Source organism: Collinsella sp. i05-0019-G5, assembly GCF_042851345.1.
Lineage (GTDB): Bacteria > Actinomycetota > Coriobacteriia > Coriobacteriales > Coriobacteriaceae > Collinsella.
The window spans coordinates 1,326,447-1,435,834 of record NZ_AP031421.1 but is presented as its reverse complement, the minus strand read 5'-3'; the positions used below and the strand labels follow the sequence as shown (position 1 = coordinate 1,435,834).

Annotated in this window: 113 protein-coding genes, 5 tRNA genes and 1 pseudogene (2 of these 119 cut by a window edge); 66 read left to right on the top strand and 53 right to left on the bottom strand. The window is 60.1% G+C overall.

Translation table 11 applies throughout. The features are described 5' to 3' along the window. From ACGHIZ_RS06620 to ACGHIZ_RS06500, 25 genes are all read left to right on the top strand, one after another. Positions 1 to 1,508 carry the 3' portion of an AAA family ATPase gene (locus tag ACGHIZ_RS06620; RefSeq protein WP_390446931.1) on the top strand. The gene continues 802 nt to the left of window position 1, outside the view, so the window shows 1,508 of its 2,310 coding nt (coding positions 803–2,310); its start codon lies beyond the left edge, outside the window; its stop codon occupies positions 1,506 to 1,508. A 275-nt stretch (positions 1,509 to 1,783) separates the two neighbouring features. After that, entirely contained in the window at positions 1,784 to 1,906 is a 123-nt protein-coding gene (locus tag ACGHIZ_RS06615; RefSeq protein WP_390446928.1) for a hypothetical protein, read from the top strand. Between the two features lie 35 nt (positions 1,907 to 1,941). After that, positions 1,942 to 2,355: a RusA family crossover junction endodeoxyribonuclease gene (locus ACGHIZ_RS06610; protein WP_390446926.1), complete on the top strand. Its 414-nt coding sequence runs from the start codon at positions 1,942 to 1,944 to the stop codon at positions 2,353 to 2,355. A gap of 19 nt (positions 2,356 to 2,374) precedes the next feature. After that, entirely contained in the window at positions 2,375 to 2,686 is a 312-nt protein-coding gene (locus ACGHIZ_RS06605) for an HNH endonuclease (RefSeq protein WP_117839878.1), read from the top strand. A gap of 273 nt (positions 2,687 to 2,959) precedes the next feature. Further along, positions 2,960 to 3,196 carry a hypothetical protein gene (locus ACGHIZ_RS06600; RefSeq protein ID WP_390446923.1) on the top strand — a complete coding sequence of 79 codons (237 nt, stop codon included), beginning with the start codon at positions 2,960 to 2,962 and terminating at the stop codon, positions 3,194 to 3,196. Next, positions 3,196 to 4,779, top strand: a complete 1,584-nt coding sequence (locus ACGHIZ_RS06595; protein WP_390446921.1) for a hypothetical protein — start codon at positions 3,196 to 3,198, stop codon at positions 4,777 to 4,779. The genes ACGHIZ_RS06600 and ACGHIZ_RS06595 overlap by 1 nt, the downstream gene beginning before the upstream one ends. Before the next feature lie 10 nt (positions 4,780 to 4,789). Continuing rightward, complete coding sequence (locus ACGHIZ_RS06590) at positions 4,790 to 6,115, top strand: phage portal protein (protein WP_390446918.1); 1,326 nt, start codon at positions 4,790 to 4,792, stop codon at positions 6,113 to 6,115. A 4-nt stretch (positions 6,116 to 6,119) separates the two neighbouring features. After that, the gene (locus ACGHIZ_RS06585; RefSeq protein ID WP_390446915.1) at positions 6,120 to 6,812 is read left to right on the top strand and encodes an HK97 family phage prohead protease; all 693 of its coding nucleotides are present in this window, start codon (positions 6,120 to 6,122) and stop codon (positions 6,810 to 6,812) included. A gap of 11 nt (positions 6,813 to 6,823) precedes the next feature. Further along, a complete protein-coding gene (locus ACGHIZ_RS06580) occupies positions 6,824 to 8,152 on the top strand; it encodes a phage major capsid protein (protein ID WP_390446912.1) in 1,329 nt (442 codons plus the stop codon). A gap of 29 nt (positions 8,153 to 8,181) precedes the next feature. Further along, entirely contained in the window at positions 8,182 to 8,712 is a 531-nt protein-coding gene (locus ACGHIZ_RS06575) for a hypothetical protein (RefSeq protein ID WP_390446910.1), read from the top strand. Further along, positions 8,709 to 9,071: a hypothetical protein gene (locus tag ACGHIZ_RS06570; RefSeq protein WP_390446906.1), complete on the top strand. Its 363-nt coding sequence runs from the start codon at positions 8,709 to 8,711 to the stop codon at positions 9,069 to 9,071. The genes ACGHIZ_RS06575 and ACGHIZ_RS06570 overlap by 4 nt, the downstream gene beginning before the upstream one ends. Next, positions 9,071 to 9,358 (top strand): HK97 gp10 family phage protein, encoded by a 288-nt coding sequence (locus tag ACGHIZ_RS06565; RefSeq protein WP_390446903.1) that lies wholly within the window; start codon positions 9,071 to 9,073, stop codon positions 9,356 to 9,358. Before ACGHIZ_RS06570 ends, ACGHIZ_RS06565 begins: the two co-directional genes overlap by 1 nt. Further along, positions 9,359 to 9,772, top strand: a complete 414-nt coding sequence (locus ACGHIZ_RS06560; RefSeq protein ID WP_390446900.1) for a hypothetical protein — start codon at positions 9,359 to 9,361, stop codon at positions 9,770 to 9,772. It abuts the gene before it with no gap. Between the two features lie 32 nt (positions 9,773 to 9,804). Then, positions 9,805 to 10,431: a hypothetical protein gene (locus tag ACGHIZ_RS06555; protein WP_390446897.1), complete on the top strand. Its 627-nt coding sequence runs from the start codon at positions 9,805 to 9,807 to the stop codon at positions 10,429 to 10,431. A 127-nt stretch (positions 10,432 to 10,558) separates the two neighbouring features. Then, positions 10,559 to 10,939, top strand: a complete 381-nt coding sequence (locus ACGHIZ_RS06550) for a hypothetical protein (RefSeq protein WP_390446894.1) — start codon at positions 10,559 to 10,561, stop codon at positions 10,937 to 10,939. 167 nt (positions 10,940 to 11,106) lie between these two features. Next, positions 11,107 to 11,298, top strand: a complete 192-nt coding sequence (locus ACGHIZ_RS06545; protein ID WP_390446891.1) for a hypothetical protein — start codon at positions 11,107 to 11,109, stop codon at positions 11,296 to 11,298. Positions 11,299 to 11,319: 21 nt separating this feature from the next. Beyond that, positions 11,320 to 12,009 (top strand): hypothetical protein, encoded by a 690-nt coding sequence (locus ACGHIZ_RS06540; RefSeq protein WP_390446888.1) that lies wholly within the window; start codon positions 11,320 to 11,322, stop codon positions 12,007 to 12,009. Beyond that, positions 12,006 to 14,717 (top strand): tape measure protein, encoded by a 2,712-nt coding sequence (locus tag ACGHIZ_RS06535; protein WP_390446885.1) that lies wholly within the window; start codon positions 12,006 to 12,008, stop codon positions 14,715 to 14,717. Before ACGHIZ_RS06540 ends, ACGHIZ_RS06535 begins: the two co-directional genes overlap by 4 nt. Further along, positions 14,718 to 15,512, top strand: a complete 795-nt coding sequence (locus tag ACGHIZ_RS06530; RefSeq protein ID WP_390446881.1) for a phage distal tail protein — start codon at positions 14,718 to 14,720, stop codon at positions 15,510 to 15,512. Between the two features lie 11 nt (positions 15,513 to 15,523). Beyond that, complete coding sequence (locus ACGHIZ_RS06525) at positions 15,524 to 18,841, top strand: phage tail spike protein (protein WP_390446878.1); 3,318 nt, start codon at positions 15,524 to 15,526, stop codon at positions 18,839 to 18,841. Between the two features lie 18 nt (positions 18,842 to 18,859). Then, positions 18,860 to 19,051, top strand: coding sequence for a hypothetical protein (locus ACGHIZ_RS06520; protein WP_390446875.1), 192 nt, complete (start codon positions 18,860 to 18,862; stop codon positions 19,049 to 19,051). After that, positions 19,038 to 19,412 carry a hypothetical protein gene (locus ACGHIZ_RS06515; protein ID WP_390446872.1) on the top strand — a complete coding sequence of 125 codons (375 nt, stop codon included), beginning with the start codon at positions 19,038 to 19,040 and terminating at the stop codon, positions 19,410 to 19,412. Before ACGHIZ_RS06520 ends, ACGHIZ_RS06515 begins: the two co-directional genes overlap by 14 nt. A 57-nt stretch (positions 19,413 to 19,469) precedes the next feature. Beyond that, a complete protein-coding gene (locus ACGHIZ_RS06510) occupies positions 19,470 to 20,264 on the top strand; it encodes a hypothetical protein (RefSeq protein ID WP_390446869.1) in 795 nt (264 codons plus the stop codon). A 15-nt stretch (positions 20,265 to 20,279) separates the two neighbouring features. Continuing rightward, positions 20,280 to 20,555: a hypothetical protein gene (locus ACGHIZ_RS06505; RefSeq protein WP_390446867.1), complete on the top strand. Its 276-nt coding sequence runs from the start codon at positions 20,280 to 20,282 to the stop codon at positions 20,553 to 20,555. A 519-nt stretch (positions 20,556 to 21,074) separates the two neighbouring features. Next, positions 21,075 to 21,311, top strand: a complete 237-nt coding sequence (locus tag ACGHIZ_RS06500; protein ID WP_390446864.1) for a hypothetical protein — start codon at positions 21,075 to 21,077, stop codon at positions 21,309 to 21,311. Between the two features lie 677 nt (positions 21,312 to 21,988). On the opposite strand, the gene ACGHIZ_RS06495 is transcribed toward ACGHIZ_RS06500, so the two are convergent. Together ACGHIZ_RS06495 and ACGHIZ_RS06490 are read right to left on the bottom strand one after the other, a co-directional pair. After that, positions 21,989 to 22,132: a hypothetical protein gene (locus ACGHIZ_RS06495; protein WP_390446862.1), complete on the bottom strand. Its 144-nt coding sequence runs from the start codon at positions 22,130 to 22,132 to the stop codon at positions 21,989 to 21,991. A gap of 841 nt (positions 22,133 to 22,973) precedes the next feature. Next, on the bottom strand, positions 22,974 to 23,840 hold the full coding sequence (locus ACGHIZ_RS06490) for a tyrosine-type recombinase/integrase (protein ID WP_390446860.1): 867 nt from the start codon (positions 23,838 to 23,840) through the stop codon (positions 22,974 to 22,976). 129 nt (positions 23,841 to 23,969) lie between these two features. On the opposite strand from ACGHIZ_RS06490, the gene ACGHIZ_RS06485 reads away from it, so the two are divergent. The 21 genes from ACGHIZ_RS06485 to hflX all read left to right on the top strand — a co-directional run bounded on the left by ACGHIZ_RS06485 (position 23,970) and on the right by hflX (position 48,268). Further along, positions 23,970 to 24,275 carry a hypothetical protein gene (locus ACGHIZ_RS06485; protein WP_390446857.1) on the top strand — a complete coding sequence of 102 codons (306 nt, stop codon included), beginning with the start codon at positions 23,970 to 23,972 and terminating at the stop codon, positions 24,273 to 24,275. 4 nt (positions 24,276 to 24,279) lie between these two features. Beyond that, positions 24,280 to 24,510, top strand: coding sequence for a hypothetical protein (locus tag ACGHIZ_RS06480; protein WP_390446854.1), 231 nt, complete (start codon positions 24,280 to 24,282; stop codon positions 24,508 to 24,510). Then, positions 24,497 to 25,636: an N-acetylmuramoyl-L-alanine amidase family protein gene (locus ACGHIZ_RS06475; protein WP_390446851.1), complete on the top strand. Its 1,140-nt coding sequence runs from the start codon at positions 24,497 to 24,499 to the stop codon at positions 25,634 to 25,636. The genes ACGHIZ_RS06480 and ACGHIZ_RS06475 overlap by 14 nt, the downstream gene beginning before the upstream one ends. Positions 25,637 to 25,965: 329 nt before the next feature. Continuing rightward, the gene (gene recO / locus ACGHIZ_RS06470; RefSeq protein ID WP_390446848.1) at positions 25,966 to 26,715 is read left to right on the top strand and encodes a DNA repair protein RecO; all 750 of its coding nucleotides are present in this window, start codon (positions 25,966 to 25,968) and stop codon (positions 26,713 to 26,715) included. A gap of 138 nt (positions 26,716 to 26,853) precedes the next feature. After that, complete coding sequence (gene rpsO / locus ACGHIZ_RS06465; protein WP_035138510.1) at positions 26,854 to 27,132, top strand: 30S ribosomal protein S15; 279 nt, start codon at positions 26,854 to 26,856, stop codon at positions 27,130 to 27,132. A 150-nt stretch (positions 27,133 to 27,282) separates the two neighbouring features. Continuing rightward, complete coding sequence (locus ACGHIZ_RS06460; RefSeq protein WP_117773517.1) at positions 27,283 to 29,529, top strand: polyribonucleotide nucleotidyltransferase; 2,247 nt, start codon at positions 27,283 to 27,285, stop codon at positions 29,527 to 29,529. Between the two features lie 640 nt (positions 29,530 to 30,169). After that, positions 30,170 to 31,840 (top strand): ribonuclease J, encoded by a 1,671-nt coding sequence (locus tag ACGHIZ_RS06455; protein ID WP_390446844.1) that lies wholly within the window; start codon positions 30,170 to 30,172, stop codon positions 31,838 to 31,840. A gap of 1 nt (position 31,841) precedes the next feature. Then, a complete protein-coding gene (locus tag ACGHIZ_RS06450) occupies positions 31,842 to 34,619 on the top strand; it encodes a DNA translocase FtsK 4TM domain-containing protein (RefSeq protein WP_390446841.1) in 2,778 nt (925 codons plus the stop codon). Continuing rightward, the gene (locus ACGHIZ_RS06445; protein WP_161144704.1) at positions 34,619 to 36,130 is read left to right on the top strand and encodes a RodZ family helix-turn-helix domain-containing protein; all 1,512 of its coding nucleotides are present in this window, start codon (positions 34,619 to 34,621) and stop codon (positions 36,128 to 36,130) included. Before ACGHIZ_RS06450 ends, ACGHIZ_RS06445 begins: the two co-directional genes overlap by 1 nt. A gap of 26 nt (positions 36,131 to 36,156) precedes the next feature. Continuing rightward, positions 36,157 to 36,654 carry a YajQ family cyclic di-GMP-binding protein gene (locus ACGHIZ_RS06440; RefSeq protein ID WP_006235971.1) on the top strand — a complete coding sequence of 166 codons (498 nt, stop codon included), beginning with the start codon at positions 36,157 to 36,159 and terminating at the stop codon, positions 36,652 to 36,654. A 27-nt stretch (positions 36,655 to 36,681) separates the two neighbouring features. Beyond that, positions 36,682 to 38,031 carry a 30S ribosomal protein S12 methylthiotransferase RimO gene (gene rimO, locus ACGHIZ_RS06435; protein WP_138112638.1) on the top strand — a complete coding sequence of 450 codons (1,350 nt, stop codon included), beginning with the start codon at positions 36,682 to 36,684 and terminating at the stop codon, positions 38,029 to 38,031. A 99-nt stretch (positions 38,032 to 38,130) separates the two neighbouring features. Next, positions 38,131 to 38,679: a CDP-diacylglycerol--glycerol-3-phosphate 3-phosphatidyltransferase gene (gene pgsA / locus ACGHIZ_RS06430; protein WP_229028279.1), complete on the top strand. Its 549-nt coding sequence runs from the start codon at positions 38,131 to 38,133 to the stop codon at positions 38,677 to 38,679. A gap of 12 nt (positions 38,680 to 38,691) precedes the next feature. Further along, positions 38,692 to 39,222: a CinA family protein gene (locus tag ACGHIZ_RS06425; protein ID WP_055309901.1), complete on the top strand. Its 531-nt coding sequence runs from the start codon at positions 38,692 to 38,694 to the stop codon at positions 39,220 to 39,222. Between the two features lie 257 nt (positions 39,223 to 39,479). Further along, positions 39,480 to 40,628: a recombinase RecA gene (recA, locus tag ACGHIZ_RS06420; RefSeq protein ID WP_022094695.1), complete on the top strand. Its 1,149-nt coding sequence runs from the start codon at positions 39,480 to 39,482 to the stop codon at positions 40,626 to 40,628. A gap of 11 nt (positions 40,629 to 40,639) precedes the next feature. Further along, positions 40,640 to 41,332 carry a regulatory protein RecX gene (locus tag ACGHIZ_RS06415; RefSeq protein WP_138112634.1) on the top strand — a complete coding sequence of 231 codons (693 nt, stop codon included), beginning with the start codon at positions 40,640 to 40,642 and terminating at the stop codon, positions 41,330 to 41,332. A 257-nt stretch (positions 41,333 to 41,589) separates the two neighbouring features. Next, positions 41,590 to 43,140, top strand: a complete 1,551-nt coding sequence (rny, locus tag ACGHIZ_RS06410; RefSeq protein ID WP_117770339.1) for a ribonuclease Y — start codon at positions 41,590 to 41,592, stop codon at positions 43,138 to 43,140. Position 43,141: 1 nt separating this feature from the next. Continuing rightward, positions 43,142 to 44,227 carry an ATP-binding protein gene (locus ACGHIZ_RS06405; RefSeq protein WP_138112632.1) on the top strand — a complete coding sequence of 362 codons (1,086 nt, stop codon included), beginning with the start codon at positions 43,142 to 43,144 and terminating at the stop codon, positions 44,225 to 44,227. Between the two features lie 74 nt (positions 44,228 to 44,301). Further along, positions 44,302 to 44,619, top strand: a complete 318-nt coding sequence (locus ACGHIZ_RS06400; protein WP_006235982.1) for a stage V sporulation protein S — start codon at positions 44,302 to 44,304, stop codon at positions 44,617 to 44,619. A gap of 51 nt (positions 44,620 to 44,670) precedes the next feature. Then, positions 44,671 to 46,041, top strand: a complete 1,371-nt coding sequence (miaB, locus tag ACGHIZ_RS06395; protein ID WP_055285164.1) for a tRNA (N6-isopentenyl adenosine(37)-C2)-methylthiotransferase MiaB — start codon at positions 44,671 to 44,673, stop codon at positions 46,039 to 46,041. Continuing rightward, entirely contained in the window at positions 46,041 to 46,979 is a 939-nt protein-coding gene (gene miaA / locus ACGHIZ_RS06390; RefSeq protein WP_390446833.1) for a tRNA (adenosine(37)-N6)-dimethylallyltransferase MiaA, read from the top strand. Before miaB ends, miaA begins: the two co-directional genes overlap by 1 nt. Continuing rightward, positions 46,979 to 48,268, top strand: a complete 1,290-nt coding sequence (gene hflX / locus ACGHIZ_RS06385; protein WP_390446830.1) for a GTPase HflX — start codon at positions 46,979 to 46,981, stop codon at positions 48,266 to 48,268. Before miaA ends, hflX begins: the two co-directional genes overlap by 1 nt. Here the strand turns inward: hflX and ACGHIZ_RS06380 are convergent. Both ACGHIZ_RS06380 and lexA read right to left on the bottom strand, forming a co-directional pair. Beyond that, positions 48,253 to 48,957, bottom strand: coding sequence for a heparan-alpha-glucosaminide N-acetyltransferase (locus tag ACGHIZ_RS06380; RefSeq protein ID WP_138112623.1), 705 nt, complete (start codon positions 48,955 to 48,957; stop codon positions 48,253 to 48,255). The genes hflX and ACGHIZ_RS06380 overlap by 16 nt on opposite strands. Then, a complete protein-coding gene (gene lexA / locus ACGHIZ_RS06375) occupies positions 48,957 to 49,601 on the bottom strand; it encodes a transcriptional repressor LexA (protein WP_138374200.1) in 645 nt (214 codons plus the stop codon). Before lexA ends, ACGHIZ_RS06380 begins: the two co-directional genes overlap by 1 nt. A gap of 163 nt (positions 49,602 to 49,764) precedes the next feature. Here lexA and ACGHIZ_RS06370 point away from each other — a divergent pair, with 163 nt between their 5' ends. The 3 genes from ACGHIZ_RS06370 to dut are packed head-to-tail and all read left to right on the top strand — an operon-like array spanning position 49,765 to position 51,157. Next, a complete protein-coding gene (locus ACGHIZ_RS06370; protein WP_161144708.1) occupies positions 49,765 to 50,214 on the top strand; it encodes a LysM peptidoglycan-binding domain-containing protein in 450 nt (149 codons plus the stop codon). Between the two features lie 51 nt (positions 50,215 to 50,265). Further along, a complete protein-coding gene (gene nrdR / locus ACGHIZ_RS06365; RefSeq protein ID WP_022093781.1) occupies positions 50,266 to 50,709 on the top strand; it encodes a transcriptional regulator NrdR in 444 nt (147 codons plus the stop codon). 4 nt (positions 50,710 to 50,713) lie between these two features. Further along, positions 50,714 to 51,157: a dUTP diphosphatase gene (dut, locus tag ACGHIZ_RS06360; RefSeq protein ID WP_138112619.1), complete on the top strand. Its 444-nt coding sequence runs from the start codon at positions 50,714 to 50,716 to the stop codon at positions 51,155 to 51,157. Positions 51,158 to 51,549: 392 nt separating this feature from the next. On the opposite strand, the gene ACGHIZ_RS06355 is transcribed toward dut, so the two are convergent. Next, a complete protein-coding gene (locus ACGHIZ_RS06355) occupies positions 51,550 to 52,851 on the bottom strand; it encodes a glycosyltransferase (RefSeq protein ID WP_390446825.1) in 1,302 nt (433 codons plus the stop codon). A gap of 117 nt (positions 52,852 to 52,968) precedes the next feature. Between ACGHIZ_RS06355 and ACGHIZ_RS06350 the strand changes: the two genes are divergently transcribed. Together ACGHIZ_RS06350 and ACGHIZ_RS06345 are read left to right on the top strand one after the other, a co-directional pair. After that, positions 52,969 to 53,907: an NAD(P)/FAD-dependent oxidoreductase gene (locus ACGHIZ_RS06350; RefSeq protein ID WP_138112617.1), complete on the top strand. Its 939-nt coding sequence runs from the start codon at positions 52,969 to 52,971 to the stop codon at positions 53,905 to 53,907. Between the two features lie 155 nt (positions 53,908 to 54,062). After that, the gene (locus tag ACGHIZ_RS06345; RefSeq protein WP_195625232.1) at positions 54,063 to 54,674 is read left to right on the top strand and encodes a DUF1836 domain-containing protein; all 612 of its coding nucleotides are present in this window, start codon (positions 54,063 to 54,065) and stop codon (positions 54,672 to 54,674) included. Between the two features lie 111 nt (positions 54,675 to 54,785). Here ACGHIZ_RS06345 and ACGHIZ_RS06340 read toward each other — a convergent pair whose 3' ends face one another. The 3 genes from ACGHIZ_RS06340 to ACGHIZ_RS06330 all read right to left on the bottom strand — a co-directional run bounded on the left by ACGHIZ_RS06340 (position 54,786) and on the right by ACGHIZ_RS06330 (position 56,551). After that, entirely contained in the window at positions 54,786 to 55,217 is a 432-nt protein-coding gene (locus tag ACGHIZ_RS06340) for a hypothetical protein (protein ID WP_390446822.1), read from the bottom strand. Between the two features lie 189 nt (positions 55,218 to 55,406). Further along, on the bottom strand, positions 55,407 to 56,180 hold the full coding sequence (gene istB, locus ACGHIZ_RS06335) for an IS21-like element helper ATPase IstB (RefSeq protein WP_390446819.1): 774 nt from the start codon (positions 56,178 to 56,180) through the stop codon (positions 55,407 to 55,409). Then, positions 56,180 to 56,551, bottom strand: a complete 372-nt coding sequence (locus tag ACGHIZ_RS06330) for a hypothetical protein (RefSeq protein WP_390446817.1) — start codon at positions 56,549 to 56,551, stop codon at positions 56,180 to 56,182. Before ACGHIZ_RS06330 ends, istB (ACGHIZ_RS06335) begins: the two co-directional genes overlap by 1 nt. A gap of 212 nt (positions 56,552 to 56,763) precedes the next feature. On the opposite strand from ACGHIZ_RS06330, the gene ACGHIZ_RS06325 reads away from it, so the two are divergent. Further along, a protein-coding gene (locus ACGHIZ_RS06325; RefSeq protein WP_390446814.1) for an IS3 family transposase occupies positions 56,764 to 57,905 on the top strand; the annotation gives its coding sequence in 2 pieces (ribosomal slippage) (positions 56,764 to 57,022 and positions 57,022 to 57,905; 1,143 coding nt in all). On the opposite strand, the gene ACGHIZ_RS06320 is transcribed toward ACGHIZ_RS06325, so the two are convergent. The 11 genes from ACGHIZ_RS06320 to ACGHIZ_RS06270 form a co-directional block, all read right to left on the bottom strand. Further along, the gene (locus ACGHIZ_RS06320) at positions 57,845 to 58,051 is read right to left on the bottom strand and encodes a hypothetical protein (RefSeq protein ID WP_390446811.1); all 207 of its coding nucleotides are present in this window, start codon (positions 58,049 to 58,051) and stop codon (positions 57,845 to 57,847) included. The genes ACGHIZ_RS06325 and ACGHIZ_RS06320 overlap by 61 nt on opposite strands. A gap of 220 nt (positions 58,052 to 58,271) precedes the next feature. After that, entirely contained in the window at positions 58,272 to 59,060 is a 789-nt protein-coding gene (gene istB, locus ACGHIZ_RS06315; RefSeq protein ID WP_390446808.1) for an IS21-like element helper ATPase IstB, read from the bottom strand. Beyond that, positions 59,057 to 60,295, bottom strand: coding sequence for an IS21 family transposase (istA, locus tag ACGHIZ_RS06310; protein WP_390446805.1), 1,239 nt, complete (start codon positions 60,293 to 60,295; stop codon positions 59,057 to 59,059). Before istA ends, istB (ACGHIZ_RS06315) begins: the two co-directional genes overlap by 4 nt. Before the next feature lie 143 nt (positions 60,296 to 60,438). Continuing rightward, complete coding sequence (locus ACGHIZ_RS06305) at positions 60,439 to 60,927, bottom strand: hypothetical protein (protein ID WP_390446802.1); 489 nt, start codon at positions 60,925 to 60,927, stop codon at positions 60,439 to 60,441. 132 nt (positions 60,928 to 61,059) lie between these two features. Next, entirely contained in the window at positions 61,060 to 61,680 is a 621-nt protein-coding gene (locus ACGHIZ_RS06300; RefSeq protein ID WP_390446799.1) for a transposase, read from the bottom strand. A gap of 205 nt (positions 61,681 to 61,885) precedes the next feature. Next, positions 61,886 to 62,752: a DegV family protein gene (locus ACGHIZ_RS06295; RefSeq protein WP_138112615.1), complete on the bottom strand. Its 867-nt coding sequence runs from the start codon at positions 62,750 to 62,752 to the stop codon at positions 61,886 to 61,888. Positions 62,753 to 62,916: 164 nt separating this feature from the next. Beyond that, entirely contained in the window at positions 62,917 to 64,029 is a 1,113-nt protein-coding gene (locus tag ACGHIZ_RS06290; protein ID WP_197032151.1) for an NlpC/P60 family protein, read from the bottom strand. 32 nt (positions 64,030 to 64,061) lie between these two features. Then, entirely contained in the window at positions 64,062 to 64,592 is a 531-nt protein-coding gene (locus ACGHIZ_RS06285; RefSeq protein WP_117773500.1) for an adenine phosphoribosyltransferase, read from the bottom strand. 40 nt (positions 64,593 to 64,632) lie between these two features. Next, positions 64,633 to 65,511, bottom strand: a complete 879-nt coding sequence (locus tag ACGHIZ_RS06280; RefSeq protein WP_117773499.1) for a MerR family transcriptional regulator — start codon at positions 65,509 to 65,511, stop codon at positions 64,633 to 64,635. Positions 65,512 to 65,514: 3 nt separating this feature from the next. Then, positions 65,515 to 65,949, bottom strand: a complete 435-nt coding sequence (locus tag ACGHIZ_RS06275; protein WP_192934514.1) for an FHA domain-containing protein — start codon at positions 65,947 to 65,949, stop codon at positions 65,515 to 65,517. Between the two features lie 66 nt (positions 65,950 to 66,015). Next, complete coding sequence (locus tag ACGHIZ_RS06270) at positions 66,016 to 66,720, bottom strand: CDP-alcohol phosphatidyltransferase family protein (RefSeq protein WP_089573364.1); 705 nt, start codon at positions 66,718 to 66,720, stop codon at positions 66,016 to 66,018. Positions 66,721 to 67,309: 589 nt separating this feature from the next. Here ACGHIZ_RS06270 and ACGHIZ_RS06265 point away from each other — a divergent pair. The 4 genes from ACGHIZ_RS06265 (at position 67,310) to ACGHIZ_RS06250 (ending at position 71,985) form a co-directional block, all read left to right on the top strand. Then, entirely contained in the window at positions 67,310 to 68,800 is a 1,491-nt protein-coding gene (locus ACGHIZ_RS06265; protein WP_390446794.1) for a tyrosine-type recombinase/integrase, read from the top strand. A 568-nt stretch (positions 68,801 to 69,368) separates the two neighbouring features. Continuing rightward, the gene (locus tag ACGHIZ_RS06260) at positions 69,369 to 69,512 is read left to right on the top strand and encodes a hypothetical protein (protein ID WP_161145545.1); all 144 of its coding nucleotides are present in this window, start codon (positions 69,369 to 69,371) and stop codon (positions 69,510 to 69,512) included. A 1,606-nt stretch (positions 69,513 to 71,118) separates the two neighbouring features. Then, positions 71,119 to 71,547 (top strand): hypothetical protein, encoded by a 429-nt coding sequence (locus tag ACGHIZ_RS06255; protein ID WP_138374235.1) that lies wholly within the window; start codon positions 71,119 to 71,121, stop codon positions 71,545 to 71,547. Between the two features lie 219 nt (positions 71,548 to 71,766). Beyond that, positions 71,767 to 71,985 carry a hypothetical protein gene (locus tag ACGHIZ_RS06250; RefSeq protein WP_347478462.1) on the top strand — a complete coding sequence of 73 codons (219 nt, stop codon included), beginning with the start codon at positions 71,767 to 71,769 and terminating at the stop codon, positions 71,983 to 71,985. Between the two features lie 12 nt (positions 71,986 to 71,997). Here ACGHIZ_RS06250 and ACGHIZ_RS06245 read toward each other — a convergent pair whose 3' ends face one another. Continuing rightward, entirely contained in the window at positions 71,998 to 72,237 is a 240-nt protein-coding gene (locus ACGHIZ_RS06245; RefSeq protein WP_195445469.1) for a hypothetical protein, read from the bottom strand. A 234-nt stretch (positions 72,238 to 72,471) separates the two neighbouring features. Next, a complete protein-coding gene (locus tag ACGHIZ_RS06240; protein WP_055287491.1) occupies positions 72,472 to 72,732 on the bottom strand; it encodes a hypothetical protein in 261 nt (86 codons plus the stop codon). Between the two features lie 131 nt (positions 72,733 to 72,863). On the opposite strand from ACGHIZ_RS06240, the gene ACGHIZ_RS06235 reads away from it, so the two are divergent. Next, positions 72,864 to 73,247: a hypothetical protein gene (locus tag ACGHIZ_RS06235; RefSeq protein WP_138374237.1), complete on the top strand. Its 384-nt coding sequence runs from the start codon at positions 72,864 to 72,866 to the stop codon at positions 73,245 to 73,247. A 485-nt stretch (positions 73,248 to 73,732) separates the two neighbouring features. Here ACGHIZ_RS06235 and ACGHIZ_RS06230 read toward each other — a convergent pair whose 3' ends face one another. Then, positions 73,733 to 74,170 carry a hypothetical protein gene (locus ACGHIZ_RS06230; protein ID WP_390446788.1) on the bottom strand — a complete coding sequence of 146 codons (438 nt, stop codon included), beginning with the start codon at positions 74,168 to 74,170 and terminating at the stop codon, positions 73,733 to 73,735. Between the two features lie 483 nt (positions 74,171 to 74,653). Between ACGHIZ_RS06230 and ACGHIZ_RS06225 the strand changes: the two genes are divergently transcribed. Beyond that, entirely contained in the window at positions 74,654 to 75,763 is a 1,110-nt protein-coding gene (locus ACGHIZ_RS06225; protein ID WP_390446785.1) for an IS110 family transposase, read from the top strand. A gap of 357 nt (positions 75,764 to 76,120) precedes the next feature. Here ACGHIZ_RS06225 and ACGHIZ_RS06220 read toward each other — a convergent pair whose 3' ends face one another. Continuing rightward, the gene (locus ACGHIZ_RS06220) at positions 76,121 to 76,276 is read right to left on the bottom strand and encodes a hypothetical protein (protein ID WP_347494161.1); all 156 of its coding nucleotides are present in this window, start codon (positions 76,274 to 76,276) and stop codon (positions 76,121 to 76,123) included. A 39-nt stretch (positions 76,277 to 76,315) separates the two neighbouring features. On the opposite strand from ACGHIZ_RS06220, the gene ACGHIZ_RS06215 reads away from it, so the two are divergent. Beyond that, complete coding sequence (locus tag ACGHIZ_RS06215) at positions 76,316 to 76,789, top strand: helix-turn-helix domain-containing protein (RefSeq protein WP_390446782.1); 474 nt, start codon at positions 76,316 to 76,318, stop codon at positions 76,787 to 76,789. A 4-nt stretch (positions 76,790 to 76,793) separates the two neighbouring features. Here the strand turns inward: ACGHIZ_RS06215 and ACGHIZ_RS06210 are convergent, their stop codons facing one another. From ACGHIZ_RS06210 to ACGHIZ_RS06190, 5 genes and pseudogenes are all read right to left on the bottom strand, one after another. After that, positions 76,794 to 77,162, bottom strand: a complete 369-nt coding sequence (locus tag ACGHIZ_RS06210) for an ATP-binding protein (RefSeq protein WP_390446779.1) — start codon at positions 77,160 to 77,162, stop codon at positions 76,794 to 76,796. Positions 77,163 to 77,185: 23 nt separating this feature from the next. Next, positions 77,186 to 77,422, bottom strand: a pseudogene (locus ACGHIZ_RS06205) (ATP-binding protein); the annotation flags it as partial. A gap of 139 nt (positions 77,423 to 77,561) precedes the next feature. Further along, positions 77,562 to 77,987, bottom strand: a complete 426-nt coding sequence (locus ACGHIZ_RS06200; RefSeq protein ID WP_390446776.1) for an ATP-binding protein — start codon at positions 77,985 to 77,987, stop codon at positions 77,562 to 77,564. A gap of 20 nt (positions 77,988 to 78,007) precedes the next feature. Next, positions 78,008 to 79,149, bottom strand: a protein-coding gene (locus tag ACGHIZ_RS06195; protein WP_390446773.1) for an IS3 family transposase whose coding sequence is annotated in 2 segments (ribosomal slippage) — positions 78,008 to 78,891 and positions 78,891 to 79,149 — 1,143 coding nt in all. Because the reading frame shifts where the segments join, the coding sequence is not laid out codon by codon here. After that, on the bottom strand, positions 79,146 to 79,442 hold the full coding sequence (locus ACGHIZ_RS06190) for a hypothetical protein (protein WP_390446771.1): 297 nt from the start codon (positions 79,440 to 79,442) through the stop codon (positions 79,146 to 79,148). Before ACGHIZ_RS06190 ends, ACGHIZ_RS06195 begins: the two co-directional genes overlap by 4 nt. A gap of 609 nt (positions 79,443 to 80,051) precedes the next feature. Here ACGHIZ_RS06190 and ACGHIZ_RS06185 point away from each other — a divergent pair. Then, entirely contained in the window at positions 80,052 to 80,453 is a 402-nt protein-coding gene (locus ACGHIZ_RS06185) for a hypothetical protein (RefSeq protein ID WP_390446768.1), read from the top strand. A 1,029-nt stretch (positions 80,454 to 81,482) separates the two neighbouring features. Here the strand turns inward: ACGHIZ_RS06185 and ACGHIZ_RS06180 are convergent. Next, complete coding sequence (locus ACGHIZ_RS06180) at positions 81,483 to 82,109, bottom strand: DUF1648 domain-containing protein (protein WP_390449888.1); 627 nt, start codon at positions 82,107 to 82,109, stop codon at positions 81,483 to 81,485. Between the two features lie 271 nt (positions 82,110 to 82,380). Here ACGHIZ_RS06180 and ACGHIZ_RS06175 point away from each other — a divergent pair, with 271 nt between their 5' ends. The 4 genes from ACGHIZ_RS06175 (at position 82,381) to ACGHIZ_RS06160 (ending at position 86,139) form a co-directional block, all read left to right on the top strand. Further along, complete coding sequence (locus ACGHIZ_RS06175) at positions 82,381 to 83,262, top strand: BspA family leucine-rich repeat surface protein (RefSeq protein WP_390446765.1); 882 nt, start codon at positions 82,381 to 82,383, stop codon at positions 83,260 to 83,262. A gap of 529 nt (positions 83,263 to 83,791) precedes the next feature. After that, positions 83,792 to 84,253, top strand: coding sequence for a DUF6273 domain-containing protein (locus ACGHIZ_RS06170; protein ID WP_195625315.1), 462 nt, complete (start codon positions 83,792 to 83,794; stop codon positions 84,251 to 84,253). Between the two features lie 374 nt (positions 84,254 to 84,627). After that, complete coding sequence (relB, locus tag ACGHIZ_RS06165; RefSeq protein WP_271741369.1) at positions 84,628 to 84,900, top strand: type II toxin-antitoxin system RelB family antitoxin; 273 nt, start codon at positions 84,628 to 84,630, stop codon at positions 84,898 to 84,900. 291 nt (positions 84,901 to 85,191) lie between these two features. Continuing rightward, complete coding sequence (locus tag ACGHIZ_RS06160) at positions 85,192 to 86,139, top strand: DUF6273 domain-containing protein (RefSeq protein WP_390446762.1); 948 nt, start codon at positions 85,192 to 85,194, stop codon at positions 86,137 to 86,139. A gap of 510 nt (positions 86,140 to 86,649) precedes the next feature. Here ACGHIZ_RS06160 and ACGHIZ_RS06155 read toward each other — a convergent pair. The 20 genes from ACGHIZ_RS06155 to ACGHIZ_RS06060 all read right to left on the bottom strand — a co-directional run bounded on the left by ACGHIZ_RS06155 (position 86,650) and on the right by ACGHIZ_RS06060 (position 104,038). Further along, a tRNA-Pro gene (locus ACGHIZ_RS06155) sits at positions 86,650 to 86,726 on the bottom strand. Positions 86,727 to 86,806: 80 nt separating this feature from the next. Continuing rightward, positions 86,807 to 87,997 (bottom strand): bifunctional phosphopantothenoylcysteine decarboxylase/phosphopantothenate--cysteine ligase CoaBC, encoded by a 1,191-nt coding sequence (gene coaBC, locus ACGHIZ_RS06150; RefSeq protein ID WP_390446759.1) that lies wholly within the window; start codon positions 87,995 to 87,997, stop codon positions 86,807 to 86,809. Positions 87,998 to 88,024: 27 nt separating this feature from the next. Then, on the bottom strand, positions 88,025 to 88,744 hold the full coding sequence (locus ACGHIZ_RS06145) for a hypothetical protein (protein ID WP_343007602.1): 720 nt from the start codon (positions 88,742 to 88,744) through the stop codon (positions 88,025 to 88,027). Beyond that, positions 88,741 to 89,550 carry a Nif3-like dinuclear metal center hexameric protein gene (locus ACGHIZ_RS06140; RefSeq protein WP_390446755.1) on the bottom strand — a complete coding sequence of 270 codons (810 nt, stop codon included), beginning with the start codon at positions 89,548 to 89,550 and terminating at the stop codon, positions 88,741 to 88,743. Before ACGHIZ_RS06140 ends, ACGHIZ_RS06145 begins: the two co-directional genes overlap by 4 nt. Further along, a complete protein-coding gene (locus ACGHIZ_RS06135; protein ID WP_390446752.1) occupies positions 89,547 to 90,725 on the bottom strand; it encodes a cysteine desulfurase family protein in 1,179 nt (392 codons plus the stop codon). Before ACGHIZ_RS06135 ends, ACGHIZ_RS06140 begins: the two co-directional genes overlap by 4 nt. Positions 90,726 to 90,731: 6 nt before the next feature. Beyond that, a complete protein-coding gene (gene rpe / locus ACGHIZ_RS06130; RefSeq protein ID WP_390446749.1) occupies positions 90,732 to 91,403 on the bottom strand; it encodes a ribulose-phosphate 3-epimerase in 672 nt (223 codons plus the stop codon). A gap of 18 nt (positions 91,404 to 91,421) precedes the next feature. Further along, positions 91,422 to 92,429, bottom strand: coding sequence for an NAD(P)H-dependent glycerol-3-phosphate dehydrogenase (locus ACGHIZ_RS06125; protein ID WP_390446746.1), 1,008 nt, complete (start codon positions 92,427 to 92,429; stop codon positions 91,422 to 91,424). 9 nt (positions 92,430 to 92,438) lie between these two features. Next, complete coding sequence (gene plsY / locus ACGHIZ_RS06120; RefSeq protein ID WP_390446743.1) at positions 92,439 to 93,122, bottom strand: glycerol-3-phosphate 1-O-acyltransferase PlsY; 684 nt, start codon at positions 93,120 to 93,122, stop codon at positions 92,439 to 92,441. Further along, on the bottom strand, positions 93,115 to 94,449 hold the full coding sequence (gene der / locus ACGHIZ_RS06115; RefSeq protein ID WP_390446740.1) for a ribosome biogenesis GTPase Der: 1,335 nt from the start codon (positions 94,447 to 94,449) through the stop codon (positions 93,115 to 93,117). Before der ends, plsY begins: the two co-directional genes overlap by 8 nt. Before the next feature lie 10 nt (positions 94,450 to 94,459). After that, on the bottom strand, positions 94,460 to 95,902 hold the full coding sequence (locus tag ACGHIZ_RS06110) for a DUF512 domain-containing protein (RefSeq protein WP_035138457.1): 1,443 nt from the start codon (positions 95,900 to 95,902) through the stop codon (positions 94,460 to 94,462). 2 nt (positions 95,903 to 95,904) lie between these two features. Next, positions 95,905 to 96,804, bottom strand: a complete 900-nt coding sequence (locus ACGHIZ_RS06105; RefSeq protein WP_390446737.1) for a 4-hydroxy-3-methylbut-2-enyl diphosphate reductase — start codon at positions 96,802 to 96,804, stop codon at positions 95,905 to 95,907. 2 nt (positions 96,805 to 96,806) lie between these two features. Further along, the gene (locus ACGHIZ_RS06100) at positions 96,807 to 97,535 is read right to left on the bottom strand and encodes a lysophospholipid acyltransferase family protein (protein ID WP_138374251.1); all 729 of its coding nucleotides are present in this window, start codon (positions 97,533 to 97,535) and stop codon (positions 96,807 to 96,809) included. 3 nt (positions 97,536 to 97,538) lie between these two features. After that, on the bottom strand, positions 97,539 to 98,225 hold the full coding sequence (gene cmk / locus ACGHIZ_RS06095; RefSeq protein ID WP_117769690.1) for a (d)CMP kinase: 687 nt from the start codon (positions 98,223 to 98,225) through the stop codon (positions 97,539 to 97,541). Between the two features lie 66 nt (positions 98,226 to 98,291). Beyond that, complete coding sequence (locus ACGHIZ_RS06090) at positions 98,292 to 99,266, bottom strand: pseudouridine synthase (protein WP_390446732.1); 975 nt, start codon at positions 99,264 to 99,266, stop codon at positions 98,292 to 98,294. Then, positions 99,253 to 99,972, bottom strand: coding sequence for an SMC-Scp complex subunit ScpB (scpB, locus tag ACGHIZ_RS06085; protein ID WP_390446729.1), 720 nt, complete (start codon positions 99,970 to 99,972; stop codon positions 99,253 to 99,255). Before scpB ends, ACGHIZ_RS06090 begins: the two co-directional genes overlap by 14 nt. Before the next feature lie 11 nt (positions 99,973 to 99,983). Beyond that, the gene (locus ACGHIZ_RS06080; RefSeq protein ID WP_390446726.1) at positions 99,984 to 100,796 is read right to left on the bottom strand and encodes a segregation and condensation protein A; all 813 of its coding nucleotides are present in this window, start codon (positions 100,794 to 100,796) and stop codon (positions 99,984 to 99,986) included. Between the two features lie 84 nt (positions 100,797 to 100,880). Next, positions 100,881 to 101,564 (bottom strand): site-2 protease family protein, encoded by a 684-nt coding sequence (locus ACGHIZ_RS06075; RefSeq protein WP_390446724.1) that lies wholly within the window; start codon positions 101,562 to 101,564, stop codon positions 100,881 to 100,883. 9 nt (positions 101,565 to 101,573) lie between these two features. Further along, positions 101,574 to 101,870, bottom strand: coding sequence for a hypothetical protein (locus tag ACGHIZ_RS06070; RefSeq protein ID WP_164473297.1), 297 nt, complete (start codon positions 101,868 to 101,870; stop codon positions 101,574 to 101,576). Beyond that, a complete protein-coding gene (locus tag ACGHIZ_RS06065; protein ID WP_390446721.1) occupies positions 101,857 to 103,890 on the bottom strand; it encodes an ABC-F family ATP-binding cassette domain-containing protein in 2,034 nt (677 codons plus the stop codon). The genes ACGHIZ_RS06070 and ACGHIZ_RS06065 overlap by 14 nt, the downstream gene beginning before the upstream one ends. A gap of 75 nt (positions 103,891 to 103,965) precedes the next feature. Further along, positions 103,966 to 104,038: transfer RNA gene (locus ACGHIZ_RS06060), tRNA-Ala, on the bottom strand. A gap of 625 nt (positions 104,039 to 104,663) precedes the next feature. Between ACGHIZ_RS06060 and ACGHIZ_RS06055 the strand changes: the two genes are divergently transcribed. Further along, positions 104,664 to 104,739, top strand: a tRNA-Ile gene (locus ACGHIZ_RS06055). A gap of 210 nt (positions 104,740 to 104,949) precedes the next feature. Here the strand turns inward: ACGHIZ_RS06055 and ACGHIZ_RS06050 are convergent. Then, positions 104,950 to 105,022 (bottom strand) — tRNA-Ala (locus ACGHIZ_RS06050). 694 nt (positions 105,023 to 105,716) lie between these two features. On the opposite strand from ACGHIZ_RS06050, the gene ACGHIZ_RS06045 reads away from it, so the two are divergent. Continuing rightward, positions 105,717 to 106,955 (top strand): IS110 family transposase, encoded by a 1,239-nt coding sequence (locus ACGHIZ_RS06045; RefSeq protein ID WP_390446719.1) that lies wholly within the window; start codon positions 105,717 to 105,719, stop codon positions 106,953 to 106,955. Between the two features lie 145 nt (positions 106,956 to 107,100). On the opposite strand, the gene ACGHIZ_RS06040 is transcribed toward ACGHIZ_RS06045, so the two are convergent. The 3 genes from ACGHIZ_RS06040 to ACGHIZ_RS06030 form a co-directional block, all read right to left on the bottom strand. Beyond that, entirely contained in the window at positions 107,101 to 108,198 is a 1,098-nt protein-coding gene (locus ACGHIZ_RS06040; RefSeq protein WP_390446716.1) for a hypothetical protein, read from the bottom strand. Between the two features lie 436 nt (positions 108,199 to 108,634). Further along, positions 108,635 to 108,709 (bottom strand) — tRNA-Val (locus tag ACGHIZ_RS06035). A 138-nt stretch (positions 108,710 to 108,847) separates the two neighbouring features. After that, positions 108,848 to 109,388, bottom strand: partial view of a DUF3825 domain-containing protein gene (locus ACGHIZ_RS06030; protein WP_390446713.1) — the 3' portion only. The gene runs 248 nt beyond the window's last position; the window shows 541 of its 789 coding nt (coding positions 249–789); its start codon lies beyond the right edge, outside the window; it ends in the stop codon at positions 108,848 to 108,850.

Here is a 109,388-nt window from a genome sequence, read left to right as displayed (position 1 = left end):
ACCGCGTCATGCGCCTGTACGACGTGTGCCGCAAGAACGGACTCGACCCCGACACCCAGAACAAGAACCCGAGCCGCCTGTCGAGGATGCCCGGCGCCATGCGCTCGGGCGAGCGGCAGTGCCTCGTGAGCGGGCCGTGCGGCAAGGCGTCGTGGTCCGAGTGGTGGGACTGGATGCAGGAGACGACCGACGACCTGCCCGACCCCGAGAACCTCGCAAACGAATGGGACGACATGCCAGAGTTGGCGCCGCCGCTCATCGACGGGGTTCTCCGCCAGGGACACAAGATGCTTTTGGCGGGCCCCTCCAAGGCGGGCAAGTCGTTCGCGCTCATCGAGCTGTGCGTGTCGCTCGCCGAGGGAAAGCCGTGGTTCGGCTGGGGGTGTGCGCAGGGCAGGGTGCTCTACGTTAATTTGGAGCTGGATTCCGCGAGCTGCCTGCACCGCTTCAAGGACGTGTACAAGGCGCTCGGCTTTGCGCCCGAGAACGTGGGGAACATCGACATCTGGAACCTGCGAGGGCGCTCCGTGCCGATGGACAAATTGGCCCCATCGCTCATCCGCCGGGCGCTCAAGACTCGCCCCATCGCCGTGGTGATCGACCCCATCTACAAGGTCATCACGGGCGACGAGAACAGCGCCGACCAGATGGCGGCGTTCTGCAACCAGTTCGACAAGGTCGCCCAGCAGGTCGGTTGCGCCGTCATATACTGCCACCACCATTCCAAGGGCCTGCAGGGACAGAAACGCTCCATGGACCGTGCGAGCGGCTCGGGCGTGTTCGCGCGAGACCCGGACGCGCTGCTGGACATGACGGCGCTCGAGCTGACGGACGAGTGCACCAAGGCACACTACGACTGGCGCAGGCAGCACGCTATCTGGGCGGCATTCGATAAGTTTTTGCCGGGATGGCGCTCGGATGAGAAGTTCGTCGGCATCGACTCGGCCGACGATTTGCAGAAGTGGGCGAACGAGCCGGCGAACGGCGCACCCATCGAGCTGCGCCGAGAGCTGGAATCCATCCACGAGAGCTTGCAGGAATCATCGCGCGGATGGGCGGCATGGCGCATCGAGGGGACGCTGCGTGAGTTCCGCAGCTTCAAGCCCAAGAACCTGTGGTTCGAGTACCCGGTGCACCTGCCCGATGAGACGGGCGCGTTGGCGGACCTGAAATGCGAGGGCGAGTACGACCCGAGAGCGAGCCGATCGAAGGGAAGGGAAACCAAAGCGAAGAACGACAAGACCGCACAACAGGTCAAAATCGAACTAATCCGCGAAGCCATGGAGCAGTGCGCCGAGGATGGGGTTGAGCCGACAAGAGTCAATGTGCTGGAGCGCATCGGTGAGGTTGAGTTTAGGGGCAAGCCCTTTGACATGAACGCGCTCATATACGCAACTAGCGAGAAGGCAAAGTGGAGCCCGTTCCGAGTTAAAAAGGACACCAACCTGCTCTATGACAAGAGCAATCAGGCGCTTGATTTTGACGGCGAAATCGACCTTTCGGAATAGGTTCTGAATTAACTAACCCACGGTAGTAAAGCCTTGAAATTACAGTTTTACTAGGTAGTAAAAATGGGGTGGTAAATCTATTACTACGTAATAGAGTGTTACCACCCTACACCCCAAGGGTTAAGTGTAGACACGTGCGTGCGGGCTAAAGCCGCGCCCGCACTCGTGCGCTGTGGCTGACGGTCTACACCCAACCCCCGCGGTGTAAACGGGAATTCCGCGTTTCGCCGCTTTTCAATTTTTTCGACAACTGAATCAAACGAGAGGGGTTCGCTATGAAATTCGACCCATGGACATTCGTCGGCTATCTGGTCGCGCTGGCGCTGGTCGCGCTCGGGCTGCTGCTCATCCTGTGGGGCTGCCTCGCGGTGATGGCACAAATCAGGGGGCTCTGCTGATGGCGGGCGGATGGTCGGCGTTTCTGGCCATGCCCGTGCCAACCGTCACGCACAACGACCTCGAGCCGTATCTGCGCAAGGGCAAGCCAAGCATCCGCAAGTCGGACGAACTGAAGGAGGCCGAGGACAGGATCATCGCGCGCATCATCGCCGCCGGCGTGCCCGATGAACCCTTGGCCGGCGCACTCAAGCTGACGGTCAGGTGGTGCTTCCACGTGGCAGGCAATCACAGCCAGGGCGAGCCGCACACCGTGAAGCCCGACACCAGCAACCTGCTGAAGACGCTCGAGGACTGCCTGACCAGATGCAAGGTGATCAGGGACGACTCGCTCATCTGCTCGCACGACCTGGCCAAGGGATGGTCGGACCCGCAGGGAATCTACGTCCGCGTCGAGTGCATCGGCTTCGATTCGGGGGACGGCACCGCGACCATAGGCACGAAGAGATGAGAGGGAAGGGATATCAGCAATGGGAGGAAACAGCGCGGGCCGCGTGCAGACGCGCAGGTTCCACAGGCTCAAGGCGGAGTTCTTCGCCAGGTGCCAGGCCGAGCGCCCGGTGTGCTGGCTCTGCGGACAGCCCATCGACTACTCGGCTGACCCCGGCACGACCGCCGACTCGCTGACGCTGGACCACCGCGTGCCCGTGAGCAAGCGGCCCGACCTGCAGGAAGACCCGGCGAACTTCGAGCCCGCGCACTTCGCGTGCAACTCGAGGCGAGGCAACGGCGAGCCGCCCGTGAGCCTTGGTGTGCTGAGCCGCAAGTGGACAGCGGACTGAGGGGGAGGGGCGGTAAGCGATCTACCTGCGGGTTTAGCGGACTACCATCCGCGTGTGCCTTCTTCCTCTCTCCCCGACATTCCGATTTGGAATAACCGCAGGTAGAGGGGTGTTTTTGATTGATGTTCGGGGAACATGCCCCGAAAAAGCCGGCGGACGAGGTGATTTTGGATGAAGTTGGATGAACTTAAAGGCTTCTCAGAGACGTTTGAAGATGCCGTTTTGCACGCGGACTGGCTGAGAGACCCATACGGAAATATCGCCCCGAAATTCGTGGCTACAGTCCGTCTGGGGCGGTCTTTAGCGCAAAAACTCGATAAGCTTGAGCAGCACGACTGGATAAACGCCGCCGACAAGCCCGACACGACCACCGTGAGCCAGTACCTGAAAGTCCTGGACGCGCTGAAGCTCAACCCGAGCTGCGACAAGTCCATCAAGGCCGAACCGCAGAAGAAGAAGTCGAGCTCGCTGGCGGCATTCACATCCGGGTTCAAGGTCGTGAACGGCTGATGGGCACGCTCTACGTCAAGGTAGACGAGAAGGGCTACGCCGAGCCGCGAATCTGGACCAAGCCGCTGCGCGAGCTCACACCGGAGACCTCGCTCGGCTTCGAGGTCATCGATTACGCCCGCGAGGTGCTCCACGTGGAGCTGCGCCCGTGGCAGAAGTGGCTGCTCATCCACGCGCTTGAGCTGAACGAGGACGGCAGCTACCGCTTCAAGAAGGTCATCGTCCTCGTCGCCCGACAGAACGGCAAGACGATGCTCGCCAGCGTGCTTTCCAGCTGGTGGCTGTTCGTCGATTCCCAGCGCCACCCCGAGCGCGTCCCGCCCGTGAAGTTCAAGATCGTCGGAACCGCCCAGAATCTCGACATCGCGCGCGAGCCCTGGTCGCAGGTTCGCCTGTGGTGCAACCCCGAGCCGCCGAGCGAGGCGGAGTCTGAAGTCGCCATAGCCGATTTGCAGGACGCGACCAACAAGGTCTCGGACACCAACGGCAAGGAGTACATCCAGGCGGCATCGCTGGCTCATTACGAGATCCGCGCCGCCAAGAACGCCCGCGGCAAGCCCGCCGCCCGCGTCCTCATGGACGAGCTGCGCGAGCAGGAGAACTGGGTCGCGTGGAATGCAACCTCGCAGACCACCAAGTCGTTTTGGAGCGGTCAGCTCTGGGGAATCTCCAACGCCGGCGACGCCAAGTCGGTCGTTCTCGCCGCCCAGCGCAAGGCCGCGCTCAAGGTGGTCGCCAGCTGGGAGAAGCTGGTCGAGAAGCGCGGCATGGATCCGTTCGAGTGGGCCGACAAGCACGACAACGCGATAGGCATCTTCGAGTGGTCGGGCCGTGACGGCTGCGAACTGGACAGCGACGAGGACCTCCTGCAGGCGAACCCCTCGTGCGGCTACGGCGGCATGACGCTCAAATCGCTCAAGTCAGACATCGACGGCATGACCGAGGCAGCCTTCCGCACCGAGGTCCTTTGCCAGTGGGTCACGGCCGACGTGACGCCTTACGTGGATGTCGAGACGTGGGAGTCGCTCACCGATAACGACAGCTGCATCCCCGAGGACGAGCGCGTCATGCTCGCCATCGACACCAGCGAGGACCGCAAGACGACTTACATCGCGGTAGCCGGCGCGAGGGGCGACGGCCTTGATCATGTCGAGGTCATCGCCCGCCGAGACGGCAACCTGTGGGTGCCGAAATATCTCAAGTCCGTGCAGGAGGCATGGGGCATCGACGAGGTCGCGCTTCAGTCGAAGGGATGCCCTGCGGGGGACTTCCGCGACACACTCGAGGAAGAAGGATGGACGGTCCATGCCATCGAGGGCAGCAAACTCGGCTCCGTAGCAGGCAGCTTCAAGGATGCGGTACTCGACGGGACCATCCGCCACACCGACCAGCCGGTTCTCACGCAGCAGCTCAAGTGCGCTGTCACGCGAAAGCTCGGCGAGGTCGATGTCTGGACGCGCAGGGCATCGCAGGGTCAGATCTCGGCGGTTGTCGCCGCGAGCGAGGCTCTCTGGGCGCTGCGCAACTGCGAGCGACCGAAGCCCAAGGCCAAGCCTTCGCCCTATCCGTTGACGATTATCTAGGAGCTGACACATGCGCTTTTCCGACCGCATCAGGGCGGCTTACGATGGCTTCACGGGCAAATCCGAGACTGCCGAGAATGCCGCCAAGCAGCCCGAGACCACCGCACAGCACGCTCTTCCGTACGCGCCGATGATTTCCCCAGGCTTGCTCGAGGACATCGCTTTCGGCGATTACGACCGCCGCGACCTGTGGGCCGCCGAGTACAACGTGCGCATGGTGGTCGACTTCGTGGCGAGCAAGATCGCGGCGCTGCCCTTCCACGCCTACCGCGTGAAGCCCAACGGCGACCGCGAGGAGGCCCCGAACTCGGAAATCGGCAAGCTCATCGCGGACCCGAGCTACGTGGCGAACGAGACGCGTTACCGCCTCATCCACTCGCTGGTGGTCGACATGATGCTCAACGACCAGTGGCTGATGCTGCTCACGATGGACGAGGACTACGACTACCGCCTGCGCCGTATTCCGTATGGCACTTATTCCGTGCAATATAACGCGCTCGCGGAGCCGACCGGCGTCCAGATTACGCTCCCCAACGGTCAGGTCAACTACGAGCTGCCGAACAAGAACGTCCTGCTGTCGCTCGGCTATCCCGGCGCGGTCGGCAACCCAAAGCCCATGTCCGGCGCTTTGGGGCCGCTGCTCACCGAGGCGCGTGAGCTGGCGAGCTACCGCCGCTTCATCGCCCAGAACGGCGGTCGAATTCCCGCCTATATCAAGCGACCCGCAGGCATGGAGTGGGCGAACGAGCAGGCGCGAAATGACTTCATCCAGGGCATGCGCGCCTACCGCAAGGGCGGCGGCAAGGACGGCGGCTGGCCCCTGCTCGAGGACGGCATGGAAATCGTCACGGTCGACGCATTCAAGCCGGTCGACATGGCCGACCTCGATGCACGCGACCGAATCGGCATCGCGGTGTGCAACGCATACCACATCTCGCCCGAGAACGTCGGCATCCGCACGGGCAACAAGTCAAGCGTGGAGGCCTACAAGGACCAGCTTTGGAATGTCGAGCTGTCCCCATACGTCGTGCAGCTCGAACAGCAGCTGAATCATGTCATCCCCAAGGCGGTCGGCGAGGAGGACGTCTTCATCCTCGCGAACATGGATGCGCAGCTGCGGGGTACCCCCAGCGAACAATACAAGGCGTTGAGCACGGCGACCGGTCGTCCGTTCATGTCCCTGAACGAGGGCCGACGCAAGCTCAACCTTCCCGCCAAGGATGACGGCGACGAGGTGATCGTCCCGCTCAACGTCACCCAAGGCGGTCAGCCGTCCCCGCAGGACGGCGGCAATACCCAGAACGCCCAGACGGGCGCGAGCCCGAACGGGAGGTAACAAGATGAGCAAGCTCGATTTCCTCAATTTTGAGGTAAAGGCCGTCCCCGAGGAGGAGGGCGTGTTCGAGGGCTACGCCTCCACGTGGGAGCGCGACCTTATCGACGACGAGATCACCAAGGGCGCATACGCCGAGACGCTTTCAGCCGACTACCCGGATGGCGGCGCGGGAATTCCGCTCTATTGGGGCCATAACTACGATTCGCCGCTCAACTGCATCGGCGAGTCCCTTTCCGCGTGCGAGGACGAGAAGGGCCTGAACGTCAAGTTCAAGTTCGACCTCGACACCGCCGAGGGCAAGAAGGCGTACGACCTGCTCAAGCGCGGCCTCGTGCACCAGATGTCGGTCGGCTTCCTCGCGCAGAAGACCGCCTGGGTCAAGGACGAGGGCGACCAGTGGTCGCACCGCCGCATCGAGAAGATCAAGCTCTTCGAGGTCTCCGTGGTACCCATCGCCTGCAACCAGCAGGCCGAGGTCACCGACGTCAAGAGCGGTCGCGCCATCTCCAAGGATAACGAGTCCCTCATCCAGCAGGCCGTCCAGTGCCTGCAGGACGTACTCAAGAATGTCGGCTCAGATGACGATTCCGATGAGGACGAGTCCAAGGAGACCGACGAGAAGGCTCATGCACTTGCCGAGCGCAAGTCTGAGATAGAGAAAATCGCCGAATACCTCGGCGGAGCAGTCACCGATTAGGAGGACAAAACATGCGCATTAAGGAGCGTATCGCCGCCGAGAAGAAGGCGGCACAGGACATCCTCGCCAAGGGCGAGGAGAACCTCACCGATGAGGAGTTCGAGCAGCTGAAGCAGCACGTCTCCGAGGCCAAGAAGCTCGAGGAGCGCGCCGCCCTGCTCAAGGACGGTGCCGAGATCCTCGACAACGCCGCCGAGGGCAAGAACCCCGAGCAGAAGAAGGAGGAGAACGCCGTGACCGCCAAGAGCATCGGCGAGCATTTCGCCAACGAGCTGAAGGCCAAGGGCCTCGACGTCGCCCAGGCGAAGACCATCAACTTTGAGACCTCCGAGTTCAACGTCAAGGCCAACACGGATGTCAACGCCACCGGCGGTGCTACCGGCGACAACGCCCCGTATCTGACCGAGCTTGACACTCCCGTGTTCGCCACTCGCCAGGACCTCCGCATCATCGACCTGTTCGCCAAGGGCACCATGGGCGGCCAGGTGCTGAAGTACCCGGTCTACGGCAAGCTCGAGGGCAAGCCCGGCGAGACCGACGAGGGCGCAGCTGCCGCCCACACCCACTTCCCCGACCCCACTTGGGAGAGCGATACCCTCCACACCATCACGGATATGTGGGAGCTCACCGATGACATGATCGACGACCTGCCCTATGTCGTGTCCGAGATCAACGACCACAACCAGTATGAGTTCGATCTGGTCAAGGAGACCGATATCTGGACGAGCGATGGCTCCGGCGTCAAGGTCAAGGGCCTTCTTGCGCGCATCCCCGAGGACTCCGTCATCGCCAACACCAGCACCGAGCCGCTCGAGGACCGAATCTTCTCGGCAATCACGATGATCAAGAAGAACGTCAACTTCGCCGCCGACGGTCTGGTCATCAGCCCCGAGGACTATAAGACCCTGCGCCTCAAGCGCGACAAGAACGGCCAGTACTACGGCGGTGGCTTCTTCCTGCCGCCCTACAACGGCACCGGCACCCTCGTCATCCAGCAGACCCCGTGGGGCCTGCCTACGGTCGTCACCCCGACCCAGGCGAAGGGCGATTGCGTGGTCGGCGCGTTCTTCCGTGGCGGCAAGGTCATCTCCCGCGGCACGCGCACGCTGAAGACCAGCGACTCCCACAAGGACAACTTCGAGACCGGCGTGACCGCCTTCCGCCTGAAGGAGCGCTGCACGCTTCAGGTCAAGTACCCGTACGCCTTCGTAAAGGTGTCCACGGACGAGACCAAGGTCGTCGCGCAGTCCGACGATTCCGGCATTGCGGTCCAGTCCGACGAGCCCGTGGCCGATACCGAGACCGCTAAGACCGCCAAGACCGTCAAGGCTGCGAAATAGCCTCGGCTGACTGATTGGAAGGGGGCATCATGACCGAATCTTTCCTCGGCGACCATACCGACTACAGCGGGCTCGATGCCCCCATGTTCAACGCCGCCGCCGTGAGTGCCGTCCGCGGCTACTGCGGGTGGCATATCGCGCCGTCGATGGAGCTGTCCGGCAAGGTCGGCTCCGCTGGCGGCAAGATCATCCGTATCCCCGCGCTCAACGTGACCGAGGTCACGAAGCTCGTGCTGGCAGACGGCACCGACCTTCTGGGCGGTGCCCAGTGGAACGCGGCGGGCCTTATCGAGCTTGCCGCGCCCGTTGAGCCGTGCCTGAGCGGCATCGAGTACACCGTCATTGCGGGATTTAACCCGGATGACGTGCCGGACCTCATCGCGGTCGCGCTCCAGGTCTCACGCCGGGCGGCGAGCGCCCCCGCTGGCACCGTGCGCTCCCAGAGCGTCAACGGCGCTTCGGTGAGCTACGCATTCAGCGGGTCCGGTGCGACTTCAATCCAGCTCATGCAGGACGAGCGCGAGATTCTTGATAGGTACAGGATTGCGAGGCTCCCATGAGCGGCTCGGATTTCGGTGATTTCGGTCGACCGCTCAAGCGCCTCCGCGCATCCCTTGCGGAAGACCCGTACAACCCCGCACGCACTGTACCGGATTGGGACGGCGAGGTCGATGAGCTCGCGTTCAACGGCTTCATCGCCACGGCATCCTCGGTCATGACGCCAGATGGCGCACGCGAGCAGGCGGTAACAGCCGTCACGCTCACGGTGGCTGACCCAACGGTCGACATCAGGCGCGGGGACCGAATCAAGGACGGCTTGCACGTCTACACGGTTGATGTCGTCCCGTCCGTCGATGCCAACCCGTTCACGGGCTGGCAGCCTACCCTCGAGGTCGGACTTCAGGAGGTGGAAGGCTGATGCCTGCTGCAGGCCAGACGAAAGTCAAGTTCAACGATAAGTTCTTCGATGACATCCTCCACAGCGCGGGCGTCGAGAACATGTGCCTGTCCAAGGCGCAGCAGGCGCTCGCCAACATCCGCGCGACCGCGCCCGTCGATACCGGCGCGTATCGCGATGGATTCCGCATCGAGGTCCACAAGTCGGCGCACCGAAACAGCTATCGCGTGGTCGGTCACGATTGGAAGACGATTTTGCTCGAATCCAAGGGCGGCTATCTCGCCCGAGCCCTGAAAGCGGTGAAGTAGATGCAGATGGTGGTTCCTCCCGATCTGGAGATGTTCCTTTGCGGGTATCTTCGCGCCGTCCTCGGCACGAAAATCGAGGTCGATAATCGCGAGCCGTCAGACTTCGACGGCGGCACGCCCTATTGCGTGGTGCGCGACGATGGGGGTCAGAAGACCGGACTCACCACCTTCGACCGCTCGGTCGGCATCTCCATCTATGCGGGGAACCGCCAGAGCACACTACAGGCCGGAGAGCTTGCCAGACGTGCCTTCGCCGCGCTCACGTCGCCGACCATCGCCTACGAGAAGGGGTCTCCCATCGCAGCGGTCATCGATGGCGGATGCAACGGCCCGTACCGCGTGACGGACCAGCACGATTCGAGCAAATGCTACATGACGGTCGAGTACTCGGTCGTCGGTGCAATTGAGGATTAAGGTTAGGGCTTTGCCCTGGAAAGGAGCCTGCAATGGCTAAAGACAAGCAGGGTAACGACCTCGCAAACGTAGGTGTGCCCATAACCGGTGCGATCTGCATCGTCCCGTACTCTGAGGACAACGTCATCACGCGCACCATGATCAGTAAGAAGAACGCCACACCTAAGCTGCCCGAGGTGTACGCCCGCAGCACCGCTGCTCTCGGTCTCATCGCCAATGACGGAGCGCCGCAGGACTCCACTGAGACCGGCGACCCCATCGAGTTCTGGCAGGGCGGTTACACGCTCAATGGTGACACCACTATCTACACCGCGTTCACCACCGCCGAGGACAACGACCTTACCCGCGAGCTCTGCTTCGGCGAGAAGCCCGATGCCGACGGCGTCATCGCCGTCGATACCTTCACGCCCGACACAAAGTGGATGGCCTACGAGGAGATCACCTACAAGAACGGCAACGTCGACCGCCGCGCCGGCGTCATCCAGGTGACCGCCAACGAGCCGGGTCAGGCCGAGCGCGGTTCCGTCCTCGGTCGCGCCGTCACCGTCAAGTGGGTGCGCGACGACCTTTACGAGGGCAAGGCCTACATCGAGGCTCACTGCACTCCCGCCGACGTCACTGCGACAGCCGCTGCTGCCGCCGCTGGCAAGAATTCCTAAGCGAAACACAGCTTTCCCTTCTCTCGTTGGGCATCGCGCTTCGGCGCGGTGCCCTTTTTTTATCGGGGGACCCCGGCCGAACAATGTCCATGTCGTAAGAGGCCATTCGAGAGAAGGGAAAGTCGAGATGGCTGAAGAGAAAGAGTTCGAGCCGACCGTCGAGGATTTCGAGAACTGGACCGAGGAGAAGGAGCAGGCCGAGTTCGAGCGCATCGCCAGCGCAAATGAGGTCAAGTACGTCATCGGCGACAACACGCTGTTCGTCCGCACGTCCGCCGGCAACGTCTACCGCCTGCCCATGTGCCCGAGCTATGCCGAGGTGTCCGCAATCCAGAACGGCACCGATGACGATGGCTTCGAGCACCTTTGCACGCTCATCGAGGACGGCAAGGGCGGCACCGATGCCGTCGAGCGCTTCAAGTCCGAGCCGCTCCAGACGATGGTCAAGATCCTCGAGGTCTTCGGCGAGAAGTTGGCTAAGGCCCAGGGAGCGACCCTGGGGGAATAGCCCGCTTCATCGCCGAGCTGAAGGAGCACGAGGACGCCGCGAGGGCAGATTTCGCGGCAAGGGGATGGAGCCTGCAGGCCGACCTCGGAAGCAGGCTCCGCTATGCGGATGCGATCGCGCTGTTCGGGGCGCTCTCCGGAGACCCCTCGACTTCGACTGGGGCGCACGTGGCCGGGCTTAAATACCCGACCAGCTTTGCCGACATGTTCATCGTGGCGGCGCTGACGCAGAACAAGTTCCCATCTCCCATCCCGACCGAGGAAGAGCAGTTCCGCGCTGCCTCCTTCAAGGCCTCTGGCGATGAAGCACAGAAGGCGGCAGAGAACATGGCGCCGCTGTTCGCTTCGCTTTACGAGTAACGAGATCGGGGGAGATCGCGCATGTCATCTGAGGTCGGTTCCGCACATATTTCGATTTTCCCCGTGATGACGGGCTTCCGCTCCAAGGTCAACAAAGAGGTAAAGTCGACCGGCGACGAAGCCAGCAATTCATTTAAAAGCGCATTCAGGAACGCAGGCGGTATTAGCGGTCGGCAGCTCGGCAAGCAGCTGAAGGAGTCCTTCGCCGCATCGTCCAAGGGGCTCGCCGACGATGCCCTCAAGGTCTTCACCGATGATGTCAAAGCCGCGACCAACGAGCTGAGCAAGGCCCGCATGAAGCAGGCAGATGATGCCGGGCGAGTCCGCGTGGCGGAGATGAGGCTGCAGGATGCCATCGCCAAGTACGGCGAGGGCTCCACGCAGGCGGTCGCCGCCGAGGAACGCCTGGCGTCCGCACGCCGAAAATCCGAGCAGAGCGCCGCCGCCGTCAAGGCCGCGACCGAGAAGCTGAATATCGCCAACGAGTCCGCCGCCAAGGCGCAGCAAGAGTTGGCCCAATATACGGATCAATCGTCCAATGCCTTCGCCCGCGCCGCCAAGAACTTCCTTGCCGGTGCCAAGTCGCTGGACGCAGGCAAGAGCTCCGCCACCGGTATGGCGGGCGCCTGGGTTCCCTCGTCCGCGCCGCATCCGGCATCGACATGTGGGGGCCTATTGCCGCCAGGGCGACAGCCGGTCTTGCCAAGGTGAAGGCATCAATCGCCGACTTCGCCAGCAGCGCCAAGAACAGGATGCAGATTGCCGCAGCCGAGATCGGAAACGCCATCTTGGACGGCCTTTCCCGCGCCGGCAGCAAGGTTCAGTCTGTCGTCGGCAATATCGCGTCCAGGCTACCGCAGCCGATTAAGAACGTCTGCTCGACCGCGCATACGTGGTTCTCCAATGTCGAGACCGCGGCGAAGTCAGTTTTCGACAAGTTGCCTGATTTCGCCAAGACTGGCATCGAGGGCGCGAAAAGCGCCGTCTCCGCCGGCATGTCCGCAGTCGGCAAAATCTGCTCTTCCGCAGCCAACGCATTTAAGAGTATCTCCATCGCTGTCGTCGGCGTGGGTGCCGGTGCCACCGTCATGCTTGGCAAGCTTGCCGTGACTGGCGGCTTTAATCGCGCCCTCAGCATCGAGGACGCACGCGCCAAGCTCAAGGGTCTCGGACACGATGCAGGCAGCATCGACGAAATCATGAACAACGCCCTGGCTTCGGTCAAAGGAACCGCCTACGGCCTGGGAGACGCGGCGACCACGGCATCCCAGCTCGTGGCATCAGGCGTCAAGCAGGGCGACCAGCTCACGAGCGTCCTCAAGACGGTCGGCGATTCCGCGCAGATCTCAGGTCGAGACTTCACGGAGATGGGCTCCATCTTCTCCAAGGTGGCTGCTTCAAATAAGCTCCAGGGCGAGCAGGTCAACCAGATTCTCGACTCGGGCATCCCCATCCTCCAGTTCCTCGCCAAGCACTACGGCATCACCGCCGAGGAAGCCCAGAAGATGGTGTCCTCCGGCAAGGTCGACTTCGAGAACTTCGCAGCCGCCATGCAGGAGAACCTTGGTGGCGCGGCACAGTCCGCCGGCACCACGTTCAAGGGCGCGATGGCTAACGTCAAGGCCGCGTTCAGCCGTCTTGGTGAGAAGGCCATGACCCCCGTCCTGAACGGCCTGCGCGACATCTTCAACGCCGCAATTCCGCTTGTGGACGCCGTCACGACCAAGCTGACCCCGGTATTCGAGCAGTGGGGAGACCTGGTCTCCAACACCATCGCGCCGATGGTCGTCGATGCCTTCGAGAAGATCACGTCCGTGCTCAACGGCGACAGCTTCTCGGGCTTTTCCAGCGGCATCATGGCGACAATCCCATTGGTCGGCTCCCTAGTCGCCGCCATGGGAGGCACCGGGCTTCTCGGCACCATCGGCGAGCTTCTCGTCAACATCCCCATGGTCGGCCCGGCCCTAAAAGGCCTCGTGGGGGATTCCGCGCTTCTCGGCAACGCGCTTAAGATGCTCGGAGGTCCCGTCGGTATCGTGCTGTCGCTCCTCGCCGGTCTGGTCATGATCAGCCCCCGGCTGCAGCAGGCGCTCGCGCAGGTCGCCGAGACGGTCGGCTCCGCGCTCATGGGCGCGGTGTCCACGCTCGCCCCTGTGCTTCAGGATATTTTCGACAAGTGCGCCAGCGCGGCATCTGAGATTTTTCCGGTGCTGGTCGAGTGCATGGGCCAGATTTTCGAGACCATCGGCACCGTGATCGCCCAGCTCGCCCCCGTGGCGGCCGAAATCCTACAGCCTTTGCTTGACTGCATCTCCCAGCTCATCGAGCCGCTGACCAGCATCCTGACGGTCATCCTACCTCCGCTCACGAGCCTGCTTGACGGTCTGATCATTTTGGTCGGCAGCGTCCTGTCGTTTGTCGGCCAGCTGGTCGCCGGAATCGAGTCGCTGCTGCTGCCCATCATCACGGCGGTCATTCAGGGCATCTCCGACCTGCTGACCAAGTGCAGCCCGTGGCTCGACCAGCTCGGCTCAACCTTTGAGACCGTCATGGACCTCATCGGCGACGCGCTCGAGGTGGTCGGTGCCGCGCTCAACCAATTCATGTCCGTTGCGGGCTTCGTAATCGAGCAGGTTGTTCAATTTTTGGTTGGAACGCTTGAGCCTGCCTTCGCGGCGATGGCCCCGTTTATCTCGGGAATCGTCTCGTCCGTCAATCAGGTGATCAGCTCGATTGCGCAAATCGTGCAGGGCATGGTCAATCTGGTCGCCGGGCTGATTTCCGGTAATTGGTCCCAGGTCTGGCAGAGCTGCCAGCAGATCGCCAGCGGCGCGGTCGGTGCGCTCGGCGGCATCCTGGGCGGAATCTACAACGCCGCGATGGCTGCGGTCTCGGGTGCCGGAACGTGGCTCTGGAATGCCGGCAGCCAGATCATCGCCGGTCTCTGGAACGGCATCTCGGGTGCCATCGGCGGCCTGTACAACAACATCAGGAATGCGCTCTCGGGCTTGGTCGACGAGGCGATGAGCGCACTCGGCATCCACTCGCCGTCGCGTGTCTTCCGCGACAAGGTCGGTAAGTTCATCCCGTCCGGCATCGGCGTCGGCATCAAACGTAACACCCCTGCGCTGCTCTCGGATGCCGACAAGATGACCGATGCCCTCGTGGACCGCGTGAGCGGCGCATCCGCGGCTGTTGACGTGGCTGCTGGTATGTCGCTCGCATCTGGCGCAAACGGCGCTCAGGGGGCAGCTGGTGGCTCTGGTGGGCTGTCTGTCGAGGACATTGTCTACGCAATCGTCACCGCGCTCGGCAAGATCGGTGCGCTCAAGCTCGATGTCGACCTCAAGACACTCGCCATGCTGCTCACACCGTCCATCGACTCGGAACTCGGCAAGCGTGCCGACATGGAGGTCTAAATGGCTGATTCTAGGCTGGGTATCTACTCGCGCAACAAGATGTTCGTCGATGACGGCACGGTCACCGTGAACGGCGTCAGACTCGGCGATATGGGCTGGTACCTGACCTCAGCGCCGGAGGTCGATGCTATCTCGTTCGATACATCCTACACGTCCGTCACCGGTGCCCATGGCTCCCGTGACCTTTCGCTGACGGACGGCAGCGGTCTGGCCTATGCCGGCAGGCGCACGGTGACGCTCCACCTGCGCACGGTCGGCACGTGGCAGGAGGCGGTCAAGTCCAAGGTCGCGCTCGGCTCCATCATGGGCCGCGATGCCCGTATCACGTGGAGGGCGCTTCCCGGCGATTTCGTCGGCAGGCTCGAATCGTCCAACCCCAGCGAGGTCTGGCAGGGCGGTGTTTTCGCCTATTACGAAATCGACCTGACGATGAGTGCCATGCCCATGCTGTACGGCAGGAAAACGGCGGTGAGCGGCACTAAATTGACCGTGAGCGGCAATTGCCGGGTGTTCCCGACATTCACCGTCAAGCTCAGGGCCGAGAAGAAGCTGAAGATCTCCCGCGCGGACGGCGTGTTCATCGAGGTCGATGCCGAGAGGAACTTTGCCGCCGGTGCCACCGCCGTCATCGAGACCTCGCCGACCAAATCGCGCGGCGCGTACATCAATGGCGTCTTGACCTGCCCGACACTCACATCGGATTTCTTCGACCTGCCAGTAGGGGACTCGACCATCACAGTGGTCGGTGCAAGCAGTATCACGACATCATTTGAGCCGCTCTGGCTCATCCCCTAGGAGACGGTCAGATGTCCAAGAGATTCATCCATTTCAACCGCTTCGGCGCGTACCTCGGCGAGCTCACGCCGATGCAGGCCACGCGCACGCGCAATGTCGACCAGTGCGGCGTGGACAAGGTCGAACTGGTCTTGTTGGACAACGGCGTCGACAAGTACGACCGCATCGTGTTCTGCGACTCCATGGGGCGCACGTGCGAATGGATCGTCATGTCCTCGCGCGAGTCGAGGGCGAAGAGCATACCTATCTGCACCGTCAACTGCTACGGCTCCATGCAGGAGCTATCGCGACACTTCATGCCGACGCTACGCCGCGGCTCCAAAGACACGCCCGCGCAGGCGATTGCAAAAGCGCTGGAAGGCACCAGATGGTCGGTAGGCCAGTGCGACGAGGGCAGCGGCGAATACAGCGTCTACCACCAGTCCTCGCTGGCTTCCGTCAAGGATATAGCCGAAGCCTACAAGATGGAGGTCGAACCGGTAATCCAGCTTTCAGCTGACGGTAACTCCATCGCCAAGCGCTCGGTCCGTCTGGTCAAGCGTCTCGGTCGTGCCAGCACTGCGCTTCGTCTCGACTACGGTAGCGGTCTGTCCGGTATCGACCGAGTGCTGTCCGCCGATGACGTGGTGACGCGCCTGTACTGCTACGGCAAGGGCGTGCAGACCACCGATGACGACGGCAACGAGACGGGCGGGTATTCGCGCAAAATCACCTTCGCTGACATTAATGGTGGCAAGGAATATATCCAAGATGATTCACTGCTCGAGGTCTGGGGCGTGCCCGGTCCCGACGGGTCGCTCATGCACACCGAGGGCATTTTCGAGGACGGAGACTGCGAAGACAAGGCGACACTTCTCGCCGAGGGCAGAGCGGCGCTAGCCGAGCGCTCAAAGCCCATCGTGAGCTACGAGGGCACGGTCGAGGCTCTCGGTCGCGCTGGATTCGATGCCAACGCCTGCGACCTCGGAGACAACCTCCAGATGGTCGATACGACATTTCCCAAGCCGCTGCGCCTGAGCGGTCGTGTGCTTGAGATTGTGGAAGACCTGCTCGGTGATGGCTCGCCGTCCAGCGTGAAGGTCGGTAACGTCATCGAGGGCATCGTCAAGCGCTCCGAACACGTTCAGCAGACTATCGACCGACTGACTAGCAGTGCCGGCAGCTGGGACAGCGCCGCCACGCTCGGCAGTGCCTACCTCAATGGGCTTATCGATGGCCTTAACAAGGTGATGAACGAGACCGGCGGCTATACCTATATCAAGCCCGGCAAGGGCCTGTTCGTCTACGATAAGCCGGAAGACGCCAATCCGACCATGTGCATCCAGATCGGCGGTGGCTACTTCCGCATCGCCGACGGCAAAAATTCTGACGGTACGTGGAACTTCCGCACGCTCGGCAACGGGCACGGTTTGGTGGCCGATGCGATCGTCTCAGGCACCATCAGCGCCAATCTCATCAAGGCCGGAACAATCCAGGATAAGTCGGGCAAGAACTACTGGAATCTCGATGCCAGCGAGTTCCACCTCGGCCCAGGAGCCAAGCTCGACGGCAAGGACATCGCTGTCGCCGATGCCGTCATCGCGTCTGTCGATGTCGAGTACGCGCAAGGTGTCTCGCGCACCGAAGCACCGAAAACCGGATGGCAGACCACGGCGCCGCAATGGGTTTCCGGCAAGTACATCTGGACGCGCACCAAGACCACCATGCAGTCCGGAGACATCGAATACAGCGAGCCCGTGTGCATCAGCGGCAGGGACGGCACCGACGGCGCGAAGGGTGACAAGGGCTCCACCGGCACCGGCGTGAAGGGCATCGTCGAACAGTACTACCTGTCTACGAGCTCCACGGCGCAGTCCGGCGGCAGCTGGTCGGAGGCTCAGCCCGCGTGGAGTAAGGGCAAGTACATCTGGACGAGGAGCAAGGTCACGTGGACGGACGGTTCGGTCACCTACACCGCGCCGTGCCTCGCCAAGGCCATCAACGGCTCCAACCAGATGGCTGGCAGCGCTATCGTTTCGCGCGTGAAGCTCTACGCCAAGAATCAATCGGACAGCGTGCCGCCGCTGAACATGCAGAATCCCGAGTTGGGATGGTCGGAGGAAATCCCGCAATGGTCGAACGGATACTTTATCTGGGAGATGGACCGCATCACCTACGGTGACGGCTCGGTCAATCATTCTTCGCCTGTCCTCGTGGCTGCATTGAACAAGGCGAACCAGAGCGCCTACGACCTCAACCAGTCCCTTAACGACCTCGACACCACGGTCAACGACCTCGCCACAGACGGCGTGGTCACCGAAGCGGAGAAGGCTGCGGTCAAGAAAATCCAGCAGACCATCGACAAGGAGAAGGATGAGCTGACAACGCAGTTCAACAGCCTGAAGTCCAACAAGTCGTTGAATCAATATTTTCTCGCCAACGTCCTAGCTCCATCGTACGATTCTGCTTTCGGTACGGGCGGCTCATATGGCTCGCTCAACACCGCCATCTCGGACGTGCTCAAATGCACTACGAAAGAGGCGCTGGACAGCGCCATGTCTACCTATAAGTCCTGCTACAACACGCACTCAAGTAACGTCAACACATATACCGCCGCAGCACGTCAGGCGCAGCATGCAATTGAGCAGCAGGATGCCAAGTCTATGGCGCAGGGTCTGCTCGACAACTACGACGATGATTTGGACCAGCTCAAGATTTTCAACCGTCTGACCAACAACGGCACCGAGCAGGGCATCTACATGCAGGACAACAAGCTGTACATGAACGCCAGCTACCTTGCCGCAGGCATCATTGCAGACGTGACCAACACGAACAGCTGGAACCTCAAGACCGGCTACTTTAAGACCACTCGCGGCACTATCGGTGGATTCACCATCGACAAGTACGACATCTCCAACAACAGGTTGTCGCTTCAGGATGACGGACCCCATTTTATCTATGACAGCAAAGACATTGGCTTTATCGGCAGCAACCATCTCACCAAATATCCGAATGTCTACGGACTTAACTTCAATCTGAAGGAGTCAGGCGGCTACATGTCTTGGGCTGCGTTGAAGAACGCAGACGATCCGTACTACGCAATGAAGCTGACGTATGCGAACAAGCCAAACATCGGTTTCACGGCGTATGCACTCAACGCCGGATGTGATCTGGACATGCACAATTGGTCGATTAAAAACATCGGCAACGGATGTACTAATACGCTTCGATTTTCCGTTATCACAAACGCTAACAAGGACGGAAGCTTCACATTCTCAAACGGATGCAGCATGAAGTTCGAGGGCGGTTTGCTTACGCACTTTGTATGGGCTGAGAACAACTATTCGTAGAAAAGAGAAGAGATTGAAATGAAAGACATGAAGTACGTAATTGAAACGGGTGTTCCTACGGCAGGGACTGGAGAGCCCGTTGAAATCCAGGGGACCAGCACGACTTTGGCGCGTGATGTCAAGCGCATCGATTCCAAAATGAATCTGCTGTTGAAAGCCCTTGGAGTAAGCACCGCAAGCCTGGAGGAAGATACCGATGAAGCTAACTAATGAGAAGATCGCGTCCATGTGCCGAGACCTCGACAACGGCGTGCTGGATAACGTCGGTATCGTGGGCTACACGGCGGCGCGAAACTACCGCACGTTGCATGATGTTGCTGAGCCATTTTTCTCTCAGCGCAACAAGCTGATTGTGGAATACGGCGATGAGCAGTATGACGATGACGGGAATATCAACGACTACGTGGTCGACCCCAAATCCCCCAAGTTCGCCGAGTTCGCCGCCAAGTATCAGGAGCTTGCCGACATCGAGTGCGAGGTCGAGATTCTTACCCTGCCAGAGGAAAAAGCAATTGACGCCATCAGCGGCACCCAGCTGCTCCAGCTCGATTGGATGTTCGAGCGAGACTAACCCGGCGGGGGACAGATGTCCGATTATTGACCACAGCTAGCAACTAAGGGGGTCAAGATGGCTCTAGACAACTTCCGCCGCATCACCATCGATGTGGACACGGCAAATGACTACATCCCGCCAGTGATGCTTTCCGGCGGCGATTCAAACGGTCGCACGCTTCTGGTCAAGCTGACAGACAACGGCAAGGCGGTCACGTCTGCCGCCGGCATCACGGCGAAGCTGGCGTACGCCGATGGGTGCGGCAACAGCGGCTACAAGACGATGACCTCGGTCAGCGGGTACGAGACCGCCGCCTGGGAGTGTGCGGCACCCGGCAGCGTGCTCAAGACGGATTCAGCGCATCTGTGTGTCCAGTTCTGGCAGGGCTCCGATGTGGTCTGCACGCGCGTCTTCCATGCTTCCGTTGACCGAAATCTCGTATCGCTCGAATCCGGCACGACCAGCGGCGATGCGGTCAAGGAGCTTTACGACACGATCGCGAACCTCAATCAGGTCATTAACCGCGCCAACGCATCAGCGAACAAGGCTGATTCGTCCGCCGCTTCGGCAGACGCCAACGCCGACGCCGCCAACAAGGCGGCAAGCGCAGCCACCGCCGCAGCCAAGCAGGCGAACGCCGCCGCAGCCGCGACCAAGCCCTACTACATGCAGGCCGCGGAGCCAGCGCGCGACAAGCGTGTCGACGGGATGCTCTGGATGCAGACCAACGAGGGCACGCACAAGATTACGTCGTTCAAGCGTTGGGACACTGGCCTGCCCGGCACGGCGCTGTGGCCCGGCGCCACGACATTCCCCTCCGATAGCACGTATCCCGACGAAAAAGGCGCTTGGACGCCGTTCACCATCTAAAGAAAGGACACCACAATGGCAAATCTCGTAACCTTCGCCAAGAAGCTCTGGAAGGACAAGGTCGGCGGCAATACCCCCATCACCGCCGCCGAACTGAACCGCATGGAGGGCGGTATTAACGACTGTGCCACCCAAATCAACAAGCTCGGGGATTCCGTATCCCTACACAGAACCGCTTTAATCAATGACAGAATCAGATTTGAGTGGAAGACAAAAGACGGCAACAATGGGCTACATGTTTATGTCGACAAAACGCTTGTCGCATTCATCCGACAGAATACTGGCCTATAGCATTCCGTATTCCAGACTTCCGACGGCATTGCAGCGGAAGTGGAACTTAATAGCCAAAATTTGCCAACCCTCGGTTTTCGATGCGGAGCAACCAGGATTACGGTGAACTTCTTAAATGACAGGATTCTCGTCTTTAACGAGACCGAGAGTAAACATGTCGCCGTATTTAAAAAGGACGAATAGCATTCCGTATCCCTGCTTTCCCATGACATGTCAAGAGAAAACGGTACGGTCAGCATCGCATTCAGCTCTGCCACCCGCGCGGTCGCTCTCGTAATGATGGATTCCAACGGCAAAGGGAGGGCGTGCCTATATTTCGTCTCGGGAATATCGAAATCCGCGATATTGCTCGCAGGGAACAGCAACGAGCCGTCATGGAGCGATGACGGGGCAACCATCACCCTCAATTCGACCGATTGGAACAACGTTACCGTTATTTCTGCTGGAGAGCCGACCATCTCGTTTGCTTAGTTTTCCGTATCCCCGTTTAAAACGTTTGCTACAAATGACAAAAGCAGCGTGACGCTGTCGTTTGAATCCGCCAACCATTCGACAGCGTTTCTGATTATCGACAATAACGGCAACCCGAGCGCCATTTTCCTGAATTGCATAACCTCGACGAGTGAGATTCTTGCAGGTCAGAGTCTTAACATCACATTCCAGAACAAAACGACGGCCGTGATAAAAACCCCAAACTGGTCTTTCGGAGTGGTCATGACGCCGATGGGCTATGACTGCTCCATTTCGGTTGCATAGCATTCCGTATCCAAGCTATATGCCACAGAAGTTACGGACATGGATAACCCACCGAATTGCATAATGTTTGCAACGACTGTCAACCCAAAAGGACTTCCCAGCGATTTTGGAAGCAATGCGGCGCTAGTTATACAGCAGAACCCCGGAGTGACATACTCTGCGCAGTTCGCCTTCTCGTTCGGTGGAAAAGTCGCGATGCGAATGCGACGCAACTCAACGAGTTGGGATAACTGGAAGTATCTAACACCGCAGTAGCATTCCGTATCCTCGATGGTCACAAAAGGTGACGCAGAGGTAATTCAGCTCAGTTGGGAAAACCTAGACGGAGAGAACTACCTTTGCGTCCGCGTCAACTACGTACTGGCTGTAAAAATCAAGGCGAACGTGTAAGAGCATTCCGTATCCCAGCGCCTGTCTATAAACATAAGCCAAGGCGAAAGCAAGATTTCGCTGAATGATTTGACAGAAACCGGACTATACACGGCCTTCAACCCAGATAACGCCCCGTCAGAGATCAAAGGCGCGTGGATAACCGTCATCAACGTCATCATAGCCAATAACGTTAAATACAGGTCACAGATTCTCTGGAGCAACAACGCATCCTACGGCATTTACCTGCGCAACTGCACAAACGGCTCATGGGATGATTGGGTGAAATCGTAGAGCGCGGGATGCTTCTATTTTGGCGCTGTAATATGCCAGATTACCTTTTCTTCCGCATCGTTATACAGGTAGATGCCATCCATCTGAACGCAGAGCGCATAGTCTGATGTCGCGGTTTGCACCGCGACCTGAATAGGCTGAGGTTTGGCGAGCGACATATTACCGCCGACTCTGGCACGTACCGCCTCATTGCAGATCGTTGTGCTTTGGGATACGGAATGCTATTCTACAAACCTGCATACATAGTTCTTCTTTTCGTTTGAATCCCAGATTCCGATGCCGCTCTTTTTGTCAAACCAGACAGACATCGGCGTGCCCGCAATCGAGAGCTGTAGCACTCCGTCATCGGCGGTGTACGAGACTCGGAAGACCGTTCCTTCCTGCGCGAACTGAACACGGGATACGGAATGCTACTTAGTCCACAGTGTTTTGATATTGCCTGTAGTTCCGTACTGTAATTGGATGCCTTTTGCTTTCGATATGATGACGTAAAGCGATTTGCCGTCCTTTAAACAGAATTGCATTTGGATATAAGTGTCCTCGCCTGACCCCCACGAGCCGTAGGTAATGGCGGTAACGTCTCCCCAGAAGCTCGGAACTTGGGATACGGAATACTACTTGGTGGTGTCAAAGCTACACGTGTAGTTCAGGTGCTCTGAAGAGTCCCAGATTCCAATGCCCTTATTCTTGTTGAACCACACATAAAAAGGTGTGCCCAGAACACCAATCTGTAATCCGCCGTCCTCAGTGTATGAGATGTTTAGCTTTGTGTCGGATTCAATGAAATTGATACGGGATACGGAATGCTATCTCGTCTTGACATAGGTGCCGATTCGTTCCTTCGTCACCTCGTCATACAAGACAATCTCGCTGGCATAGCAATTCAGCGACACGCATTGCCCAATACCGTTTTTGACGGTGATGATAATCTCTCTGCCACTGGTGAGACTGACCGTACACTCGGTTGTACTACCGTCCGAGTCGAGCTGGCATACGGAATCACCACTCCATAGCTGCCGTGTATGAATCGCTCGCCCTAGCAACGACCGTCCTGAAACTTTGCAGGTAGTGCGACATGGCGGTATTGACCGTGGAATGCCCCAACGCCACGGCTATGTCCTCGATGGCGGCACCATGCTCCAGCGATATGGTCGCCCAGCTGTGGCGCAGGCATGTCATCGGTACGTGGGGCAGGTCGAATCGCTTGCAGAACGCGCGGAACTTGCGGGCCACGGCGTTGGGGTCAAGCAGGCATAGGCGACCAGACCTGCGGGCACCTCGTATCGCTCGCAGGCGCTCAAGCGCGAATCGCGGCAGCTTGAGCTTACGGTCAGACAGCTTGGTCTTGCATCCCGTCTCCACGACCTCTCCGCCTACGACATGTAGTCCGCGCTGTACGTGAACCCATCCGCTACGCCAGTCCACATCCTCGATTCTCACGGCGCACGCCTCGCACCTGCGCAGCCCGAGCGCGGCACCGAGCAGGACTGCGGCCTCGAAGGGCTGTCCCACGATGGCCTTGAGCGTGGTGCGCTCCTGCTCGGCAGTGAGCGTCGGTCGGCGCACCGTGGGCTTTTTGGGCAACTCGACCCCTTGCGTCACGTCCCAGATTCGCAGCTGGTGGCGGCGCAATACCCAGCGGTATATCTGCCTAAAGGTCTTGTAGGCCTTTTCAGCCGCGCCGGGGAGCGTGAACGAATCGACCCAATCTTGAACCTCTTCAAAGCTGATCGTCTCAATCTCGCGCTTGCCCCACTGCGGCATCAGGTGGCAGCGGATGGCGCTACGGTAGCCCTCCAACGTGGTCGCCCGCAGACGCTTGCCCTTGTCGCTCATGTACTCGGTGACGGCATCGGAAAACAGCATTTTTGACAGTCCAATCTCTAAAAAATCCCAGACGTTTTGCATGGTAGCCCTCCGCATTTCGTCTGGGATTTTTGGCTTTAAAGCGCGGGGGACGGCGGCTTGATACTGCCGTGGAATGGAGGTGATGCGATGGACGCAGTAATCATCAACTCGGCCCTGTCGTGGTGCGTTGCCGCCCTTTTGGGGGCCGTTCTGGTGGCGCTGAAGCGGCTCTATAGCCTAATCCTTGCCAATCAGGAGGGCACTAAGACTCTGCTCCGCAGCAGGCTCTACGACATTCACGAGCGCACGGTCGAGAAGGGTTATTGCCCTGATGAGCGTAAACGCGAGACGGAACAGGTGTACACGGCGTACCACGCGCTCGGCGGCAACGGGGTTGGCACGAAGTACTACCAAGAAATCCTAAATGCGCCAGTGTGCGCGGAAAGGGGGTAGCCAGATGACTACCGAAGATATTGTTCGCAAGCTGACCAGCCGCAAGTTCTGGCTTTGCGCTGCCGCTTTCCTCGGCAGTGTGGCGGCTAGCATCGCAGGCATCACTACAAGTAACGAGACTGTAGCCATCATCGGCACGGTCTGTGGAGTGGTGAGTGCCGCGATCTATGCGGCAGCTGAGCAAGCGGTCGATGCAGCCCGCCTGAAGGCAGGTGGAGCGAATGACCGAGACTGAGACTGAGCCTAAGCGCAAGCTGCCGCTCCGTAGCGTCTTTGCCGTCATCCTCGCCCTTGTGGCAGCGCTTGCCGCTCCACTCAGCGCGGAAGCCTACCAGAGCCAAGATGCCTACGTGAGCAATGGACACGGCTACCTCAACGCCCAGTATCTTGTTATCCACGAGACGGCGAACCCCGGTGCATCCGCGTGGAATCATGTGCTGTATTGGCGCGGCAATGATACATATGCCGTCCATCATGTGATGGAACTTGACGGTTCCACCGTGTACAACACCGTGCCCGAGAACCGCTTGTGCTGGCACGTTGGCAATGGAAACTACGCCACGGTCGGCATCGAGCTGGCGCACGCCACCAATGCTTCTGACTTTTCCAAGCAGTGGAACGAAGCTGTGAAGTGGGCTGGCGATGAACTCCGCTCCCGTGGCTGGGATACGTCCCGCCTTTTGAGCCACTACGAGGCGGCTCAGCGCTGGGGCGGCTCCGATCATACCGACCCTAACGGATACTTCCGTCAGTACGGCAAGACGTGGTACGAGTTCAAGCAAGCGGTCGCTAGCTACTTGGGCAGCGGCTACATCGCGCCGACCGCGCCGACCGACGCCAACGGCGGCACGTATCAGCCCTCCACTTCTGCTACTCGCACGAGTTTCCCGAAGTCCACGGGTAAGAGCGTAAATATCCACTATGCCTTGCACAATCGCTACGGCGCGTGGAATGATGCCGTTACCAACTTCAATGACAGCAACTCCGAGGGCTTTGCTGGCATGCCTTACAGCTCCCACGACATGCTTATCGCATGGGTGGATAGCGGCACCCTTCGCTACCGTGTCCACACCAAGGAGAGTGGATGGCTCGACTGGGTGCAGACCGCCAACTACAACGATTTCGTAAATGGCATGGCAGGCATCTGGGGCCAGACGATTGACGGCGTGCAGATGTACTACATCACCCCGTCTGGCGAGTACAAGCAGGTCTACTACCGTGCTCAGGACGTTGCACACGCAAACTGGCACGATGAGGTCTGCGATGACGGCTCCACCTATGGCGGCGATGACTACGCTGGTATCTACGGTTACGCGCTTGATCGTCTCCAGTGCTACGTGTCTGACGGTACGCGCCGATGATGGGTTTGGTAATCGCCTTTATCCTCGGCTCCACCTTCGGTAGCCTGATGTTCTTCTTGGCGCTGTGCATCGTCGGTGCTTTCCGAGACGATTAAAATAAAGGCGCAATACAAACCTCGTTTGAGGTTATTAGCCCCCGTCTCCTATCACTGGGAAACGGGGGCTATTTTTGTCTACGGGTCTATCCGCGTCCTAACTCAGTCCATAAGTTCTGAAATATGCACTACTATGGAGACCTATGGAAACGTATAACTGCACTATGGAGCGCTATGGAGACCTATAGAACACTTATCTACTACTTCGCCGAGGACTAAGGACGCGCAGCGCGCATGGCAGGCTCCCGGACATATCGCACGAAGGTGCTCGTGCTCGACAAGACCAAGCTCAAAGAGACCGATCTGATTCTGACGATGCTTGACGAGCGGGGTCGTCAGGTTCGTGCCGTGGCAAAGGGGGCCCGCAAACCCGGTGGGCGCTTGGCGGCGCGCTGCGAATTATTCTGTACCGTCGATATGCTGCTCGCACATGGACGCTCGCTCGACGTTGTTTCTCAGGCCGAGCTTTTGGAAGCGCCGGTTGGCGCCGCGCCCGATTACGAGACGACCTGCGCCGCAAGCGCGATTGCCGAGGTCGCGCGCGTGTGCTCATTCGAGGACGCCGAGGACCCGTTTACCTTTGCCATCACGCAGCGGGCGCTCACGCTTGTCGGCTGTGGGCTCGACTCGGCACATATGGACCTGCTCGTGGCGGCCTTTGTCTTTAAACTTCTGTCGCACGTGGGCTATCGACCCGTTTTTTCGGCCTGCGTGCTGTGCGGAGACCCCATGCTGTCGTACTTTTCGCCCCAGGCGGGCGGGCTCATGTGCGGTTCGTGCGCGTCGAGCGTTCCGGGTGCCGAGCTGGTTTCGACCGGTGAGGTCGAGTGGCTGCGCGCCCTCATGTCCATGACCTTCGATGCACTCATGGTCGAGCGAATCGACCCGCATACGGCGGCGTTCTTGCTCGGGCTTTCGCATGTGTGGGCTGCGACGCACACCGACCAGCGCCTCCGTGCGATGGAATTCATGTTGGGTCGGTGATGATGCGCATGGGCGGTCTGCTTGTGGTAACATACCGACCTGTTGGTACCTCGACCTTGGATGCTCGCTCCACCGACGGCTTCCCAGTCCGAGGCGAATAGTGTCGCCCGCGGGCGACAAGAAACGAAAGGTGAAACAATGACTGTTTCCAAAGAGCGCAAGGCTGAGCTGACTGCCCAGTTCGGTAACACCCCGGTCGACACCGGCAACCCCAAGGTTCAGGTCGCCATCCTGTCCGAGCGCATCAAGGAGCTGACCGAGCACATGAAGTCCCACCAGAAGGACTTCCACACCCGTCGTGGCCTGCTCATGCTCGTCGGCCGTCGTCGTCGTCTTCTCTCCTACATCAAGAAGAACGACATCGTCGAGTACCGTGAGCTCATCAAGGCTCTGGGCATCCGCGACAACATCCAGTAAGGATTTGTACATGCTAAGAGCGTCCTGCGCAGCGGGGCGCTCTTTTTGTGTAAGGGCGCGAACAATCACGCTCTGAAGCGTGGCGGGGGCAGGGGGCCCGCGTCACATGAGAAGCCCACAGGCAAGGGGCCTGTGGGGTAAAGGAGAACAATGACACTCGTATCCAAGACCTTTGAGCTGTACGGCAAGACCTACACCTTTGAGTCCGGCGAGCTTGCCAAGCAGGCCACCGGCGCCTGCCTGGTCAAGCAGGGCGACACCACGATGCTCGACACCGTGGTTGTCTCCAAGGAGCGCAAGAACTACGACTTCTTCCCGCTGACCGTCGACTTCAACGAGAAGATGTACGCAGCCGGCCGCATCCCGGGTGGTTACCTCAAGCGTGAGGGCCGTCCCAGCGAGAAGGCCACGCTCACCGCGCGCATGATTGACCGTCCGATTCGCCCGAGCTTCCCGGACGGCTTCCGCAACGAGGTGCACATTGTCGCCACCTCGCTCGTCGCCGACCAGGTCAACCCCTTCGACGTCATCAACGTCATGGGTGCCTCCCTGGCCATGACGCTCGGCGGCGTGCCCTTCGAGGGTCCGCTTGCCTGCGTGCGCATCGGCCGCAACGTGGAGACCGGCGAGTTTATCGTCAACCCCACCTATGAGGAGCGCGAGAACTCCGATCTGGACCTGGAGCTGGGTGGCTCCGCCGACTTCATCTCGATGGTCGAGGCCGGCGCCGAGGAGATCTCCGAGGACGACATGCTCGCCGCCATGAAGTTTGGCCAGGAGGCCCTTGCTGCCTTCTGCCAGGCTCAGGACGAGTTTGTCGCCGAGTGGGAGCAGGTCAACGGCGCCATCGTCAAGAAGGAGTACCCGCTCGACCAGCCCGTCGAGGAGGTCCAGGAGCGCATCTTCGCCCACTACGACGAGATGGCAGCCGCCCTTCGCGACGCCGACAAGCTCTCCCGTATCGGTAAGGTCGAGGCTCTGAAGGAGTCCATCCGTGCCGAGTTCACCGAGGAGGAGCAGTCCGCTTGGGAGCGCGAGATTCCCGTGGCGCTCAAGAAGCTCGAGAAGAAGGCTATGCGTACCATGGTCGTCGAGACCGGCGAGCGCGTCGACGGCCGTGCCGCCGATGAGATTCGCCCCATCATGGTGAAGGATAACTACCTGCCGCTCGTTCACGGCTCCGGTCTGTTCCAGCGTGGCCAGACCCAGGTGCTTTCCGTCCTGTCGCTCGGTATGCTCAACGAGGGCCAGCGTCTGGATACCATCGAGCCCACCGAGGGCAAGCGCTACATGCACCACTACAACTTCCCGCCGTTCTGCACCGGCGAGACCGGCCGCATGGGCAGCCCCAAGCGCCGCGAGATCGGCCACGGCAACCTGGCTGAGCGCGCTTTGCTTCCGGTGCTCCCCGACGAGAACGAGTTCCCCTACGCCATCCGCGTCGTCTCCGAGGTCATGGAGTCCAACGGCTCCTCTTCGATGGCTTCGACCTGCGGCTCCACGCTCGCCCTTATGGACGGCGGCGTGCCCATTAAGCGCCCGGTCTCCGGTATCGCCATGGGCCTGATCCAGGAGGAGGGCAAGACCGTGGTCCTGTCCGACATCCAGGGTCTCGAGGACTTCCTTGGCGACATGGACTTTAAGGTCACCGGCACCACCGAGGGCATTACCGCTCTGCAGATGGACAACAAGGCCACTGGTCTTACCTTTGACATCTTGGCCCGCGCCCTGCAGCAGGCCAAGGAGGGTCGCGCCTTCATCCTGCAGAAGATGCTCGATGTGATCCCCGAGCCGCGCCACACCACGCGCAGCACCGCTCCGCGTATCGTCTCCATCCAGGTTCCGACTGACAAGATTCGCGACGTCATCGGTTCCGGCGGTAAGGTCATCCGCGGCATCCAGGACGAGACCGGCGCTTCGGTCGACATCCAGGAGGACGGCACCGTCTTTGTCGGCGGCACCGGCGAGTCCGTCGATCAGGCTGTCGAGCGTATCAAGCTCATCATCAAGGTTCCCGAGCCGGGCGAGGAGTACACCGGTCGTGTGGTCTCCATCCAGCCCTTCGGCGCCTTCGTCAACCTGCTGCCCGGCAAGGACGGCCTGCTGCACATCTCCCGCGTCGCCAAGGGCCGCGTGGAGAAGGTCGAGGATGTCCTTAACGTGGGCGACGAGGTCAAGGTCGTCGTCATTGAGGTCGACGATCGCGGCAAGATCTCGCTCGATCGTCTTGACAAGCCCGAGGCTCCGGCTCGCGCCGAGGGTACCTCCGAGGGCGACGGCGAGCACTTCCAGCGTCGTGAGCGTCCGCGTCGCGAGCGCTCCGAGCGCAGCGACCGTCCGCGCCGTCCCGGCGACAACGGAGGCCGCAAGCCCCGCCGTCACCACGACGCCGAGTAACAGCCGTACATAAGCAGCACCGCAAGGGCGACTCCGGACAGGGGTCGCCCTTTTGCTTGCGCCCGGGAGGGCCGCATATGAAATTTCCTGCTCTACAGTCCTGCGCAAGACGGAAAGCACATTAAGTGCTTTCCTTTGCGTGCGGAACTCGCGATAAACTTCATATGCGGCCCTCCCGGGCGCAAGCAAAAGGACTGGTTAGTGCCGCTCGCAATTTAGTTAGACAGTCTATTCAGTAGTCAGATTTCGGATTTGTAGATAGACGCTGCAGCATTTCCCCAGATAAAATCGACCAAAATTAACCTGTCCCTTATTGGCCGGTTTCCCGTGGGGCGGGCACTGATGAAGTTTATCGCGAGTTCCGCACGAACAGGAGGCCACTTAATGTGGCCTCCGTCGTGAGCAGGACTGTAGAGCAGGAAACTTCATCAGTGCCCGCCCCACGGGAAACCGGCGGGATAGACCAGTTCAGATGGGGCTTTGATGCATGGGTGGTCTGTTGTTGTGCAAATGGGTATCATACTGTAGTTATTGCATCGACTCTGCGATGCATGTTTGTACGTTCCCGACGGTCGGTTTGCCAGAAGCGCCCCGTCGGTTGTTCCAGACCCGTTTCGAAGAAAGGAAACCACACTAACCTATGGCAGCTAAAAAATCATCTCCCTTGAAGATCATCCCGCTCGGCGGCCTTGATGGCATCGGCAAGAACATGACGGTCTTCGAGTGCGGCGACGACATGGTGCTCGTCGACGCCGGTCTTATGTTCCCGGATGACTCCCAGCCCGGTATCGACCTGGTGCTTCCCGACTACACCTATGTTCTGGAGAACGAGGAGAAGCTCCGCGGTATCATCGTTACTCACGGCCACGAGGACCACACCGGTTCGCTTCCGTACCTGCTGCAGGACCTCAACAACAAGGTGCCCATCTTCTCGAGCAAGCTGACGCTTGGCTTTATCGAGGGCAAGCTTTCTGAGTTCCGCATCCGCGCACCCAAGTTCCGCGAGGTCAAGAGCGGCAGCCATGTCAACCTCGGCGGCATCTCGCTCGACTTCTTCTCGATGACGCACTCCATCCCCGGCGCTCTGGGCGTGTTCATCCGCACCAATCAGGGCACCGTTATGCACACCGGCGACTTTAAGCTCGACCAGACGCCCATCGATGGCGTTACGCCCGACTATGCCGCTATCAGCCGCTTTGCCAAGCAGGGCATCGACCTGCTGCTTTCCGACTCCACCAATGCCACGGTTCCCGGCTTTACCAAGTCCGAGGCCGAGGTTGGTCCCAACCTGTTGCACGCCATCAAGAACGCCCCGGGTCGCGTGTTCGTCGCGTCGTTCTCGAGCCACATCCATCGTCTGCAGCAGATCTGCGATGCCGCCCGCAAGTGCGGCCGTAAGGTCGTTGTGACCGGTCGCTCCATGCTCACGAACACCCGCGTGGCGCGTGAGCTGGGCTACCTCAACATCGATGACGCCGATATCATCGATGCCTTCGATATCGATAACCTGCCCGACGATAAGATTGTCGTCATGTGCACCGGTTCGCAGGGCGAGCCGCTGTCGGCCCTGTCCCGCATGGCCAATGGCGAGCACAAGACGCTCTCCATCCACGAGGGCGATACCGTTATCCTTTCGGCAACTCCTGTTCCTGGCAACGAGAAGGCCGTCCAGCAGGTCGTCAACAGCCTGGCCAAGCTCGGCTGCGACGTGTGGGATAAGAACCGCGCTCTCGTCCACGTCTCGGGTCACGGTAGCCAGGAGGAGCTCAAGCTCCTGATGGCCATGGCCAAGCCCACGTACTTTATGCCGGTTCACGGTGAGGCCGTGCATCTGCGCGCCCATGCGCAGCTGGCCCGCAAGATGGGCATCAAGGACGATCATATCTTTATCCTCGATAACGGCGACACGCTCGAGATGCGCGGTGGTATCGTCAAGCGCGGTACGCCCGTCGAGTCCGGTGTCGTTTACGTCGACGGCCTGCGTATCGGCGATACCGACCCCATCGTCCTGCGCGATCGCCAGAAGCTCGCCAACGACGGTATGGTCACGGCCGTTGCCATCGTCTCCCTCAAACACAAGAAGATCGAGGCCATCGAGTTCTCGGGCCGCGGCGTCTCGTTTGCCATCGACGACCAGTTCTCCGAGGATGCCTCCGCGTCCATTATGAAGACGATCGAGAAGGGTAAGTTTAGCTTTACCAGCAGCGGTTCCGATGCCATTCGCAAGGCCGTGCGCGATTCGCTCTCTAACTTTATCTGGAGCCGTACGCGCACCCGTCCGATGATCATCCCGGTCGTCATGGAGGTTTAGTTTGGCGCGCGGATCTGCACAAAACGCCAAAGGCAATAAGGCCAATAACCAACCGGCATCTGCTAAGGGTGCCGGTTCCCATCTGCGTGCCAATAAGGGCCACGAGTCCGAGTTTGATGAGTTTGAGCCCCTGGTCGAGCCTTCGGCCAATCGCGATATCGCCGGTGTGGTCATCGCCGTTTTGGCGATCGCGTCCTTCATTGCCGTGATCTCTCCGGCAACAGCGCCCGTGACGGCTGCGGTTGCCGGTTTCTACCACCTGGGCTTTGGTCTGGGCGCCTACGTGCTGCCGATCGTCATCTTGCTGTTTGCCGCCACGCTCTTTTTGGGTGAGGACTCGCCGCTCAACGTGCGCTCTGTTGCGGGCGGCGCCTTGGTCTTTATCGCCGTCGTCTCCATTCTTTCGCTGATGGTGCCGGGCACGAGCGATTCGTGCGACCTTATGTTTACGCCGCAGAACCTTTCCGTGTCGGGCGGCTACATTGGCGCCTTTATCGCAAGTGCCTTGCAAAACGCCTTGGGTAAACCTATCGCCATGGTTGTCTTGCTGGGGCTTGTCGTCGTTGGTTTGGTCATTATCGGCTTTTCGGTGGGTGGCGTTTTGCGCTCCGCACGCGATCGCGCTGCCGATTTTGCCGAGCGTCGACGTGCCGATGTCAATGCGAGCCCGTGGGGCGATGAAGAGGCCCTGTCTGTTCCCGGCGTCGCTCGTCCGCACCTGAGCATTTTGCGCCAGAAGGGGACTGACGCCGCGGTGACCACGGTCATGGGTGGCGATGTCGACCCGGTTTTGGATGACGACGAGGACGATGACCCGTTTGTCGACGTATCCGAGTCGGTTGAAGCCGAGCGGGCCAAGACCACGCTGCTGCCGCGCCGTCATGCCAAGAAGGGCAAGACGGTTCCCAAGCTCAATACGAGTGAGCCCGACCCGTCTTGGTCCGATAGCGAGATTGAGCTCACCGAGGGCGATGACGAGGACGACGAGGCTCCGATTGAGACCGCAAAGACAACTTTGCTGCCGCGTCGCCATGCTAAGCGCGAACAGGTAACCGGCCAGCTTTCGATGGAAGACGACCCCGATAAGATCGACGAGTCCGAGCCGCCGTTTGCCGTGAGTCCTGTCTCGGCAACACCTCAGATTCCCGACTTCTTGAAGCATCCCAAGGTTGCCGATACGGCTGTCGCGGGCGCTGCCGAGGCGCCTACTCCTAGCGATGGGGGAGCGGTCAATGCCCCCGCGGATAACGAGGGCGAAGAAGAGGACGGCCTCAAGCTTCCGCCGCTCGAGATCCTGCACGCCAACCCGCAGTCGGCGTCCTCCGCGTCATCTGACAAGGAGCTGGAACAGACTGCCGAGTCACTGCAATCCACCTTGCTTGAGTTTGGCCGCAGTGCCCGCGTGGTCGGCTGGATCGCCGGCCCCACGGTGACGACCTTTAAGCTGCAACCTGGCGAGGGCGAGCGCGTGAGCAAGATTTCGAGCCTCGAGGACGATATCGCGCTTTCGCTCGCTGCTCAGTCGGTGCGCATCTTTGCCCCGATCCCCGGTACCTCGCTTGTGGGTATCGAGATTCCCAATCGCAAGCGCCAGAACGTCAACCTGGGCGACGTGCTTCCCTATGTGAAGGGCGGTCCGCTCGAGCTGGCCATCGGTCGAGATGCCGAGGGCACGCCGGTCGTCGCTGACCTCGCCAAGATGCCCCACCTGCTGATCGCCGGCACGACCGGTTCTGGTAAGTCGGTGATGATCAATTCCATCATCACGACCCTGCTCATGCGAGCCCTTCCCGAGGACGTTCGCCTGATCATGGTCGACCCCAAGCGCGTCGAGCTTGCGGGCTATAACGGTTTGCCGCATCTCTATGTGCCCGTGGTGACCGAGCCCAAGCAGGCCGCGAGCGCTCTGCAATGGGCCGTGTCCGAGATGGAGCGTCGCCTGAAGGTCTTCGAGCGTCTCAACGTGCGTAAGATCTCGACCTACAACGAAAAGCAGGCCGCCGGCGAGTTTGAGCATTACGACAACCCGCCCCAAAAGATGCCCTATCTGGTCATTATCATCGACGAGCTTTCGGACCTGATGATGGTCGCCGGCAAGGATGTCGAGGCCTCGATCGTTCGTATCGCCCAGCTGGGCCGTGCCGCCGGTATACACCTTATCGTGGCTACGCAGCGCCCCAGCTCCAACGTGGTGACGGGCCTCATCAAGGCCAACATCACCAACCGCATCGCCTTTAACGTCGCCACGGGCATCGACTCGCGCGTCATTATTGACCAGATGGGTGCCGAAAAGCTCACCGGTTTGGGCGACATGCTGTTCTCCAAGGTCGACTGGGGCAAGCCTCGCCGTATCCAGGGCTGCTTTGTCTCGGATGACGAAATCAACGAGATTGTCGAGTTCGTCAAGTCGCAGAGCGAGCCCGACTACCACGAGGAGATTCTGTCTGCCGTGGCGCCCGCTTCCATGTCCATGGCGGGTGGCGGCGGTATTGTCCGCACCGGAGTAGCCGAGCCGCAAGACGATGATCCGCTCATTTGGGAAGCCGCCCATATTGTGGTGGAATCGCAGCTTGGCTCCACATCTGGCCTGCAACGTCGTCTGAAGGTTGGCTATGCGCGTGCCGGGCGTATTATGGACATGCTGGAAGAAAAGGGTGTCGTCGGCCCGCCCGACGGTTCCAAGCCGCGTGAGGTCCTGTTGGACGAGGAGGGGCTTGCCGCGCTGGAATCTGTCGACGCCGAGATGGCACGTGAAGATCGTGAGTTTGGAGGATTCTGATGGCTGCACGCTTTGGTGACATGCTGCTCGAGCAGCGTCGCCGGATGGGCCTTTCCATTCAGCAGGTCGCCAACACCATCAAAATCAGGCCGCAGATCATCGAGTTTTTCGAGACCGGTAACTTTGCTTCGATGCCGCCGCGCGGCTATGCGCAGGGCATGATTTCGAGCTATGCTCGCTTTTTGGGCCTCAATCCGCGCGAGGTCGTCAATGCCTACTTTGACGACCTGATGGCATACGAACGCGAGACGTCGCAGCAGGGCGGTCGTTTTCAGGACGCCGCCGGCTACGTCAATTCGCGTTCCTCGGTCGATAACGGGCGCTTCCTGATGGTTCAGGGCGGTCGTTCAACCCGCTATGGACAGCGTCCTCAGCAGGCCGGTTATATTACTGAGACGGGTTCGGGCGAGGAGATTCGCTCACAGCGTGACCGGTTCCGCAGTACGCCGATGCCCGAGGACCGTGCACTTCCCGCTGCCCGCGGCGTGGCGCGTGACCCTCGTGCCGGCTACGGCGACGGCGGCTATTCCGATCGCGGTTACCGTGGTGCCTCTATGGGACGCTCTCGCGGTGGCTATTCGGATGCCGATACCACGCAGGTGACGCCGCGTCTTCGCTCTCAATCACAGCCGTATGGCCAGCGCTCTTCGGCTCCGCGTTCGGTCCAGCGTGGCTATCAAGGCCGCGGTGAACTTGCGCCCCGCTCGGGTCAGCGCAGCCTTCAGGGCCAGGGCGGCTATCGCGGCCGTTCCGATAGCAATCGCGGTCGTATGCCTCAGGGAAGCGGCCGCAGCAGTTCCGGTCGTGGACGCGGCGGATCACGTACTCCTCAAAACAACGGGCTCGATCCGCGTATCGTCTACGCCGGCATCGGTGCCGTTGTGCTGCTGTTGATTGTGCTCATCGTGGTGCTTCTACGTGGCTGCGCATCTTCGGCGCCCGAGAACACGCCCGAGACGCCCACTGCTACCAAGATGACGACCAAGAAGTCTTCTAAGAAGACCGAAACGGTCGACGAGGACGATGACACCGATGAGGCGACGGATGAGTCGACTGATTCGGACGCTACCAAGACGACGGCCAAGAAGGAAGAGAACGAGGTCACGAAGGTCAAAGTCTCCGTTGCCAAGGGAAAGACCGCGTGGATTGAGGTCAAGGTTGACGGCAAGTCGGTCTATGGCGCCCAGGCGACTGGCCCCTTTGAGCAGGAGTACACGCCCGAGTCTTCGATCGAGATCACCACGTCCAAGCCTTCCGATGTCACCGTTACCAAGAACGGTGAAAAGGTTCGTTACGATACCAAGACCTCGGGCGTGGCGCGTGTGACGATCACCGTTCCCAAGAAGGAGACGTCTGATTCCGAGAATGGTGAAAGTTCTGATGGTACCGACACCACCGATGGTACCGATGCCACCGACGGTACCGATGCCCAGTCCACGGATGGCGCCGATACCGCAACTGACGGTCAGACACCCACCGATTCTACCGACAATTCGTACGATAGCTACTAGGCCGCTCGTACGCGAAAGGAAACATCATGGCTAAAGATTCCAGCTTCGACGTCGTGTCCGAGGTCAACATGCAAGAGGTCGACAACGCCTTCCAGCAGACCACGCGCGAGATTTCCCAGCGCTATGACCTTAAGGATTCCGGCGCCACGATCGAGCTTTCGAAGGGCGACAAGCTCTTTACGATCAACGCCCCGGCCGACTTTGTCTCCAAACAGATTGTTGACGTGCTGAGCTCCAAGCTCATCAAGCGCGGCATCGACCTCAAGGCTGTCTCGTGGGATGCTCCGCAGGCGGCATCGGGTGGCACCGTGCGCGTGCTCGGCCATATCGTCGAGGGTATCGACCAGGCGACCGCCAAGAAGATCAACAAGGACATCAAGGATCAAAAGCTCAAGGTCAAGGTGACCATCGAGGCCGACAAACTGCGTGTTTCCTCTGCTTCGAAGGACGCGTTGCAGACCGTGATTCAGTTCCTGCGCGACCAGGACTACGGCCAGCCGCTGCAGTTCACCAACTACCGCTAATATCAATCGAAAGGACCGCTCTCCAACATGGATACACCGTTGGGCTCCGTGCTCTACATCACCCTCGGGTGCGCTAAGAACGAGGTTGACACCGACCGCATGCGTTCTCTTTTGACCGCCGCGGGCTACGAGGAGGCATTCGACCCGCAGGATGCCGATATCGCCATCGTCAATACTTGCTCGTTCCTCGCCTCCGCAACGTCCGAGAGCATCGAGACCACGCTCGAGCTCGCCAACGAGGTTCAGGACGGCGTTCGTTCTTGTCCCATCGTCATGTGCGGCTGCGTGCCGTCGCGCTATGGCGATGACCTGCCTGACGAGCTGCCCGAGGTCGCTGCCTTTGTGAAGGCCGACGAGGAAGATGGCATCGTGGCGGTCATCGATGGCGTGCTGGGTGTCGAGCGTGAGATTGCAGCCTATATCCCGCAGGTCAAACGTACCGTCGAGGGTGCTGTCGCTTACGTCAAGATTTCCGATGGCTGCAACCGCTTCTGCAGCTTCTGCATGATTCCCTACATCCGCGGCCGCTATCATTCGCGCAATGCCGAGAGCATCATCTCCGAGGTGCGCGACCTGGTTTCCGGCGGTGTGCGCGAGATCGTGCTGATCGGCCAGGACACGGGCATCTGGGGTACCGACTTTGCCGACGAGGACGTCGCCGATGGCTCGCCGCGCAATCTGGCGCAGCTGCTGCGTGCCGTCGCCGAGGCCGTGCGCCCGCACAACGTCTGGGTCCGCGTGCTCTATCTGCAGCCCGAGGGCATGACTGACGAACTCATCGAGACGATTCGCGATACGCCCGAGGTGCTGCCCTATATCGATATCCCCGTGCAGCACTGCGACGCGCGCATCCTTAAGGCTATGCGCCGTTCTGGTTCGCGCCAGGAGCTCGAGGACCTGTTCCGCGATCTGCGTGAGCGTATCCCCGGCATCGTGATCCGTTCCACGGCCATGGTCGGCTTCCCGACCGAGACCGACGACGAGTTCCGCGACCTTATCGACTTTATGGACACCGTCGGCTTTGACTACACGAGCGTCTTTGCCTACTCGCAGGAGGAGGGCAGCCTGGCCGCTAAGATGGAGGGCCAGGTCGACGAAGAGGTCAAGCTCGAGCGCGCCCAGGAGGCCATGGACCTGGCCGAGTCGCTCGGTTTTGCCGCCACCGCCGCACATGTGGGCGAGCGCGCCCAGGTGATCGTCGACGGTATCGAAGAGACCGAGGATGGCGCCGAGCTGATCGGCCATGCCTGGTTCCAGGCGCCCGATTCCGATGGCGCGGTGCATCTGGACGCCAGCGAGGCGTCCGTGGGCGATATTCTGACCGTCGAGTTTACCGATAGCTTCTGCTATGAGCTTATCGGTCATGTTGTGGAGTAGGAGAGCGTCGTGGCTAACGAGAGCAATAAGGAACTGACGAGTGTCTGGACGCCCGCCAACATCGTGACGTGCGTTCGCATCGTCTTTATCCCGGTGTTCATGATCGTGTCGGCGCTTTCTCACACGAGTGTTGCCGGTACGGATTGGAGCACCTTCGACGGCCCGCTCGCCGCCGCTGCCTTCATTCTGTATGTGATCCTGTCGTGCACCGATAAGGTCGACGGTTATCTGGCGCGTTCGCGCAACGAGATCACCGACTTCGGTAAATTCTTGGACCCCATCGCCGATAAGCTGCTCGTGTTCTCGGCCCTGCTGCTGTTCTTGGATTTTGGTATGGTGACCGTGTGGTCCGTGTTCATTATCCTGTTCCGCGAGCTGCTGGTGAGCGCCCTTCGCATGGTCGCGAGTGCGGCCGGTGTGGTCGTTGCGGCCGATAAGCTCGGCAAGTACAAGACGGCAACCACGATGGTCTCCATTTGCGGTTACCTGTGCGTTTTTGCTATGGCCGGCTTGCACCTTGGCCCGGTGGCGCTGACGCTCGGCATCTACTCGGTGTCGCGCTTCCTGTACGCCGTTGCCGTTGTCCTGACCGTTATCTCGGGCGCCCAGTACTTCTGGAACTGCCGCAAGATCGTCTTTTCGGTCTAGGTCCTAGTGGGTATGACGGACTCTTTTGAGCAGATTTCCGCACATAACGAGGAGCTGGCGCGTGATATTGTCGAGCGCGCGAGCGCTCGGGGCGTGACGGTTTCGACGGCTGAGTCGCTGACGGCGGGTATGATCGCCTCGACGATTGCCGATATCCCGGGCGCCTCGGCGGTGCTGCGTGGCGGTGCGGTGACCTATTGCGATGAGATTAAGCATCGTGTTCTTGGTGTTGAGCAGGAGACGCTCGACCGCTATACCGCGGTGTCGCATCAGACCGCGCGCGAGATGGCGGTGGGTTCGCTGGAGCTGTACCAGAGCGATATTGCAGTGAGCGCAACGGGTTATGCCGGCCCCGGCGGTGGCACTGAGGACGATCCGGCGGGCACTTTCTATATTGGCTGGGCGCATCGTTCCGCCGATGGGGGCGTGCCGGTCGTGGACTCTGTGCGCTGCCACTATGAGGGCGACCGTTCGTGTGTTCGTGCCCATGCGGTCACGGAGGCATTGGGTCGCATTGCCCTTGTGCTCAACTCTATGGAATAGACGTGTTTTAAGGGGCCTCCGAGCCCCTTAATTGTGGAGATAGGGACCTTAGGCTCATTTGGCGTTTGTGCTGGTTGTAGATGTATTTTTGCCTGCCTTGTTCATATTTGGTCCTTTGTGGTCAAGCATTTGGTCAGTGTTTGGTCGGCGTTTGGTTGGGTTTTGGAAAGACCGCCTGCATATGATTGGCCTGAACGGTTGACCACGAACAGCCGTTCGTTTATTATCGATGCAGGTTGTTAAGAGGAGGGCTATTCATGGCCAAGAATTCAGGTCCCGTACGTACCGTTCATGCTCGCACGACGGGTAAAGAGCGCGATGAGATGATCGCCACCACCAAGGCCGAGATCGAGAAGAAATTCGGCCAGGGTTCCATCATGAGGTACGGCGACGGTGGTCCCGAGCTCGAGGTCGAGGCCATTCCCACGGGCGCCCTGGCCCTCGATGCCGCGCTGGGTATCGGCGGCGTGCCGCGCGGCCGTATCGTCGAGATTTACGGTCCTGAGTCCTCCGGTAAGACGACGCTTTCGCTCGAGATCCTGGCCGAGGCCCAGGCAATGGGTGGCGTTGTGGCATTTATCGATGCCGAGCACGCGCTTGATCCCACGTATGCCGCGCGCATCGGCGTGGATATCGACGAGGTGCTCATTTCCCAGCCCGATACGGGCGAGCAGGCGCTTGAGATTGTTGACATGCTCGTGCGTTCCGGCGCCATCGATGCCATCGTCGTCGACTCCGTCGCCGCGCTGACCCCGCGTGCCGAGATCGAGGGAGAAATCGGCGATACTACGGTCGGTCTTCAGGCTCGCCTAATGAGTCAGGCGCTCCGCAAGCTCGCCGGCTCGCTGTCCAAGTCCAACACGACGTGCATCTTCATTAACCAGCTGCGTGAGAAGATCGGCGTCATGTTCGGCAACCCCGAGACTACGACGGGCGGCCGCGCCCTTAAGTTCTTCTCTTCGGTGCGTATCGACATTCGCCGTATCGACAGCATTAAGCTTAAGGACGAGGTTATCGGTAACCGCGTGCGCGCCAAGGTCGTTAAGAACAAGGTGGCAGCTCCGTTCCGTTCTGCTGAGTTCGACATCATGTACGGTACGGGCATCTCTAAGGAGGGCTCAATTCTGGACATGGCTGTCGAGTGCGGCATCTGCAAGAAGATGGGCTCCTGGTTTGCCTATGGCGAGGACAAGCTTGGCAACGGTCGAGAGGCCGCCAAGGCTTTCCTGCGCGAACACCCCGATTGCGCCGACGAGATTGAGCATAAGGTCCGCCTTGCCTGCGGACTTGAGTTTGATGACGATGCTCCGTCCGAGGTCGAGCTGACCGATCAGCCTGCGCCTGAGGAGTTTGACGAGCTTTACGCCATCGATGGTTCCGCCATGCTCGATGATGACGACGAGTAGCGGTTACGCTCATGTCGTATACGGTGACCGAGGCCACGGCCTTCTTTCCCGATAAGAAGGCGGCTTCCTCGTTCTCGAGCGGGTATGCGTCCAAAAAGCCTTGCGCACATATCGATTGTGAGCTTGAGGGCGGTTTTGAGCGGTCCATTTGGATTCCCGTGCGGGTCGCGCGGCTGTATGTCAAAAACCGCCCCGATCTTCCCTGTGATTGGGACAACTTTCGTGAGGCGGTGCAGCTCATCGAGGGTAAATGTGCACTTACCATGGTGACCGAGATGCTATCGCGCCGCGACCATGCGACGGGTGAGGTCCGTGACAAGCTGGCTCGCTACGGCTTTCACCAGCCCGCGATCGATTTCGCCGTCGAGCGCGCCACAGAGTATCACTTTTTAGACGAGAACCGCTTTTGCTCGTACTTTATCGAGGAGCGCAAGCGGCGCGGTTGGGGACAGCGCAAAATCGAGACCGAGCTCAAGCGCCGTCATGTCGTGCTCGATGACATTCCCGGTTATCCCGAGGATTATTTTGCCGTCGAAGACGATTTGGCGCGTGCGTCAGCCCTGCTCGCCAAGCGGCGTGTTCCAGAGACGCGCGGATTCGAAAAACTGGTTCGGTTTTTGATGGGCAAGGGCTTCTCGTATCACATCGCCGCCGATGCCGTTAAGGCACGTCTCGATGCCGAACGCGAGAAATGTGCGGTTTAGGCGTATGCGCTTTGTGGCCCTGCCGTTCACCGCGTTTTAGCCGCCGTGCCGGGGCCATTTATTTGACAGTTGTTGTGGTTCAACGTACGATAAACACTGTCATTTGCTTTGTGATATGTGCTCATCTGTGATGAGTTTGTTTATATGTTTATCTGTATCCGACCCGCATAAGCTGCGCCCATATTACTCAAATGTCGCGAGCCGTTCGTAAGGACGGTTCGCTTTGTTGTGTAACGAATCCATAAAAAGGAGTGAGCATGCCTATCATCGCAGCGCTCGTTGGCATCGTTTTGGGTGCCATCGCCGCCATTGCCTACATGCGCACCGCCAAGCAGGGTAGTCTTCACGAGGCCGACGAAAAGATTCAGTCGGCACACGCGCAGGCTGAGTCCCTGATCGGTGATGCTAAGCGTCAGGCCGAGACCCTCAAAAAAGAGGCTCTGCTCGAGGCTAAAGAGGAGATCATCAAGAACAAGCAGGCCGCCGAGGCCGAGGACAAGCAGCGTAAGAGCGAGATTCGTACGCTCGAGAACCGTGTGATGCAGCGCGAGGAGTCCCTCGATCGCCGAAACGACGCTCTCGACAAGCGTGAGCACCAGCTGTCCAGCCAGGCCGGTCAGGTCGAGAAACGCTCCCGCGAGCTTGAGGAGCTCTGCGCCAAGCAGACCTCCGAGCTCGAGCGTATCGCCGACCTGACCCGCGAGGATGCCCACAAGGAGCTCCTCGATAAGGTTCGCGGCGAGGTCACCCACGAGGCCGCCACGATCATTCGCGAGTCCGAGCAGCAGGTTCGCGCCGAGTGCCACAAGACCGCCCAGGAGATTCTGTCCCTGGCGATTCAGCGCTGCGCTGCCGACCACACAGCCGAGGTCACCGTTACCTCCGTGCACATTCCCTCTGATGACCTCAAGGGCCGTATCATCGGTCGCGAGGGTCGCAACATCCGGACCTTCGAGCAGGTTTCCGGCGTCAACCTCGTGATTGACGACACGCCCGAGACCGTCGTTCTTTCGAGCTTCGACCCGGTCCGTCGTGAGACCGCCCGTGTTGCCCTCGAGAACCTCATCGCCGACGGCCGCATTCACCCCGCCCGCATCGAGGAGATGTATCACAAGGCTGCCGACCTGGTTCAGCAGCGCGTGCGCGAGGCTGGCGAGCAGGCTGCCTTCGATACCGGCATTCACGACCTGCACCCCGAGATCGTCAAGACCCTTGGTGCCCTGCGCTACCGTACCTCGTTTGGTCAGAACGTGCTTCAGCACTCCCTCGAAGTCTCTGACCTGTGCGGCGTGATGGCTTCCGAGCTTGGCCTGGACGTTGTGACCGCCAAGCGCGCCGGCCTGCTGCACGACCTGGGCAAGGCAATTGACCACGACGTCGAGGGTCCGCATGCCGTCATCGGCGCCGAGCTTGCCCGCCGTTATGGCGAGAAGCCCGTTATCGTTCATGCTATCGAGGCTCACCATGCCGATGTCGACCCTAACACGGTGCTCGATGTCCTGGTACAGGCCGCTGATGCTGTCTCTGCTTCTCGCCCCGGTGCCCGTCGCGAGTCTGCCGAGAACTACATCAAGCGTCTCGAGAAGCTCGAGGAGATCGCCAACTCCCATGAAGGCGTCGAGCGTACCTATGCCATGCAGGCTGGTCGCGAGGTACACGTCATGGTTCAGCCGGACAAGATCTCCGATGCCCAGTCCACGGTCCTGGCTCACGATATCGCCCATCAGATCGAGGAAGAGATGGAGTATCCCGGTCAGGTGCGCGTCGTCGTGATTCGCGAGAGCCGCGCTGTCGATATCGCTAAATAACATGAGCGACGCGAACGAGCTCATCTCATTTATCGCGTCGATGTCGGGGGAGGGCAACCTTCGCGTCGAGGAGAACCTTGGCGAGGGGTATGTCCGCCTCCGCGTTTCGGAGGCCGAGCGGCGCCAGGCAAAGCACGACATTCAGCATGTCGAGGATATCGTCATCGAAATGCTCCGTAATGCTCGCGATGCTGGTGCCGACAAGGTCTATCTCGCCACGACCAAGGAAGATGGCGTCCGCACGCTTGTCTTTCTGGATAACGGTTCGGGCGTTCCACAGGATATGCAAGAGCGAATCTTCGATGCCCGCGTTACCTCCAAGCTCGAGAGCATGAAGATGGACCGTTGGGGCGTTCACGGTCGTGGCATGGCATTGTTTTCGATCAAGCAGAACACTGACGAGGCCCGTGTGGTCACGTCTGGTGTCGACCTTGGCTCGGCCTTTAAGGTGAGCGTTGCGGCCGACCGCCTCAGTGAGCGTGCCGATCAGTCCAGCTGGCCCCAGGCCGTCAGGGATGAGGACGGACGTTATGTCTGTGCTCGCGGCCCGCATAATATTATTCGCGCTGCTTGTGAGTTTGCGCTCGAGGAGTTGTGTGGTTGCGATGTCTATCTTGGTTCTCCGTCTGAGATTGCCGCGACCCTTTATGCTCAGGCGTCAAGTCGGCTCGATACGTCGCGTCTCCTGTTCATTGATGACGAGAGTGAGCTTCCGGTTGTCGATCGTTTAGGCCTTGCCTCTGATGCCGAGGACTTTATCCGTATCTGTTCGGGTTTGGGTCTTGAGATGTCCGAGCGCACTGCTCATCGCATTTTGGCAGGGCAGATTAAGCCCGTTCGCGGTGTGACCGCGCGTCTGCTGCGCGAGCGTGATTCGTCCTCGCATGCGCCGGCTCCTGTCGATCTTGCGAAGGATCGTCGCGGGCTACGTATTGCCAAGGATGACATGGCACAGTTTTCGCGTGCTGTGGAGCGTGACTTTAATGACCTTGCCGCCCGGTACTATCTCAACCTTTGTGGCGACCCAAAGATTCGTGTTTCGCGTGATCGAATCACTGTGACCTTCGATCTTGCCAAAGAGGAATAGTGCCTTTACCGAGTCCACTCGGTACGATACAGTTATTGCAGTTAAAACGTACTTTTAAACGCAGGAGTTTCTTCATGGATTGCCTGAAGGTATCAAGCAAATCATCGCCCGCGTCCGTTGCCGGCGCCATCGCCGGCATGGTCAAGGATGGTGTACCCGTCAACATCCAGTGTGTCGGCGCTGGTGCTGTCAACCAGGCCATTAAGGCCGTGGCTATCGCGCGCGGTTTTTTGATTCCAACCGGTTTTGATATTTCCTGCGCGCCCGTGTTCTCCGACATCCTCATTAACGGGGAGTCGCGCACGGCCATTCGCCTTTCTATCTACGTTCACCAGATCAATCGAGCTGCTATGGATAACGTCGTCATGGATGATGTTAAGCCTGTGGCATAGCTTCTGCTTGCCTCGATTCGCCCCCCCTCTCCATCGTTAGGACTTATGCACATGGACCAGCGTTCCGTACGCGATATTCTTGCCGGTAAAACCTACTTTATCCGCACCTTTGGCTGCCAGATGAATCAGCACGACTCCGAGCGCGTGAGCGGTCTGCTCGATTCGTATGGTTGCCTCATGGCGCTCGATCCCGAGCATGCCGATATTGTTGTCTTCATGACATGCTGCGTGCGCGAGGCCGCCGATACTCGCCTGTACGGCCAGTGCAATTCCTGTAAAAGCCTGCCGCCTTCGCCTTCGGGCAAGCGTGTGGTTGCCGTTGGTGGTTGCATCGCGCAGCGCGATGGCGAGGGCCTGCTCACCAACGTCGATAACGTCAATGTCATCTTTGGTACGCATTCCATCGCACATGTGGCAGAGCTCATTGCCGAGGCGTTCCTTGATGGCAAGCGTCATATCCGCACCAATGAGCATGAGGATACGGATGCCATGAGCATGCCGTGGCATCGCGAGACCCAGTATCACGCCTGGGTGCCCATTATGACGGGCTGCAATAATTTCTGTACCTATTGCATCGTGCCGTACGTGCGCGGTCGCGAAAAGAGCCGCCCCTTCGAGGAAATTGTCGACGAGGTGACCGGTTTGGTGCGCCAGGGCGTGCGCGAGATTACGCTGCTGGGCCAAAACGTTAACTCATATGGTCGCGATCTGTTTGGCAAGCCGCGTTTTGCCGATCTGCTGCGTGCCGTGGGTGATACGGGTGTGGAGCGCATCTTCTTTACCTCTTCTCATCCTAAGGATCTGCTGCCCGAGACCATCGACGCCATGGCCGAGACGCCCGCCGTCATGCCGCAGCTTCACTTGGCCGTTCAGTCGGGCTCCACGCGTATCCTCAAAGAGATGAATCGCCGTTATACACGCGAGGACTATCTGGGCCTGGTCGATCGCATTCGCAACCGCATGCCCGATATCGCGCTCTCGACCGATATTATCGTTGGCTTCCCGGGCGAGACTGAAGAGGACTTTGAGCAGACGCTCTCACTTGCCGAGACGGTCCGCTATGCTCAGGCCTATACCTTCATCTATTCCAAGCGCGCCGGTACCCCGGCCGCAGAGATTGACGATCCTACGCCGCATGAGGTTATTCTCGAGCGTTTCAACCGCCTGGTTAAGGTTATCGAGACTACGGCACACGAGTATAACCAGGGTGAGCTTCATACTGTGGTGCCGGCGCTCATTGAGGGAACGAGTAAAAAGAACGACGCGGTCCTGCTGGGCAAGAGTCCCAAGAATCAGACCGTGCATGCGCCTATCCCCGAGGGTTACAGCATCGATCAGCTTGTTGGCAAGATCGTTGATGTTGACGTTGACGTTGCCAAGACCTGGTATTTGTCCGGCTCCGTTGTGGGCGAGCCGCGCTAATGGTTTCTCCCAGGGCAGGACTTTCCGCCGTTGCGGTCGTCGGTCCGACGGCGGTTGGTAAGAGTGATGTTGCCGACCGTTTGGCAGCTCGTCTTTCGTCCGAAGTGCTGTCGTGCGATGCGATGCAAATCTATCACGGCATGGACATCGGTACCGCAAAGATGGCGCCCGATGAGTGTACGGTGCCGCTGCGTCTCGTCGACATTGTAGAGCCGGGTGTGGCATATTCTGCTGCGCTTTATCAGGCTGACGCTCGCGCGCATGTTGAACGTCTCCTTGGTTCGGGTTGCCTGCCGGTTTTTTGCGGAGGTACGGGGCTGTATCTCAAGGCCGCCCTCGATGAGATGGACTTTCCCTCGGGTGAACTTGAGGACGATCGTCGTATGGGCTATCAGGAGCTTGCCGAGCGTATTGGCGAGGAAGAGCTGCATGCCCTGCTTGCCGAGCGCGACCCAGAATCGGCTGCTGTTATTCATCCCCATAATGTGCGCCGTGTGATTCGTGCGCTCGAGATGCATGATGATGGTATTTCCTATGCACAGCAAAAAAGTCAGTTTAGTGTTCCGCGCGAGCATTATCATGCTCTATGGTTTGGTCTGACGCGTAATCGCGAGGTGCTCTACGAGCGCATTAACCTGCGCGTCGATCTGATGTTTGAGCAGGGTCTTGTCGATGAGGTTCGCGGTCTTATGGACCAGGGGCTGGGAGATGCCCTGACTTCGATGCAGGCAATTGGCTATAAAGAGATCATTGATGCTTTCAATGGCGTGATTTCTATGGATGAGGCTCGCGAACTCATCAAGATGCGTTCGCGTCGCTATGCCAAACGTCAGCTTTCGTGGTTTAAGCGCGATGACCGTATCGTGTGGTTTGATATGGACGAGTTTACGATCGATGAGGTCGTTGAGGACATCCTGCATCGTATTGAGGCTGCCTAATGGCCCGTTTCCCCCTTGTTCCCACGGCACCCGAGCCCGAGCGTGCCATATTAGTTGGTGTTGAGTGGCGCGACAATGCATGGCCGCTCGATCGCTCGCTTGATGAGCTGGAGCGTCTTACCCACACGGCTGGTGCCCAGTGCGTGGCACGCTTGTCACAGCGTTTGGTAAAGCCGTATCCTAAATCGTTTATCGGTTCCGGTAAGGTTGAAGAGCTGTGCGGCCTGGTGCATCGCATGGATGCCGATGTCGTTATTTTTGACGACGACCTGACGCCCTCGCAGCAATCCTATTTGGAGAAAGCCGTGGGCGAGCCGGTAAAGATTATCGATCGTACGGCACTGATCTTGGATATTTTTGGCCTGCATGCTCAGACGCGTGAGGGACGCCTACAGGTACAGCTGGCACAGCTTCAATATCTGTTGCCTCGTCTGCGTGGCATGTGGAGCCATCTCGCCAAGGAACAGACGCGCGGCGGCATCGGCTCACGCTTTGGTCAGGGCGAAAGTCAGCTCGAGGTCGACCGTCGCCTCATTCGTAATAAGATCGCTGCGCTTCGTCGTGAGCTCAAGCAGGTTGAACAGCGTCGCGATGTTCAATCCAAGAGCCGCATTGAGTCACCGGCGTTTCGCGTCGCGTTAGCCGGTTATACCAATGCGGGTAAATCGTCGTTGCTCAATCGTCTGACCGGATCTACGGTGCTTTCGCAGGACAAGCTGTTTGCTACGCTCGACCCGACGACGCGTTCGTATCGCCTGCCCGGCGGTCGTGGCATGACGATTACCGATACTGTTGGCTTTATTCAAAAGCTACCGCATGGTCTCGTTGATGCCTTTAAGTCCACGCTGTCTGAGGTTCTTGGTGCCGATCTGATCCTTAAAGTTGTGGATGCCTCTGACGAGGACTACGAGCGCCAGCTCGAGGCAGTCGATCGCGTTCTTGACGAGATCGGTGCCGGCGAGCGTTTGACGCTTACGGTGTTCAATAAAATCGATCTTCTCGATAGCGTTGATCGATTGAGTTTCCGTCGTCGCTATCCCGAGGCCGTGATGTTCTCGGCCCAGACGGGCGAGGGACTCGACGATCTCGTCGACCGTATTGCTCGCGAGGCGGCTGCCACCGATGTGTTGCTCTCCGCTGAAATCCCGTATCGCGAGGGCGCCCTCATCACGCTGGTGCATGAACAGGGAACCCTTTTGCACGAGGAATATCTTGAGGGCGGCGTTCGTATTGTTGCGAAGCTGCCGGCTCGTATCGCGCCGCGGCTCAAGCGTTATCGCACCGAGTAGACGAGCTCCAAAAAGCCCAGAATAATGGGCTGATGCAGTAGATAAAAGGGGAGTGCGTGACGTCCAAGGCTGGCGAGCTCCGGGATGGGATTGGCGTAGGCCCAGCTAGGGACGGTCTTATCGATTCCCTTCGCTATGTGTGCGGCGAAGTATCCTGCAAGATACATAAAGAAAAACGGGATGATGGGGTAGTAATCACCTGAGACAAACCCAGGGCTCGGAAATCCCAGCCACGCCAGGTAGGGGACAGGGTAGATCGTTTTGGGGATGCTCCAGGTGAGGGCAAACAACAAAAGGCATAGGGACATGCCCCATCTCGCCGATATCTTCTTAAGGACGGGATCGGTCAACGCCACGATGCCGGTACATGCGGCCATGCAGTAGATGATGCCAAAATTAACAGAATCGTCAACTGAGACAAGTGTTGTTGCCAACCAGACGACGAGTGCTGCTAAGGCGTATTTGGCGGCACGTTTGATATTGTTGCGCGAAAGGGTGCACATCCAACCCGCGATAAACAAAAATACCCAGCTGATGCTGGCGCGCCAGATGTCTTGAAAGACAGTCTGGGTAAACCAGGGCATATCCCAGTCGTACAGGTAGGCAAGATCGTAGCAAGCGTGAAAACCTGCCATTGAAATCATCGTAAGCCCGCGGACGGTATCAAAGATGGTGATGCGTTTTTGCATTACGAGAACCGGCGCATCAAGCCGACGACTTTGCCCAAGATAACGGGATTCGTTGCATAGATAGGCTCCATGGTGTCATTCTCAGGCTGCAGGCGTACGCGTCCCTGCTCCTTGTAGAACGTCTTGACGGTCGCTGAACCATCAATCATAGCCACGACAATTTCGCCGTTCATGGCACTCTTTTGTTCACGGACGATGATGTAATCGCCATTGAAGATACCGACATTGATCATTGAGCTCCCATGCACCTCAAGGATAAAGGAACCCTGATCAGTGGCGATTTCGGTCGGGATAGTAAATGTGTCTTCGATATTCTGCTCGGCCAGAATGGGAATCCCAGCCGCGACGCGACCAACGAGCGGTAGTGAGACCGTTCCGCGAGGTGCGGTGGTCTCGTCAGATTTAGAAATTGAGACAGAGGAACCGTCCTCGTTAAAGAGTTCCAGAGCGCGCGGTTTGGTGGCATCGCGCTTGAGTAGCCCGCGCGCCTCCAGGGCAGATAGATGGGCGTGCACGGTGCTGGGGGAGGAAAGGCCCACGGCAGAAGCCATCTCGCGCACGCTGGGCGGATAACCCTTCTCCTGCTGATATTCCTTGATGAAGTCGTAAATTTGCTGCTGACGCTTGGTAATTTTGCGAGCCATCAGGGCATCCTCTCTACCCATGTCAAACAAATGTTCGAATTTTGCTTGACAGGAACAACTGTTCGAAGATAATAATAACCGAACATTCGTTCTCGCGCTAGACATTTTTGTCCGCGCGGCTTGATAAAACTGTTCTCAGCAAAACACGCGAGAGGAGAACATGATGAACGCAACGAATATGGTCCAGGGAAACCTCGCCCTTAAGCTCGAGACGTCTGCAGAATACACTTTTACGGTTGTTCAGGGTGGCTGCTCCGGCTTTCAGCCTTTGACCGTAAAGCCTGCTCGCAATCAGCAGGCTGTAGCCGCGCCGGGCCGCGTTGCCCTGAAGGTTCCGACGATTGTCGCCGTTGCCGTTGCGCTTACGCTCTTCTTTGTCCTCGCTACGTCGGTCTTTAGCGCTCGTCACGCCGCGTATGCCGAGTCCGTTTCCAACGTTACCTATGAGACCATTCGCGTTCAGTCTGGTGATTCTCTTTGGTCGCTTGCCGAGGAATATCCAATCGAAGGCCTTTCCACGCAAGAGACTTCCGACATGATCCGTAACGTCAATCATCTGGAGCATGGTTCGCTCGCCGCCGGTGCGCATCTTAAGGTTCCTGCTCGTTCGTAATCATTATCGCGCTGCGCATGGTACCCTTGTTATCGTTTAAGAGGAGGTACCATGCGCTGTCCCAAATGCGGCAAGGCACATACCCGCGTCGTTGATTCCCGTATGCAGGAGTCAAATAACACCATTAAGCGTCGCCGCGAATGTTGCTCGTGTAACTATCGCTTTACAACGTTCGAACGATGCGAAGACCCAATCGAGGTCATTAAGTCGGACGGAACCAAGCAGCGGTTCGATCGCAATAAGCTGCTCGTCGGCTTGATGCGCGCCACTATCAAGCGCGATATCGACACTAAGAAGCTCAATGAGATTATCGATGACATCGAGGTCGAGCTGCGCTCTCGCACGCTGACGGCCGTTACGTCCCATGAGTTGGGTGACATGGTACTCAAGCGCTTGGCCAAGATCGACAAGGTGGCGTACATCCGCTTTGCCTCGGTCTACCGCGATTTCAAAGACGTCGATGAGTTTCTGCAAGAGCTCGACAAGCTAAGGTGATTCCATGTCCAACATTACCGTCAACATAAAGCGTCTCGACCCCACCGTCGAGCTTCCCAAATACGCCCATCCCACCGATGCCGGCTTGGATTTGCGCTCCAACGAGGACTGCATTCTGAAGCCCTTCGAACGCCGTCTGGTCTCTACTGGGCTGGCCATCGCCCTGCCCGATGGCTACGCCGGCTTCGTCCAGCCCCGAAGCGGTTTGGCCATCAAGCAGGGCCTGTCTATAGTCAATACGCCGGGCCTCATCGACGCCCACTACCGAGGAGAACTCAAGGTTATCCTCATCAACCTGGATCCCTCCAACAACATCCAAATCAACAAAGGCGACCGCATAGCCCAACTCGTCATCCAAGAAGTCCCCACGGTCAACCTCATAGAAGTAGAAGAACTAGACGAAACCGACCGAGGCAACGGAGGCTTCGGCTCCAGCGGCGTCGCCTAGGGGCGCTCGTATCCCTCCCGCCCGGGGCTTACCTATATCATTCCATGCTCAAACATTCTCGCGTCGCTTCGCTCGCTGCGAAACTGCGCGTGGAACGATATAGGTAAGCCCCGGGCGGGCGGCTACTCGCTTGAAACAATATTTACTTTTCTAGTAAGCCGATGCGACAAAGGGGCTGTCCCTTTGTCGCATCGGCTTACTGTATTTATATTTTCCTGTTTTACCTTTGCAGGTTCTAATGGAGGGGATACCGAAGTAGCTGCTAGTAAGTAAACGCAGCCGCTCTGCCGGAGCCGCCCTTATATCGTTCCACGCGCAGTTTCGCAGCGAAGCGAGAATGTTTGAGCATGGAATGATATAAGGGCGGCTCCGGCAGAGCGGCGGACATTCGACTAGCGGATATGCGCGGGCTTTCCTCCCCAGTAGAAGCGGCAGAAGGCTCGTTTACGTTTTTGGGGCTTACCTGCAAGCTCCATGGTGGCGATGGCGATGTCCTCGGCTGCGTGTGGACGGCGCAGGACTTCGCCATTGATGAGCAGTGCCTTGAGCGACTCCGGATGATCGTGGAGATGGCGCAACGTCACGATGAGTTCTCGTGCGGTGGTGACATGCATGCTGGCGCCCATGCCGGTGAGCATCGTGGTGTTTGCCTTTTCCTGGCCATAGGACTTGCCCAGCAGGATCATCGGCAGATGCGCGCACAGGCACTCGGTGACGGTGAGTCCGCCCGATTTGAGAATTGCCAGGTCGCAGCCGTGCATGAGGGCCGCCATGTCGTCCACGTAGTCTAGAACCGTGACGTTTTCGAGCTTCATGGCGTCGAAGAGCGTCTTGAGTCGGGTGGCGTATTCTTTATCCTTGCCCGGTAAAAAGACAAAGTGCATGTCCTCAAAGCTGCGTAAGAAGGGGAGCGTGTGGTCCATCGCGGCGCGGAAACGCACGTATGGTTGGGGTAAACTGGCACCGGCCATCACCAATACGACGGTTTTGTCTATGGGGAGATTGAACTTGCTGAGCTCATCTTTGCGTTTGTAATCTGAATCGAAACCGGCTCGGATGGGGATGCCCGTTATGCGGATCTTTGACTCGGGAACCTTGCGCGGGCGCAGCGTTTCGGCCATAAACTCGTTGGCTACACAGAATAGGTCGGTGTCCTTGTGGGGCCAAAAGCCTTCGACTTCGTAATCGGTCGGCACACAGATGACCGGGTAATCGATACCCGTAATTACGCGGGCGCCCACGGCAACATTGGCTGCTGTGATGTGCGTTGCGACCACGGCTATAGGCCTGCGGCGACGAATATATTCGTTGAAGGCGGGGAACATAATACGCGACCATGCCGTGCCGCCACCCCAGAGAAGATGTCCCGTAAGCGTATATCGCCAGGTCAGGTCGTAAATGGGGCGTGTGGCTCCCGTAAAAGAAGCCGCGGTCTTATTGCCGTCGAATTTAATACGTCCAAAATCAAGGATATCGAGCACTTCAATTTCAATATCCTCAGGGATTCCCTTGGTGCCGCGGATAAGTTCAAATGCTTGTGCAATCGCGTTGGCGGCGGCTTTGTGGCCCGATCCAACCGATGCGTGCACAATGGTTACTAGGGGTTTTTGTGCAGGTGAAACGGTCATTTGCTCCGGTTGGGGAGTGGCTTGCATGGGCAGGGGAGCGCTATTGCTCATCTGCGTTTGATCCATCGATAACTCCCCTTCAGCTTTGTTACGCGATTTATCATTGTAGTGCATGAGTGTCATGTTCACGTAAATTTGGGTATGAGCGCAAAGAACGCCAATCTTTCGACAGGAGGTCTCTTCATGACTACCCATCAGCCGATCGATGTTGCGATTATCGGTGGCGGCCCTGCGGGCTATGCTGCGGCCATTTATGCGGCGCGCTCCAACCTAACGACGACCGTGATTGAACAGGGCATGTCGGGAGGGCAGATCGCCACGACCAATGAAGTCGAGAACTATCCGGGCATTCCGCTCTTGAGTGGCGCCGAACTCGGTGAGCGTTTTCAGCAGCATGCAGAGGGCCTGGGAGCACAGGTTACATGGAGCATGGTTACGGGTATCGATTACGATGCCGATGCAGCGCTGTTTACGGTGCATCACGATTTGGGCGATACGTCGGCCTCGAGCGTTATCGCTTGCATGGGTGCCACGCCGCGATCTGCTGGTTTTGTTGGCGAGGATGCGTATCGCGGTCGCGGCGTTTCGTATTGCGCGACGTGCGACGGCATGTTCTTTCGCGGCAAGCAGGTTTTTGTCATCGGCGGCGGCAATGCTGCCTGCGAGGAAGCTCTGTTCTTGTCAGAAATCGCCAGCAGCGTGACCATCGTTTTGCGCCGCGATCAGTTCCGTGCCCCCGATGGTGTGGTTCAAAAAGTTCTTGCAAAAGATAATATTTCAGTTAGGTACCAAACTAGTATTGTCGAGCTCTCGGGCGAAGCCATGCCAACGACGATTACCTTTAAGGACAATGCATCCGGGGAAACTCACACCGAGTCATTTGTCCCTGGCTCGTTTGGTATCTTTGTCTTTACCGGAACGCAGCCCCATTCCGAGCTCGTTGAGCATCTAGTCGATCTGGCGCCGGACGGCGGTATTGTTACTGATGATTCCATGGCGACCCGCACGCCAGGTCTATTTGCCGCTGGCGACATCCGTTCCAAGCGTTTACGCCAGGTTGTGACTGCCGTTTCTGATGGAGCCATAGCGGCAACGAGCGTATACGCGTTTCTCCGTGGATAAGTAAGATAATATATCTTATGTAAGGTTGCTATCTTTAAAACAAAGTGGTTGGACGGTGCATCAATGTGCTGTCCAACCACTTTTACTTGCCGGCTATATGGTATGCAAAACTAGATAACCTAGAATACAATATAGCTAATGAACGGAGGATCCTTATGAACCACGCCAAACGCGTTATCCCGATGTCCGATACATCGGTCAGCATTAAGCCTGAGGATATTCAGCCCACTGTGCTGCCCGATGCATTTATTCAGTCCGATATCGTGCGCAAACTTAATACGTTGAGTCTGCTGCGCTATAACCAGTTGCCCAATGTGACGCTCTACCGCGACCAGGTTATTGAGTATGTTGCGCTGTGGATGGAGCCGCTGTCCATTTGCGTTGAGCAGCCTGTCATTACGCCATCGATGATCAATAACTACGTGAAGGTCGGCCTGGTGCCTGCTCCGGTCAAAAAGCAATATGGCCGCGAGCAGATTGCCCGCCTGATCGCTATCTGCATCTTTAAGCAGGTGCTACCTATTGCTGCGGTGCAGGCACTCTTTAACATTCAGCGTTTGAGCTACGATGCCCCGACGGCCTTTGATTATGTGGTCGATCAGCTCGAGGCATCGATTCGTTCGGCGTTTTCCGTCGAGCAGACGCCGGTTCCCGATACGGCGCATCAGGTAACGCGTGAGTCGCTGCTTGTGCGCAGCGCGGTTTCATCCTTTGTTTCGAAGGCTTACTTGATGAGCTATCTCAAGTTCAACGGGTTTAATAGCTAGCCGACGTATAAAACGGGCGGGACAAAGAGCCATCTGTCGCTTTGTCCCGCCCGTTTTTTTGCGGCTTATAGGACAAAATGTGTGTCCCGATAGAACATCCGTTTCTATCCATTAATCAAGCCAGAACGGGTACGGGTCCCTGTGGTGGAGGTCCTCCCACACGGCCCTGTCGCCCCACTCCGGCCCTCCGTCCTCGCGCGACGGCGAGGCGGAGTAGACGCTGAACAGGAAGTCGATGTCCGCGTCGGTCGGCATCGCGGCGAGCTTCTCGCGCGCCGTCCTCGCGTCCCCCGAGTGCGCGTGGCACCACCAGAACACCGCCTTCACGCGCTTGACCGACGTCAGCCCCCGGTGGTTGCGCAGGACGGCCCTCAGCTGCGAGTTCACCCCTCCCTCGATCATGTTGTTGGTCGACGGCAGCGGGCCGGCCTTGGCCAGGGCGGGGTCGAGGTAGGTGAACAGCGTCCCCGCCGACACCAGCGACGACAGCGACGAGCGCGCCCGCCTCAGCCTCTCGTGGGTGTAGACCCTCCTGCCGTCCACCACGGTCCTGTCCTCCAGGAAGTCGGCCCAGAACCCGCACCAGTCGAGGTAGCGCTCGACCCAGAGCTCGGCCTGGTGCAGCGTCTCGTGTTAGCGTCAATCTATTTTTCACCAGTTTCGCTAAACAGGCGCGCCGTTCGCGCAAAGGCGGTTTCACCGGTTGCGCTAACGTATTTTCACCGATTCCGGTCACGGCTTGACGGGGCCGTCCCTCGGCAGGTCCTTCAGCCTGTAGGACCTGCCGGTTATCTTGACCAGGTGGCAGTGGTGGCACACCCTGTCCGCGATCGCGCTCGCCGCCACGTCGTCCCCGAACACCCTGCCCCAGCCGCCGATCCCCACGTTGGCGGTGATGATCGTCGAGCGCTGCTCGTAGCGCGTCGATATCAGCTGGAACAGCAGGTCCGCGCCCGCGCTGCCGACGTCGAGGTAGCCGAGCTCGTCGATGATCAGCAGCCTCGAGTGGGCGTAGTACTTGAGCCTCTTCTTGAGGATGCCGCGCGACGAGGCGTCCTCCAGGTCCTCGACGAGCCGGGCGCAGTCCACGAACCTGACCTCGCGCCCCGCCCTGACGGCCTCGATGCCCAGCGCGACGGCGAGGTGCGTCTTGCCCACGCCGGGGCTCCCCACGAACAGGACGTTCTCGGCCCGCTCGACGAACCTCAGGGTCGCGAGCTCCTCGATCTCTGCGCGCGGGACCGACGGCTGGAAGTCCCAGTCGAAGTCCGCCAGCCCCTTGACGTAGGGGAACCCCGACGAACGTATGCGCTGGTTGGTGATCCTGACCTCCCGGGCGGCGACCTCGACGCGCGTCATCTCCTCGAGGGCGGAGGCGAAGCCCCGCTCGCCCGCGGCGACCATCCTCACGTAGTCGGGCAGGGACGCCGCCATCTCGTGCAGCCCGAGCGCGGAGAGGTTCGCCTGCGCCCTGATCGAGGGGCTGCCCTCCGCGACGGCGCCCATCACGCCCCTCCGAGCGAGTCGAGCAGCGCGAGGTTGGCGCGCGCGGCCTCGGCGATGTCCGCGTCGGCCAGGCCCCGCTTCCCCTCGAGGGCCTGCCCGTAGTGGTCGGGGTCGTAGTTGATGGGCCTCGACGGCCCGGACGCGGCGTCGTGGACGGCGACCTCCTCGCCGGCCATCCTCACAACGACCTGGCCGCCGGGCATCGCTATGACGCTCACGCGCCGGCCGATGCAGCGCCTGGGCACGGACCACTCCCTGCCGGCGGCCCTGACGAGCATGGTCGGCGGGACGGTCTGGACGCTCACGTCGCCCACCATCGACTCGAGGAGCCGGAGGTTCCCGATGGGCCGCAGGCTCTCCTTCTCCCGCATGAACAGCGCGTCGGGCGGCAGGCCGGTGGTGCGGTTCGGCTCCGAGTTGGCCTGGGCCTCGACCCGGGCCACCGCCTCGGCGAGGCCGCTCCACCCGGTGAACTCGCCGCCGTAGGCGAGCAGGCGGTTCAGGAAGCGGTTGGCCGACTCGTGGATTGGCTACACTGGTGTGGACAGTTCCGGGAGGGGCGCAGGAGACGGGAGGGCCGTATATGAGGGACCCCAGGCACCCGAGGCATTTCACCGACGAGTTCAAGAGGCAGATAGTCGACCTCTACAACGCCGGCAAGCCCAAGCGCGAGATCATGGACGAGTACGACCTCGGCAAGAGCACCGTGGAGAGGTGGATCAAGTCGATAAACGCGACCGGCTCGCCGCGCGCCGCGGACAACCGCACGCCCGAGCAGAACCGGATCCTGGAGCTCGAGCGCGAGAACCGCAGGCTCCGGATGGAGGTCGACGTCTTAAAACAAGCGGCGCTGATATACGCTCGAAAGTGAGGGCCATAGCGGCCAACGAGGGCCGCTACCCCATATCAGCGCAGTGCAGGCTCCTCGGCGTCGCGAGGTCGACGTACTACTCCATGCGCTCGCGGCCCGGCCGGCCCGCCGCGCCGGACCCCGCCGCGCCGGCCGTGGTCGCGGCCCACGCCGCCAGCAAGGGCCGGTACGGCTCGCGCAAGATAAAGGCGTCGCTCGAGCGGTCGGGCGTCACCGTCAGCCGGCGCCGGGTCTGCCGCATCATGAGGGAGAACGGCCTGGTCAGCGCATACGGCAGGAAGAGGTTCAAGGTGCACCCCGGGGCGGTCAACGAGGCCGACGTGCCGAACGTCGTCGCGCGCGGCTTCTGCGGCAGGGCGCCGCGCACCCATATATGCAGCGACCTGACCTACGTGCGCGTGGGGGCGTCGTGGAACTACGTCTGCCTGCTCGTCGACCTCTACAACAGGGAGATCGTCGGCCACTCCGCCGGGCCCAGGAAGGACGCCCGGCTGGTCAAGTCGGCGTTCGCGACGCTCTCCTTCCCGATCTCGGACATCGAGGTGTTCCACACGGACCGCGGCAGCGAGTTCGACAACGCCGAGATCGACCTGATGCTCGAGGCCTTCGGCATAGAGAGGTCGCTGTCGGCCAAGGGCTGCCCCTACGACAACGCCGTCGACGAGTCGACCAACAGGATACTGAAGGCCGAGCTCGTCCACCGCGAGACGTTCGGCACGACGCGCGAGCTCCGGGCCAAGCTCTCGGACTACGTGCACTGGTACAACAACTTCAGGATCCACTCGACGCTGGGCTACATGTCGCCGGTCGAGTTCAGGGAGGCGGGGCTGTCCCTCCCGGAATCGTCCAAATAGGTGTTGCCAATCCACTCGTCCTTGCCCTTGGTCTGCGGCGAGCGCGGCGCGCAGAGCCTGAGCTCGAAGCCGGCCTCCCGCGCGAACCGCCACGCCCTCTCCTGCCTGGTCCTCCTGCGGCCCGAGACGGTCACCAGGCACGACATGTTGTCCGTGATGCACTCCTCCGGGACGCCGCCGAGGCGGGTGAAGGTGGCGAGCAGGCAGGACAGCAGGTCGTCGAGCGTGCGGCTCCTGACCGGTATGAAGCGGTGCTTCCGGTGTTAGCGTCAATATAATTTTCACCATTTCCACCAACGCATTTTCGCCAATCGCGCCAACGCGGATACACCGGATTCGCCAACGCGGATGTGCCGCTTTCGGCGCCTAGGCGCCCTCCTCCTTCCCTTCCTCGCCGCCGATGGATACGTCCTTCAGGCGGTACGACCGTCCCGTTATCTTGATCATCGCGCAATGGTGGCACAGCCTGTCGGCCACCGCCGAGGCCGTGACGTTGCTGCCGAACACGTCGCCCCACCTGCCCACCGGCACGTTGGTCGTGACGACGGTCGACCGCTTGAGCGCGTAGCGCCTGTTGACCAGCTGGAACAGCAGGTCGGCGCCCTCCTTGCCGATGTCGAGGTAGCCGAGCTCGTCTATTATCAGCAGGCTGCAGTGCTCGTAGAACCGCATCCTGCGCGCCAGCGCCTCCTTCGCCGAGGCGTGCTTGAGGTCCTCGACCAGCCTCGAGCAGTCGGCGAAGTACACCTGCTTGCGGGCCATCACCGCCTCGTGGCCTATGGCTATCGACAGGTGGGTCTTGCCGACGCCCGGGCTGCCGACGAGCACGACGTTGTCGCCGCGGTCGACGAACTCGAGCGTGGCCAGCTGCTCGACCAGCCCGCGGGGCACGCTCGGCTGGAAGCCCCAGTCGAAGTCGGCCAGCGTCTTTATGTAGGGGAAGTTGGCCATCCTCAAGCGGCGCTCGTCGTCGGCGCGCCGCTTGAGGGCTATCTGGGCGTCGGTGAGCTCGAGCATGGCGTCGACCAGGCCCTTCCTCCCGTCGGCGACGAGCCTGACGTACTCGGGCACCGACGACGCCATGCCCTCGAGCCCCAGCTCCTCGAGGTTGGCCGCCAGGCGGTTGAGGGGGCTGGCCTGCACGGCGGCGCTCACAGCGAGCCCCCTATCGAGTCGAGCAGGCCGAGGTTGGCCGCGGCGGCCGCCTCGATGTCGCCGGCGGCGTCGCCGAACCACCGCTTCCCGGCCATGGCCTCGGCGTAGTGCGCCGGGTCGTAGGCCGGCCCGCCCGCCACGTGCGTGGCCACCAGCTCGCCGCCGACGTAGCAGTCCATCGCGCCGCCGGGCATGCAGACGATGCGGGCGGGCCTGCCGATGCAGCGCCTGGGCACCGACATGGGCTCGCCGTGCGCGCTCACCAGCATCGTGGCCGGCACCCTGGCCACGCGCACCACGTCGCCCATCGCCTCCTCGAGGGCGCGCAGGTTGCCGACGGGCAGCAGCGCGTCCTTCTCCTCCATGAACAGCGCGGAGGGCGGCAGCCCCGTGGTCTCGTTGGGCTCGGAGTTGCTGGCGTCCTCGATCCGCGCGACGATCTCGTCGATGTCGTCCCAGCCGTCGAAGTCGCCCTGGTAGGCCGCGAGCCGCGACAGGAAGCGGTTCGACGACTCGACCTTGCCCTTGGTCTGGGGGCTGCGCGGGCGGCACAGCTTCAGCTCGAAGCCGGCGGCCTTGGCGAACTCGTATGCGCGCTGGACCTTGAGGCGCCTGCCGCCCTTGACCGTCACCAGGGCGGACATGTTGTCCGTGACCCACTCGCGGGGCACGCCGCCGAGCCTCGCGATCGTGGCGTACATGCACCTGACCAGGTCGTCGGTCGTCCTGGTCCCCGACCGGATGAATATGTGCCTGCGGGAATGGCCCAGCGTCGCCGCGAACACGTTGAACTCGAACAGCTCGCCGTCGCGGTTCGCCATCCTGACCGACTCCTTCCAGTCGAACTGCAGCTGCAGCCCGGGCGGCGTCTCGAAGCGCGGGTGCGGTTCCGGGCCGACGGAGGCCCCGACGGCGATACCGTTCTTGCGCATGAACTGGGTGAAGGCGTTGTAGCCGGCCAGGTCCTCGCCGGGATACCTGTGCAGCAGCCACTCGTGGATGCCCTTCTTGGTGACCCCCGGCAGCTGCGCCTTGGCGGCCACCTCCTCGATGTGCGCGTCGAAGGAGCCCGCCCTGTCGGCGCGCCCGTCGCGGGGCCGGCCGCCCTCGGCCCTCCAGTACGCCGCCACGGTGTGCCTGTCCTTGCCGTAGCGCTTCGCTATGTCGCTGAAGTTGGGCTTTATGCCCGCTTCCCTGTACATGTCCAACTCTCCGATCAGGTTCTTCTCCGCCACGGTCGCTCCTCCCGAAAGCATCGTCCGCTCGTCGGTCGAAGCGTAAGCCCCGGCGTTGGTGGAAATGGTGAAAATGCGTTGGCGCGATTGGGGAAATTGCGTTGGCGGAATCGGCTAAAGTGCGATGGCGAAATTGGTTGTTTTTACAGTAGCGCTAACATCCGGGAGTAGCCGAGCGTCGCGGTGAACACGCTGAACTCGAAGACCTCGCCCTCCGAGTCGACGAGCCTCATGCCCTCCTTCCAGTCGAACTGCAGCTGCCTGCCCGGGGGCGTCTCGAACCGCGGGTGCGGCTCGCGGCCGCCCGCGCCCCCGAAGGGCACGTCGCGGGCCCGGCACCACGCGGTGAAGGCGCCGTACCCGGGCAGCCCCTCCCCGCGGCCCTCGCGCAGGAACGCGTAGACTGCCATCTTGGTCATCCCGGGCAGCTGGGCCTTCGCGCGGATCACCTCCTCGAGCGGGTCGAAGGCGCTGCCCCTCGCGGACCTCCCGTCGGCGGCGGACTCGCCCTCCCGCCGGTACTTGGCGACCGTGTGCCGGTCCATGCCGTGCCTCCTCGCGATCTCGCTGAAGTTCGGCTTCGCGCCGGACCCCCTGTAGACGTTCAGCTCTCCCATTACGTTTCGCTCCATATCCCGCTCCTCCCGGGTCGGATACCCGATCGGAGCATAGTTCCGTTAGCGCAGTTGGTGAAAGTACGTTAGCGGGGTCGGCGAAAGCGCGTTAGCGCATTCGGCGAGATGCGTTTGCGAAAGTGGTCAATTTTAGATTAGCGCTAACATCTCGATGCCCATGAGGTCGCGCGCGATGAGGTAGAGCTCGCGCCCCGCCTGGAGCTTCGGCCGCGTCGTCGTGTAGCGCTTGACCTGCGAGAAGGCGTGGAAGGTGCACCTCTGGACCCTGGTGCGCGGCCAGGTCTCGCGCACGGCCTTGGCGAACCCGCTCCCGCCGTCGGTGACGACCACCTCGGGCGCCGGGATCGGCGACATGAGGGCCGACCACGCCCTCGAGTTCTCCGACCTCGCCATGTACCAGGAGACCACCCTCTCGCCGCTGCAGCATATGAGCACGACGAGGTCGCGCGCGACCCAGATCCCGTCGACGTGGAGCACGCGGTGCAGCTCGCCGTCGGGGACGGGCATCGGCCAGACCTCCCAGAACTCGGCCGTCCTGCGCCTGAAGGACCGCCCGCCGCCCGGCATCGCCGCCTGGGAGTCCTTGGAGAGGAGCCACCCGAGGAACTCGTCCAGCCTCGTCGCCGTGTCGTCGTACCTCACCGTCGTCGACGCGCCGCAGGCCGTGCACCTCCACCGCTGGGACCCCGATGAGGTCCTGCCGTTGCGCTTGGTCCGACCGCCGCAGTAGGGGCAATAAACGGCCTTCATGGGCACCTCTTCCGAAAGGATATTTAACGGTTCCGGAAAAGGTTATCTACCTGCGGGAACGATAGGCAACCGGACACACATTCTGTCCGAGCGGTTAAAAGCGGGCACGGAATTTAAACGGCTGAAAAAGGGGCATCGACCTGCGCCGATGCCCCCAACGTGGACACACATTTTGTCCTATAAGCCTTTTTTGCTTGGTTGGACTTTATTTGCCCGAAGCTACGCCCATGCCGTAGCCGATGATCAGGCCGTGCATCTCGGCGTAATAGGAATCCAGGCCGTTGCAGGGCATGATGATGGTCTTGGAGCAGGGCCAATGTTCGACTATGCGATCAGTAAGCGCCTGGGCTCCAGCTTCGTTCTCAACGTGATCGATGATGACCTCACCGCCCGTAAAGCCCTCGGCTTCCATAGTGTCGATGATCTTGTTGAGCATCTTCTTTTCGCCACGCGTGTGCCCGACGAGTTCGATTTTACCGGCCTCACTCGCCGTGCCCAAAATGCGGATATTGAGCTTGTTGGCAATGACGCCGGCTGCCTTAGGGATACGTCCGGCTTTGGCGAGGTTTTCGTAATTGCACAAACTGAAGAGGATTTTGCTGTTCTGTTCAAGGCTATCGAAGTATGCGCAAGCATCCTCGAATGAGACATTCGGATTGCTTGCAAGATAGCGGTCGAACAGCAAGAAAATGAGGTCCATTTTGCCGCCAGCTGCGCGTGAATTGACTAGATGAATCTGTCGGTCGGGCTCCTCGGCAAGAACCATATCGCGAGCCGTGGCTGCCGCGTTGTAGCTGCCCGACACGCCCTCAGAGATCGGCATGCAGATGGTCTTGTCTGCCAATTTGAAGAGCTCGGCCCACTCCCCCACGCTGGGACAAGCGCTCGAAGAGGCATTCGTCTCCGCCTGAACAGCGCAGTTGAGCTCATGAACATCGAGCGAAAGGTCATCGACGAATTCACGCTCCCCCACTCGAATTTTGAGGGGAGCAAATGCAAAGGTGGTATGGGGTGCGATCGGTTGCCAATCGCGGAGGTTGCAGCTTGAATCGGAGATAAGTGCCCAGCTCATAGAGGGTCCTTTCTAATCGTTCCCATTCAATTATAGCCATCTTGCAGACCGATTGGGCCGCTATCTAGTATTCAAAACTAGATAGCGGACTGCACTAAAGGCAAAAGAATGGACCCCATGACTCAAAGCCACGAGGTCCATATCCGTTTGCTTTATCTGAATACTTAGTAGCGCACGAAAATGTAGTTGTTGTTCATGCCGGCGGCAACGGAGCTGATGATGACGCCCGTTTTGTAGTCGGAAGCATGGATCATCTGACCATTACCGATATAAATGCCGGTATGGTAGGAGTTAACCACAACATCGCCGGGTTGCGGATCGGACACACGGGTCCAACCCATGAAGTCGACCGTGGTGCCCAGACGGCAGTAGCGTCCCGTGAGGCAATAGCTTACAAAACCGGAGCAGTCAAAGCTGTTCGGTCCAATGCCGCCCCAAGAATACGCATAGCCGAGCTTGCTGTAGGCGCGCGAAACAACGGAGCCACCATCAACAGACTGACTCGGTGCTGAAGGCGTGGGAGCCGGAGCGGGCGTGGGGGCAGGCTGCGGTGCGGGAGCCGGCGTGTTGCCGCCCTGGTTGTTGTTATTGTTGGTCTGGCCGCCATTGTTGGTGTTCTCGGTCGTACCGGCGGTGTCGTTGCTCACCGTGGCCTTTTCGGCGGTGCTAGCATTAATGCCAGCCTGCAGCGCAGCGTTGGCCTCGGCCTCGGCAGCGAGCTCGGCCTGCAGCTGCGAATCCAGGGAGTTTACGACGTTCTGGGCTTCAGCCTGCTGGGCATTAAGCTCGTCGACCTTCTTTTGCGTGGTGGCGACGTTCTTCTCCTGCTCGGCCTGCTTATCGGTGAGCTGCTGCTTAAGCTCCTTGACCTCTTGAATGGTCTGAGCTTGCTTATCGGAAACTTTGCCGTAGTAGAACAGACGGTTGAGCATATCGCTCAGATCATCGACACCCGTCAAAACCTGAAGCAGGCTCAGACCGCCGGTTTTGTACTCGCCGGCGACATAGGTCGAGAGCTTGGCCTGACCATCGGCGATCTCCTGCTGCTTTTGCGTGATCTCGCCGGCAGTCTGATCGAGCGCCTGCGTCTGCGTGGCAAGCTCATCGTAAATCTGCTGGGTTTGGGTGCCGATCTGCTCGAGTTTCGTACGAGCAGCGGCAAGGTCGGATGCGGTATCGGCGTAGGCAGGAGCCGCGAGGCCCAAGCCCAAAACACAAGCGAGGGTTGCCGTAGCAGCGCAGCGTGCCATGTTTTTGTGCGTGTTTGCTGTGCGCATGTAGCTTCCTTTCCAGTAACTAAGGGTAACGGCTAGCCTACCGTCACCAGGCTAAAGAGCTCCACATCGTCATCAGACGGCGTGAGCTTCTCGCGCGGGTTGAGAAACGCAAGCTCAAGTATACAACCGTAACCGATAAGCTTTGCGCCCATATCTCGCACCAGTTTACCTGTTGCCTCGACGGTTCCGCCCGTCGCGACCAAGTCGTCCAGAATCAACACGGTATCTTTAGAGCTGATAGCGTCGGCATGGATCTCAATTGAATCGGTGCCGTACTCGAGCTCGTAGCTCTGGCTTACGGTCTCGCGCGGCAGCTTGCCCGGTTTACGTGCGGGAACAAAGCCGGCGCCAAGGGCTACAGCCACCGGTACGCCAACCATAAAGCCGCGAGCCTCGGGACCCACGACCTTGGTGATCCCCATGCCGGCAAAGTGCTCGGCGAGGGCATCGGTCATGGCTTTGAGCGCCTCGGGATTGCCAAAGAGCGGCGTGATGTCTTTAAAGACGACTCCGGGCTCGGGATAGTCGGGGATGTCGACGATTTGAGATTCGAAGTCGTACATTGCATGACCTTTCAATGAGTTGCCGAAATATCAGCAGCGGTTATTTGCCCGCGGTGACGGTGCCGGAGTGCGAAGGGGCGACGACCTTGAGCGGCTTTACGAGAGAATCCTCGTGCGAAGCAGGCGCGGCAGTTTCTTCGTTTTTGGCCTTGGTGGACTCGGAGCGAGCGATTTCCTCATCGAGTGCATCGATGTCGGCGTCCTCGACCACGGCGTTGAGCGACTCAAAAACGCGGTTTTTGAGCAGCGCGGTGTGCACGCCCTCCGTCAGGTCGTGAAGCTTCTTAAACGCACGCTCGAGCTTGGCGTCGCGCTCGTCATCGGAGGTATCCATGCCGAGCATGCTCACGAGCACCTGCTCAAACATCGAGGACTCGCGGTTGGCGGAAGACACGTACTGACGCAGGTTGCGCGGCTCGATATGGAAGCGTGACAGCTCGGAGCAGTAACGGATGATCGGAAAATCGCGACCATCGACGAGCTCACGATTCTGCGGACTCTTGATGATGCGAATAAGGTCGTTCTCGGCGAGCGAGCGGATAAACGAAATCTCGACGCCCAACATATCGGGAATGGTCTCGATGGGATGCAGCTTTTGTTTAGTCTCCTTGGGCTCCGTCTTGAGCGGAACATCGGACAGTAAGCCCACCTCGTAGGCGAGCGTTGACAGGTCCGTAGCGTTTTCCAAGCGCTGCTTAATCACGTTGAGCGGCATGTAGCGGGTCTTCTGCAGGTGCAGAATGACCTCCAGGCGATCAACGTCCTCCTTGGAGTACTGACGGTATCCCTTAGGCGTACGATGAGGGGTAATGAGCCCCTCATCCTCTAGAAATCTAATTTTTGAGTTCGAAAGATCGGGGTATGCGCCTCGAAGAAGGTTGACGACTTGGCCGATACTCAAATAGTTGCGTTCGGCCATGCCCTACTCACCGGTTTCGATGCGCTCCGGCGTGCTCTCGTGGTAGATGAGCGTAAACGTACCGATCTGGACGGATGAACCATCGTGCAGCGGGGCTGCATTGACGATGGCACCGTCGACCCAGGTGCCATTGAGCGAGCCCAAGTCCTCGATGCGAGCCTGGAGCCCCTCACGAATAATGCGCGCGTGGCTGCGCGAAACGGTCATGTCATTGAGGAAGATGCCGTTCGCAGGATCGCGGCCGATGGTGGTCACGTCGTCCTCGAGCTCAAAGGCGGCACCAGTCTGCGGACCCTTGACGATGGACAGAACGGGGGCGGTGATGCGCACGTTGGCCATGAGGTCGGGAACGGTGACGTCGCTTGAAGGCACGCGGAATACGCAGGTAGCGTCAGCAGTCTTATCATTCTGAGGCATATTGTTAACCATGTTGTCCATGACAACCCCTAACTTATCGCGGACGTGCCGCAAATAATGAACCGTACGTAATCATACCCCAACGAATCAGTCTTCGATTTCAGGGTTCAGAAAGTCGATGTCCTCGTCCTCGGGATGCGCGAGAGCCTGTTTAATGGCCACTCCGCCCTTAATGGAATAGATGACAGCCGTGAGCATGGAGAAGATCACGCCGCCGTACACAAAGAAGATGCCGAGGGGCACCGAGCTTCCGTTGAGGCCCGGGAAGGCCGTAAGGGTTGAAGGTAAAAGATGCAGGCCGTCAATAACGGGGAACCCGAGCAGCATGAGCGAGAAGCCGGTCATGAGCAGTGCAGTGGCAATCTTTCCGGGAAAGACGACATCGATGGGGCGACGGTGATAATGACGAACGATAAGCGTGCCGATGCCCAGATAAATGTCGCGGCCAATAATGAGCACGCAGACCCAGATGGGCAGCTCTCCGCGGACCACCAGCCCAAGTACGCCGGTGAACAGCAGCGCACGGTCGCAGATGGGATCCATGACCTTGCCGAGCCACGAGACCGTCTTGGTCATGCGGGCGATCTGACCGTCCATCCAGTCGGTAGAGGCGGCAACGGCGTAGATAACGATGGCGATGACGCGGTTGTTATCCGTCACAAACAGGTACAGAAATACCAGGGTGAGGATCAGGCGCGTAAAGGTGATGAAATTGGAGATCGTAAAGATCTTATTCGACGGGTAATCGGAAGTGCCGATAAGCTCCTTTTTGATCTTCTTTTTGATGCCCACAGGACTCCCCCGCTGGTTAACGACAAAACTTTCGATACTATACCCGTTCCGGCGATGTCTATCCAGCGCAGCCATAGAGAGTCCAGACATGTGGAGGGCGCTGTCGCAACGTGAATGTGCCGTTTTTGTGTACGTCAGCCTCCAAACATGTCATAAATTGTCGTTTTTGGAGGATGACGTACAAGTTTTTGTTAAGCGAAAGTATCGATTAATAAAGCCGTTGATTCTTCGTTGCTTACTTTATTGATTCTTAACAAAAAAGGTCAGGCACTAGGTGCCTGACCTGCAAACTTCTGGGCAGGACGACTGGATTCGAACCAGCGACCCCTTGACCCCCAGCGAGGTCAGAATGACCCTGACCTGTGCTTATTTTGTTAAAACACGCGCAGATAGCGCAAGTAGCGCATTTCCGCATTTGCAAATTTTACCAGCTCAGCGCGGTCTGTCCAGATAGCATATTTTCGGCTTCGAGGAGCGCGGTGCAGCCGATGATTTAATCAACGGGGGTAGGAGCCCCGAATCGTCGCCTCTCCGGGTTCCCGCAGGTGGGCCCGCCTGTTTCTAATCAACTGCGGATTTAGGAGCAGACATGCAGAACGAGAAATGCAGCAATAAAACCTTACGCGTATGCGGAGCCGGCGGCGTGAGGAAGAACAAGGGCAAATGGCAGGCTGTCGTGACGGTGGCCGACGAGATGACCGGGAAGAAGGTCCAGAGGACCAGGAACACCCGCGTGCCCTGCCTGAAGCAGAGCGCGCGGGGAAAGGCGGCGGCGATGCGCGTCCTCGCGGAATTCAGGTCGGAGGTCGAGCTGGAACTCGCCGAGGCCGAGGAGGCGAGGGCCGCTATCGGCGCCGGGCTTCCCGCCGAACAGCGGGATGACTACGCCGCGCTGCCGCTTTCCGAGGCGCTCGAGAAGTTCATCGACTTCTGCCTGGAGATGAACAGGATCACCCCGACGACCCGCGACGACTACCACTACAGCGCCCTGCACATCGAGCGAGACGAGCTGGGTCTGGTCCCCGTGAACGAGGTGACGACCGACGACGTCAACGCGTGGTCGAGGCGCAGGATCGCCCTGGGCACGGCGCCGGACACGCTCAACAAGTCATTCAAGCTCGGCAAGCGGCTCTACGCCGTCCTGCTGAAGCGCAGCAACGACACGATCGGGAGGAACCCGTTCGACGGCGCCCTCGCGCCCAGGGTCATCGCCAGGCCCAGGAACGCGCTGCGCTCCGACCTCGTGCCGAAGCTCAACTCGGTGACCTCGATGATGCCGGACTCGACCTTCAGGCGGGCGGTCGTGCTCGCCCTGCACACCGGGATGCGCATCGGCGAGGTCTGCGGCCTGCGCTGGTGTGACGTCGACTTCGAGTCGGGGCTCATCACGGTCAGGCACTCGGTGGCCTACGTCAAGGACAGGGGCTCCTTCATCAAGGACACCAAGAACCACGACCTGAGGACGATCCCCGTCGACCCGGTGGGCCTGCTCCCCTTCCTGAAAGAGATCCACGAGATCGATTCGCAGAGGCTCCGGGAGGCATCGGCCCTCGGCCTGCGCGACCTCGCGGACAGCTACGTCGTGTCGCGGCCGGACGGCTCCTTCGCCACCACCAGTTACATCCGCAGGGCGTTCAAGACGTTCTCGGAGACCAACGGCCTCATGGGCACCAACGACGAGCTGATCACGTTCCACGGCCTGCGCCACACCTTCGCGACGCAGTGGATCCGCCACGGCGGCGACATCAAGGCGCTGCAGTCGATCTTCGGGCACAAGGACGCCATGGTCACGCTCAACGTCTACGCCGACATCGAGCCGATGTCCAAGATCCAGAACATGCTGCGCGTGTCGCCGAGCCTGTGGCGAGGCTACCTCGGCCTGAGGGTGGACCCCGGCCCCATGTTCCAGCAGAAGATCCGCGAGGCGATCGAGACGCTCGAGGCGTTCGGCTACGGCATCTCCGAGCCTGACGACCGCAACGTCCTCATCCGCGACGTTCAGACGATAAGCCGCCTCTACCCCACCGAGTACGCGGCAGTGCTGGGGGCCATCCCGACCGAGGCGACCGTGGTCGAGTAGAGGCTGAGACATGCGCTTTCCCAAATCCGTAGTGCAAGTACGGGAATGTGGAATCGCGTTAGATATATTCTACCCGGTCATCTCGGTGGCGCAAATCTTGGCACGGGTTTCCGCGAACGCGGACGCCCGTACCCTTCTTTTTATGTTTACGCAAAGAGTCAGCGGGAATGCAGGTGAGGCCTCGCGGTTCAGGCCGGGGATTTTCAGCCGCGCCGCCCGATTTCGAATAAAGGCCTGCAGATGCAGACGGCTTTCGGGAGGCCCCGACGGCACCTCTCTCAAAAATGGGAGCATGGCCCGAGGGCGCCCGTGGGCGGCCCTCCCGCCGTTCGGTTGGGCGGCGGCGTGTAGCCCCGTAGGCGTGTAGCCGTGTAGCGGTGTAGTGCGCTGCGGATGTAGACCTGTGGCGGCGTATGCCGAAACATATTCCCAATCCGGGAATGCACTTATATATAAGTACAATCGTCTTGCCATAGACGGGAAACCCGTCGGCCGGGCGGGACCGGAGGGCCGGGCGGCGAATGCGAAAGGCCGGATGCAGCCGATGCCCTGAATGAGGTCCCAACATATGGGAGGGGCAGGTGAATCCATCTCTTTGGCCGCTCCCGAGGGCATGGATTTCCCAGCCCTCGCCCCCGAGGACATCTTGCAGACGATTCGCAGGTCTCCGAGCGGTAGGTACCTGATGGAGCAGAGGGCCGCGCTGGCGTAGTTGCCGCACTTCGACGATATGGACGATGACGAGCTCCGCCAATTCGCCGCCCAAGTCAGGCCGTGATTTTATAGAATTCAGGGAGGACCGCTGTCACGTTCGCCGTTTAAGAAGGTGCCGCTTTGAAATATCTCGTCGAGGATTTCGATGATCCGGCAGGTCCCGTCCAAGACTACGCCGAGGCCAAGCAAATCGTCCGAAAAGTACTCGGCTCCCACCCATCGGTGAGACAAGCTGCCACATGGCCATGGAAGCCTCATTTATTTGCGAAGAACATCGGCTAGCCGCAGGATTGAAATCATCGACCGATAAGTGAGTTCCACCTTTTCGCCCGCAAGCAGTCGTTTCGAGCCAATCTCATCTAGCCCCACAAGCCGAGAAAACAGCGGGCCGCTCATCGTGCCCTCGTCAATTGACTCCCCTTATGGTCTTCAAAACGTCCGTATCATGAAGCGATGCCGAGCTGTAGGGGGCAACACGAGCGGAACTCTCAATTAACGACGAGACAAAAGGATGGAGATGCTTTGGACATAGTCCATCAAACACCACATCCCCATTGTCATCCGAGCCGACCAGGCGCCAAGTATAATGATCGACCCAGTCATCTCCGTCATATATGGCGTCCATGAGCAACTTCCCGTCTAGAGAGAGAAACCTATTTGGACATCGGGGCGCAAGACCGCAATCCATATCGGGCCTGCAGCAGCTCCAACCCAACGCACCACATAGGTTCCCTTTCGTACATGTGTATCAATCTCCCCGAAATGCCGGAGAATGCAATTCCAGACCCGTTTGTCGGATAGCAATCGACGTATTTTTGTTTTCCGCTCACAACCTTGTATAGATATATCGTTCCAGCAAAAGAGAAGGTATCGTGACTATTTTAGATCTATATGGCCAATTCGAGCCCTCGCCATGGCAATTGTGGCAGCTGGGTTTCTTTTCATTAAAATTTCACTTTGTTAAATCCCTGCCCCTAAGCATTAAACCCGAAGTCCACCGAGTGGGCGAAAGTAAAAGAGGGTCGAATCCGAAGCAGTTCCCAGACAATTGGCGTCCGGCCAGACACTTCGGTTTGGCCCTTTCTTTCCAGGACTCTATAACAGCAAAGCACCTGCTAGATGGGCTTTTTGTGGGTGGGTAATTGTAACAGCTGATTGAACTGCAACGCGCTGGGGCCAATAGGGCGAGGCAAACTGGCGAGGTGTGTCGTCGCGAGTGCAATCGCCACGGTCGACGACGCGGTCGTCCAGCTGCCGCGGCACGGCGCCACCGCTGTGTGTCTGGCCCTCGGCGCGACAGAAGGAGACACTGTTGTGGCCGATGGGCTAAGACCGTTGCCGACCAAGTGCCGTTAGCGGCCATTGGCACATGTCAACCAGACTGATTCTGTGGGTATAGGGTGGCATTTCACTAAGGTCGGAAACTCCCGCAACCATTGATTGATTTCGACATGTCCGAAATTCATATTACGTATATGGGTAACAATCATTTATAGGATCCCTCAAGTAACCTTAGTAACCGAACCGGGGCAGAAGGGCCTACAAACAAGCCGCGACGAACAGCTTCTTCCGCATTTCTTTAGGCAAGCGAAAAGAGGGATGACATGACGGCCAAGAGCTACGTAAAGATCGTTATTGTTGGCTCTGCACTTTGTCTTGCAATGGTGCTATGCGCATCATTTGCGAGGTATAGGTCCGAGCAATCGTTCATCGATGGCGCTGAAAACGGTTTTGGCATAGACGGGATGTATGTCAACGATGGCGCGACCAGGCCGTCTATGGCGATTCTTGCAGGCGAAGACATGGAATGGCAAATCTGTAATGACGATGGCTCTTGTCTGAGTGGTCGTTTGGCCGCAACGAGCGACCCGAATTCGTTCGATCTTCTCGACAATGATGGATCGGATTGCGGTTCAGTTCACCTGTCGTATGCATCACGAGACGGGATGGACGGCATTCTCTACGTCTCCCACGAGACTGGCGATTTCAAGATGCGCAGGACTAACCGAGTGCCGGCTTTTATCGAGGAGTGAGAACTCCCGGCGGTCTGCCGATCAGGCCGCCGGGGTATCGAACCCCGCATTCATCCGTACACACACGGATGAATGCGGGAAGTGTCCGGATGAAGTTGATAATCAAGGAAACAATGCCGTTCTGCCTGGGACGGCTTTGGACTGGACTTTAACTACAACATCGCGATCGACACTTATCAGCTCGCGCGACGCGCATAGCCAGATCTCGGACGCTGGTGCATGGAGGACCTTCGAGATTTACTGTACATCCAAAACGACGACGCACACCGCGTGCTCGCCGACTGCGAAGACGAGTTGGCTGTCTACAATGCGATCAGAAACGGCGTGAAGTCCGGAGAGCTTTCTGTCGAACCGCCGCGCCGTCGCGCGAGCCGACCGGGCAACCCGGGCAATCTGGTCCTGGCTCTCCCGGTCGTATTCCTACGATATCGCCCCTAGATCACCAATGTGTCAGATAAAGAATGAGGCAATGGCTGTGATCACGCCTACGGCGGACGCAACGACTGCGCCTTTTTTCCTCTCCTTTAGTCCGACGAATAGGGTTGCCGTAAAGTAAAGGGCGGAAATGCAGTCTATGGCAAGCAAAACGAGTTCCTTGGGCGGTTTCAGCAAAAGGTCGCTAGCAAAGAGTAATGCAAGCAGGGCAAAGCCGATTGTGACCAAGTATCTCGATTGATTTTGCGACAGCATGGCAACTGCCTTTCAGAACATGCAAGTGAAAAGTCGGTACGATGTCATTGCGGTTGCAAACAAGCCGCCGTCAGGACCGGTTGTCACGAGACCGGCGATAACGCATTTTCTCGGTTTCCAGCTCATGACAGACCCCTCTCTCATGGTGCAACGCATACATTATAAGATATGCACATTATCTCGCTAATCAATTTCAATATCCATCATCCAACTAAAGAATACTGACTCACTGGTTCAGCGACGATGCGTTTTTACCCTCGCGTTCCCACTCGCCGCGTCGGCGGTCGGAAGGGTCTCCGTCTCGCAATCAGCGACCTTGTAACCGTATCTGTCGAGCCAGGCGGCAAGCACGTCCCAATCGACGCGCTTCCAGTCGCCGCCCGGCGCGTGCTGCATCACGAGGCCTCCGGCGACCATGAGCGCGTGGATATGCCCTCCTTGCAGGCCAGCGATGATCCCGCCGGTGCATACGATGCCAGGTCGCTGTGCCGGCATGGCGCAAACGTATTGGCCTTTGTGCCCCTTTTGGCAACTTTAGCATGGCTGTAGGTTAAACCAACCCACAGCCATGAGCACGTTAACGTAGTACTATGCTAATTACACGGATAAGGCAGGGGTATTTTTCTTTGGCGAATAAATTTGTATTTTATGGCAAGGGGAGTGGCGTTAAGGTTTTCATCGCTATATCAGTTGCCGTGTTCGCATTCTCTGCGCTATTTCTAAAAGTGGAGCGTTGCCAAAAAGATAGCGGAGGTGACTATTCACATTTGTGGTTCGTGAGCGGATTGGTGTTGAACGTTGACAGCTCTGGCGATTTTACCATGTCGGTCGAAAGCGAAGATCCATATAACGACGGGTCTGATCGTCTGACCATTCTGGTTGATTCAGAACATACGCGCTATGTAAGCGATAGCCCCGTGAGCGTTGGGTCTAAAGTCAAGGTAGGCTATTTTCTCGATTCCCGAAAGAAAAATACGATTCGCTGCTCTTCTGTGGATGTGTTGGAATAATTTTTGAGTAACTATCAGTAAAAAGCTGCGAGCAAAGGCCGCTCCACGTGGGGCGGCCTTTTTGGTGGATAGACGTTGCGGAGGATGATTGATTGACGTTTTTACTCCGCATGGAAATCGAGTGAGGATTCTGTTCCGCGAGGGGCGTGTTTTGAGGCTCTTGGCGGTACGTAATTCTCGTTCGGCGTCTTGACGGGACAAAACCCTCGGTTGACTTTTTGAAGCGTCCCTAGAATCAGCTGTTACGATAAAAACGGGGGGGGGGTAACTCCGCGGACACGGCCTAGCGCGCTGCCATCCAGTGCCGATTCTGCCTTACTCGCAATTCGGCGAGGATGAGGAGTATGAATTGATCGGGGCTTATAGGACAAAATGTGTGTCCTATAAGCCCCAAGGATGACGATTCCAATACGGATGACGACACCAAAACCGGCATCGACGGTTCCATGGACGATTCGGATTCCAAATAGGCCCTGTTAGTTTATCTACTTCTTTGCCGGTGTCGTATACGAAACCGCTATACCCGCGGCAATTGCCATGAGACAGCTCGCGATGAATCCGAACTCATACTTCAAAACGTTTGTTGCGGTCAGGGCGATAATCAACACGGTCGCAATTTGCAGAATTATCATTATTGCGAAGAGATTGATTCCTTGTTTGGCCGAAGTCGCTGAGTGAGTTTGGCTTTTTTGATTCAGGTTGTAGCTGACAACAAAAGCGACCAGTTCGCTTGATACGGGGCCGACTACATAGAAAAAGATTGCGTCAATGAAGCCTATAGTGTTGTAAGTTGTTTCGCCGGAAAAAACAGCGTATAAAGCATATCCAAATCTTGGCTGATTCATGTATGAGTACGAAAAGACGAAGAGCGTCAATATTGCTACTACCAGAAGTGCATTCAGGACAAATCGTTTGCTTTTCATCGATCGCTCCTTCCGGGTCACTCTTATTTGTAATTCTACAGCATCCATTTGTTTTTCAAAGAATTTGACTGTCCTAAATAACATGCACTTTCGCTGGAGGGTCGCTGTTTGGCGGCCCTCTTTTTTGCACAGGCGCGGTGGGATGGTAATAATCGGGCGGGAGTCAGCCGCTCTGATAGAATCGTCCTTGCTGTCGGCAGCCCTCGTGCCGGGCAGAGCCCTCCATCCGATGGGAGGTGATGCCCATGACCGATTTCACTGAGCTCGTGAAGCTCCTGACTGCTATGGTCTCGCTCCTCACGGCCCTTGTCGTCCTTTCCAAGGCACTCAAGCAGGGTTCGAAGCCCAAGACGATATGAGAAAGCCATTTGGGTCGCCTCCCCCGCGGCGCAGCTTCTTTCCGCGGGCTCGGGATGCCACAATGGGCTTTGAGTATCGGCCCGTGCGGTAGCCCTTACCGCACCTGCGGGGAGGAGGCTTCCCATGCCCCATGTTACCTCCATCGGCCTGGACGTCCACGCGCGATCGGTCGCCGCCGCGGCGTTCAACCCCTTCACCGGCGAGGTGGTGCACCGTGACTTCGGGACGGACGCCGCCGAGATCGCGGAGTGGGCCCTCGGGTTCGAGGAGCCCAGGGCCTGCTACGAGAGCGGCCCCACCGGCTTCCACATGGCGCGCGAGCTGCGCGCGCTCGGCCTCGACTGCGCCGTGGCCGCCGTCTCCAAGATGCAGAGGCCGGCGGCGGACGCGCGCCGCAAGAACGACCGGCGCGACGCCGAGTTCATCGCCCGCATGCTCGCCACCCACAACATCGTGGAGGTCCCGCTGCCCGATGCGGCCGTCGAGGCCGCCCGGGACCTCGACCGCGCCCTCGACGACGCCACGGCGGAGTACCGCCGCGCCAGGCAGCGACTCAACATGTTCCTGATCAGGCTGGGCCACGTCTGGGACGAGCGCAACGCCGACGGGACGAGGAAGGGATCCTGGACGCGCGCCCACTGGAGATGGATATCCGGGATCAGGCTCGAGGGGCCCCAGCGCGACGTGCTCGAGTACTACGTCACGGCCGCGAGGTGCGCGGAGTCGGACCGCCGGCAGCTCGAGAAGAAGGTGCTCGCCCTCGCCCGGACCGACCGGTGGCGCCCGGCCGTCGAGGCGCTCTCCTGCATCAAGGGAATCGACACCCTGACGGCCTTCAGGCTCGCAGCCGAGGCGGGCTCCTTCACGAGGTTCCGGACGGCCCCGGCCTTCGCGAGCTGGTGCGGGCTAGTCCCGTCGGAGCGCTCGAGCGGCGAGACCGAGCGGCGCGGCGGGATAACCAAGACGGGCAACCGGCTCGCCAGGACGGCACTGGTGGAGTCGGCGTGGCACTACCTGACGTGCACGCCCCGCCCGAAGGCCCCGGCGCCCGGCGCGGACGTCCCCGCGGCGATCCGGGCGCGCGCCGACGCCTGCACCGCCAGGCTCTGCCGCCGCCGCGAGGCGCTGGCGGCGGCGGGCGAGAGCTCGTGCAAGGCAAACGCCGCCGTCGCGCGCGAGCTCGCCTGCTGGGTCTGGGAGATCGGGCGCCGGGCGGAGGGGACCCTCAGCTGACCCCGTCGGACAACAAGCCTCCCGCCGGGAGGGCCCGCGCCTCGACGCATCGCCGGCGCGCGTTCACGAGCCCTTTTTGGGCAGCCCAAGGGCCGCGCCCGTGAACAAGACTGGTTTCGGACGAGCGCGCCGGACGGAGAATCGAAATGCGGTGGGGTGTGCGGACATACCGGGCTGACCGCCGGCAGCGCGCCCGCAAGAGCCCGCGGATATTAGCTTGCCAGGCAAGCGTCGACTAAACGTGCAGCGTGCGCGGTCCCTCCCGACGGGAAACGAAAAAGCCCGGTTTAAAACCGGGCTCGAACAAACACGCCTATTGACAATGGCTTTCTCATATTAAAAGAAAGGCCACCGTCGCTAAGACGATGACCCAACTTCATTAAGCAACGGCTCTGCCCAGCTCTCTACAACTTGGGCTGCCGTCGGCACCATTTTACCCTCCTGACGAGGAATTCGTCCATATTTCAAAAACCAAATTGCGTTTGCTATCGAAGCCTTGATTATCAACTTCATCCGAACACCTCCCACATTCATCCGCACATGTGCGGATGAATGTGGGAACCCGATACCCTGAGGGCCGGACCGGCCGGCACCGGGAGATCGGAGGACGGCCGGTCCGGAAAGAGGAAGAAGGGTTCCGCGGAGGCGGCCCCGAGGGCCTACGGCAGGCTCACCAGGCACGAGCGGGACACGGTCCAGAGGATGCTGGAGCGCAGGGCCTCGTGCAGGGAGATCGCCAGGGAGCTGTGCAGGTCGCCCTCGGCGGTGAGCGCCGAGGTGGCGTCGCACAGGTTCGTGACGGCGCCGAAGTCCAGGCGCGGCGAGCGCGTCGACGGCTCGGCCGACCTGTCGGCGGCCTGCCCGCGCCTGGCGGCGTGGCCGCGCTGCTGCAACGGGTGCGGCCGGTACCGTGCGATCGGCTGCAAGCGCCGCCCGCACGTATTCTGTGTTTCGTCAAGAGGATTTGAGCAAAAAGAGCATCGGAAATTGAGCAGCCTGAGCATCGGAAGCGCGCACGCTTTTTGAGCGGCTAGCCCTCCTGCATGAGGGCATGGCGGACGCGGTGGGACTCGCCGCGGAACTGGACGAGCCTCCCGTGGTGGACGATGCGGTCGATCACGGCGGCGGCCATCTGGTCGTCCCCGAACACCGACCCCCACCTGCTGAACTCCAGATTCGTGGTGATCACCACCGACTGCCTCTCGTATGCGTCGGCGAAGACCTGGAAGAGCAGCCTCGCCCCGTCCGCGTCGAGCGGGAGGAACCCGAGCTCGTCGATGACGAGCGGGCGGGCCTTGCCGATAAGCGCGGCCTCCCGGTCGAGCCTCCCGTCGTCGCGCATCTTGATGACGCGGGCGGGGACGCCGTGAAGAAGCGCGCCTCGAGCCTCCTCTCGCACGCCAGCGCGCAGAGGGCCGACGCCATGTGCGTCTTGCCGGTGCCAACGTCGCCCATGAGCACGAGGTCCTCCCTGCGCCCGACGAAGTCGAGCGCGAGCAGCGACTCGCGCCCCACGCCCTCCGGCCACGACACGGCCGACCAGTCGTAGCCGTCGAAGGTCTTGGGCGCCGGCAGCGCGCAGCGCCTGAGCAGCGTCGCGCGCTTCGAGGCCTCGCGGCTGGACCTCTCCGCCTCGAGGTAGCCCGCCAGGTACTCCACCTGCTTCGGGGTGCCGAGCCTCGACCACTCCTCCAGGATGTTAGCGTCAATCTATTTTTCACCAGTTTCGCTAAACAGGCGCGCCGTTCGCGCAAAGGCGGTTTCACCGGTTGCGCTAACGTATTTTCACCGATTCCGGTCACGGCTTGACGGGGCCGTCCCTCGGCAGGTCCTTCAGCCTGTAGGACCTGCCGGTTATCTTGACCAGGTGGCAGTGGTGGCACACCCTGTCCGCGATCGCGCTCGCCGCCACGTCGTCCCCGAACACCCTGCCCCAGCCGCCGATCCCCACGTTGGTGGTGATGATCGTCGAGCGCTGCTCGTAGCGCGTCGATATCAGCTGGAACAGCAGGTCCGCGCCCGCGCTGCCGACGTCGAGGTAGCCGAGCTCGTCGATGATCAGCAGCCTCGAGTGGGCGTAGTACTTGAGCCTCTTCTTGAGGATGCCGCGCGACGAGGCGTCCTCCAGGTCCTCGACGAGCCGGGCGCAGTCCACGAACCTGACCTCGCGCCCCGCCCTGACGGCCTCGATGCCCAGCGCGACGGCGAGGTGCGTCTTGCCCACGCCGGGTGGATTGGCAACACCTATTTGGACGATTCCGGGAGGGACAGCCCCGCCTCCCTGAACTCGACCGGCGACATGTAGCCCAGCGTCGAGTGGATCCTGAAGTTGTTGTACCAGTGCACGTAGTCCGAGAGCTTGGCCCGGAGCTCGCGCGTCGTGCCGAACGTCTCGCGGTGGACGAGCTCGGCCTTCAGTATCCTGTTGGTCGACTCGTCGACGGCGTTGTCGTAGGGGCAGCCCTTGGCCGACAGCGACCTCTCTATGCCGAAGGCCTCGAGCATCAGGTCGATCTCGGCGTTGTCGAACTCGCTGCCGCGGTCCGTGTGGAAGACCTCGATGTCCGAGATGGGGAAGGAGAGCGTCGCGAACGCCGACTTGACCAGCCGGGCGTCCTTCCTGGGCCCGGCGGAGTGGCCGACGATCTCCCTGTTGTAGAGGTCGACGAGCAGGCAGACGTAGTTCCACGAGGCCCCGACGCGCACGTAGGTCAGGTCGCTGCATATATGGGTGCGCGGCGCCCTGCCGCCGAAGCCGCGCGCGACGACGTTGGGCACGTCGGCCTCGTTGACCGCCCCGGGGTGCACCTTGAACCTCTTCCTGCCGTATGCGCTGACCAGGCCGTTCTCCCTCATGATGCGGCAGACCCGGCGCCGGCTGACGGTGACGCCCGACCGCTCGAGCGACGCCTTTATCTTGCGCGAGCCGTACCGGCCCTTGCTGGCGGCGTGGGCCGCGACCACGGCCGGCGCGGCGGGGTCCGGCGCGGCGGGCCGGCCGGGCCGCGAGCGCATGGAGTAGTACGTCGACCTCGCGACGCCGAGGAGCCTGCACTGCGCTGATATGGGGTAGCGGCCCTCGTTGGCCGCTATGGCCCTCACTTTCGAGCGTATATCAGCGCCGCTTGTTTTAAGACGTCGACCTCCATCCGGAGCCTGCGGTTCTCGCGCTCGAGCTCCAGGATCCGGTTCTGCTCGGGCGTGCGGTTGCACGCGGCGCGCGGCGAGCCGGTCGCGTTTATCGACTTGATCCACCTCTCCACGGTGCTCTTGCCGAGGTCGTACTCGTCCATGATCTCGCGCTTGGGCTTGCCGGCGTTGTAGAGGTCGACTATCTGCCTCTTGAACTCGTCGGTGAAATGCCTCGGGTGCCTGGGGTCCCTCATATACGGCCCTCCCGTCTCCTGCGCCCCTCCCGGAACTGTCCACACCAGTGTAGCCAATCCAGCCAATCCATCTTGGTCATCCCGGGCAGCTGGGCCTTCGCGCGGATCACCTCCTCGAGCGGGTCGAAGGCGCTGCCCCTCGCGGACCTCCCGTCGGCGGCGGACTCGCCCTCCCGCCGGTACTTGGCGACCGTGTGCCGGTCCATGCCGTGCCTCCTCGCGATCTCGCTGAAGTTCGGCTTCGCGCCGGACCCCCTGTAGACGTTCAGCTCTCCCATTACGTTTCGCTCCATATCCCGCTCCTCCCGGGTCGGATACCCGATCGGAGCATAGTTCCGTTAGCGCAGTTGGTGAAAGTACGTTAGCGGGGTCGGCGAAAGCGCGTTAGCGCATTCGGCGAGATGCGTTTGCGAAAGTGGTCAATTTTAGATTAGCGCTAACACAGGACGGCGGTGGTGAGCGAGCACGACCGCCCGGCCTCCACGACCCTGCGGGCCAGCTCCTCGCTAGCTGCCATCGGCGACCGCCCCCTTCAGGAACCCGTCGTAGACCGACAGGTCGGCCCCGCCGGCCCCGCCGAGAGGGCGCGCGCAGAGAGGGGCGATGCCCCGCTGGCCTAGCCTAAGGGCGAAAACGGAATAGACGGACCGACCGTCCGGCTGAGTCTGGGAAGAGGTGCCGGGCGGCGGGCGGAGCATGGCCACCGGACCCATCGAAACACATCTCCACCGTTCCTTCAACTGGGAAAACGACGCCCCGTGGCCTGAATGGGGCCTCGGGGGCGTTCGGCTAACTGCGGGAACGGCCTATCCGCTCAATGTGTTCGGCTGAGATCGGAAATCAACCATATTATGGGCACAGTCGGCAATTGGGTTGGATAGCCTCGCACCGGAGGAATCAACATGAGTACAAGTAGCTACAAACCGCAAAAAGGCCGTGGCCTCCCGTGGCCTTTAGACACGGACGCTCCATCGGTTGCCGATCAGGCCGAGACGCCTAGCGAGATGGAGGCGGCGCTTGACGTTCGACAGGATGAGATTGCAAAGAGCGAGATCCTGAGTGGAATCAACAGGCCATCCTACGACTCATTATTTGCGGTCGCGAAGAATCGCGTCCAGCTTGCGATTCTGATCATGATTTGCTCCTTCCAGACGTCCAAAGGGCCTAATAGGAAGGGTGCCAACGGAAAAGAACTTACAAAAGGTCTTTTCATGCGTCAGGACAAGCTCGAAAAAAAGACTGTTCGACTCAACCGACTGTATCGAAAGCTCTGGGCGAGCTGGCTCATCGAGGCATCATCATGAAGACCGATGGGGTGTGGGTCATCGTTTGGGCTCAGCTCGATATTCAAGCGCGTGAGGCCGGATGGGATCCGCGCGCGGACGCGGGCGGCGAGGTCGGACGTGAAAGCCGGACCGCAGAGGTATCGAGCGCACGCGGCCAGGGCCTCGAGGGCGCCTGGCGGGTAGGGAGATCCGAGCATGAGGCAGGACAACGCGCAGGCCCGCGAAAGGTTCACGAGCTCCCCCGCGACGCGGCTGGACCCTCGGCTGCCCCTCGTAAAGGATGCAGAAGACACGGTCGAGGTCCGACGGTTCGACCAGGCTGTACCGGCAGTCCGCGTACAGTGCGCAGCCCCTCCCGCGCGGGTCGCCGTCCGAGTCCTCATCCGGCTCATGATGGCGCACCTCAACCCAAAGGCCCTCCAACACGTCGTCGAACCCGAAATCGAGCTCCGCCTGGACGCTCTCGCCGAGCGCATCGCCCAGGGCGAGCTCCGGCACCTTCGTCACACGGCCGTCCAGCCACTCAATCTCTGTCATCGCGCGCATGGTGCAAGCCCCTTCCGACACGGGATTGTCAGCTCAACCCGACCCTTACCCATACGGACGAACATAACTCGCCAGGGGGAAGCCCCTGAAGGCCGTGCGCCACAACATGAGGCCGAATCCGCCCCCGGCTGGACAGGCCAACAACGAAGGAGCACACGGAACCGGCGCGGCGTTACAACCGTCCCGGCAAGCGTGTCACTTGGCCAAGTCATGATGCCGACAAACCCGGAAATGCTCCAACGGAGCGCCGGACGAGCGTAACAATATAAAGCCGTGCAACACGTGTTGGACGACCGGAACATCCCAAACAAAGGCCTGTAGGTCCCACCTTCAAGCCCAATAGCAAAATGTGCATCAGCGGATTTGCAGCGATACAAGTCTCAACCGTCACCATCACACCGCAGCGCGCCTAGTCCCACTCATCCTACTGCAAATGTCCCAGAACGAGAAAACGACCAGCTTAACATGCCAACCTTTATATCCGCACGCGCGTAATTCAACTCATAAGGACCGGCTATCCCTTACCTGTGACACAATCTCAAACGCACAGAACAGAATCATCAGTCCAATCATCGTATAAGAGGCAGCCGAACCTTCAAGCACTATTCCACAAAGAACAATCTCCGCGCAGCCAATAAGAACTGTTATCAGGCGCTCTGCCTTTTTGCTCTCGCCGCTCGCATAAAAAGGCGGAAAAGTGCACAAGATCACATATAGCCCGGGAAGGGAATACAGGATCGATAGTCCAAGCCCCCCATCAACCGCAGTGCTTTGCGTAAGAATCAACTGAACCCAAACGGCAATTATCACTGAGCAGGTTGTCGATAAAAGAAGACTAGAAATATAGCACGCAACAAAGTCCCGTCGCATTCGAGCAGAGAAATCCGCGAACTCTCTTCGCCGCGTGGAAACAATAAGGTACACAGAAATTGCAATAGAACCAATCAGAGAAAACAGCGGAACAACCAGCAATTCAAGCTTATTACCCCATCGATCAACCACACCCCCACTCCAATGAGCGGGAATTGTATCAGGGAGGACTGACCAAGCCGCCCATAGAATCAGAAATGGAAGAATAGAGAGGATGAAAGATGATAACACTGCAGTAGTTTTTTTTGAGGCTCTCATCGATTCCGCATCTCCTTGCGCGCCCACATTCCACTCCGCCTTAAATCAAGTATACGTTTTGGAACGGGATGTCACTCCGAACGCCTTACCCTCTTAGTGTGAATGCCGCTGCGGCATTGTTGACTCATCATTAGTAATCGCGTCTATCCTCTGCAGCATCAGCCAAAGCAATCCGAGAGGAGCCGCACATGCATGCAGCGGAAATTCCTTTCGGGGGGGGGTATCTCCCAGATTTACCCGCCGCCCGAAGGGGCAGTCGACAGTCGAGTACGTGCTGATCATCGCGATCATCGTCCTGGTGGTGCTGATCGCGGGACCGTGGGTCTCGTCGGCGATCACAAACCAGTTCAACACGGTGGCGGGGACGCTCGGCAACGGAATCTCAAAGGGGAGCTGGGAGTCGGGCGGCACGGGCGGCGGCAACGGGTCGTTGACCGACGCCGACATCGTGGACCCCGTTCACGGGATAGCGTTCGCCGTGTACTCGGAGGACGACCACAGCCTCATGTTCTACAAGCGCCGCGGGGTCCCCAGAGTCGGTGACATGCTCAACAGCCGCCGCGTGACGGCGGTGTATACGGGGTTCGAAAATGGATACGCCACCGCGACCGTGGGAAACGACGGCAAGACGACTGCCCCCTGGTGGCCTAACAGAAATAATATCGTGGCCGTAAAGGCCATTGACGATGGCATAGAAATCCACTCGTTGGCATTTTGCTTTCAGTACATGGAGAACTGCAAGAGCTTTGATCTGGCAAAGTTCGACATGTCGAACTGCACAAATCTGCAGCACGCATTCGCGTATTGCGGCAATGCGACTTCCTTCAGTATTTCAAGCTGGGATACGTCCTCGGTCGTCGAATTCGACTCGGCGCTCAAAAACCTTTACAAGGTCAAGGAGATTGACATCTCCGGATGGTCGACGCGGAAAGCCGGCGATTTACGTCTCCTTTTTTCCACCGACAGTTCGCTGAAAAGCGTGAAATTTGGACCAGGGTGGAAGACCTCAGATGTTATGGATATGCTCGGCATGTTTAGCTATTGCAAAAATCTAAACCTCGACTGTTCCGATTGGAATGTCCCAACCTATGCCAATCATAGTGACTTCAATCACTGCGCCCCCGGCGTTATCCTCCCGAAGGCGTGGCAGTAGGTCTGAAGAAACAAAACGGCAAGCAGTTTATGTGGCGCGGGCACCCGTGCCGCCGTTGCCTCAGCGGCACGTTACGGGCTAGTCGGTTCGATTTAACGTACGCTCTGCATGCAATATCAATCCCCATGCGAAGGGAGTGTCGCATATGCATGCAGCGGCAATTAACCTTCGGGGGGTGGGTATCTCCTAGGAATACCCGCCTCCGAGGCCAAGGAGCCATCGAGTACGTTCTGGTCATCGCGATTATCGTCCTGGTTGTGATGATAGCCGGCCCTTGGGTCTCGTCGGCAATCAGGAACCAGTTCAACACGGTGGCGGGAGTATTGGTAAACGGGACAGCGGGTGGGACTTGGGAACCGAGCGGTTCCGGCAGCGGTAACGGCGCGGGTTCCGCGACCGTCCAGGCGGCGCTCGCCAAGGACGCGAAGGACACGCGAAGGACTGGACCCTCGGTGAGCAGAAGGCAGTTGCCGAGGACATCGCCGCCAAGGGCGAGGCGTCGCCCGCCTACGCCAAGGCGAAGGCCGCGATGGATGCCGGCACCGAGTTCTCGATGAAGCTCACCGATGGCAAGACGCTGACTTACCGCATTATCGGCATCAATCATGATGACCCTGCAGGCGGATCCGGCAAGGCGGGCCTCACGTTCCTCACCACCACGACGGGCATTTGGTCCCCCATGAACGCGATTGACACCAACGCCGGCGGTTGGGAGAAGTCTGAACTCCGTCAGAAAATGAACTCCGGCAAGATCTGGAATCTGATGCCCTCCGATTTCCAGTCCAAGGTGAAGGCCGTCAAAAAGCTATCGAACAATGTCGGGGGCGGTGATGAGAACAAGAACGCCGCCGTGACGGCTACCTCGGACAAGCTGTTCCTGCTCAGCTACTCTGAGATCGCCCCCCACCTCCTATTGGGCATCCTATCCCTGGACTTCCTCCGAGGGCACCCAGTACGAGGCCTTCAAAGGCAAGGTGACGGAGAACTATAATCCCAACTCTGCCATTGCCATTGGCAGCGGTTGGTGGGAGCGTTCGGTGTTTCCGAACGCCTCGAAGGGCTTCCTCCATGTCGACAGCAGCGGCAATCCGTCGGACAGCAACTCCGCGCCGGGCTGGTTTTGCGTCTCCCCCGCCTGGTGCTTCTAGCTTGTCTAGCGCAAAGCCCGCGTTACCCCGCGCGTGCTTTCTTTTGGCGACCGAACGAACGGCTTCAGGTTCATGGCACGGGTAGTCGGATTGAAGAGAAATGGGGTCATACAGCGGCTCTCAGAGCGCCTGCCGCACTCCCCCGCCATTACCTCTGCTGCGTCCTCGTATAGAGTCCATCCTGCTTGGTGTTTCGAGTTCGGGGCGTATACGGTGGGTGGATAATGGATTCACTTCGATGACGGCGTTTACGGGAGCGACCATGGCGATGCGCGAGATCGCGGTCAAGTTCGATGAGGGCGAAATGGCCTTGATTCAGGGCCATGCGGACGCCACGGGCATGACCTTTTCCGAGTTCGTGAGAAGGGCCGCGTTCGAGAAGGCTGAGGACATGGCGGACATCGAGGCCTACAACGAGGCTTTGGACGGGGACGGCGGCACTCGCTACCCGATGGAAGAGGTCGTGCGCATGGCGGTGGAGGCTGAGTGATTGTCCACACGCGTTGTCTGTCTCGGCTCTAAAGGCTTCTCTTGGGCGGGGTTCGGCTTATAGCCGGGTCCCGCTTTTTTGCGGCTTTCAGTTGTCTTTCTGAAGGTATGAAATGGCTGCCTCGATATGAATACGGTCGGCATTCGAAGCGGACGTTATAGCCGCGCTAATAGCGCATGACTTTCTCCCCTGCCGTCATCGTTGCCGCAGCGGCAGGACCGTTGCAAATACTTGGAATAGCCCTACGCTCGGCTCGTATTGCAAACCCCGAGTGAAGGGAGCCGTATATGCATGCAGCGGCAATTAACCTTCGGGGGGGGGGTCGCTCCTGAAACGACCCGCTTCCGAGGGCAATCAATTATCGAGTACGTCCTGATCATTGCCGTCATCGGCCTGGTCATCGTGTTCGCGGGACCCGGCGTGGCCGGAGCCATCCGAAACCAGTCCAACCTGGTCGGCAACACGGTGAACAATGGGACGGTCGGCGGCGTCGAGGGAGGCGCGTCCGGTGGCGGCTCCGCAGGCGCCGATTCCGCGGCCGTCCAGGTGGCCATCGCCAAGGACGCGAAGGACTGGACCCTCGACGAGCAGGAGGCGGTTGCCAAAGACATTGCCAAGAACGGTACATCGTCTATCGCCTACGCCAAGGCCAAGGCCGCCATGGATGCCGGCACCAAGTTCTCGATGAAGCTGACCAATGGCAAGACGCTCGAGTACCGTATCATCGGCATCAACCACGACGACTTGGCCGATGGTAGCGGCATGGCAGGCTTGACGTTCGAGGCGACCAACTCTGCCTTGGGTAGCCAGAGAATGAACGCTACGGACACCAATGCCGGTGGTTGGGATAAGTCCGAGCTCCGTACCCGCCTCAACAGCGGTGACCTCTGGTTGCTCCTGCCCAGCGAGCTCCAGTCAAAGGTGAAACCCGTCACAAAGACAACCGATAACGTTGGCGGTAACGGGGGCGGTGCCCCCTCGGCGACGACCGACAAGGTTTTTCTGCTCTCGGCAACCGAAGTATACGGGGATATGCAATCTGACGGCATCCAGTACGAGTGCTACAAATCCAAGGGCGTGACGAGGTCGAACTATTCCGGTGCATCAGGCTATAGCCACTGGACTCGTTCCGTGAGACCGCGCAGCTCCACATCCTTTCGCTATGTTCAAAGCGGCGGTATTTGCTACAGCTACAGCGCGACGGACTCGTTTTATGTCCTCCCCGCTTTCTGCTTCTGATCTCTTTCATCGCAAAGCCCTCGCAATCCTGCGAGGGCTTTTCTTTTGGCGATTACTCAAACAATTCGAGGTTCATTGTACAGGTAATCGGGTTGAGGAGAAATGGGGGCATACAGCGGCTCTCAGAGCGCCTGCCGCACTTCCCCGCCATTACCTTTGCGGCATCCTCGTATGGAGTCCATCCTGGTTGGCGTTTTGTTGTAACCGCTCACTTGTCCACAGATCAAGTGAACTGCTGGAATAAATACAGCGACACACTAGTTCGTTACAGTCGCCATATCTGCGTAAATCGCCGCGATAAATACAGCCTGTACTCGTCTGTATACCAGCTACGCGTATGTAGATTCATGTCGCGTTAATAAATCGGCTCAAGCGCGTGCAAAACGCGCAAGTAACCGCAAAAAGCGATTATCGCGCAGGTAGATTTTTGGCACCCTGTTGCTTAATCAAAATTAAGCAATTGCTTAAAACAAAAAAGGTCAGGCACTAGGTGCCTGACCTACAAACTTCTGGTCGGGACGACTGGATTCGAACCAGCGACCCCTTGACCCCCAGTCAAGTGCGCTACCAAGCTGCGCCACGTCCCGAAGCTTTTGTTTGTTGCTCTGCTCTCGCTCGCAACAGGGAGTATAATAACCCGAAACTTTGCCCTTGCGCAAGAACTTTTTTAAATATTTTGAAGCAAGTCCAAAATTGTATCTGCGAGCTGGGGTTTTGTTAGTACGGGAAGTTCTTGCGTACCCGCTGTGCTCACGATCCAGGCCTTGTTGGTATCGGTTCCAAAACCCGAATCGGCACGCGAGACATCGTTGGCGATAATGGCATCGCAACCCTTGCGGGCGAGCTTGCGTTGCGCGTACTCCACGACGTTATCGGTCTCGGCCGCAAAGCCGATTACACAGCGCTCTTCCTTTTGGCGCGAGAGCTCGGCCAAGATATCGACTGTCTCGACCAGTTCGATGCGATCCAGGCGCTCGTTGGCCTTTTTGAGCTTATGGTCGGCAGGGGCCGCGGGCGTGTAGTCGGCGACGGCGGCCGCACAAATGGCCGCATCGGCCGTCTGGAAGGCTTTCAGCGCCGCCTGCAGCATCTCTGCGGCGGTTTGCACGCGCACGCACTCCAAGCCGTGGGGAACATCGAGCGATGTCGGGCCCAACACAAGCGTGACCGCAGCACCGCGGCGAGCGGCCTCCCCCGCCAGGGAGATGCCCATCTTGCCCGACGACCGGTTGCCGATGAAGCGCACAGGGTCGATCGGTTCGTGCGTGGGGCCGGCAGTGATTACGATGCGCTTGCCCGCCAGGTCTTGCGGGACGGGGTTCAGCACCTCGCAGACGGCCTCGACGATGTCCTCGGACTCGCTCATGCGTCCCGTGTCCACGTCGCCGCAGGCAAGGTAGCCGTTACCGGGTCCCACCACATGGACGCCACGGTCGCGCAATGTGGCCATATTGGCCTGCGTGGCCGGCGCCTTCCACATGCCATTGTTCATGGCCGGAGCGATCACGATGGGTCGCGGCGTGGCAAGCAGCGTGGTGGAGATGAGGTCATCGGCGATACCGCTTGCCATCTTAGCGATGATATTGGCCGTCGCGGGCGCCACGACCACCAAGTCGGGCTCCTGCGCCAACGAAATGTGGTGGATGGGGTCGGAGGGATCGTCGAATAGGCCCACGGCAACGGACTCGTTTGTGAGCGCACGGAAGGTAAGTGGTCCCACAAACTCGGTGGCATGCTCGCTCATGACGACCTTGACGCGTGCACCGCGCTTTTGCAGCAGGCGCACGATATTGCACGACTTATAGGCGGCGATCCCGCCGGTAATGCCCAGCAGGATCGTTTTTCCCTCAAGTTGCATTGAATTGTTGGGTGCCGCCGTCATCATTTAGGCTTCCTTGCTGGGAAGCACCAGCAGACGGTGGCAATACGGGCAGTGCGCGATCTCGCTACCGTCGTGGTTGAGGTCGCTCATGGACGATGCCTGCAGTGCGGTGTGGCAGATGGTGGGAATGTTGCCCTTGATGGTCTCGACGGCCAGGCCGCGGAACTGCTTGAGCAGGCGCTCGTAGTCGGTGAGCACGTCGGTCGGCAGCGTGGCAGCCAGCGCAGTGCGCTCCTTGGTGGCGGCGTCAATCTGTGCCTGGAGGTCGGCGGCCTTGGCGCGGGCGGCCTTGGTGTCGGCCTTCACGCCTTCCTCAAACTTGGCGATGATGGCCTGCGCGCGAGCCTCGCGGTCGAGCGCCTCCTTGTGGGCGATGACGACGTCCTTGCGGGTATGCTCGATCTTGTCCAGACGCTTGGCCAGGGTGGCGAGCTCGTTCTCCAGGTCCTGAACCTCGCGGTAGTCAGAGCCGTCAACGTGACGCTTCTTGGCGGCCTCGATGGCGTTATTGGTCTGGATCTCGGTAGTGTTGAGGTCGTCGAGCTCAATGTCCAGATCCTTGCGCTGGGCGTAGAGCTTGGTCATCTCGGACTTGAGCTTAACGTAGGTCTTGCGCTTGGAAGCGAGCTCCTTGAGCTCCGGCATATTGGCAAGTTCGCTCTTGTTGCGGGCGAGCTCCAAATCGATCTGTTGCAGCTTGAGTAGCGTAGCGCCGGCGCTCATAAGTTCTCTCCTTTTGTCACAGTCCACCATTGGCAAGGGTTCAGTATTTTAATCGCATGACGGGGGTCGATCCCGGCATCAACTGCAGAGTTCATCAATATATCAACGAACGGCTCCTCGGAGCGGTCGTGGCCGAGCAAGATCACCGGCAGCCCGCGTAAAGCAAGGTCTTGCGTCACGTGGTATCCCGCCTCGCCCGTCACGACAACGTCCGCGCCCGCGGCGATGGCGAGCTCTCCAAAGTCGCCCAGGGAGCCGCCCAAAATGGCGACGGTGCGGCACGGGCGATCGGCTTCGCCCCACACACGCGGGTCGCTGCCGAAGGCCGTGGCAGCACGGGTGGCAAGATCGCGCAGGCTGCAGGGGTCGTTGAGTGTCGCGAGTGCGCCCAGACCGGTGGCCTCGGGGTCGTCCAAGTGCTCCAGTGAGCTCACGGGTGTGGCACCCAGCAGCTCGCTCAGGCAGACGCGGGCTTCGTGCGACCGGTCCAGGTTAGTGTGGAGCGAGATAATGCTCACGCCGCAACGCGCTGCCTCGTAGAGCGCCGCGCTGCATTGGGGGCGTGCGGAATCCGACGGACAAAACGCCTCGGGCGCCTTGATATAGATGGGATGATGCGTCAGCAGCATGTTGGCGCCGGCTTCTTGGGCGCGGCGAACATTAGTCTCGGTCGCATCGAGCGCGCAGGCGACGCAGGTAATCTCCGCGGCAGGGTTGCCGACGGAGAGTCCTACATGGTCCCAACTCTCGGCATCGGTCTCGGGATAGCGTGCCAGCAGCGCGCGCTCAAGCTCGGCGACGATCATGCGGCACCCACGATCGAGAGCAGCGTCTGGGCAAACTCGTCCAGGTCGGCTGGGTTCACGCGGTCATCGAAAGAAATGCGCAGTGCACCCAGGGCCTGTTCGCGGCCAATACCCATGGCGCTGAGCACATGGCTCGGGTCCATGCTTCCGCTCGAGCAGGCAGATCCGGCCGAAACCTCAAAGCCAGCGGCATCGAGTTTGATGATGAGCTCCTCGGAATCCATGCCGTCAATGTAGATCGACACCATGCCGGGCAGACGGTCAGCCTGCGTGTAGTCGCCCATGGTGGCGTGGATGCGCGGGTGGGCCGTAAGCGTGGCGTAGAGCTTGTCGGAAAGGCCTTGCAGCGTCGCGCGCTCCTGAGCCACGTTGGGTGCCAGTGTGCTGGCAGCAGCGGCAAAGGCAAGCTGCGTGCGCAGGTCCTGCGTACCGGCACGACGTCCTGCCTCCTGTCCTCCGCCAAAGATGCGGGGACGCAGCGGCGTGCGGGTCTTTACGTAGAGCGCGCCGGAGGCTACGGGGCCGCCAATCTTGTGCGCAGCGACGGACATGGCATCGACGGCCAGTTCGGAGACATCGAGCGGAATATGCAGATAGCCCTGGATGGCATCGGTATGGAACAAGGCGCCCGCAGCGTGTGCGGCTGCGGCAAGCTCGCGAATGGGCTGTACCACGCCGGTCTCGTTGTTGGCGATCATAATGCTCACGAGTGCCACGTCATCACCAAGCAGCTCGACAAGCGCGGCAGGCTCAATGTAGCCAGAACGGCAGGGCTGCACCAGGTCGACGGTAAAGCCGGCGGCACGCAGCAGCGGCAGGTTGTCCAGAATCGAATCGTGCTCGATGGCCGAAACGATTACACGATCGCGCTTGCGATCGCGCTGACGAGCGCCCTCGGCAAGTCCGAGGAGCGCCAGCTGGTTTGCTTCGGTACCGCCGTTGGTCAAGATAACCTCGGACGGACGGACGCGTGCGCCAAAGCTACGGGCGATCTCGCGACGGGCGATTTCCAGACGTGCGTCGGCCTTGCGGCCAAGCGAGTGCAGCGAGTTGGGGTTGACGCCGGCAAGCTCGCTGTCGTCGTACTCGCGCTGCGCAAGGAGCGCCTCGGCGCGCATGGGCGTCGAGGCGGCATAGTCAAGATTCACGGGTATGCGGTTTTGACCTGCGGTCATAAGGGTTTATGCCTCCTGTGCGGCCTCGTTGCCCAGCTTTTGCAGCAGCGCAACCTCGGCGGCGGGATCTTCGGACTTAAATACGGCAGAGCCGGCTACGAGCACGTTGGCGCCGGCCTTGACGACCTCGGCGATGTTCTTGGAAGAGATGCCGCCGTCGACCTCGATGAGGGGCGAAACGCCGTGGCGCTCGCACATGGCCTTGAGCTCGTGGATCTTTGCGATGGTGCCCGGGATAAAGCTCTGGCCGCCAAAGCCGGGGTTCACGCTCATCAGCAGCACCATATCGACGACGTCAATGATGCTCTCGAGTACGCAGACGGGCGTGGCGGGGTTGAGCACCACGCCGGCCTTGACGCCGCGTTGCTGCAGATGGGTGAGCGTGCGGTGCAGGTGCGTGGAAGCCTCGTAGTGCACGGTGATCATGTCGGCACCGGCATCGGCGTACCAATCGATGGTCTCGTCGGGGTTTGACACCATCAGGTGCGCATCGACCGGCACGTCGGTGGAGCGCTTGACGGCCTTGAGGATGTCAACGCCAAAGGTGAGGTTGCCGGTAAAGTGACCGTCCATAACGTCGAAATGCACGTAGTCGGCGCCTGCGATCTTGTCGAGCTCGCCCTTGAGGTTGGCCATGTCGGCCGAAAGGACGGACGGAGCGATTTTGATGGAACCCATGGTAGAAGCCTTTCTGCGCTAGTCGGTGAGTCCGTAGAACTCTTGGGAGGGGACGCGGTCGGTGAGAATCTCGAGCGCCCTATCCAAAGTAACACCGTTGTAGAGCGTTTGCTCCACGGCAAAGGTGAGCGGAATGTCTACGCCCAGTGAACGGGCAAGCTCGCTGACGCTGCGGGCCGCGACGGCGCCCTCGACCACCATATGCGTGCGCGTCTGATACTCGTCGAGCGATACGCCGTGGGCAAATTCGTAGCCAAAGGTGCGGTTGCGCGAATGCTCCGAGGTGCAGGTGGCAATGAGGTCGCCCATGCCGGCGAGTCCCATGCAGGTCATAGCTTGACCGCCGCGGGCGTGCACCAGTCGGCTGATCTCTGCTAGGCCGCGCGTCATGATAAGGGCAAGCGTGTTGTCGCCCGCACCGGTGCCGGCGGAGATGCCGCATACGATCGCGATGACATTTTTCATGGCGCCGCAGACCTCGACACCGGTCATGTCTTGCGACAGATAAATGCGGAAGGCCGTGGACAGGAGCAGGTCCTTAAAGGTCTCCCCTATCTGCGGATCTTTGCTGGCGATGACGGCGGCAGAAAGCCCGCCGCGGCAGATCTCCTCGGCATGGTTGGGGCCCGAGAGCGCCGCCACGCGCGCCTCGTTGCCGATCTCGCTGGCGATGACCTCGCTCATGAGCAGGCCGGACTCGGGCTCAATGCCCTTGGTGAGGCAGAGCACCGGGGTATTGGCTGCGATAAAGGGCGCGGCCTGGTGGCACACGCTGCGAAGGTGCGTCGAAGGAACGGCGAAGATGATGGCCTCGGCGCCGTCGAGCGCCTGTACCAGGTCCGTGGTGGCGACGACGTTGCCGGGCAGCTCGTAGCTCATCAAATACCGGGGGTTGCGGTGCTCGCCATTGATGCCGGCGGCCGTCTGCTCGCTGTGGGCCCACATGGTCACGCGCTCGGCTCGCGCGGCGGCAAGGCCGGCGACGGCGGTTCCCCAGGAGCCGGAGCCAATCAGCGCAACATTCATGACTCTCTCCTACTTATCGTCGGGCTCGGTGACGCGCTTGGTAAACGAGAGCTTGGACTCCTTACCGGTCATGAGCTTTTTGATGTTCGCACGATGGGCCCACACCACGGTGATGCCGATCATCGCCATGCAAAACTTAAGTCCCAGGCTGCTGTACGGAAAGACCGCGCAGGCAGCGATGGGAAGACCGATGGCAGCGGCAAGCGAGCCCACCGACACAAACTTGGTGATGGCGACGGCCACGATAAACATGCCCAGCAGCGACAGGCCAATAGGCCAGTACCAGGCGAGGATGACACCCAGACCAACTGCGATACCCTTGCCGCCGTGGAAGTTGAGGTAAGGCGAGAAGATGTGGCCCCACACGGCTGCCAGGCAGATGACGCCGAGCATCCAGTCGCCAGCGGCGCCGGGGGCCATAATGCTCGGCGGAAATCCATAGCCCACGCTCGCGATGAGCGGACGCGCGATAAGGACGCAAATGGCGCCCTTAAGGCAGTCGAGCAGCAGCGTGAGCGCGGCCACCTTGGGGCCGGCCACACGCAGGGCGTTGGTGGTGCCGATGTTGCCGGAGCCCGCCTTGCGAATGTCGGTGTGGTTGAACACGCGGCCCAAGATCAGGCCAAACGGAATCGCCCCGATAAAGAACGAGATCACGGCGCAGATGGCGGTCAGAAGAATCGGATTATGCATCCTTTTGCTCCTTCTTCCTAAAGAAGAGTCGAATGGGCGTGCCGGCAAAGTCGAAGGTCGAGCGCATGCGGTTCTCTACGTAGCGCTGGTAGGTGTCGTTGACCAGGTCGCTGTGGTTGACGAAGAACGTGAACGTCGGCGGGTTGACGCCCGTCTGGGTCACGTAGTGCATACGCAGGCGGCGCTTGCCGTCCACCACGGTATGACCGAACTCGCGCAGGTCGGTGAGGAACGTGTTGAGGCGTGAGGTGCTAATCTTCTGCGAGCGCGTCTTCTCGGCAGCGTCTACCATTGCCCAGATCTTCTCTACGCTGCGGCCAGTGAGGGCAGAGATGCGCAGGTACTGGGCCCAGGGAGCCATGACGCCCAGACGGCGGTCGATGGTCTCCATGCAGGCCTCGCGCTTACGGTCGTCGTCGAGCAGGTCCCACTTGTTGAGCAGCACCACGATGGCGCAACCGCGCTCGATGGCAAGGCCCATGACCTTCTGGTCCTGCTCGGTAACGCCCACGGAGGCGTCAACGACGAGCAGCGCCACGTCGGCGCGGTCGATGGCGCGCAGGCCGCGGACCATCGAGTAGTACTCGATGTTTTCGTACACGGTGCTCTTCTTGCGAATGCCCGCGGTGTCGACCATGCGGTAGTGTTTGCCGTTGCGCTCCACGACGGTGTCGATGGCGTCGCGCGTCGTGCCGGCAATGTTGGACACGATAGAGCGGTCGGCGCCCAGGATGCGGTTGAACAGCGAAGACTTACCGGCGTTGGGGCGGCCGATGATTGCGACGTTCAGCGCGTCGGGGAACTCATCGGCGACCTCGTCCTCTTCCTTTGGAAGCAGGGCCACGATGTCATCGAGCAGGTCGCCCGTGCCGTGGCCATGCAGGGCCGAGAGCGGCGTGGGCTCGCCGATGCCGAGCGAATAGAACTCCCAGATGCTGTCGTTTTCGCGATCGGGGTTGTCGAGCTTGTTCACCAGTAGAAAGACCGGCTTGTCGCAGCGCTTGAGCATGCGGGCGACCGACTCATCCTCCTCGGTGACGCCGGTGCGGCCGTCGACCACAAACAGGATGACGGCGGCTTCCTCGGCGGCGGCGAGCGCCTGGTCGCGGATGGACGTGGCAAACACGTCATCGCTCTTGAGCGGCTCGATGCCGCCCGTGTCGACGATGGTGAACTCGCGGCCGTTCCAATCGGCCGTGTGGTACGAGCGGTCGCGCGTGACGCCGCGAGACTCGTGGACGATGGCGTCCGAGGTCTGGGCCAGGCGGTTAACGAGCGTGGACTTGCCCACGTTGGGGCGTCCGACGACGGCGACGATAGGTTTCATCTGCTCTCCTTTAATGGGTAGGGTCAGTGGAAGTGTTAGAGTCTGCGGGCACAATGCCAAGGATGTGTTCCAGGGTATCGAGCAGCTCATGCGGCATGGTCGACACCACATGAACCTCGGCGCCGCGACTGGTAAGGCTTGCGAGTAAATCGTCACGATGATACTCGTCAAGCGTCATGCCGTCAGCGTTGAACATGAGCTTAGGCACAAAGAGCATAACCCCCGACAGGTCTTGGGGCAGCTGCTCCAAGATGTCACACGCGACGATGAGGCCGGTCACGTCCACATTGCCGCCAAAGTAGCGGTTCTTGATGGCTGTGACGGTGCCGGCGAGACCATACGGCGACTCCACAAAGCGCGCCACGGTGTCGCGTGCGCTGGCGCCTGAGAGACATAGAAGCCGCTGGTTGCGGGCGGCGACGGCCTCGCGGACGCGGGCCAGACGCTCGGCGTCGGTAGTCAGCACGTCGTCGGTCTCGTCCAGATACGAGCGGATCATGCCGATGCCGTCGTAGTACTGCGGGTAACCGTCGTAAAAGTCTGCCTCGGGAGGATCGATGCCGGCGTCCAGATAGAACTCGTCGCTCATCTGGAAGGTGTGGCGGCCAAAGCGTTCGTAGGCACGATCCTGGTAGGGACGGATCATGGCAATGGTCTCGCGTGCTAGCTCGGGCTTGTCGCTGTAGGACCAGCTAAAACGGTTCTGATGCTTGGTAAAACCGAGCGGCACAATGCCCAGGCTTGTGATTTGCTCGTGCTCCTCGCAAAAGCGCAGGGTCTTTTCCAGCTCCTCGCCGTCGTTCATGCCGGGGCACAACACGATCTGCGCGTGAATCTCGATGCCGGCGGCCATGATGGCCTCGAGCACATCCATGCCGCGCTGGGCGTTGCGGCCCATCATGCGTCGGCGGACATCGGGGCTCACGGCGTGGACCGACACGTTCATGGGGCTCATGTTGCGTTGGATGACGTTTTGCACGTCCTCGTCGGTAAGGTTCGTGAGCGTGACAAAGTTGCCCTGCAAAAAGCTCAGGCGGTAGTCGTCGTCGCGAATGTAGAGCGTGGAGCGGCCGCCCTTGGGCAGCATCGTCATAAAACAGAACACGCAGGCGTTTACACAGGTGCGCATGCCGTCGAAGATGGGGCCATCGAACTCAAGGCCCCAGTCCTCTCCCGGGAAGCGGTCGAGCTCGACGGGGGTGACGCTGTTGTCGCGCGGGTCGAAAACCTCGAGGTCGACGGTGTCGTCGTCTGCCTCCCAGAGCCACACGATCATGTCGGTGAGCTGCTCGCCGTTGACCGTGAGCACGCGCATGCCCGGCTCGATACCCACATCCCATGCGGGCGATTCGGGACGCACGTTCTTTACGAGCGCGCCCTCACCCGGCTCGGGGTCGCGGCTGCGCCCGTAATCGGCCACCTCGGCGGCGTATGCGGGTACGGTCTGGTCCATGGTTAGCGGTAAAGCTCCTTGATGCGCTCGACGGCGCGCTCGATGTGTTCTTGCGGGGTGGAGGCTCCGGCGGTGATGCCGATGTGGTGAGCGTCGGTAAACCACGCGCCCTGGAGCTCGGAAGCTTCCTCGATGTGATGCGTGTGCTCGCAGGCGTCTGCGCAAATTTGAGCCAGGCGGCGGGTGTTGCCCGAGTTCTTGCCGCCCACGACGACCATGCAGTCGCAGCGGTTGGCAAGTGTGGCTGCTGCCTGTTGACGCTCACTCGTGGCGGCGCAGATGGTGTTGATCACACGCAGCTCCTGCACGCGCGGGGTGATAGCCGCCACGACCTCGGCGAGGTTCTGCGCGGTCTGGGTGGTCTGCACGACGAGGCCTACCTTGCCCTTGAGCGACAAGGCGTTGGCGTCAGCGGCACAGCTCACGACCTGCGCATCGTCGCCTGCGTGGCCTAGAATGCCCTCGACCTCGGGGTGCCCCGGCTCGCCCACGACGATCACACGGTAGCCCTCGCGCACCAGGCGCTCGGCCGCCACATGGACCTTCTTCACGTAGGGGCAGGTGGCATCGACCACGTTGAGGCCGCGCTTGCGGGCAGCATCGATCACCTGCGGCACTACGCCGTGTGCGCGGATGATCACGGTACCCGATGCTGCGTCGTCCAGGGTCTCGGCCAGGCCAACGCCTGCCTCAGCAAGCTCGCGCACCACGATGGGGTTATGGATGAGCGGACCCAAGGTATGGACCTGAGTGCTCTCCCCTGCCTGCGGCGCGGCGGCCAGCGCCATGTCGAGCGCGCGCTGTACGCCGTAGCAAGTGCCGGCGTGGGCTGCAATCTCGATGGTAGTCGCTGTTGCCTGGTCGGACGCGGTCGCGGCAGTGTTCGTAACGTTCTCGCTCATGGCTAGAACCTGCCCGGATGCTCGGCGCACAGCTCGTCTCGCATAGCGTAGACGCGGTTCATGGCCTCGGACTCAAACCATTCCAGGCGCTCCGTGCGCTTAAGCCCAGCCGGAGCGTCGGAAAGCGAGACGGCCTTGCCGGCGCGGATCCAGCACTTCTTGGGACGCATGAGCTTTTTGCCTGCGGGCGTGATGTCGGACCAGCCGCAGATGGCGAGCGGGTTGACGGGCGCCTTGCCCATCTGGGCGATGAGCGCAAAGCCGCCGTGGACCTCGGGCTTGATCTCGCGCGAGCGGATGCGTGTGCCCTCGGGGAAGATCAGGACGTCCTCGCCGCGCTGCAGCGCATGCTGGGCGGCGCGCAGGCACTTCATATCGGCAGTTCCACGCTCGACGGGGATGCCGCCAACGCGGCTAAAGGCCCAGCGCACAATCTTGCTCTTGGCGAACTCGGACTTAAAGATGGGACGAATGCGGCGGCCCCCAAAGAACAGCGCCGTCTCCACGGCCAAGAGCTCGGCCATCGAGGTGTGGTTGCAGATGACCACGCTGCCGCGGCCTTCCTGGCGCTCAAACAGAAGATCGGCGTCCTCGACCTTCCAGCGCCACATGAGCTTGGAGAAGGCCCAAAGGATGGCCATGACTACGACGACGGTGCCGCGGATGAGCGCTGGAAACTCGGCGTAGGGGGCGTTGTAATAGTCCTCGGGCGTCTGCTGAAACAGGCGCATGGGCTACCTCCTTTGGTTGATAAGGTCCTCGATTATCGAGACGACCTCGTCGATGGTGTGGGCGGTGGAGTCGACGTGCACGGCGTCCTCGGCGGGCACGAGCGGGGCGACCTCGCGGCTGCTGTCAAGCTTGTCGCGCTGCTTAAGGGCGTCGAGGGTCTCGTCGACCTCGGCTTCGAGCTGCTCGGACGTGAGCGGCTGAGCATCGTTTTGGTGACGCTGCAGCACGCGGCGGCGGGCGCGCTCGCGCGGGTCGGCGGTCAGGAAGACCTTGACCTGCGCGTTAGGGAACACGACGGTTCCAATGTCGCGACCCTCGGCGACGATATCGCGGTCCTCGGCGGCGCGGCGCTGGTGGATGAGCATGGCGGCGCGCACGCCCGGGTAGGCCGAGACCTTGGACACGTTGGCGTCGACCTGCGGGGTGCGGATGGCGGCCGAAGCGTCCTGGCCGTCAATGGTCAGGCGCGTGTCCTCGCCGGTGCCGTTGGTAAAGCGGATCTCGATCTGCTCGGCGAGGGCGTCGATGGCCGCCTCGTCGTCCAGGTCGATGCCGCGGTCGAGCGCGGCGAAGGTGACGGCGCGGTACATAGCGCCCGTGTCGAGCTTGTTAAAGCCCAGCTGGCGGGCGATCTCCTTGGCGATGGTGGACTTGCCGGATCCGGCGGGGCCGTCGATGGCGACGATCATGCAATGCTTCCTTTCGATGATTGACGTGCTGGTATGGTTCGCGGGCTTTGGGGCGCGGCGGGTTGCCTAGCCCGTGTATCGCTCGCGGTAGGTGTTGCGCTTGGGTGCGGAGCCGTGGCTGCCGTGGTGACGCGTGCGGCTGGCGGGCGTGTCTTGGGGCTTGTCGCCGTTGCGCTTTGCGCTCGCCTGTTTGGGCGGGATGCCACCGCTTTTGAGGATCTGCACCTCGCGGTCGGTGAGCTCGCGCCACGAGCCCTTGGCCACGTCCTTGAGCTCCAGGCCGGCAAAGTTGCAGCGGTGCAGGCGGATCACCGGATGATGAATCTTGCTCAGCATGCGCTTGACCTGATTCTTGCGTCCCTCGCGGATGATGACCTCGACGGCAGTGGTGCCGGGCTTGACGCCTTGCGGCGCCACTGCCTCGGCCTCGCGCGCGTTAATGACACGGCAGATTGCCGGCTGGCACAGGCCGTCGTCGAGCTCGATGCCACGGCGGAGCGGTTCTAGATCGCGGTCGGTCAGTCGCCCGTCCACGAGCGCCTGGTAGGTCTTGTAGACGTGTTTGCTGGGGTGCAGCAGGTCCTGCGACAGGTCGCCGTCAGTGGTAAAGAGCAACAGGCCCGTGGTGTCGCGGTCCAGGCGGCCCACCGGGAAAAGCCCCGGAAAACGGTCGCGGGGGACCAGGTCGGCCACGCAGGGACGCTCCTGCGGGTCGCTCATGGTGGTGAGGTAGCCGGTCGGCTTGTAGAGCATCAGGTACACAGCGCCCTGGTTGAGTTTGACGGGCATGCCGTCGACCTCGATGTGGTCGCGGTCGACATCGACCTTGGTGCCCAGCTCGGTCGCGACTTCGCCGTTGACGGTCACACGGCCGGCGGTCATCAGATCCTCCGAGCCGCGGCGGCTCGCCACGCCCGCGCGCGCCAAAAAGCGCTGCAGGCGCATGGTGTGCGGGTAGACGGACACCGCGTCGCCTACGGGCGCTGCGGTGTCCGTGGCGCTTGCGACGCGCGTCTCCCCTGCTTCGTTAGTCCTCGTCATGTATATCCTCCGAGGTAGCACCTGTGAGCAGAAGCTCCTCTTCATCGGTGTCCTCAACATCGGTATCGATCAGTTCGCGCTCTTCGTCCAGATCTTCGGCCTGTTCCTCGAGCGTAGACTGAATGCTGCGGCCGCTCAGGCGCTCGCGGATAAACTGGCGCGACTGCTCGTCGGGGGCAAACTGCTCCAGATCGGGCAGGTCGCGGGTGGAGCGCAGACCGAACTTTTCCAAGAAGGCGTTGGTCGTGCCGTAAATGATGGCCTGACCGCGCTTGGGGTCACGGCCGAGCTCGCGCACCAGACCCTTGTCCACGAGCGACGCGATGACGCCGTCTGAGTTGACGCCGCGGATGCCCTTGACCACCTCGCGCGTTACGGGCTGGTGGTATGCGATGACGGCCAGGGTTTCGAGCGCCGCCTGGGACAGCTTTTGCGTGTCCCAGCTCAACACATAGGCTTCGACCACGTCGTGGTAAGCGGGGTGCGTGAACAGGCGCCAGCCGCCGGCGACCTCGCGCAGCTGAAAGCCGCGGTTGGCCTCCTCGTACTCAACCTTGAGCTCGGCGAGCAGCGATGCGCACTCGCCGGGGGCGATATCCAGTGCGCCGGCCAGCGCGGGCGCACTCACCGGGTCGCTCGACACCAGCAGCAGCGCCTCGAGGGCGCCTTTGAGGCTGTTTGCCTCCAGCGTGGAAAGGGTTGACATGGTTGCGGCTCCTATTCGGTGAGCTCGGGGCCCTCGCCGGGCACGTAGGCCTCGGCCCCCTCGACTCGGTTGATGCTGATGGTTCCGAAGATCTCGTCCTGGCTCAGCGTGAGCGAGCCGCGCTTGGCAAGCTCAAGTATGGCCAGGAAGGTGACGACGAGCTGCTCGGTGGAAGCGTCGCCTTCCAGTAGCTCGCGGAAGGTGCAGGTTTGGTGCGCCATGGTAAAGCGGTCGACTGAGGCCACGGTCAGGTCGAGCGGCACGCGATGCGGCGCCACATGCTCGGCCTCTAGCAGGAAGGTCTGGCGCTTGCCGTCCAGGTCGGCACAGATGACGGCGAGACCGCGCAGCGTGATACCGGCAAGGTAGTCGGGCATAAGGCCTAGGAACTCGGGGTCGGGGCCGGCCACGCGCGGATGCATGCGGCTTTCGGCCTGCATGCGGGCACCGAGGGCCGCAGCCGCGCCCTTAAACTGCTTGTAGGCAATCAGGCGCTGGATCAGGACCTCGCGCAGGGCGTCGCCGTCGAGCGTGCTGAGTTCCTCGAGGTCTTCGTCGAACTCGTCATCGTCGTCACCGACTTTGCGCGGTGCCTCCTGCGGTACCAGAGAGGCGGCTTTGATGTCTAAAAGGGTTGCCGCGACCAGCAAAAAGTCGCTCGCCACGTCCAGGTCCAGCGCCTCGATGCGCTCGGCCTCGGCAAGGTACTGCTCGGCCACCTCACTGATAGAAATGGCGCCGATATCTACTTTTTGGCGGGTTACCAGCTGCAGCAGCAGGTCGAACGGTCCGCTGTAGACCTGCGTCGACACGCGATACGACATCTTCGACCTCCTTTGACGGCGCCTTCGCGGCGCGGTTTGGGTGCATGTTACGACCGTTTTGCACGGTCGACCTGTAAGTTTACCTTAGATGCCGGCGATTGCGAAGTTAAGCAGCTGCTCAGCGAGCGGATACACGGTAACGTCGAAATAGCGACCGATCACGTCGATGCCGGTCCACATGGGCAGCAGGTACAGTACCAGGATGAGGATGGGCATGGCGTATTGCTGCAGGCGGTAGTAGTTGGCGAGCGCCTTGCCCTTGAGGAAGGGCACGATGATCGACGAGCCATCGAGCGGCGGAATCGGGATGAGGTTAAAGAACGCGAGCGACAGGTTGACCACGATAAGCGTGGCGCCGAAGTTCATGATCTGTGATGCCACGGCAAAGGACATGCTGGTGTAGAGGCTGCCGTACGTTGCGCGCATGAGGACCGCGGCAAGACACGCGAGTGCGATGTTCGACGCGGGGCCGGCCACGCTCACCAGGACCTCGTCGCGCTTGGGGTGCTTGAGGTTGTTGAGGTAGACAGGCACGGGCTTGGCAAAGGCGAACACCGGGCCACCGGCTGCGAGCATGAGCAGCGGCAGGATGATGGTGCCAAACGGGTCGATATGGTTGAGCGGGTTGAGCGAGACGCGGCCGCGCGAGCGAGCCGTTTTGTCGCCGAGCGCCCAGGCTGCGGCGGCGTGCGCGCTCTCGTGGATCACGATGCCCAAGATGACGGCGACCGCGCTGGCGAGCAGGTTCATGAAGTAGCTGCTGGACATAACGATCCCCTAGCGGACGCGGCGCGAGGCGCGCGTGAGCAGGTAATCGGCCACAAATAGAATCACGGCCACGATGGCGTAATCCAGGCGGAACACGCCGCCAAAGGGAGAAGTGATGACGCCGTAGCCGGCGATGGCGCTCGGCAGTGCGCGCGAAAGCTCGACGACAAAGCCCACAATCTGCAACTTGGCGGTGAGGCCGCTAAAGCACAGCAGCACGGTCATCGCGCTCATAAAGATGCCGCAGATGCGACAGGCAATGGCGATGATGCTCATCGCCACGGCAGCGGCCTTACGAGAGTTCACGCGCGGTCTCCTCTTCGATCTGGGTGGAAAGCTCCAGCCATTCATCCTCGAGCTTGGGTAGCTCTTGCTTAAGGCCGTTATATTCCCCCAGCGCGGCGTTGAACTTATCCTGATCGGCATAAAGCTCTTCGCTTGCCATCAATTCCATAAGCTCGTCATAGCGGGCACGCTTTTTGTCGAGCTCCGTCTCGATCTTCTTAAGCTGGTTGCGCACGCCTTTGAGCTTTTTATTGAGCGCTGCGCGGGCTTGGGCCTCAGCGCGCTTTTGCTCCTTGGTCTTTTTGCCCTCGGCAGGCTTGGGGGCAGCTGCGGGGGTGTCGGCCTGGGCGGCGCAGGCTTTGGTGGACTTGGCCGTGGCCGGTGCACTCTCCCCTGCCGCCTCGGCGGCGGCGCGGGCTGCGAGGTCCTCGCGCTTGTAGAGGTAGTAGTCGTAGTCGCCGTCGTAGACCGTGACCTTGCCATCGCGGATGTCTATGACGCGGTTGGCAACGGCGCGTACCAGGTGCTCGTCGTGGCTGATCAGCACGATGGTGCCGGGGAAGTTTTGCAGGGCGTTCTCGAGCATGTCTACCGAGTCGATGTCCAGGTGGTTGGTGGGCTCGTCCAGGCACAGGAGCGCCTCGGGGGCCACGAGCATCTTGGCCAGGGCCAGGCGCGCCTTTTCGCCACCGGAGAGGACGCGAACCTGCTTCTCGATGGAATCGTTGTCGCTAAACAGGAAGGCGCCCAGCAGGCTGCGCTGCTGCGGCACGGTCCACTTGGGCGTGACGGTGTCGATCTCTTGCAGGACGGTATTGGACTCGGTCATGCCCTCGAGCGCGTGCTGGGCGTAATAGGCCACACCCACGTTGGTGCCCAGGTCGCGCGTGCCGGTAGTGGGCGGCTCCAGGCCGGCGAGAATCTTCATGAGCGTGGACTTGCCGGCGCCGTTGGGGCCGACGAGTGCCACGTGCTCGCCGCGGTAGAGCTTGAGGTCGATGTCGCTGTAGATGTGCTTGTTGCCGTAGGACTTGGACACGCCCTCCAGGCCGACGACCATGTCGCCGGAGCGCGGCGGGTCAGGGAACTTAAAGTCGATGTGCTTGTGGCCCTCGGGCAGGATGACAAGTTCCTTTTTAATCTGCTCGATCTTACGGATGCGCTCCTGCGCCTGGGCGGCCTTGGTGGGCTTATAGCGGAATTTGTCAACGAAGACCTGCATGTGGGCGATGTCGCGCTCCTGGGCGGCTCGCTTGGCGCGCATCTGTTCCAGGTTGTCCTCGCGCTGCTTGAGGTAGCTGCTGTAGTTGCCGGTGTAGGTGGTCACGCGACGGTTTTCGAGAGCGGCGACGTGGTCGACGCAGGCGTCCATGAAGGCACGGTCGTGACTGACGATGAGGACGGCGCCGTCGTAGTTGGCGATAAAGCCGCGCAGCCACTGGACGCTTTCGAGGTCCAGGTGGTTAGTAGGCTCGTCCAGAAGCAGCAGGTCGGGGTGGCGCAGGAAGAGCTTGGCAAGCGCGATGCGCATCTGCCAGCCGCCCGAGAACTCGGAGCACGGGCGCTCAAAGTCGGTGACCTTAAAGCCCAGGCCGGACAGGATTTTGCGGGCGTTGCTCTCGAGCTCGTAGCCGCCCAGGTGCTCAAAGCGGTCCTGGACCTGGCCGTACTCGTTAAGGAGCGCGTTGACGTCCTTGCCCTGTTCCGAGAGCTCGGTGATCTGGGCCTGAAGTTCGTTGGCGCGCTCGCCCATGCGGCGAATTTCCTTGGCGGCGGCCATGACCTCGGCGAGGATGGTGGTGTCCTTTTGCTCCAGGTTGGTTTCTTGCTCTAGATAGCCCACCTGGCAGTCCTTGGCGTACTGGACCTGGCCGGCGTCGGGGCTATCGATGCCCATGATGATCTTGAGCATGGTGGTTTTGCCGGCGCCGTTGGGGCCCACGAGCGCGAAGCGCTCGCCGGGGTTGATCTGGAAGGACGCGCCGCTAAAGAGGACGCGCGCGCCGAAGCTTTTTTCGATCTTGTCGACCAGGAGGATCATGGTGCCGCCTTTGACCTTGTGTGCCTATATGAAAAAAGGCCCCAACTTGCGTTGGAGCCTCATTCAATGCTCGGGTGGAGACGAGGGGGATCGAACCCCTGACCTCTTGACTGCCAGTCAAGCGCTCTCCCAGCTGAGCTACGCCCCCGTGCGAAGAAGTACTATACGGGAACTCCCCCGCCGATGCAAGGACATTTTTGGAAAAACTTTCCGGGGGCGGGCGCCGGAGTCGCGCGGGGCCGGGCCAGCCTGCGGAGCGCCTGGCCCCCGCACGGCCCCTACGCCGGCCGACTTGGCGCGCGGAACGCGACCCTCTCCGCGCAACCGGATTTCCTATGCGTCGCCAGTCCCATTATCGAGTCCGATTGCGAACCGTCCCTCATCTGCGCCTCAGAACTATGCCGGTTTACTACGATGTATCTGTAATGTTCGACCACGCACGCCTTTTCGTGTAACCGTCGGACTCTCTACCTGCGGTTTTGCAAACTGAGAACACGCGGTGGTCGAAGGTCGCCGATCCGTCGTAGTAAACGGGCATGGTTTTGAAATGGCATCAGGTTGATTTCACGCTGAAATGTCTTGAAGCCCTGAATTTAAGGCCTTAACTTTTTATAAAACACTCCTTATCTGCGACGGGCCTAGATTAGCTGTTGTTTAGCATCGAACTTGATCTTGCGTTGTGCGACTTGCTCGTGCATGGTAGTATTTCACGACGTGAAGCGAAGAAATTAGGCCTGAGTTGCCTTTGCTAGAATTGCATTCACCGTTCATAAGGGCTCTTGGCGCAACGGTTAGCGCAGGGGACTCATAATCCCTGGGTTCTGGGTTCGAATCCCGGAGGGCCCACCAGAGTATTTCGAGGCTGGGCATTACGCCCGGCCTCTTTGTTATTGGCGCTGCAGACCAGGTTTGCTATCCAGATACGTAAAGTTATTAACATTCATATTCGTAATTAACAATGGGTATGTCGCCAAGATGCTGCTCAGTCAACACATGGCGTAAATCGATAGATATGAAAAAAGGCCCCAACTTGCGTTGGAGCCTCATTCAATGCTCGGGTGGAGACGAGGGGGATCGAACCCCTGACCTCTTGACTGCCAGTCAAGCGCTCTCCCAGCTGAGCTACGCCCCCGTGCGAGAAAGTACTATACGGGAACTCCCCCGCCGATGCAAGGACAATTTTGGAAAAGATTTTACGGTGCGTGGAACGGCGCGGGGCCGAAGGGACACACGATGCCCGAAATAGCCCGCGGGGCGCGCCCCGCGGGCAGCGGCAAGCCCGCCGCCCTCCTTCCCGGGGCGCGCATGTCGCCCCAGGTGCCGCCGGCCAGAACAAAGCAATCCGCGGTGCTTCCGCGGGAGGGTTTCGTCTGAGCCCCTCTCCGCGCCTTCGGGTCAATTTACTGAACCGTGCGCAGCTCGCGCCAGCTGGTCGCTTCATAAACAGACCGGTTTACTGCGACGATTCCCGGATTTCCGACCACACGCCTACATTCGCAAAACGGGCAGGCATTCTACCTGCACTGATAATTGTTCTCGGGGGAAGCGGGCACTGCGGGGCGCGGCAACGGCGCGCGATTTCCGCGTCGCAGCGCTACCCTGATGCTGAATGCCGGGACGATGACCCACTGACCTGCTGACGCCTCTTCGGCCGTCCTCTAATCCGACCTGTCTCGCCCCGGCATCCGCGTCCCGGAGTCCTGCCATGACCTAATAGGAGCATGAGCGCGGACAATCGGACAAGCCAATTGGATTGTAGCGCTCCCGTCAGTGCAATGTCTGGGAGACCCGGGCGCGGAGCAGGCGGCAGACCGAGGGGAGCGAAAATGGAAGGCGAAACGGTCATCGCGGGCGTCGACACGCACAAGGACGTGCATGTTCTGTGCCTGCTCGACGGCCTCGGGAGGAAGATCTGGAGCGGGAGCTTCGGGGCCGACCCCGAGGGCTACGACAGGCTGGCGGAGGCGATAGGCGACCCGGGGAGCTGCATGGTCGTCGGCGTCGAGGGCACGGCATCGTACGGGGCCGGGCTGACAAGGAGGCTCGTGGAGCTCGGGTACAACGTCGTCGAGGTGCTCAGGCCCAAGAGGGACAAGGTGAGGCCCGGCGAGGGGAAGAGCGACCCGCTGGACGCCGAGCGCGCGGCGCGCAAGGCGGCGTCCGGGAAGGGCTGCTCCGTGCCGAAGTCGCAGGACGGCTGGGTCGAGGCGGTGCGCCAGCTCTACGTCGCGCGCAGGCTGGCCGTCGCGACGTCCACGTCCTGCGTGGCCTGCGCGAAGTCGATGCTCACGACGGCCCCGAGCGCCCTGAGGGAGCGGTTCAGGGGCCGCGAGCGGCCGAAGGACCTCATGCCGCTGCTCGCGCGCGGGAGGAAGGCGGGCGACGCGCTCGAGGAGAGCGTGCTGGCCTCGCTGCGGTCCGTCGCGGCGGTCTGGAAGGAGGCCCGCAGCCAGGTCGAGTCCCTCGACGAGCGCATCCGCGCGCTGCTGGAGGCGAACGCGCCCGCGCTGCTCGGCGTCGAGGGCTGCGGCACCACGACCGCCGCCGCCCTGGTCGTGGCCGCCGGCGACAACCCCGGCAGGCTGAAGGGCGAGGCGGCGTTCTCGATGATGTGCGGCGCCTCCCCGATCCCCGCGTCGAGCGGGAAGACGGACCGGCACAGGCTCAACCGCGGCGGCAACCGGCAGGCGAACTGGGCGCTCTACGAGATCGCGATCAAGCGCATGGCGTACGACGAGAGGACGAGGAGGTACGTGGCGAGGCGGACCTCCGAGGGGAAGTCCCGGCGGGAGGCGGTCCGCTGCCTGAAGCGCTACATAGCGCGGGAGGTGTACCACGTGCTCATGGACCCGAACCCCGACGGCGCCGCGCCGGAAGGCCCCGAGCTCGCGAAGATGCGCAAGGCGATGCGGGTGACTCAGAAGAAAGCCGCCGCGGAGCTCGGCCTGTCCGCAGCCACACTCGGGCACTTGGAACGGGGGAAACGGCGGTCGACGAAACTGGAGAGGAGGTATTGCGAGCTCCTGTGCGAATTGGAGAGAGCGCTCCCGCAAACTGCCTCTTGACAACTTATAGGAGCGTCGGTTTTACGAGCGACGAATTCGGTGTGCTCAGCTACCCCCAATCCAACGTAGTAAACCGGCGTGGTTTTAAAATGGCACTTAATTACTGGCAGCATATAAAGTAGTAATAATGCTCACTTGAACAATATTACTTACCAATACCAAGCCAATTGCACAGAACGTTGGCTCGCAATCTGGTCTCAGCGCATCTCATCGCCTCGGTTTTTGGTTTGTAGCGCAACTCCAATCGCTCACACACACTGTGAATGATGGCATCAAGCTGATCGTGATCATTGAGCATGTCATGGGTTACAAGAAATACGTCGTATCCCATGCTTTGTAATGCTGTCATTCGTGCGGCATCGTGGTCCAGCACGGCGCCTGAACCATGGATAACCTCTCCCTGAAGTTCGATAAGCACAGCTTTCATTATTATTGGGTTTACGATGACGATATCGCCGTAACAGATTTTCTGACCTGCGATTTTTCGAGCTGAATTCGACAGCGGTGTTAAGTCGTTGACGTATATGTTTTTAAACTCCGCTCCGCCAGTACGCCTCGGAAGACTTAGCAACATGATTCCAGCAACTTCTAGCGGGGATGCCGCAATACCCATTACCTGCCGTGCGGCTTCGTAGAATTGTTTTCCCCACATCTCGCCCTTAACCTTCGCTGCAAATCTGTGCAGTTCTTCTATTTCAATAAGAGGCTTTCTCATCCAGAGCGATGTGCCTTTTCCGTTTGCTTTATTTCCGGATCCGTCATTCTGCTGCCCACTTTGATCATTCTCGCTGTCCTTCTGGCTCGCACGAGCATAGACTCGCTTCCATGGGGCCTCGTCTTGGGTTTCATCTAGTTCAAAAAGACTTTCTGTGGTGTACTGCTCTTCTTCTGATTTTGCTTGCTCAAGTGCCATGTCGACCGCGGGCGATGGTTTAAAAACCGAAAACCATCCGCAGAGCTCGTACATGGCCAGAACCAGGTCGCATGAAGAAACGCTTCGAGTCATGGTGAATAGCGTATGAAGAGGGTCTGTGACGCTAAAGCCCATGCCCGTGTCGATCGAGACCTTCTCTGTATAGGCGCTGTTCCATCGGATGGTACGTCTTGTCTCGGAATGTAGGTTGCTTCGAGTTGATGCTGCTGTGATGACTGGGGTCTTGAGGACGTCGGTTACGAATGGGGCTTGGGATAGAGCTCGCCAGCCTTCTTCGGAGTTGGGCAGGCGCGGGTAGAGATCGCGCACCTGTGGCGGGCAGCGTCAGTAGCGGAATGCGGTGTTTGCGCAGACGATTTCGTCCATGTGGCCTCCCCTGGTTTCGACCGTAGGCCGTGCGGATTGCGGGCATGGCCGATTATCTACCGGGGCATCATGCGGGTAAGTACGGGAAGCAAACCAAATGCTGACAAAAGCATGCCGAGTTCCGCCGAAAAACCGTCGTGTGATAGAAAACCGCTGGAAGGAGCTTTGGGCATGTGGTCCCTGTCTCCACATTTGCGCGCGGATCACATGGGGGATTCAATGAAAATACGCATGCGTTTTATACAAAACATGCAATGGCGTCAGCAAAAAGGGTGCGAAAAAAATGACGCCTTATACGACTACGATTCGTTTTGGAATCACCCTTGGTGTCAAAAAAGAAAAAGGTCAGAGGTTTAACACCTCTGACCTGTGCTTTAGATGGTGGGCGATACAAGATTCGAACTTGTGACCCCATCCGTGTGAAGGATATGCTCTACCCCTGAGCCAATCGCCCGTCGCCTTTAGGCAAAAGAGATACTATCATAGCCGTGCGTGGTTTACCAAGAACTTTTTGCCCTCGATTTCAAATTCGTGAGTGCTAGCCAAGCCAAAGCAACCAAAGCAATGGGTAAAACAGCAGCTAAACTACCATTTACCGCTTAATCCACGAAGTCTCAGGTCGGCAGATAAGTCGCGCGTTGTTGTAGGCCATGTCGAGCGTGAGGCAGGTGCGCGCGGCGTAGAAACCGTCCTCGCGTTGGATGGTCAGCGCCAGCTCGGGCTTGTCGCCGGTCAGGCACAGCGGTAGGAGTAGCTGGATCCGGCCGCCGTAGAACTGCGGCACCGCGAGCGTATAGTTGGCTGCGGCGCGGCGGGCGGCCTCGACGACGGCTCCCTCAAAGGCACGGCGCAGCAGCAGCGAGTTGCCCTCCCCCATCAGGCTGGCGGGAATGCGCGTAAGGTTTTCCTCGTCGCCCAGAATGTGGTCGATGTTGGAGCGGATGGGAAGGCGGTAGTCAAAGACCAGCTCGGAGGGGTCCTCGGCAAAGCGCACGCGGCACGGCAGGTACTCAAATGAGACCAGCATGGGGTCGCTCTCCTTAAAGAAGCCCTTCAAAAACCAGCGCTGGCGCGCGTCGGGCTTGGTGTTGGGCTCAAACAGGCCGTAGATGGTCTCGTAGCGGCGCGTGTAC

Excerpts from the sequence above, each read along its gene's own strand:
- ACGHIZ_RS06105 (WP_390446737.1), bottom strand. The coding sequence starts at position 96,804 with ATGAGCGAGAACGTTACGAACACTGCCGCGACCGCGTCCGACCAGGCA.
- hflX (WP_390446830.1), top strand. The coding sequence starts at position 46,979 with ATGGCCCGTTTCCCCCTTGTTCCCACGGCACCCGAGCCCGAGCGTGCC.
- ACGHIZ_RS06170 (WP_195625315.1), top strand. The coding sequence starts at position 83,792 with ATGGATGCCGGCACCGAGTTCTCGATGAAGCTCACCGATGGCAAGACG.
- rpe (WP_390446749.1), bottom strand. The coding sequence starts at position 91,403 with ATGGGTTCCATCAAAATCGCTCCGTCCGTCCTTTCGGCCGACATGGCC.
- miaB (WP_055285164.1), top strand. The coding sequence starts at position 44,671 with ATGGACCAGCGTTCCGTACGCGATATTCTTGCCGGTAAAACCTACTTT.
- ACGHIZ_RS06180 (WP_390449888.1), bottom strand. The coding sequence starts at position 82,109 with ATGAGAGCCTCAAAAAAAACTACTGCAGTGTTATCATCTTTCATCCTC.
- ACGHIZ_RS06145 (WP_343007602.1), bottom strand. The coding sequence starts at position 88,744 with ATGAGCGCCGGCGCTACGCTACTCAAGCTGCAACAGATCGATTTGGAG.
- ACGHIZ_RS06415 (WP_138112634.1), top strand. The coding sequence starts at position 40,640 with ATGTCGTATACGGTGACCGAGGCCACGGCCTTCTTTCCCGATAAGAAG.
- ACGHIZ_RS06065 (WP_390446721.1), bottom strand. The coding sequence starts at position 103,890 with ATGATCCTCCTGGTCGACAAGATCGAAAAAAGCTTCGGCGCGCGCGTC.
- ACGHIZ_RS06185 (WP_390446768.1), top strand. The coding sequence starts at position 80,052 with ATGAGTACAAGTAGCTACAAACCGCAAAAAGGCCGTGGCCTCCCGTGG.
- ACGHIZ_RS06330 (WP_390446817.1), bottom strand. The coding sequence starts at position 56,551 with ATGCGGGAGAAGGAGAGCCTGCGGCCCATCGGGAACCTCCGGCTCCTC.
- rimO (WP_138112638.1), top strand. The coding sequence starts at position 36,682 with ATGGATACACCGTTGGGCTCCGTGCTCTACATCACCCTCGGGTGCGCT.
- ACGHIZ_RS06440 (WP_006235971.1), top strand. The coding sequence starts at position 36,157 with ATGGCTAAAGATTCCAGCTTCGACGTCGTGTCCGAGGTCAACATGCAA.
- ACGHIZ_RS06515 (WP_390446872.1), top strand. The coding sequence starts at position 19,038 with ATGAAGCTAACTAATGAGAAGATCGCGTCCATGTGCCGAGACCTCGAC.
- ACGHIZ_RS06580 (WP_390446912.1), top strand. The coding sequence starts at position 6,824 with ATGCGCATTAAGGAGCGTATCGCCGCCGAGAAGAAGGCGGCACAGGAC.
- ACGHIZ_RS06250 (WP_347478462.1), top strand. The coding sequence starts at position 71,767 with ATGGAGGACCTTCGAGATTTACTGTACATCCAAAACGACGACGCACAC.
- ACGHIZ_RS06135 (WP_390446752.1), bottom strand. The coding sequence starts at position 90,725 with ATGACCGCAGGTCAAAACCGCATACCCGTGAATCTTGACTATGCCGCC.
- ACGHIZ_RS06540 (WP_390446888.1), top strand. The coding sequence starts at position 11,320 with ATGTCATCTGAGGTCGGTTCCGCACATATTTCGATTTTCCCCGTGATG.
- ACGHIZ_RS06355 (WP_390446825.1), bottom strand. The coding sequence starts at position 52,851 with ATGGATCAAACGCAGATGAGCAATAGCGCTCCCCTGCCCATGCAAGCC.
- der (WP_390446740.1), bottom strand. The coding sequence starts at position 94,449 with ATGAAACCTATCGTCGCCGTCGTCGGACGCCCCAACGTGGGCAAGTCC.
- ACGHIZ_RS06400 (WP_006235982.1), top strand. The coding sequence starts at position 44,302 with ATGGATTGCCTGAAGGTATCAAGCAAATCATCGCCCGCGTCCGTTGCC.
- ACGHIZ_RS06575 (WP_390446910.1), top strand. The coding sequence starts at position 8,182 with ATGACCGAATCTTTCCTCGGCGACCATACCGACTACAGCGGGCTCGAT.
- ACGHIZ_RS06570 (WP_390446906.1), top strand. The coding sequence starts at position 8,709 with ATGAGCGGCTCGGATTTCGGTGATTTCGGTCGACCGCTCAAGCGCCTC.
- ACGHIZ_RS06480 (WP_390446854.1), top strand. The coding sequence starts at position 24,280 with ATGACTACCGAAGATATTGTTCGCAAGCTGACCAGCCGCAAGTTCTGG.
- ACGHIZ_RS06495 (WP_390446862.1), bottom strand. The coding sequence starts at position 22,132 with ATGTCGCTCGCCAAACCTCAGCCTATTCAGGTCGCGGTGCAAACCGCG.
- ACGHIZ_RS06240 (WP_055287491.1), bottom strand. The coding sequence starts at position 72,732 with ATGCCGGCACAGCGACCTGGCATCGTATGCACCGGCGGGATCATCGCT.
- ACGHIZ_RS06140 (WP_390446755.1), bottom strand. The coding sequence starts at position 89,550 with ATGATCGTCGCCGAGCTTGAGCGCGCGCTGCTGGCACGCTATCCCGAG.
- ACGHIZ_RS06125 (WP_390446746.1), bottom strand. The coding sequence starts at position 92,429 with ATGAATGTTGCGCTGATTGGCTCCGGCTCCTGGGGAACCGCCGTCGCC.
- cmk (WP_117769690.1), bottom strand. The coding sequence starts at position 98,225 with ATGATCGTCGCCATCGACGGCCCCGCCGGATCCGGCAAGTCCACCATC.
- ACGHIZ_RS06485 (WP_390446857.1), top strand. The coding sequence starts at position 23,970 with ATGGACGCAGTAATCATCAACTCGGCCCTGTCGTGGTGCGTTGCCGCC.
- nrdR (WP_022093781.1), top strand. The coding sequence starts at position 50,266 with ATGCGCTGTCCCAAATGCGGCAAGGCACATACCCGCGTCGTTGATTCC.
- ACGHIZ_RS06370 (WP_161144708.1), top strand. The coding sequence starts at position 49,765 with ATGAACGCAACGAATATGGTCCAGGGAAACCTCGCCCTTAAGCTCGAG.
- ACGHIZ_RS06320 (WP_390446811.1), bottom strand. The coding sequence starts at position 58,051 with ATGTCGTGCCTGGTGACCGTCTCGGGCCGCAGGAGGACCAGGCAGGAG.
- ACGHIZ_RS06110 (WP_035138457.1), bottom strand. The coding sequence starts at position 95,902 with ATGGACCAGACCGTACCCGCATACGCCGCCGAGGTGGCCGATTACGGG.
- ACGHIZ_RS06255 (WP_138374235.1), top strand. The coding sequence starts at position 71,119 with ATGACGGCCAAGAGCTACGTAAAGATCGTTATTGTTGGCTCTGCACTT.
- ACGHIZ_RS06380 (WP_138112623.1), bottom strand. The coding sequence starts at position 48,957 with ATGCAAAAACGCATCACCATCTTTGATACCGTCCGCGGGCTTACGATG.
- ACGHIZ_RS06305 (WP_390446802.1), bottom strand. The coding sequence starts at position 60,927 with ATGGAGCGAAACGTAATGGGAGAGCTGAACGTCTACAGGGGGTCCGGC.
- ACGHIZ_RS06505 (WP_390446867.1), top strand. The coding sequence starts at position 20,280 with ATGGCAAATCTCGTAACCTTCGCCAAGAAGCTCTGGAAGGACAAGGTC.
- ACGHIZ_RS06275 (WP_192934514.1), bottom strand. The coding sequence starts at position 65,949 with ATGGACAACATGGTTAACAATATGCCTCAGAATGATAAGACTGCTGAC.
- ACGHIZ_RS06425 (WP_055309901.1), top strand. The coding sequence starts at position 38,692 with ATGACGGACTCTTTTGAGCAGATTTCCGCACATAACGAGGAGCTGGCG.
- ACGHIZ_RS06455 (WP_390446844.1), top strand. The coding sequence starts at position 30,170 with ATGGCAGCTAAAAAATCATCTCCCTTGAAGATCATCCCGCTCGGCGGC.
- plsY (WP_390446743.1), bottom strand. The coding sequence starts at position 93,122 with ATGCATAATCCGATTCTTCTGACCGCCATCTGCGCCGTGATCTCGTTC.
- ACGHIZ_RS06295 (WP_138112615.1), bottom strand. The coding sequence starts at position 62,752 with ATGAGCTGGGCACTTATCTCCGATTCAAGCTGCAACCTCCGCGATTGG.
- ACGHIZ_RS06555 (WP_390446897.1), top strand. The coding sequence starts at position 9,805 with ATGGCTAAAGACAAGCAGGGTAACGACCTCGCAAACGTAGGTGTGCCC.
- ACGHIZ_RS06220 (WP_347494161.1), bottom strand. The coding sequence starts at position 76,276 with ATGAAGTTGATAATCAAGGCTTCGATAGCAAACGCAATTTGGTTTTTG.
- ACGHIZ_RS06490 (WP_390446860.1), bottom strand. The coding sequence starts at position 23,840 with ATGCTGTTTTCCGATGCCGTCACCGAGTACATGAGCGACAAGGGCAAG.
- ACGHIZ_RS06075 (WP_390446724.1), bottom strand. The coding sequence starts at position 101,564 with ATGTCCAGCAGCTACTTCATGAACCTGCTCGCCAGCGCGGTCGCCGTC.
- istB (WP_390446819.1), bottom strand. The coding sequence starts at position 56,180 with ATGGGCGCCGTCGCGGAGGGCAGCCCCTCGATCAGGGCGCAGGCGAAC.
- coaBC (WP_390446759.1), bottom strand. The coding sequence starts at position 87,997 with ATGCAACTTGAGGGAAAAACGATCCTGCTGGGCATTACCGGCGGGATC.
- ACGHIZ_RS06460 (WP_117773517.1), top strand. The coding sequence starts at position 27,283 with ATGACACTCGTATCCAAGACCTTTGAGCTGTACGGCAAGACCTACACC.
- ACGHIZ_RS06225 (WP_390446785.1), top strand. The coding sequence starts at position 74,654 with ATGCCCCATGTTACCTCCATCGGCCTGGACGTCCACGCGCGATCGGTC.
- ACGHIZ_RS06605 (WP_117839878.1), top strand. The coding sequence starts at position 2,375 with ATGGGAGGAAACAGCGCGGGCCGCGTGCAGACGCGCAGGTTCCACAGG.
- ACGHIZ_RS06215 (WP_390446782.1), top strand. The coding sequence starts at position 76,316 with ATGTGGGAACCCGATACCCTGAGGGCCGGACCGGCCGGCACCGGGAGA.
- ACGHIZ_RS06585 (WP_390446915.1), top strand. The coding sequence starts at position 6,120 with ATGAGCAAGCTCGATTTCCTCAATTTTGAGGTAAAGGCCGTCCCCGAG.
- ACGHIZ_RS06550 (WP_390446894.1), top strand. The coding sequence starts at position 10,559 with ATGGCTGAAGAGAAAGAGTTCGAGCCGACCGTCGAGGATTTCGAGAAC.
- lexA (WP_138374200.1), bottom strand. The coding sequence starts at position 49,601 with ATGGCTCGCAAAATTACCAAGCGTCAGCAGCAAATTTACGACTTCATC.
- ACGHIZ_RS06280 (WP_117773499.1), bottom strand. The coding sequence starts at position 65,511 with ATGGCCGAACGCAACTATTTGAGTATCGGCCAAGTCGTCAACCTTCTT.
- rny (WP_117770339.1), top strand. The coding sequence starts at position 41,590 with ATGCCTATCATCGCAGCGCTCGTTGGCATCGTTTTGGGTGCCATCGCC.
- ACGHIZ_RS06345 (WP_195625232.1), top strand. The coding sequence starts at position 54,063 with ATGAACCACGCCAAACGCGTTATCCCGATGTCCGATACATCGGTCAGC.
- ACGHIZ_RS06245 (WP_195445469.1), bottom strand. The coding sequence starts at position 72,237 with ATGCTGTCGCAAAATCAATCGAGATACTTGGTCACAATCGGCTTTGCC.
- ACGHIZ_RS06445 (WP_161144704.1), top strand. The coding sequence starts at position 34,619 with ATGGCTGCACGCTTTGGTGACATGCTGCTCGAGCAGCGTCGCCGGATG.
- ACGHIZ_RS06190 (WP_390446771.1), bottom strand. The coding sequence starts at position 79,442 with ATGGAGCGAAACGTAATGGGAGAGCTGAACGTCTACAGGGGGTCCGGC.
- ACGHIZ_RS06595 (WP_390446921.1), top strand. The coding sequence starts at position 3,196 with ATGGGCACGCTCTACGTCAAGGTAGACGAGAAGGGCTACGCCGAGCCG.
- dut (WP_138112619.1), top strand. The coding sequence starts at position 50,714 with ATGTCCAACATTACCGTCAACATAAAGCGTCTCGACCCCACCGTCGAG.
- ACGHIZ_RS06100 (WP_138374251.1), bottom strand. The coding sequence starts at position 97,535 with ATGCGCCTGTTTCAGCAGACGCCCGAGGACTATTACAACGCCCCCTAC.
- ACGHIZ_RS06230 (WP_390446788.1), bottom strand. The coding sequence starts at position 74,170 with ATGAAAAGCAAACGATTTGTCCTGAATGCACTTCTGGTAGTAGCAATA.
- ACGHIZ_RS06350 (WP_138112617.1), top strand. The coding sequence starts at position 52,969 with ATGACTACCCATCAGCCGATCGATGTTGCGATTATCGGTGGCGGCCCT.
- ACGHIZ_RS06405 (WP_138112632.1), top strand. The coding sequence starts at position 43,142 with ATGAGCGACGCGAACGAGCTCATCTCATTTATCGCGTCGATGTCGGGG.
- ACGHIZ_RS06615 (WP_390446928.1), top strand. The coding sequence starts at position 1,784 with ATGAAATTCGACCCATGGACATTCGTCGGCTATCTGGTCGCGCTGGCG.
- ACGHIZ_RS06530 (WP_390446881.1), top strand. The coding sequence starts at position 14,718 with ATGGCTGATTCTAGGCTGGGTATCTACTCGCGCAACAAGATGTTCGTC.
- ACGHIZ_RS06560 (WP_390446900.1), top strand. The coding sequence starts at position 9,359 with ATGCAGATGGTGGTTCCTCCCGATCTGGAGATGTTCCTTTGCGGGTAT.
- ACGHIZ_RS06590 (WP_390446918.1), top strand. The coding sequence starts at position 4,790 with ATGCGCTTTTCCGACCGCATCAGGGCGGCTTACGATGGCTTCACGGGC.
- ACGHIZ_RS06510 (WP_390446869.1), top strand. The coding sequence starts at position 19,470 with ATGGCTCTAGACAACTTCCGCCGCATCACCATCGATGTGGACACGGCA.
- ACGHIZ_RS06475 (WP_390446851.1), top strand. The coding sequence starts at position 24,497 with ATGACCGAGACTGAGACTGAGCCTAAGCGCAAGCTGCCGCTCCGTAGC.
- recA (WP_022094695.1), top strand. The coding sequence starts at position 39,480 with ATGGCCAAGAATTCAGGTCCCGTACGTACCGTTCATGCTCGCACGACG.
- ACGHIZ_RS06260 (WP_161145545.1), top strand. The coding sequence starts at position 69,369 with ATGGGAGGGGCAGGTGAATCCATCTCTTTGGCCGCTCCCGAGGGCATG.
- ACGHIZ_RS06265 (WP_390446794.1), top strand. The coding sequence starts at position 67,310 with ATGCAGAACGAGAAATGCAGCAATAAAACCTTACGCGTATGCGGAGCC.
- ACGHIZ_RS06285 (WP_117773500.1), bottom strand. The coding sequence starts at position 64,592 with ATGTACGACTTCGAATCTCAAATCGTCGACATCCCCGACTATCCCGAG.
- pgsA (WP_229028279.1), top strand. The coding sequence starts at position 38,131 with ATGATCGTGTCGGCGCTTTCTCACACGAGTGTTGCCGGTACGGATTGG.
- rpsO (WP_035138510.1), top strand. The coding sequence starts at position 26,854 with ATGACTGTTTCCAAAGAGCGCAAGGCTGAGCTGACTGCCCAGTTCGGT.
- ACGHIZ_RS06045 (WP_390446719.1), top strand. The coding sequence starts at position 105,717 with ATGGAAGGCGAAACGGTCATCGCGGGCGTCGACACGCACAAGGACGTG.
- ACGHIZ_RS06160 (WP_390446762.1), top strand. The coding sequence starts at position 85,192 with ATGCAGCGGCAATTAACCTTCGGGGGGGGGGTCGCTCCTGAAACGACC.
- ACGHIZ_RS06090 (WP_390446732.1), bottom strand. The coding sequence starts at position 99,266 with ATGACGAGGACTAACGAAGCAGGGGAGACGCGCGTCGCAAGCGCCACG.
- recO (WP_390446848.1), top strand. The coding sequence starts at position 25,966 with ATGGCAGGCTCCCGGACATATCGCACGAAGGTGCTCGTGCTCGACAAG.
- ACGHIZ_RS06520 (WP_390446875.1), top strand. The coding sequence starts at position 18,860 with ATGAAAGACATGAAGTACGTAATTGAAACGGGTGTTCCTACGGCAGGG.
- miaA (WP_390446833.1), top strand. The coding sequence starts at position 46,041 with ATGGTTTCTCCCAGGGCAGGACTTTCCGCCGTTGCGGTCGTCGGTCCG.
- ACGHIZ_RS06080 (WP_390446726.1), bottom strand. The coding sequence starts at position 100,796 with ATGTCGTATCGCGTGTCGACGCAGGTCTACAGCGGACCGTTCGACCTG.
- ACGHIZ_RS06525 (WP_390446878.1), top strand. The coding sequence starts at position 15,524 with ATGTCCAAGAGATTCATCCATTTCAACCGCTTCGGCGCGTACCTCGGC.
- scpB (WP_390446729.1), bottom strand. The coding sequence starts at position 99,972 with ATGTCAACCCTTTCCACGCTGGAGGCAAACAGCCTCAAAGGCGCCCTC.
- ACGHIZ_RS06300 (WP_390446799.1), bottom strand. The coding sequence starts at position 61,680 with ATGAAGGCCGTTTATTGCCCCTACTGCGGCGGTCGGACCAAGCGCAAC.
- ACGHIZ_RS06290 (WP_197032151.1), bottom strand. The coding sequence starts at position 64,029 with ATGCGCACAGCAAACACGCACAAAAACATGGCACGCTGCGCTGCTACG.
- ACGHIZ_RS06565 (WP_390446903.1), top strand. The coding sequence starts at position 9,071 with ATGCCTGCTGCAGGCCAGACGAAAGTCAAGTTCAACGATAAGTTCTTC.